Raw genomic sequence first — 110441 nt, forward strand, 5'->3', positions numbered from 1 at the left:
AACTTCCTGCGCACCGACATCGTGATCATGGGGATCATCGTGATCGGCGTCGTGGCCTACATGTTCGACCTGCTGATGCGCTGGGTCGAGCGCACCGTCGTGCCGTGGAAGGGACGGATGTGAAATGACGGCCCCTGGGCGCCCGCGGCGCCTTCCCCCGAGGGGAGCTCGGACCGCTGGGGGCGGCTCGGCGCTGGTCCGAGATCCGAGGTCCGTGGCGCGGCGACAATAGCCGTCCATGACCGCACTTCTCTCGCGCGTGTTCGGCCCCTGGGTGGGCCGTGTCGACAAGCTGACCCTTCGTGCCGACCTGATCGCCGGCATCCTCGGCGCCCTGCTGGTGCTGCCGCAGGGCTTCGCGTTCGCCGCGCTCGCCGGCCTGCCGCCGGAGTACGGCCTGTACACCGCGATCGTGCCGTGCGTGATCGCCGCGCTGTTCGGCTCCAGTCTGCACGTGGTCTCGGGGCCGACCAACGCCAATTCGCTGGCGCTGTTCGCGACGCTGGCGCCGCTCGCCGCGGTCGGCTCGCCGGCGTACATCCAGCTCGCGCTGGCGGTCACCGTGCTGGTCGGCGTGATGCAGTGGCTGATCGGCGTGCTGCGGCTGGGCTCGATCGCCAACTTCATCTCGCCGTCGGCCCTGCGCGGCTTCATGACCGGGGCCGCGGCGCTGATCGCGGTTCATTCGCTGACCGACCTGATGGGCCTGCCGGCTCCCGAGAAGCACGGCACCGGTGCGCTGTTCCTCCACATCGGCCAGCACCTCGACAACCTGCAGCCCGGCGCGCTGCTGGTCGGCGCGTTCACGCTCGCGGCCGTGCTGGTGTTGCGCCGCATGCTGCCGAAGTGGCCATTCATGCTGCTCGGCCTGATCGCCGGCACCGCGCTGGCGGCGCTGCTCAACAGCGTGTCGCCGTGGCCGCAATGGGGCGCGATCGCGGTCGTCGGCAGCATCCCGCCGATCGTGCCGCGCTTCCACTGGCCGGCCGTCGCCCTCAGCAGCATCCCGGAGCTGCTGTCGATCGCGTTCGCGCTGACGATCGTCGCGCTCGGCCAGTCCATCTCGATCGCCAAGGCGGTCGCGGCGCGCTCGGGCCAGGCGATCGACGCGAACCGCGAGTTCCGCGGCCAGGGGCTGTCGAACATCGTCGGCGGCTTCTTCTCTTCCTACGTCTCGTGCGGCTCGCTGAACCGCTCGATGCCGAACCTGGAGGCCGGCGCGCGCACGCCGCTGGCGGCGGTTTTCGCGTCGCTGTGGCTGCTGCTGCTGATCGCGTTCACCGCGCCGCTGCTCGCGCTGATCCCGATGTCGGCGATCGCCGCGCTGCTGCTGGTGATCGCCTGGTCGCTGTTCGACATCCCGGGCTGGCGGCGCCTGGCGCGGCACAGCCGCCAGGATTTCGCGATCGCGCTGGTGACCGGGCTGGCGACGATGACGATCCGCATCGAGATGGCGATCCTGCTCGGCACGATCCTGTCTCTGGTGACCTACCTCTACCGCACCTCGCGCCCGTTCATGCGCGTGATGGGCTTCGACAGCGTCGAGCCCGAGCGGCCGTTCGTCGTCCGCGCCGACGTGCCGGCGCCGCTGCCGGAATGCCCGCAGCTGAAGATGATCCGCATGGAAGGCGAGGTCTACTTCGGCGCCGTACCCCATGTGGCCGACCAGCTGCGCGACCTGCGCGCCGAGCCGGCGAAGCACCTGCTGGTGATGGCCAAGAGCATGAACTTCATCGACGTGCCGGCGGCGGAGTTGTGGCGCGACGAGATGATCAAGCGCCGCGCCGCCGGCGGCGACCTGTACTTCCACCGCCCACGCCCGCCGGTGCTCGAACTCTGGCAACGGGTGAACTTCACGACCGAACTCGGCGCCGACCACATCTTCGCCACCAAGCGGATCGCGATCGCGATGATCTTCGACCGGCTCGACCGCGACATCTGCGCGACCTGCACCGCGCGCGTGTTCGAGGAATGCAAGACGCTGCCGCCGCCGGTCGCGGCCGTCGCCTAGCTGCAGACCCGGTTGCGCCCGGACGCCTTGGCACGGTACAGCGCCTGGTCGACCGCCTCGATCAGCTCGTCCAGGCTCTGGCCGGGTCGGTAGATCGCCACGCCGACCGAGGTCGTCACCTCGACCACCAGGCCGGCGATGTCCATCGCGTCGCGCTCGAGCGAGCGGCGCATCGATTCGGCCTTCTCGTGGACCGCGCCGGCCGACGCGTGCGTCAGCAGGCACATGAACTCCTCGCCACCCCAGCGGCCGAGGAAGTCGGTGGGCCGCAGCTGCTCGCGCAGGCGCGCGGACGCCGCGACCAGCACCGCGTCGCCGACGCCGTGGCCGTGCCGGTCGTTGATCGCCTTGAAGTAGTCCAGGTCCAGCATGATCAGCCCGAACCTCGACTGGTAGCGCTCGCAGCGCGCGCGCTCGCGCGACATCTCCTCCATCAGCGCGCGTCGGTTCAGGCACTGGGTCAGCGGGTCCAGCATCGCCAGGCGACGCAGGCGGGCGGTCAACTCGGTCAGCTCGTCGTGGCCGCGCCGCAGTTCGGCCGTCATCTGCGCGTTGACGATGTTGGTGCGGATGACGTTCAAGGTCAGCGCGCGGGTCGACCAGCCGTAGATCTGCGTCATCACGACCAGGGCCGCGCCCGCCAGGGCCAGCTGGGGCGGGAAGCCATCGAGCAGCGTGGCCCAGGTGACCGGCAGCGCGAACCCGAGGCTGAACATCGCCAGGCAACCGCGGTGGTAGGCCAGGTTGTGCACCGAGATGATCCCGGCGACGGCGATGCACAGGCCCTGCAGCGTCTGGACGTCGAGCCGACCGCTGACGCCCGGCAGCAGCATCACGGCGCCCCAGGAACTGCTGGTCATCAGCAGGCCGAGATGCAGCAGCGCGAGCCAGCGCGCGCGTCGGGCGGGCTCTTCCACCGAGCGCCCGAGCCGGTACGCGATGATGCCGTTGCAGGCCTCGCACAACGCCACCGCGGCGACCCAGATCGCCAGCAGCCGCGGCGACACCACACCGATCAGCAGCACGGCCTGCAAGCCGTAGCCGATGAAGGACGTCGCGGCCGACAGCTGCATCCGCCGCGCGAGCTGGCTGAGCAGCTCGCGTTCGATCCTCTCCGTCTGTGGGGGCTCGGGGGCGTCAGCGACGCCCGGTCGATCGATACTGCGCTGGTCCATCAAGGCGTCTTCCGCGAGACACCGCGCAAGCGGTCGGCGCGGAAGCTGGGCGCCGGAAGGGCCGAATGGCGCCGTTCCTCGCCCGAGGCAGTCTGCCACCGTGCGGCTCTATGCCGGGCCGTCGTGGCGCTGCCCGTGTCGGAAGTCACGTCAACCCGCGAAAGTGTCGCGCGATCTCAGGCCCGGCCGCCGCCCCGCCCGCCGCCCCCGGTGCCACCCCCGGCGCGGCCGCCCCGCGCGCCGCCGCCGCCCGACCGCAGCGGGCCCTGCTTCGGGATCGCCAGATCGACCGGGACGGCTTCGAGGTCGAGCACGTCACGAATGAAGGTGCGCAACGAGACCACCAGCTCGGCGGTCTCGACCGGCCGGCCGCCGGCCATCTCTTCGGCCGCCCGCGCCGCGAGCCGCACCTGCTCGTCCGTGCCGAGCAGGATGATGTCGGACAGCGCGGCCTCGACGGCGTCGCGGATGCGACGCGGGCGGTCGAACGCGTCGGTCGCGTCGAAGGTCGGTTCGAGCGGCGGGGCGTCGGCCGCCTCGGTGCGCGCGCGGCGATCGCGCCGGTGGCTCGGGTCCACGCTCAGTTCGCCGGTGAACGAGCCGCCGAGCACCTTGTAGGCGGCGATCAGCGTCTTCAGCCGCTCGTTGATCTGGCGGTTCTGGCGCTCGCGCCGCATCTGCACGCTCTGCATCACCAGCAGCCGGATGCCGACCGCCACCAGCGAGACGAGGACGATGCCGATCAGCGTCGAGAGCACGCCCTGCCAGGAGCTGAAGTCGAAGCCGGTACGCATGCGCGGGCGGCGGGCGCGTCAGCGCTGCGCGCGGTCCTTGGCGTTCTGCGCCTCGATGCGCTCGCGCGCGGCCTGCCAGTCGGCATCGCTCCACTCGCGCAACTCGTAGAAATTGCCGCCGGTGGCGAGCGCATTGCCGCCGTCCATCGCGATGCTCTGGCCGGTGAGCCAGTCGCACTGCCCCGGCGCCATCAGGAAGCTGGCCAGGTTCTGCAGCTCGCTCATCTGCCCCGGGCGCGCCATCGGGTTCTTGCGGATGCTGCGCTCGCCGGGCTGCTCGCCCGGGTTCAGGCGCTTGCTCATGCCCTCGGTCGGGATCTCGCCGGGCGCCACCGAATTCAGACGGATGCCGTAGCGTGCCCATTCGGTCGCGAGCGACTTGGTCATCACGTCGATGCCGGCCTTGCTCATCGCCGATGGCACCACGTACGGGCTGCCGTTCTCGACCCAGGTGACGATGATGCTCATCACGCTGCGCATCGGCTGGCCGCGCTGCCAGGTGCCGTCCTTGGCCTGCGCGACCCAGCGCTTGCCGACCGCCTGCGTCACGTAGAAGCTGCCGTGGAAGACGATGCCCGCGATCGCGTCGAACGCGCGCGGCGACAGGCTCTCGGTCGGGGCGATGAAGTTGCCGGCGGCGTTGTTGACCAGCCCGGTCAGCCCGCCGCTGGCGAAGAGGCTCTCGACCATCTCGTCCACCGCCTGCGCGTGGCGGATGTCGACGCCGAAGGTGTCGATCCGGCGCTGCGGGTACTGGGCGCGCCAGGTCGCGGCCGTTTCCTCGCAGACGGCCTGGCGCCGGCCGCAGATCGCGACGTCGGCGCCCAGGCTCAGGAAGCGCTCGGCCATGGCCTGGCCCAGGCCGGTGCCGCCGCCGGTGACCAGGATGCGCTGGCCGGCCATCAAGTCGGGTTGGAACATGCTCGTCTCCTCGGTCGTTCCGCGCGGCGCGCCCGGGCGTCGCCTGATCGCCGATTCTCCGCTGCCCGGCCGGCTTCCCCGCGCGGGGCAGGCAAATCCAAGGTCTGTTACCGTCCGCCCCAAGAAAGTTCTGAGGAGATGCCGCATGAGCGGTTTTGACCAACGCCTGCGGGAATTGCCGGATTCACGCCTGGGCGCGATGAGCCGCGGCGTGGAGAAGGAGAGCCTGCGCGCGCTGCCCGACGGCAGCCTGGCGGCGACGCCGCACCCGGCCGCGCTCGGATCGGCGCTGACCCACCCGCACATCACCACCGATTTCAGCGAGTCGCAACTTGAGTTCGTCACCGGTGTGCACCCGAGCGCGCAGGCCTGCGTGGACGAGCTGACGCAGATCCACCAGTTCAGCTACCGCGCGCTGCGCGAGCTCGGCGACGAGATGCTGTGGGTGTCGAGCATGCCCTGCGGGCTGCCGACCGACGAGACGATCCCGATCGGGCGTTACGGCTCGTCGAACGTGGGCCGCGCGAAGAGCGTCTACCGCATGGGGCTGGGCCACCGCTACGGCCGGCGCATGCAGACCATCTCGGGCATCCACTACAACTGGTCGATGCCGGGCGTCACGACCGACGAGTACTTCGGCCTGATCCGCAACTTCCGGCGCGAGTCCTTCCTGCTGCTCTATCTGTATGGTGCCTCGCCGGCGCTGTGCTCGAGCTTCGTCGCCGGGCGCGAGCACGAGCTGCAGCCGATCGGCAGCGGCAGCCTGCACATGCCGCACGGCACCTCGCTGCGCATGGGGCGGCTCGGCTACCAGAGCGACGCACAGTCGACGCTCTCGGTCAGCTACAACAGCCTGGAGAGCTACGCCGCCTCGCTGCAGGTGGCGCTGACGAAGCCGTATGCGGCCTACGAGAAGGTCGGCATCCGCAACCCGGGCGGCGACTACAACCAGCTCGCGACCAGCCTGCTGCAGATCGAGAACGAGTTCTACGGCACGATCCGGCCGAAGCGCGTGATCTTCCCGGGCGAGCGGCCGCTGCACGCGCTGCGCGAGCGCGGCGTCGAGTACGTGGAGGTGCGCTGCATGGACCTCGACCCGTTCGTGCCGGTCGGCATCGATTCGCCGACGATGCGCTTCCTCGACATGTTCCTGCTGCACTGCCTGCTGGCGGACAGCCCGCCCGACACGCCCGAGGAAATCGCCGCGCTGGCGCGCAACCAGCAGCGCGTCGCCGCGCGCGGCCGCGAACCCGGCCTGCGCCTGGAACGCGGCGATGCGGCGGTGACGCTGACGGAATGGGGCGGCGATATCCTTGCCGCGCTGGCGCCGGTCGCGCTGCGCCTGGACGGGTTGCACCGCGGCACCGGCTACCGCGATGCGCTGGCCGCGGCCAACGCGACGCTGCGCAACCCCGACACCGCGCCGTCGGCGCGCGTGCTCGCGGCCATGGCGCGCGACTTCGACAGTTCCTATCTCGCCTTCACGCGGGCGCAGTCGCTGCAGACCCGCAACGCGCTGCTCGCGCTGCCTTTCGGCGACGACGTGCAGGCCCGCTTTGCCGCCGAATCGAAAGCCTCGGTCGAGGAGCAGAAGCGCATCGAGGCCAACGACAGCCTCCCGTTCGAGATCTACCGCCAGCAGTACCTGTCGCCCGAGCGGCTGGGCGTGCCGGGCAAACGCAGCCCGGCACTGGCCTGACCGTCAGCGCGCGCGCGCGGGGGCCGGCGTCAGCGCACCGGCCGGCTCGGGCGAGCGGCCGATCAGCCATGCGCACAGGGCCGAGACGAGCCCCGCGAAGACCACGTACATGCACAGCTGCCACGGCTCGCCGCCGCCCGACTTGATCAGCGCGGTGGCGATGATCGGCGTGATGCCGGACGCGAAGATGCCGGAGAACTGGTAGACGAACGAGATGCCGGTGTAGCGCACCTTGGCGTCGAAGAGATCGCAGAACAGCGCCGCCTCGGGGCCGTACACGGCGGCGTAGAGGATGCCCAGCGGCACGATGATCGCGAGCCAGATCATCAGCGTGCTGCCGCCCGAGTTCGTCATCATCCAGAAGCCGGGGAAGGCCGACAACGCGGTGATGATCGAGCCCCACATGTAGACCTTGGGGCGGCCGATGCGGTCCGACAGCCGGCCGAAGAACGGGATCGTGAAGCACATCACCACCGCCGCGGCCATCACGCCGAGCAGCGCCTCGGTGCGGCTGATCTTGATCGTGCTGGTCAGGTAGTTGATCGAGAACACGCCGAAGACGTTGAAGAACACGCCGTCGATGTAGCGTGCACCCATGCCCTTGAGCACGTTGCCCGGGTAGCGCTTGATCATGTCGATGAACGGGATGCGCAGCTCGGCGTTGCGTGCCTTCACCGCGGCGAACTCCGGCGTCTCCTGGATCGTCAGGCGGATGTACATGCCCACGATCACCATCACGCCCGACAGCAGGAACGCGACGCGCCAGCCCCAGGACATGAACTGCGCGTCGGTCAGCAGCGACGACAGCAGCGCGACCACGCCCGAGGCCATGCACAGGCCGATCGCCAGGCCGATCTGCGGCAGCGAGGCGTAGAAGCCGCGCTTGTTCTTCGGCGCGTACTCGTAGGCCATCAGCACCGCGCCGCCCCATTCGCCGCCCAGGCCGATGCCCTGCAGCACCCGCAGCAGAAGGAGCAGCAGCGGCGCGCCGATGCCGATCTGCGCGTAGGTCGGCACCAGGCCGATCAGGAAGGTCGCGATGCCCATGATCATCAGCGTGATCACCAGCATGCTCTTGCGCCCGATCTTGTCGCCGAAATGGCCGAAGATCACGCCGCCGAGCGGTCGCGTCACGAAGCCGACCGCGAAGGTGGTGTAGGCCAGCATCGTCGCGACCACCGGGTCGCTGCCCGGGAAGTACAGCTTGTTGAACACGATGCCGGCGACCACGCCGTACAGGAAGAAGTCGTACCACTCGATGCTGGCGCCCACGAGCGCCGAGATGACGACCTTGCGGACCGCCTTCTCGTCCGGTGTGCTGACTACAGTGCTCATTGCGTTGTCTCCGTTGTGTCGGCCACTGGGGACCGTTGGGTTTCCATCCTCGTCGAAATCTTTCGCGCGTCGGCGCGGATCATGTCGGCGGCCTTCTCGGCGACCATGACCGCCGGCGCATTCGTGTTGCCCGACACCAGCGTGGGCATCACCGAGCAGTCGACGACCCGCAGTCCGGTGGTGCCGATCACGCGCAGCCGCGCGTCGACCACCGCGAGCGGGTCGCCGCCCATGCGGCAGGTGCCGGTCGGGTGGAAGATCGTCGCGCCGTTGTTGCGGCAGAACTCGAGCAGGTCGGCGTCGTTCGTCGCGTCGGGGCCGGGCTTGACCTCGCGCTTGACGTAGGGCTTCATCGCCGCGGATGCCGCGATCGCGCGGGCCGCCTTCATGCCGGCCACCGCGGTGCGGCGGTCGAGCTCGGTCGAAAGGTAGTTCGGCTGCATCTCGGGCGCCTCGAACGGGTCGGTGCTGCGGATGCGCAGGTGGCCGCGCGATTCGGGCCGCAGCTGGCAGATCGACATCGTGAAGCCCGAGTACGGGTGCACCTTGCCGCCGGCCATGTCGGCCGACAGCGTCGCGACGTGGAACTGGATGTCGGGCGTGGCCGCCTCGGGCCGGCCGTCTGCATCCTTCAGCGCGCGCATGAAGCAGCCGCCCTGGTTGATGCCGATCGCCAGCGGGCCGCTGCGGAACAGCAGCCACTGCAGGCCGATCTTCATCTGCCCGGCGATCGAGTTGAGCTGGTCGTTCGTCGTGATCGGCTTGGTGCACTCGTAGCTCAGGCGGATCTGCAAGTGATCCTGCAGGTTCTCGCCGACGCCGGGCGCATCGACGACGACCGGGACGCCGTGCTTCTCGAGCAGCGCGCGCGGCCCGATGCCCGACAGCTGCAGCAGCTGCGGCGACTGGATCGAGCCGGCCGAAAGCAGCACCTCCGCCGTGCAGCGCGCCTCCTTCATCACGCCGCCCTGCCGGTAGCGCACGCCGACCGCGCGCGTGCCTTCCATGATCAGGCCGGCCGCGAACGCCTCGGTCTCGATGCGCAGGTTCGGGCGGCCGCGCGCCGGGTCGATGTAGGCCTTGGCGGTGCTGCAGCGCCAGCCCTGGTGGGTGGTCAGCTGGTAGTAGCCGGCGCCTTCCTGCGTCGCGCCGTTGAAGTCGTCGGTGCGCGGCACGCCGATCTGCTGGGCCCCGCCGATGAACGCTTCGATCAGCTCGTGCTTCGCGCCGATGTCCGAGACCTTCAGCGGCCCGTCGCCGCCGTGCAGCGGGATCGCGCCGCGCTGGTTGCCCTCGGACTTGACGAAGTACGGCAGCACGTCGTCGTAGCCCCAGCCGGTGTTGCCGAGCGCGGCCCAGTGGTCGTAGTCCTCGCGCTGGCCGCGGATGTAGATCAGGCCGTTGATCGAGCTCGAGCCGCCCAGGGTCTTGCCGCGCGGCCAGTAGATGCGCCGGCCGTTCATGTTCGGGTCGGGGTCGGTGTTGAAGCGCCAGTTGTACTTGTCGCTCCACATCGTCTTGCCGTAGCCGATCGGCAGGTGGATCCACAGCGAGCGGTCGGCCGGGCCGGCTTCCAGCAGCAGCACGCGCGTCGCCGGGTCTTCGCTCAGGCGGGCCGCCAGCACGCAGCCGGCGGAGCCGGCGCCGACGACGACGTAATCGAATTCTTCGCTCATGGAAAATGTGGCCGTCGCGCTGACGTGGGGGAGTGGAACAATGCGATCCGGTTTCCGGCTCGCGACGCTGGATCGTAGGTTTAATATTTTCGGAACGCAATGTTCCATTTTTATCGTTTACCCGAATGAGCAAAGCGCCCGCGAGTCCGTTACCCGAGGTCGACGCCGAGCCTGCCACCGGCTCTTCGGCCGAGCGCAGCCTGCGGCTGCTGTCGCTGTTGGCCAATGAAGGGCGGGCGCTGTCGCTGGCCGACCTCGCGGCCCGGCTCGCGCTGCCCAAGGGCACCGCGCACCGCATCTGCACCCAGCTGCTGGCCACCGGCTTTCTGGCGCGCGACGTGGACGAGCGCTCGTTCATCGTCGGCCCGGCGCTGCGCCAGCTCGCGTTCGACACGCTGAACCACGGCGTCGTGCGCGGACTGCGCCACGAGGTGCTGGCCGAGCTGGTCGCCAGGGTCGGCGAGACCTGCAACTTCACGACGCTCGACGGCGCGCAGGTGCTCTACCTCGACCGGGTCGAGGCGCAGTGGCCGCTGCGCCTGACGCTGGACGTCGGCGCGCACGTGCCGCTGCACTGCACCGCGAGCGGCAAGCTGTTCCTCGCGCAGATGCCGCAGGCGGCGCGCGACGCGCTGATCGCGCAGCTGCCGCTGCCACGCATGACGCGCAACACCATCGTCTCGGCCAAGGGCCTGCGCGCCGAGTGCGAGCGCATCGCCGAGCAGGGCTACGCCTGCGACCGCGAGGAGTTCATCGCCGGGCTGGTGGCGGTGGCGGTGCCGGTGCAAGGCGCCGACGGCACCAGCCGCGCGGCCATCGCGGTGCACGGGCCGGTGGCGCGCCTGGCGCTCGACGAGGCGGTCGCGCAGCTGCCGGCGCTGCAGGCGGCGGCGGCGCGGATGCGCGCGCTGCTGTAGGGACGACTCAGCTCGCGAAGCTGCGCAGCGCGTGCAGCAGCGCCGGCCAGTCGGTCAGCGCGACGAACGCGATGCCGGCGAACGCACCCGCCAGATGCGCGTCGTGGTTGACGCGGCCGCGCGCCTGCCGGGCCCCATACCAGCTGTACGCGACGTAGCACAGCGCGAACAGCGGCGCGGGGATCGGCACCGGGATCGGCAGGATGAAGATCGAACTCGACGGGTGGTAGACGATCGACGCGAACAGCACTGCGAGGATCGCGCCCGACGCACCGAGGCTGCGGTACTCGGGATCGTGGCGGTGCTTCAGCCAGGTGCCCGCGTCGCTGACGAACAGGCCGAAGAAATACAGCGCGAGGAACGCGGGTGTGCCGATCGTGCGCTCCACGCCGAAGCCGAACGCCCAGAACGTGAACGCGTTGAACAGCAGGTGCGTCATGTCCGCGTGCAGGAAGCCGCTGGTGACCAGGGTGTGCCACTGCCGGCGCGGCAGCAGCCAGTACGGGCGGAACAGATTCCGCTCGATCAGCGCCGGCGAGCGGTACAGCCCGAACAGGCTCCCGGCCACCATGGCGGCGAGGATCAGCGCGGCGCCGGGCGTGTCGGTCAGCAGTGATTGGAGGTCGTTCATCTGGGGCACATTAGACGGTTCCGCTCACCGCGAATCGAGAACCGACCATGTGGATACTCACCGAAGCGCCGCGAGGCAGCAATTTCTACGAAGCCGCATCGACGACCGGCAACAAGGCGCTGATCTCCGACACCTGCGACACCGTGATCTACGCGCGCTCGCAGGGTGCCGACAGCTTCCGCATCGTCGCACAGCGGGGGCGGGAGACCTTCTTCCTCGGCGCGACGCCGGTGCGCGGCGTCGAGGTCGACATCAATGCGCAGTTGCTCGAGGTGGCGCGGCAACTGGGCGCGGTCGTGATTTGATCGGCGCCCGGCCGCTCAGCCGTTCGCAATCCGGCTGACCAGCGCCTTCGTGAACGCGGCGGTGCCCGCCGTGCCGCCCAGGTCGCCGGTGCGCACCTTGTCGAGGTTCAGCGTCTCGTCGAGCGCGCGGCGCAGCCGCGTGGCGAGTTCCGGCCGCTTGACGTGGTCGAGCATCAGCGCGGCCGCCAGCATGATCGCGGTCGGGTTCGCGATGCCCTTGCCGGCGATGTCGGGCGCCGAACCGTGCACGGCCTCGAAGATCGCCGCGTCGGCGCCGATGTTCGCGCCCGGGGCCATGCCGAGCCCGCCGACCAGGCCGGCCACCAGGTCGGACAGGATGTCGCCGAACAGGTTGGTCGTGACCAGCATGTCGAACTGCCACGGGTTCAGCACCAGCTTCATCGCACAGGCGTCGATGATCACGGTGTCGAGCACGAACCGGCCCTTGTACTTGCGCTCGTAGAGCTCCAGGCCGGTCTCGAGGAAGATGCCGGTCAGCGCCTTCATGATGTTGGCCTTGTGCACGATCGTGACCTTCTTGCGGCCGGTCGCGACCGCGGTCTCGAACGCGTATTCGAGCAGGCGGCGGCTGCCGGCGCGGGTGTTGATGCCGGTGGCCATCGCCACCGCATGCGGGTCGTCGTCGATCTGCACGTAGTGCTCGTGGCCGATGTACAGGCCCTCGAGGTTCTCGCGCACCACCACCAGGTCGATGTTGTCGAAGCGGCCGCCCGGGATGAGTGTGCGCGCCGGGCGCAGGTTGGCGTAGAGCTTGAACTCCTCGCGCAGGCGCACGTTCGACGAGCGGTAGCCACCGCCGGACGGCGTCTCCAACGGTCCCTTGAGCGCCAGGCGGGTGCGGCGGATGCTGTCGAGCGTCGCTTGGGGCAGCGGGTCGCCGCTGGTCTGAACGCCGCCGAGGCCGGCGATCTGGCGGTCCCATTCGAACGGGGCCTTCAGCGCGTCGAGCGCGGCCAGCGTGGCGTCGACGATCTCGGGCCCGATGCCGTCGCCGGGAATCAGGGTGGCTGCAATGGTGGTGCTCATCGTCGGTTCTCTTCGGGTGCTGGGGACGGTCGGACCAAGCATACGCCGGGCCCGCGGCGCGACCGCGCGCTCAGGGCCGGGTGAACAGCAGCACCGAGTTCGTGCCGCCGAAGGCGAACGAGTTGGTGATGGCCGCGCTCAGGTGCGGTGCCATCGTGCCGGGCTCGCGCACCAGGTTCAGCGGGCAGTCGGGATCGGCGCTGGCGCCATGGGCGTTGGGCGGCAGGGCCCGCCGGTGAAGTGCGAGCACGGTGACCACCGCCTCGAGCGCACCCGCGGCGCCGAGCAGGTGGCCGTGCAGCGCCTTGGTGGAGCTGACCTGGAGCGTGTCGAGCGCGTCGCCCCAGACCGTCGCGAGCGCCTCGCGCTCGACCGCGTCGCCGATGCGCGTGGCGGTGCCGTGGGCGTTGCAGTAGCCGACATCGCGCGGCTGCAGGCCGGCGCGGCGCAGCGCGGCGCGCAGTGCGCGGGCCTGGCCGGGGGCGTCGGGCTTGGTCAGGTGGGTCGCGTCGCAGCTCAAGCCCCAGCCGGCGAGACGCGCATAGGCGCGCGCACCACGGCGGCGCGCGTGCTCGGCGGATTCGAGCATCACGAACGCGGCCCCTTCGCCGAGCGCGAAGCCGCTGCGGTCGGCCGCGAACGGGCGAACCGCCGTGGCGGCGCATCCCGGTTCGAAGGTGGCAAGCGTCTGCATCGCCTGCCAGGCCAGCACCACACCGGGGACGATCAGCGCCTCGCTGCCGCCGGCGATCGCCAGGTCCACGTCGCCGCGCTCTACCGCGGCGGCTGCCTCGGCGATCGCGACCGCCGACGATGCGCACGCGACCGAATAGGTCAGCACGGGGCCTTGCACGCGCTGGCGCATCGCGACGTGCGCGGCCGGCGCGTTCGGCATGAACGCCGGGATCGTCAGTGGCGGCACGCGGCCGCCGCCGCGATAGCCGGCTTCGAGCGCCGCGGCCCCGCCCATGCCGCAGCCGACATACAGGCCGATCCGTTCCGGGTCGACCGCCTCACCGGCGGTGCTGGCCGCGAAGCCGGCATCGCGCACCGCGAGGTCGGCGGCCGCGACCGCGAGCTGGCTGACGCGGTCCACGCCGGCCAGCTGCAGCTTGGTGAACCAGCGCATCGCATCGAAGGGCGCCACGGCGGCCGCCGCGGGCTTGGGCAGCTCCGGGAAGATCGGGGCGATCGCCGAGTGGCCGTGCCAGAGCGAGTCGAACAGGGTGGCCAGTTCGTCGCCGTGCGGCGAGACCGCGCCCAGCCCGGTGACGACGACCCCGGCGCTCACGCCGCCTGCTTTTCCCGGATCTTGTCGACCGCTGCGGCCAGGTCGGCCAGCGTGTCGATGCTCGAATCCTCGTCCGACATCGAGATGCCGAAGTGGTCCTCGATCGCGAACAGCAGTTCGACCAGCGCCAGCGAATCGACGCCTTTCTCGCGCATCGAGGCGTGCGGGTCGAGCTCGGCGGCGTCGAGGCCGAATTTTTCCTGGATCAGGTCCTGAAGTTCTTTCAGAGAGCTCATGAGGCGGCATCCGTCGGCATGCGCTCGATGATATCCGCACGAATCGGCGCGAAATCGCCCGCCGGCCGCCAACGCAGCGACGGCCCGACGAACGCCAGCCCGAGCGCGGCGCCGGCGAGCACGTCCAGTACCACGTGCTGCTTGACGGCGAGGGTCGACCACGCGATCGCCGCGAACCAGGCGATGTTCAGCGCCCGCAGCGTCCGCGGCGCGCCGGCGCCACGCAGCACGTGCTCGATGCGCGCTGCGGTGAAGATCGCGATCGCGACGTGCATCGACGGGCAGGCGTTGCCCGATGCGTCGACGCCCTGCAGCATCTGGAAGCCGGCGTAGCCCGAGACGTCGAAGGTGAGCGGCGGCACCGCGGTCGGCCAGGCGTAGAAGATGCCCAGGCCGGTCAGGCACAGCGCGGCGGCCCACAGGCCGTAGACCACCAGTTCGCGGAAGGTCAGCTGCAGCCCCGGCGCGACGCCGACGTACAGCCACAGCGACAGGTAGGCGCCCAGCGTCCAGGGCTGGAACGGGATCCAGTGGTCGAGTGCGGTGAGCGGCATCACCACGACCTCGTGCGCCGGGTAGCGCAGCAGGTGGAAGTAGCCGAGGAAGAACACCCAGGTGAACGCGGTCGTGCCGAACAGCTTGAGCAGGAAGTGGCGGCGCATGCGCTCCCAGATCTCGGTGGTCCAACTCGGTGGGGACGGGCGCATCATGACCCCGACTGTCCCACGAGTTCGACCAGTGCGCGCAGCACGCTGATGCCGGCGATCAGCATCAGCAGGTTCAGCACGTGGCGTCGGAACTGCGCCGGCGACACGCCGACGAATGAGCGCTGGCCGACCCAGATGCCGACCAGCATCGCCGGTGCGAGCCACAACGCCCAACGCAGCGTGTCGGCGCCGAGCAGCGCGGTCGGCGCCTCGGTGCCGAGGGAGACCAGCGCCGAGCAGGCGAGCGCGTACAGGTCGGTGAACAGGAAGAGGGCGATCAGCGTCGCGCGCATGACGGCCGGGGCGATCTGCGAGGTGCTCAGCATCACCGCGACGGCGATCCCGCCGATCGCCGCGACGCCGTTGACGAAACCCGATGCCATCCCCACGCCGAGCCGCACCGGCCTGCTTGGCGCCAGCGCGAGGCTGAAGCCGCTGCGCAGCAGCACCGCCGCGAGCAGGAGCAGCGCGCCGATCAGCAAGCGCAGCGGCGTCTCGGGCAACCAGGCGAGCAGCAGGATGCCCAGCGGCAGGCACAACACGTTGCCGGCGATCAGCCAGCTCAGCCAGTGCCAGTCGATGTCGCGCGCGGCGCTGCGCAGCAGGCTGATGCTGGCCAGCACCTCCAGCACGAAGATGGCGGGCACGACCTGGGCCGGCGAAACGATCAACGCGAGTCCGGCCACGCTGAGCGCCGAGAAACCGAAACCCGCGAACCCGCGCACGATGCCCGCGCCGAACACGATCGCGAGGCTGGCGGCCATCAGCAGCGGGGACAGGGGAGCGGACAGCCAAGACATCGGTCCGCACTGTGCCACGCTTTCGCGGCGGATAAACTCGCGCGCCATGAACCGGCCGCTGCGTGACTCGCGATGAAGAAGGGTGCCCACGTCAGCGAGACGCCGGCGACGAAGTTCCTGCGCGAGCACGGCATCGCCTTCACCGAGCATGTGTACGACTACGTCGAGCATGGCGGCACCGCCGAATCGTCCAAACAGCTCGGCGTGCCGGAACACGAGGTCATCAAGACGCTGGTGATGCAGGACGAGCGCGCGCAGCCGCTGATCGTGTTGATGCATGGCGACAAGCAGGTCAGCACCAAGAACCTCGCGCGCCAGATCGGGGCCAAGTCGGTCGAGCCGTGCAAGCCGGAGGTGGCGCAGCGGCACAGCGGTTTCATGGTCGGCGGCACCTCGCCGTTCGGCCTGCGCAAGGCGATGCCGGTGTACCTCGAGGAGACGGCGCTGGCGCTGCCGCGCATCTGCATCAACGGCGGGCGGCGCGGCTACCTGGTCGGGATGGCGCCGCAGGTCCTGGTCGACCTGCTCGGCGCGAAGCCGGTGAACTGCGGGTTGTGATCGCTGCGATGGCGCAGGGCGCAAAATAGCGCCCGCCCCGCACTACGCGCCTCACCCTCCATGCAGACCCTCTATCCCGCGCTCGCCACGCTGGCCGCCTATCTGGTCGGCTCGCTGTCCTTCGCCGTGATCGTCAGCCGCGCGATGGGCCTGAACGACCCGCGCACCTACGGCTCGGGCAACCCCGGCGCGACCAACGTGCTGCGCTCCGGGAACAAGGCCGCCGCGGTCGTGACGCTGCTGCTTGACGCGCTCAAGGGCTATCTGCCGGTGCTGCTGGTGCAGCAGTTCGGTGCGGCGCACGGGTTGTACGAGGGCACGCTCGCGCTGGTCGGCCTGGCGGCCTTCCTCGGGCACCTGTGGCCGGTGTTCTTCCACTTCAAGGGCGGCAAGGGCGTGGCCACCGCGGCCGGCGTGCTGCTCGGCCTGAATCCGTGGCTGGGCCTGGCGACGCTGGCGACCTGGGTCATCATCGCGGCGTTCACCCGCTATTCGTCGCTGGCGGCGATCGTCGCGGCGGTGTTCGCGCCGTTCTATCAAATCCTGATCTGGGGCGGCGGCCCCGTCGCGGTAACGGTCACCGCGATGGGCCTGCTGTTGATCTACCGGCACCGCGCCAACATCGACAAGCTGCTGAAGGGCACCGAAAGCAAGCTCGGCCAGAAGGTGGCCGCCACCCGACATCCCTCACCCAAACACGGAGCGAAATCATGACCCAGGGCCTGCGCCGATTCCACGTCGGCGATCGACTGTCCGAGATGACCATCCACAACGGCACGGTCTATCTCGCCGGCCAGGTGGCCGCCGACGCGTCGGCCGACATCCGCGGCCAGACCGAGCAGGTGCTGGCCGCGATCGACAAGCTGCTGCACGAGGCCGGCACCGACAAGGCGCGCATCCTGATGTGCCAGATCTTCATCAAGGACCTGGCCGACTTCCCGGTCATGAACGAGGTCTGGGAAGACTGGCTCGCGCCCGGCGATGCGCCGCCGCGCGCGACCGTGCAGGCCAACCTCGCGAAGCCGGACTGGCGCGTCGAGATGGTGGTGACGGCCGCGGTGTGAACGCGCCCGGTGCGCCCGTGAGCGCTACGCCGCTGCGCTCGCTGCTCGGGCTGGTGACCGCGGTGGTGGTCGGCAGCGCGGCGGTGCAGGGCTTCCAGTGGTGGTCCCGCGAGCGTCTGGGCGCCCAGGTGGCGGCCGTCGCGCGCCCGGGCGACATCCACATGATCGCGTCGGTCACCTGCATCTACTGTGCCGCGGCGCGCGCATGGTTCGACGAGAATCGCGTCCCGTTCACCGAATGCCTGATCGAGCGCGACGCCACCTGCGCCGCGAAGTACAACGCGCTGATGGCGCCCGGCACGCCGGTGATGCTGGTGCGCGGCCAGCGCCTGCTCGGCTTCAACGCCCAGGCGATCGCCGATGCGCTCGAACGACGGCCGCCTCTTCAACCTCAGCCCACGACATGATCCAACGCGTTCTCACCGGCATCACCACGACCGGCACCCCGCACCTCGGCAATTACGTCGGCGCGATCCGCCCGGCGATCGCCGCGAGCCGCGAGCCCGGCGTCGAGAGCTTCTTCTTCCTGGCCGACTACCACGCGCTGATCAAGTGCGACGAGCCGGCGCGCATCGAGCGCTCGCGACTCGAGATCGCCGCCACCTGGATCGCCGCGGGGCTCGACACCGAACGTGCCACCTTCTACCGGCAGAGCGACATCGTCGAGATCCCCGAGCTGACCTGGCTGCTGACCTGCGTCGCCTCCAAGGGCCTGATGAACCGCGCGCACGCCTACAAGGCCGCGGCCGACGCGAACCTGGCCGCGGGCGAGGACGTGGACGCGGGCATCACGATGGGCCTGTTCAGCTACCCGATCCTGATGGCGGCCGACATCCTGATGTTCAACGCCCACCGCGTGCCGGTGGGCCGCGACCAGGTCCAGCACATCGAGATGACGCGCGACCTGGCGCAGCGCTTCAACCACCTTTTCGGGCAGGGGCGCGAATTGTTCGTGCTGCCCGAGGCGAACGTCGACGAGCGCGTGGCGATGCTGCCCGGCCTCGACGGCCGCAAGATGAGCAAGAGCTATGACAACACCGTGCCGCTGTTCGAGGGCGGCGCGAAGGGCCTGCGCGACGCGATCGCGCGTGTCGTCACCGACTCGAAGCTGCCCGGCGAGCCGAAGGATCCGGACAGCGCCCACCTCGTCTCGATCTTCGAGGCGTTCGCCGACGACGCCGAACGTGCGGCGTTCCGCGCCGAGCTGACGGCCGGCATGGGCTGGGGCGATGCGAAGGCGCATGTGGTCAAACGCATCGAGCGCGACATGGGACCGATGCGCGCGCGCTATGCCGAGCTGATGGCGCACCCGGAGCGGATCGAGGAGACGCTGCTCGAAGGCGCACGCAAGGCGCGGCTCGTCGCGGCGCCGTTCCTGGCCGAGCTGCGCGACGCGGTCGGACTGCGCCGCATGGTCGCGGTGGCCGCGCCGGCGGCTGCCGCGAAGGCGAAGCTCGCCTTGCCGAGCTTCAAGCAGTACCGCGAGGCCGACGGCAAGTTCTACTTCAAGCTGGCGGCCGCGGACGGTCGCGTGCTGCTGCAGAGCGATGCGTTCGAGTCGGGCCGCGAGGCCGGTCAGTGCGTCGCACGGCTGAAGGCCGAGGGCATTGCCGCGGTGCCGGACGCGCCGGTCGCGCACGGCGTGGGCGTCAGCGCGCAGGACGTGGCGGACGCGCTGACGGCGCTCGCCGCCCAGTAATCCGCCGGTTCAGTAGTTCAGGCCGATCGCGCTGCGCACCTGGCGCATCGTCGCGCGCGCGACGCCGCGCGCCTGCTCGGTCCCGACCTCGACGATCCACTGCACCTGCTTCGGGTTGGCGAGGTAGGCCTCGGCGCGCTCGCGCCAGGGCTGCTGTTCCTTGACGATCGCGTCGATCACCGGCTGCTTGCAGTCGAGGCAGCCGATGCCGGCGGTCGTGCAGCCGGTGCGCACCCAGGCCTGGGTGTCGGCATCCGAATACACCCGGTGGAACTGCCAGACCGGGCAGCGCTCGGGGTCGCCCTTGTCGGTGCGACGCACGCGGTCGGGATCGGTCTGCATGCGGCGGACCTTGCGTTCGACCTCGGCCGGCGCGTCGCGCATCGCGATGTCGTTGCCGTAGCTCTTGCTCATCTTGCGGCCGTCGAGGCCGGGCAGCTTGGCGGTCTCGGTCAGCAGCGTTGCCGGCTCCGGCAGCACCGTCTCGCCGCGGCCGTAGAGGTGGTTGAAGCGGCGCGCCACCTCGCGCGTGATCTCGACGTGCGGCGCCTGGTCCTCGCCGACCGGCACGAACGCGGCGCGGTAGATCAGGATGTCCGCCGCCTGCAGCAGCGGGTAGCCGAGGAAGCCGTAGGTCGCCAGGTCCCTGCCGCGGAGCTGTTCGATCTGGTCCTTGTAGGTCGGCACGCGCTCGAGCCATGAGACCGGCGTGCCCATCGCGAGCAGCGTGAACAGTTCGGCGTGCTCGGGCAGTCGGCTCTGGATGAACAGCGTGACCTTCGCGGGATCGATGCCGGCGGCGAGCCAGTCGACGACCATGTCGTAGACGTTTCGCTCCAGGTCGGATCGATCCTCGTAATGCGTGGTCAGCGCGTGCCAGTCGGCGACGAAGTAGAAGCAGTCGAACTGCTCCTGCAGCTTGACCCAGTTCTTGAGCGCACCGTGGTAGTGGCCGAGGTGAAGGGCGCCGGTCGGGCGCATGCCGGAGAGAACGCGTGGCTTCATCGTCAGGATTCTAGGCAGGGCAGACAGCTACACTGCGCGCCCTGTGAAGCGAATCGTCATTCTGATCTCGGGCCGCGGCTCCAACATGGAAGCCATCGTGCGGGCCTGCGCGACCGAGGGCTGGACTGCGCGCGTTGCGGCAGTGGTCGCCAACCGGGCCGATGCCGCAGGGCTCGAATTCGCGCGCCAGCACGGCATCGCGACCGCGGTCGTCGATCACACCGCGTTCGAGTCGCGCGCGGCCTTCGACGCCGAGCTGGCGCGGGCGATCGAGGCGCACACGCCGGACGTGGTGGCGCTGGCGGGCTTCATGCGCATCCTGACCGACGAGTTCGTCGAGCGCTTCGAAGGGCGGCTGATCAACGTGCACCCGTCGCTGCTGCCGGCGTTCCCCGGGCTGCATACCCATCGTCGTGCGATCGAGGCCGGCTGCAAGCTGGCAGGCGCCACGGTCCACTTCGTCACGCCCGCGCTCGACCACGGACCGATCATCGCGCAGGCCGTGGTGCCGGTGCTGGCGGCCGACACGCCCGAGTCGCTGGCCGCGCGCGTGCTGGAACGCGAGCATGTGCTGTACCCGAGGGCGGTGCGTTGGCTCGTCCACGGCCTGCTGCGCACCAGCCACGGGATCGTCACGCACACCAAGGGCGAGCCGCAGCTGTTGCGCTGAGCGAGGCTCAGATCATGCTCGCCGCGATGTTGATCGTGAACGCGAGGATGGTCGTGTTGAAGACGAACGACAGCACCGACTGCAGCAGCACGAGCCGGCGCATCGGCCGCGACGAAATCGTCACGTCGGCGGTCTGCGAGGCGACCGCGATGGTGAACGAGAAGTACAGGAAGTCGCCGTAGTCCGGCTCGAAATCCGACGCCTGCTCCGGAAACTTCAGGCCGCCGTTGTCGCCAGCGCTGACGTGGTACAGGCTCGCGTAGTTCAGGGAGAAGAGGGTGGGCACCAGCAGCCACGAACCTGTCACCGTGGCGAGCGTGAACAGCACGTGGGGCCAGGCCTGCTTGGGCACGCTGGCCTTGGCCGCGGCGAGCTCCATGAAGATCGCACCGAAGCTGGCGAGCGCACCGAGCGCGACGATCACCAGCACCGTGGTCGCCCCCTCGGCCTGCGCGACCGCGACGCGCTTCAGATCGGTCTGGTCGGAATGGCTCATCGTCCAGCCGGTCCACGCCAGGTAGAACCAGACGCCGACGTTCCAGCCGACCAGGCAGCGGGCGATGGCGCTGTCGACGCCGGTCGCGGCGAACGCCGCCACTGCGCCGAGCACGCCCGACACCACCAGGTGCGGGTGGGCGCGCAGGTGGCCGACGAGCGGTTTCACGCCCCGGGCACCGGCTCGAAGCGCGGCCGCGCGACGCCGTCGATCGTGATCGTCTCGAAGAACATCGCATGCGGCCGCACCCACCAGCCGGTGGCGTTGTAGAGCGGCCGGTAGACCACCAGCGGCTCGAGCGTCTCGCTGTGGCGAGCGACGCCGACGACCTCGTACTCGCCGCCCTTGTAGTGCCGGTAGCGGCCGAGCGGAACATCGGGCAGGGCGGGCAGATCGGAGTTGTCGGTCATGGCCAAGGATAATCCGCCGATGCACCCGAACGCCTTGCTCGAACTCGCCACCGAACTGATCCACCAGGTCCTGCAGCTCAAGCACCCGGCCGACGGCGTGGTGTCCGACTTCTTCCGCCAGAACCGGACGCTGGGCAGCCGCGAGCGCCATACGCTGGCCGAGACCACTTACACGGTGCTGCGGCAGCGGCTGCTGTTCCAGCACCTCGCCCAATCCGGCAAGGGCGAGATGGAGCGGCGCCTCGCGGTCCTCGCGTGGCAAGGCAACGAGGGCTTCCTGCGGGCTGCGCTGAGCGAGGCCGAGCAGCAATGGCTGGCGCAGGTGAGCCAGGTCGATCGCAGCGCGCTGCCGGACAAGCTGCGCCACAACCTGCCCGACTGGCTGGCCGAGCGGCTGCAGGCGGCCGTGGGCGACGAGTTCTGGCCGCTGGTCGAGGCCATGAACCAGGGCGCCGGGCTGGACCTGCGCGTCAACACCTTCAAGGCCAAGCGCGACGAGGTGCAAGCCGCGTTCAAGGCGGAGAATATCGAGGCGGTGCCGACGCCCTATTCACCGCTCGGGCTGCGCATCAACAGCAAGCCGGCGCTGCACAAGCTCGCGGTGTTCATGCGCGGCGACGTGGAGGTGCAGGACGAGGGCAGCCAGCTGCTCGCGCTGATGACCGGCGCCAAGCGCGGCGAGATGGTCGCCGACTTCTGCGCCGGCGCCGGCGGCAAGACGCTGGCGCTGGGGGCCGAGATGCGCAACACCGGCCGGCTGTATGCCTTCGACACCTCTGGCCACCGGCTGGCGTCGCTGAAACCGCGGCTGGCGCGCAGCGGGTTGTCGAACGTCTACCCGGTGCAGATCGCCCACGAACGCGACGAACGCATCAAGCGCCTGGCGGGCAAGCTGGACCGGGTGCTGGTCGATGCGCCGTGTTCGGGGCTGGGCACGCTGCGCCGAAACCCGGACCTGAAATGGCGCCAGACGCCGCAGGCGATCGAGGAGTTGCGCGTCAAGCAGGCGGCGATCCTGGCCAGTGCCGCACGCCTGCTGAAACCCGGCGGCCGGCTCGTCTACGCCACCTGCAGCCTGCTCGAGGCGGAGAACGAGGAAATCGCGCGAGCCTTCACGGCCGAGCGGGGCCGCGATTTCGCCGTGGTACCGGCTGTCGAGGCGCTGACCAAGGCGCATGTCGCGCAGGCCGACAGTCTGGTGCGCGGCGACTATCTGCGACTGTGGCCACACCGCCATGGAACAGACGGTTTCTTCGCCGCGGTCTGGCAGCGCCATTGAGATTCGTCCGAACGCCTTGACATGCCTCAAACAGGCGCCGTCAAACCCGTCAAATCGAAGGGGTTTGCGCGGGGGCGGTCCCTTACAATACTGCACCCGCGCGTCGAGCGGGCTCAAAGGTGAAAATGGATTCGTTTCTGATGGTTCGGGATGCGCTGGTCAACTGGCTGGCCGATGGCCTGGTCGGGGCCTCGTGGTGGGAGGTGCTGGTTTTCGCGCTGGTCGCGACGCACATCACGATCGCCTCGGTGACGATCTTCCTGCACCGCGCCCAGGCGCATCGCGCACTCGAGTTGCACGCGATCCCGTCCCACTTCTTCCGCCTGTGGCTGTGGCTCACGACCGGCATGGTGACGAAGGAGTTCGTCGCGATCCATCGCAAGCACCACGCGAAGTGCGAAACCGAGGAAGACCCGCACAGCCCGCAGACCCGCGGCATCAAGGCCCTGCTGCTGACCGGCGTGGAGTTGTATCGCGCCGAATCCAAGAACGCCGAGACGATGGTCAAGTACGGCAAGGGCACGCCGGACGACTGGATCGAGCGCAACCTCTACACCCGCTTCAGCTGGCAGGGCGTGGGCGTCATGCTGTTGCTCGACCTGATGCTGTTCGGCGCGATCGGCGTCACCGTCTGGGCCGTGCAGATGGCCTGGATTCCCGTGATGGCCACCGGCATCATCAACGGCATCGGCCACTGGTGGGGTTACCGTAACTTCGAGGCGCCGGACGCGTCGCGCAATGTCACGCCGTGGGGCATCATCATCGGCGGCGAGGAGTTGCACAACAACCACCACACCTATCCAACGTCGGCCCGTTTCTCGGTCAAGCCCTACGAGTTCGACATCGGCTGGGTCTATATCCGCGGCATGGAGATGCTCGGTCTGGCCAAGGTGCGCACGACCCCACCGATGTTGAAGCTCGGCGCCGTCAAGCCCGTGGCGGACGACAAGACGCTGGAGGCGATCATCGCCAACCGCTACGAGGTGATGGCCAAGTACGCGCGCAACCTGCGCCACGCGAGCCGTGCCGAAGTGGCGCGCCTGAAGGCCGAGGGCCAGCCCAGCGCCGCCAAGCTCGCGAACATGGAACTGGCCAAGCGCTGGCTGCATCGCGACGAGGACAAGATCCCGCACGCGCTGAAGGCGCAGATCGCCGCAGCGGTCGAGCACAGCCCGGGCCTGGCCAAGCTGGTCGCGATGCGCGAGGAACTGCGCTCGCTCTGGACCCGCACCAACGTGTCCGCGGAGCAACTGGTCGTCGACCTGCAGGCCTGGTGCAAGAAGGCCGAGGAGAGCGGTATCGCGGCGCTGCAGGAGTTCGCCCTCAAGCTGCGGGCCGCGCACGCCTGACGCGCCGAGCGCGCGCTATCGATGTGCCAAGGGCCGCTGACCGCGGCCCTTTTCTTTTGTCCGCTCAAAATGCGGCGGGCAACAAAAAACCCGCCACCAGGGCGGGTTCTTCAGTGAAGCGCAGTGCGCTACCTATTACTTCAGCTTCGTCTCTTTGTAAGTCACGTGCTTGCGTGCCTTCGGATCGAACTTGATCATTTCCAGCTTCTCGGGCGTGGTCTTCTTGTTCTTGTCGGTCGTGTAGAAATGACCGGTCCCGGCGCTGGATTCCAGCTTGATCTTCTCGCGTCCACCTTTTGCCATGATCGGTGCTCCTTAGATTTCGCCGCGGGCGCGCAGGTCGACGAGGACCTTCTCGATGCCCACCTTGTCGATCAGGCGAAGCGCCGCATTGGAGATGCGCAGACGCACCCAGCGGTTCTCGGCCTCGACCCAGAAGCGGCGGTACTGCAGGTTTGGCAGAAAGCGACGCTTCGTTTTGTTGTTCGCGTGGGAAACGTTGTTACCCACCATCGGGCCTTTGCCCGTGACCTGACAGACGCGTGCCATGACGCTTCTCCTAAACGATTAGATCCGGCGCTAGTCACAAGACTTCACAAGACTTGAAACACCGCCGGTACCGGAATTTCGGCAAAGACCGCGAGTATAGCAGGTCAGATGCGCATGTACACCGTCACTGCTCCAGGAAGCGCTGGGCGTCGAGTGCTGCCATGCAGCCCGTGCCGGCGCTGGTGATCGCCTGGCGATAGACATGGTCCTGCACGTCGCCGGCCGCGAACACCCCCGGCACGCTGGTCTGGGTCGCCATGCCGCCGAGACCGCTCTTCGTGATGAGGTAACCGTCCTTCATCTCGAGCTGGCCCTTGAAGATGGACGTGTTCGGTTCATGGCCGATGGCGATGAAGCAGCCCGTCAGCTTCAGTTCCGAGGTGGCCCCGCCTTGGGTGGCTTTCAGGCGCACGCCGGTGACGCCGGAGCCGTCGCCGAGCACCTCGTCCAGCGTTTGCCAGAGGTGCAGTTCCATCTTGCCCTCCGCCACCTTCGCGTGGAGTTTGTCGACAAGGATCGGTTCGGCGCGGAATTTGTCACGGCGGTGGATCAAATGAACTTTGCTTGCAATATTGGAGAGGTACAGCGCTTCCTCGACCGCGGTGTTGCCCCCGCCGACCACGCAGACCTCCTGCCCGCGATAGAAGAAGCCGTCGCAAGTGGCGCAGCCGCTGACGCCACGGCCCATGAACGCCTCCTCCGACGGCAGGCCGATGTACTTGGCGCTCGCGCCGGTCGCGATGATCAGCGCATCGCAGGTATAGCGCCCCGAGTCGCCGAGCAGCGTGAACGGCCGCTTGCCCAGGTCGACGCTGTTGATGTGGTCGAACACGATCTGCGTGTTGAAGCGCTCGGCGTGCTTCTGGAAGCGCTGCATCAGGTCCGGGCCCATCACGCCGTCGACATCGGCGGGCCAGTTGTCCACGTCGGTCGTCGTCATCAGCTGGCCGCCCTGCGCGATGCCGGTGATCAGCATCGGTTTCAGGTTGGCGCGGGCGGCATAGACTGCGGCGGTGTAGCCGGCGGGCCCCGAGCCGAGGATCAGGACGCGGGCGTGTTGGTCAGGAGTGCTCATGGCAGAAATGGATGGGTTTCGGGCGACCGTTCGGCGCGGTGATGCGGGAGTCTGACAGCCGTACGACCGGGTTGGCGCGCCGAAAATTAATGGTGACAATAGACAAATTGTAGGCAGCGCCCGAATTCGTTCGGACACTGTCCGCAAGGGAGGCGTCTCTGGCACAGATGCCGTGGGTTCATGGCAGGCCCGTTTTCAACAAAAGCAAAGGCAAATCCGCATGGCGATGTTGTCCAATCTCGACCTGATTCGGCGGGTCCCGCTGTTTTCGCTCCTCACCAACGACCAGGCGCAGGGCATCGCCGACGCGGTGGTCAAACGCCGGTTCCGGCGCGGGGAGATCGTCGTCGAGCACGGCAAGAAATCGAACGCGCTGTTCATTCTGCTGACCGGCAGGGCCCGCGTCCTCACCGCCGATTCGCGCGGCCGTGAGGTGATCCTCGCGGTGCTGCAGCCGGGCGACTATGTCGGCGAGATGAGCCTGATCGACAACGAGCCGCACTCGGCGACGGTGCGCGCCGAAGTCCAGACCGACATGCTCATCCTCGGCCGCGCAGAGTTCGCGCGCTGCCTGCCCGAGAACTCGAGCCTGTCGTACGCGATCATGCGCGGGCTGGTGCAGCGCCTGCGCAGCGCCGACCGGCAGATCGAGTCGCTCGCGCTGCTCGACGTCTACGGCCGCGTCGCCCGCACGCTGCTCGAGATGGCCGAGATGGAAGGCGATGTGAAAACGATCCGCAACAAGGTCTCGCGCCAGGACCTGGCCAAGGTCGTCGGCGCGTCGCGCGAGATGGTCAGCCGCGTCATGAAGGACCTCGAGGAACGCGGCATGATCGAGACGCAGGAAAGCGGCTCCGTCATCATCAAGGAACAGTTGACGCAGAGCTGATCGGCCACAATCCGCGGATGACCTTTCCACTCGGTTCGCTCCGCTCCGACGGCAACCCCGCCGGTGGCCTCGTCTCCGGCTCGTCGTCCTTCCCGCGCAACGCTGCTGCGCCGCATCATCCGGCCGGCTGGCGCGCCCAGCTCGGACTGCTGATCGGCGGTGTGCTGTGGTTGCTGGCGGTCATCGCGCTGGCTACGCACAACGCCGCAGACGCGGCGTTCTCGACCTCCGGCATCGCCCAGGTCCCCCTCAACAAGGCCGGCGCACTCGGCGCCTGGTTCTCGGACATCGCGTACTTCGTCTTCGGCTACTCGGTCTGGTGGGCCGTGGCGGTCGCGCTGCGCGCCTGGCTCGGCGCGCTGGCCGGCGTGCTGCGCAGCGACACGGCAGCGCCGCTGGCCCCGCCTGCCGCGCCGCGCCCGCTCTGGCTGTTTTGGGCCGGCCTGGCGCTGCTCCTCGCGGCCAGTTCGGCGCTCGAATGGACGCGCCTGTACCAGTGGGAGGGTCGGGTGGCCGGCGGCCACGCGGGCGGCGCGGTCGGCTACACGCTCGGCCACCTGAGCCAGCAACTGCTGGGATTTGCGGGCTCGGGCGTGCTCTGGATCGCCGCGCTGGTGGCGGGCATCGCGATGGCGCTGCGTTTCTCGTGGTTGCGGCTGGCCGAGCGCATCGGTGCCTGGGCGGATTCGTTGCGGGAGCGCCGTGTCGAGCGCATCGAGCGTGCCGAGGACGTGCGGGTCGGCGAGCAGGCGCTGCGCGAGCGCGAGGTGATCGTCGATGTCGAACACCGGCTGCACGAGGACCATCTGCCGATCGTGATCGAGGCCGCCGTGGTCGAGGTGCCGAAGAGCGAACGCGTCGTCAAGGAGCGCCAGAAGCCGCTGTTCACCGAGCTGGCCGACACCAAGCTGCCGCAGGTCGACCTGCTCGACGCCGCACCCGGCCGCACCGAGAGCGTCTCGCCCGAGACGCTCGAGATGACCTCGCGGCTGATCGAGAAGAAGCTGAAGGACTTCGGCGTCGAGGTGCGCGTGGTCGCCGCCTCGCCGGGCCCGGTGATCACGCGCTACGAGATCGAGCCCGCCACCGGCGTGAAGGGCTCGCAGGTGATGAACCTGTCGAAGGACCTGGCGCGCTCGCTGAGCCTGATCAGCATCCGCGTGGTCGAGACGATCCCTGGCAAGACGACGATGGCGCTCGAGCTGCCGAACCCCAAGCGTCAGACGATCCGCCTGTCCGAGATCCTGGGCTCGGCGGTCTACAACGACGCCAGCTCGCAGCTGACGATGGGTCTGGGCAAGGACATCGTCGGCAACCCGGTCGTCGCCGACCTCGCGAAGATGCCGCACTGCCTGGTGGCCGGCACGACCGGCTCGGGCAAGTCGGTCGGCATCAACGCGATGATCCTGAGCCTGCTGTACAAGGCCGAGGCGCGCGACGTGCGCCTGATCCTGATCGACCCGAAGATGCTCGAGATGAGCGTCTACGAAGGCATCCCGCACCTGCTGTGCCCGGTCGTGACCGACATGAAGCTCGCTGCCAACGCGCTCACGTGGGGCGTGGCCGAGATGGAGCGCCGCTACAAGCTGATGAGCAAGATGGGGGTGCGCAACCTCGGCGGCTACAACAAGAAGCTCGACGACGCGAAGGCGCGCGGCGAACTGATCCCGAACCCGTTCAGCCTGACGCCGGAGCAGCCCGAGCCGCTGGAGCGGCTGCCGAACGTCGTGATCGTGATCGACGAGCTCGCCGACCTGATGATGGTCGTCGGCAAGAAGATCGAGGAGCTGATCGCGCGCCTGGCGCAGAAGGCCCGTGCCTGTGGCATCCACCTGATCCTGGCGACGCAGCGGCCGAGCGTCGACGTGATCACCGGGCTGATAAAGGCCAACATCCCGACGCGCCTGAGCTTCCAGGTCAGCAGCAAGATCGACTCGCGCACCATCCTCGACCAGATGGGCGCCGAGGCGCTGCTCGGCATGGGCGACATGCTCTACATGCCTTCGGGCACCGGCTTCCCGGTGCGGGTGCACGGCGCGTTCGTCAGTGACGACGAGGTGCACCGGGTCGTCGAGTACCTGAAGAGCCAGGGCGAGCCGAACTACATCGAGGGCATCCTGGAAGGCGGCGTGCTCGACGACGGCCCGGATGCGCTGACCAGCGAAGGCGGCGTGATGGGCGGCGGCGAGAGCGACGCGATGTACGACCAGGCGGTCGCGATCGTGCTGCAGCACAAGCGCGCGTCGATCTCGCTGGTGCAGCGCCATCTGCGCATCGGCTACAACCGCGCGGCGCGATTGCTGGAACAAATGGAGAAGTCCGGGCTCGTATCCAGCATGTCCACCAACGGCAACCGGGACATCATCGCCCCGAACCGCCCCGCCGAATGAAACGAACCCTGATCGCGCTGTCGCTCGGCCTGATCGCGATCGCCGCGCGCGCCGACTCGGTCGACACGCTGCGCGAATTCATCCGCGACGTGAAGAGCGGTCGAGCGCAGTTCACCCAGACCGTCACGTCGCCCGACGGCGCGAAGAAGAAGACGTCGACCGGCAGCTTCGAGTTCACGCGCCCGAACCGGTTTCGATTCGCGTATGCCAAGCCGTTCGAGCAGGTCATCGTCGCCGATGGCCAGAAGGTCTGGATCTACGACGCCGACCTGAACCAGGCGAGTTCCCGCAAGTTCAGCGCCGCGCTCGGCGCCACGCCGGCGGCGCTGCTGGCGGGCGGTTCTCTCGACAAGGACTTCGACCTCGCGCCCGTCCCTGCAAAAGACGCGGCGAAGGACGGCCTCGAGTGGGTCTCGGCCACGCCGAAGTCGAAGGAGGGCAGCTTCAAGTCGGTCCGCGTGGGCTTTCGCGGCAAGGAGCTCGCGGCGGTCGAGATCGTCGACGCGTTCGACCAGCGCTCGCTGCTGCAGTTCAGCCAGTTCATGGCCGGCGCGGTGATCGCGCCCGAGACCTTCCAGTTCAAGCCGCCGCCAGGGGCGGACGTCGTAGAGCAGCCGTGAGCCCCGCCCGGCCGCCATGGGCCACGCAGAGGCCCACTTCCGTGGACCCGGGGGCTCGCACCGCAGTGCGTAGCACGGAGGTTACCCCGTGAGCCTGGCCGACGAGCCGCTGCTGCCATTCGACGACGAGCTCGAGGCGCCGCTCGCGGAACGCCTGCGCCCGAAGACGCTCGACGAGGTGATCGGCCAGCAGCACCTGCTGGGCGAAGGCAAGCCGCTGCGCGTGGCGTTCGCCTCCGGCAAGTTGCACTCGATGATCCTGTGGGGCCCGCCCGGCGTCGGCAAGACCACATTGGCGCGCCTGATGGCGCAGGGCTTCGACGCGCTGTTCATCGCGATCTCGGCCGTGCTCGGCGGCGTGAAAGACATCCGCGACGCGGTCGAGCGCGCGCAGATCGCGCGCCACGGCGGCAGCCGCACGGTGGTGTTCGTCGACGAGGTGCATCGCTTCAACAAGGCGCAGCAGGACGCGTTCCTGCCGCATGTCGAATCGGGCCTGTTCACCTTCATCGGCGCGACCACCGAGAACCCGTCGTTCGAGGTCAATTCGGCGCTGCTGTCGCGCGCGATCGTCCACGTGCTGAAGCCGCTCGGCGACGACGACCTGCGCGAACTGCTCGCGCGTGCGCAGGCACTGCTCGGCGCACCGCCGATGACCGAGCCGGCGCGCGACCGGCTGATCGGCTATGCGGACGGCGACGCCCGCCGCCTGCTGAACGCCTACGAGAACCTGATGGGCACCGCCGAGGGCGTGAAGGAGATCGACGAGGCCTTGCTCGAACGTTCGCTCGGCGAGCAGCTGCGGCGCTACGACAAGGGCGGCGAGCAGTTCTACGACACCATCTCCGCGCTGCACAAGGCGGTGCGCGGCAGCGACCCGGACGCCGCGCTGTACTGGTTCGTGCGCATGCTCGATGGCGGGGTGGATCCGCGCTACGCCGCGCGTCGCATCGTGCGCATGGCGACCGAGGACATCGGCCTGGCCGACCCGCGCGCGCTGCGACTGGCGCTGGATGCGGCCGAGACCTACGAGCGACTGGGCTCGCCCGAGGGGGAACTGGCCTTGGCGCAAGCGGTCGTCTACCTCGCGGTCGCGGCCAAGAGCAACGCCGTCTACGCGGCCTACAACGCGGCCCGCGCGTTCATCAAGCAGGACGGCACGCGTGCCGTGCCGCTGCGCTTGCGCAACGCGCCGACCGCGTTGATGAAGGGTCTGGACTATGGCAAAGGCTACCGCTACGCCCACGACGAGTCGGGCGGCTTCGCGGCCGGCGAGTCCTACTGGCCCGACGACGTGCGCGCACCGCGCTTCTACGAGCCGGTCGATCGCGGGCTCGAGATCCGTATCGGCGAGCGCCTCGAAGAGCTCCGCCAGCTCAACGAGGCCGCGCGCAAGCCCGGTTGACCGCGTCGATCCTGATACGGATTTGATGCACCATTACCGGGAAAGCCAGGGTCGGTAGCGCCTGCGCCGGCTCCTAGAATCCGCTGCGCCCGACCCAGGCTTGACTTGGCGGGCCGCCGGCGCACTCATGGTGGCCGGATTATTGCTACTGGATGAGGCACGGAAATCAGCCCCGCGAATGACGGGCACGCCGGATCGCAACGAGCTCGTCACGGGGCCGCGACCCGAGTCGACAACGCAGGAGTGACATCGAATGGACACCTTCATCCAGCAGATCATCAACGGTCTGGTGCTCGGCAGCGTGTATGCGCTGGTGGCACTGGGCTACACGATGGTCTACGGCATCATCAACCTGATCAACTTCGCGCACGGCGAGGTGCTGATGGTGGGCGCGCTGACCAGCTGGACCGTCGTCACCGCGCTGGCCGGCATGGGCCTGCCGGGCTGGCTGATGCTGCTGATCTCGCTGATCTGCGCGATCGTCGTCTGCTGCGTGCTGAACTACAGCATCGAGAAGATCGCCTACCGGCCGCTGCGCAACGCGCCGCGGCTGGCGCCGCTGATCACCGCGATGGGCATGAGCCTGCTGCTGCAGACGCTGGCGATGATCATCTGGAAGCCGAACTACAAGAGCTACCCGATCCTGCTGCCGAGCGAGCCGTACAACGTCGGCGGCGCGGTCATCAACAACGTGCAGATCATGATCCTGGTCGTCACCGCGATCACGCTGAGCGGGCTGATGTACCTGGTCAACAAGACCAAGCTCGGCCGGGCGATGCGCGCCACCGCCGAGAACCCGCGCGTCGCCGGCCTGATGGGCGTGCGACCCGACGCGGTGATCTCGGCCACCTTCATCATCGGTGCCGCATTGGCCGCGCTGGCCGGCGTGATGTACGCCGCCAACTACGGTTCGGTGCAGCACACGATGGGCTTCCTGCCGGGCCTCAAGGCCTTCACCGCGGCGGTCTTCGGCGGCATCGGCAACCTCGCCGGAGCGATGGTCGGCGGCGTGCTGCTCGGGCTGATCGAGTCGCTCGGAGCCGGCTACATCGGCGCGTTCACCGGCGGCATCCTGGGCAGCAACTACCAGGACATCTTCGCGTTCATCGTGCTCATCCTCGTGCTGACGCTGCGCCCGCAAGGCCTGCTCGGCGAGCGTGTGGCGGACCGTGCCTGACCCGCAGGAGCGACTGACATGAACTTCAAAGAGAACAAGACGATCAAGATCGCGGTCGTCGCGATCGGCCTGCTGATCCTGCCGCTGCTCGCGCAGCAGGCCGGCAACGCGTGGGTCCGCATCATCGACATCGCGCTGCTGTACGTGCTGCTGGCTCTCGGCCTGAACATCGTCGTCGGCTTTGCCGGCCTGCTCGACCTGGGCTATGTCGCGTTCTACGCGGTCGGCGCCTACATGTTCGGCCTGCTCGCCTCGCCGCAGCTGACCGACACGTTCCCGGCGATCGCCGCGATGTTCCCGAACGGGCTGCACACCCCGTGGTGGGTGATCATCCCGCTCGGTGCGGTGCTGGCCGGCGGCGCCGGCGTGCTGCTCGGCGCCCCCACGTTGAAGCTGCGCGGCGACTACCTGGCGATCGTCACGCTCGGCTTCGGCGAGATCGTGCGCGTGTTCATGAACAACCTCGACGCGCCGATCAACATCACCAACGGCCCGAAAGGCATCGCGCAGATCGACGACATCTCGATGTTCGGGGTCCACTTCGGCAAGACCCAGGAGCTTTTCGGGATGGAGTTCCCGAAGGTCACGAACTACTACTACCTGTTCCTCGCGCTGGTGCTGATCGGCATCGTTGTCTGCTACCGCCTGGAGCGCAGCCGCATCGGCCGTGCCTGGATGGCGATCCGCGAGGACGAGATCGCCGCCAAGGCGATGGGCATCAACACCCGCAACCTGAAGCTGCTCGCGTTCGGCATGGGCGCCACCTTCGGCGGCGTCTCCGGCGCGATGTTCGCGAGCTTCCAGGGCTTCATCTCGCCCGAGTCGTTCTCGCTGCAGGAGTCGGTGATGATCGTCGCGATGGTCGTGCTCGGCGGCATCGGCCACCTGCCCGGCGTGATCGTCGGCGCACTGCTGCTGTCGGCGCTCCCCGAGGTGCTGCGGTACGTGGCCGGGCCGCTGCAGGCGATGACCGACGGCCGGCTCGATGCCTCCATCCTGCGCCAGCTGCTGATCGCGCTCGCGATGATCGGCATCATGCTGTCGCGGCCGCGCGGTCTGTGGCCGTCGCCCGAGCACGGCCAGGACGTCACGCCCGACACGCTGCCCGTGAATCCGCACGCGCACCTCACGCCCGGCGAACAGATCCCGCCGCCGGTGACCCCCATCGTGCCGACGGCCAAGTGAGGAGCGCCCCACCATGAGCGAAACCATTCTCCATGTCGCCGGTGTATCCAAGCGCTTCGGCGGCCTGCAGGCGCTGTCGGATGTCGGCATCACGATCCTGAAGGGCCAGGTCTACGGCCTGATCGGCCCGAACGGCGCCGGCAAGACCACCTTCTTCAACGTGCTGACCGGGCTGTACACGCCCGACTCGGGCACCTTCGAGCTCGGCGGCAAGCCGTACAAGCCGACCGCAGTGCACGAGGTCGCGAAGGCCGGCATCGCCCGCACCTTCCAGAACATCCGCCTGTTCGCCGAGATGACGGCGCTCGAGAACGTGATGGTCGGGCGCCACGTCCGCACCGAATCCGGCCTGGTCGGCGCGGTCTTCCGCACCGCCGGCTTCAAGGCCGAGGAGGCCGCGATTGCCAAGCGCGCGCAGGAACTGCTCGACTACGTCGGCATCGGCCGCTTCGCGCAGTACAAGGCGCGCACGCTGAGCTATGGCGACCAGCGCCGCCTCGAGATCGCCCGCGCGCTCGCCACCGACCCGAAGCTGATCGCGCTCGACGAGCCCGCCGCCGGCATGAACGCCAGCGAGAAGCTGGTGCTGCGCGAGCTGATCGACCAGATCCGCAAGGACGGCCGCACCATCCTGCTGATCGAGCACGACGTGAAGCTGGTGATGGGCCTGTGCGATCGCCTGACCGTGCTCGATTACGGCAAGCAGATCGCCGAAGGCACGGCCTCGGAGGTGCAGAAGAACGAGAAGGTGATCGAGGCCTACCTCGGCGCCGGCGACAAGAAACACTGAGCACGGGAACGAACACCATGGCAAACACGTTGCTCAAGGTCACCGGGCTGAAGGTCGCGTACGGCGGCATTCAAGCGGTCAAGGGCGTGACCTTCGAGGTCCACGAGGGTGAACTGGTCAGCCTGATCGGGGCCAACGGCGCCGGCAAGACGACCACGCTGAAGGCGGTCACCGGCATCCAGCCCTCGGTCGGCGGCGACATCGAGTACCTCGGCAAGTCGATCAAGGGGCAGGGCCCGTGGGATCTGGTCAAGCAGGGCCTGGTGATGGTGCCGGAAGGGCGCGGCACCTTCACCCGCATGACGATCACCGAGAACCTGCAGATGGGCGCGTTCATCCGCAACGACAACAAGCAGATCGAGGCTGACATCGACAAGGTGTTCGCGATCTTCCCGCGCCTGAAGGAGCGCCGCAACCAGCTCGCCGGCACGATGAGCGGCGGCGAGCAGCAGATGCTCGCGATGGGCCGCGCGCTGATGGCCCAGCCCAAGGTGCTGCTGCTCGACGAGCCGTCGATGGGCCTGTCGCCGATCATGGTCGACAAGATCTTCGAGGTCGTCAACGACATCCACCAGCGCGGCACGACGGTGCTGCTGGTCGAGCAGAACGCGAGCCGGGCGCTGCAGCTGGCCTCGCGCGGCTACGTGATGGATTCGGGCGAAGTGACGATGAGCGGCGACGCCAAACAGCTGCTGAACGACCCGAAGGTTCGCGCCGCCTACCTCGGGGAATAGGCGCTGCCGGCGCGCACGCGTGCGCCGTCTGGACGGGAGGGCTGACGATACAATTCGCCGGCCATGAAGACCCCGTCCTCCTCTCCTGCCACGCCTGATTTCCACTGCGACGTGCTCGTCGTCGGCGGCGGTCCCGCAGGCGCGACGATCGGCGCCCTGCTCGGCGAGCGCGGCCGCGATGTCGTGGTGATGGAGAAGGCGCACCACCCGCGCTTTCACATCGGCGAATCGCTGCTGCCGGCGAACGTCCAGCTCTTCGACCGGCTCGGCGTGCGCGACGCGATCGCTGCGGTCGGCATGCCAAAGTGGGGCGTCGAATTCGTCTCGCCCGACCACGACCACAAAGCCTTCGTCGAGTTCTCGGAGGCCTGGGACAAGAGCATGCCGTACGCGTGGCAGGTGCGTCGTTCCGAGATGGACGAGATCCTGTTCCGCAACGCCGCGCGCCGGGGCGCACGCACCCTCGAAGGCCATCAAGTGCGCGCGGTCGAATTCGACGCGGAGGGCGCGACGGTGCAGGTCGAGCTCGACGACGGCGCGCGCCAGACCTGGCGCACGAAGTTCATCGTCGATGCCTCCGGCCGCGACACGCTGCTGGCCAACCAGTTCAAGATCAAGGAAAAGAACCCCAAGCACAACAGCTCGGCGCTCTATGGCCACTTCACCGGCGCCAAGCGCCTAGAGGGCAAGCTCGAAGGCAACATCACGATCTTCTGGTTCGAGCACGGCTGGTTCTGGTTCATTCCGCTGACCGACGGCACCACCAGCATCGGCGCGGTGTGCTGGCCCTACTACCTGAAGACGCGCCAGAAGCGGCCGCTGCCCGAGTTCCTGCGCGACACGATCGCGCTGTGTCCGCAACTGGCCGAGCGGCTCGACGGCGCGAGGCTGGTCGATGACGCGGTCTACGCCACCGGCAACTATTCGTACAGCAGCACCCGCAGCAGCGGCGACCGCTACCTGCTGCTGGGAGACGCCTACGCGTTCGTCGATCCGGTGTTCTCGAGCGGCGTGTTCCTGGCGATGCAGAGCGCCTTCGAGGGCGCCGACGTGGTCGAGACCGCGCTCGATCGCCCCAATGCCTATGCCGCGGCGCGGCGCCGCTTCGACAAGCGCATGCAGCACGGGCCGCGCGAGTTCTCCTGGTTCATCTTCCGCGTGACCAACCCGACGATGCGCGAGTTCTTCATGTACCCGCAGAACCCGTTGCGCGTGAAGGAGGCGCTGCTGTCGCTGCTGGCCGGCGACATCTTCGGCAAGACGCCGATCTGGGGGTCGCTGCGCGTGATGAAGGCGCTGTACTACATCGTTTCGATCGGCAACCTCGGCCGCACCGTGCGCGCCTGGAAGCGCCGCCGCGTCAACATCCGCGACGTCGAGGGCTCGGTCGCGTGAGTGTGGTTCCGGCGTCCGCACGCGAACTCGCTGTCGCCACCGAACCGCTGCTGTTCCGCCGCGTCTGGCTGGACGCAGGCGCGCCGCCGGTCGATGCGGCACATGCGCTCGGCGGACGTCTCGTCGGTCATGACGCTGCCGCGTTGCACGCCCCGCTGCTGGCACGCCCGGGCCCTGCGCACGACTGGTGGCTCGGTGGCTGCGTCGGTGCCGTCCAGCAGCACGGCTGCGTGCAGTTCGTGACCGATGGCGATTGGCTGCACGGCGTGGCAGAGATCGATGACCAGGCCGTCGGTCTGCAGGCCGCATCGCACCGCGCGTACACCGACCTGTTTGCGGTACTTGCGCAGAACCGCAGCCCGAACCTGCTGCGGCTGTGGAACTACCTCGCCGACATCAACCGCGAGACCGATGGCAGCGAGCGCTACCGGCAGTTCAACGCGGGCCGCCAGCAGGCGTTCATCGAGGCGCGCCGCAGCGCGTTCGAGGGATCGCCCGCCGCGTGCGCGCTCGGCACGCGCGACGGGCCGTTGCGGGTCTACTTCCTGGCCGGCCGTCGGCCGCCGCTGGCGATCGAGAACCCGCGTCAGGTCAGCGCCTACCGCTACCCTGACACCTACGGCCCGCGCAGCCCGACCTTTTCGCGCGCGGCGCTGGTGGACGCAGGGGGCGGCCGCGACGCGCTGTTCATCTCCGGCACCGCGAGCATCGTCGGCCACGCCACCGTGCACGTCGGCGACGTGAAGCGTCAGACCGAGGAGAGCCTGCTGAACATCGACACCGTGCGCCAGGTCGCCGCCGAGCGTGCCGGCGTGCCGTTCCCGGCCGACGCGCTGAGCTACACCGTCTACGTGCGCCGCGCCGACGACCTCGCCGTCATTCGCGAGGTGTTCGAACGGGCCGTCGGTGCCGACACGCCCGCCGCGCGCGACGCCATCTACCTGCAGGCGGACATCTGCCGCAGCGAACTGCTGGTCGAGATCGAGGCCCACGGCTTCGCGTTGCGCAAGACGCCCGCATGAAGACCCGCAACGAACGCATCGCCGCGCTGGTGCTCGCCGCGGTTGGCGGCATCGCGAACGCCCAACCGGTCGAGCCCGGACCGGATGTCGATGCCGGCACCGGCACGCGCGTCCAGCGCCCGCTGTGGGAACTGGGCCTGGGCGTGGCCGGCCTGAGCCTGCCCGACTACCGCGGCTCGGACCAGCGCCACGCCTATGTGCTGCCGCTGCCCTACATCGTCTACCGCGGCACCTGGCTGAAGGCCGATCGCGACGGCGCGCGCGCGCTGCTGTTCGACTCCGCGCGGGTCAAGGTCGACATCAGCGCCGCGGCGTCGACCCCGACGCAAAGCTCGGACAACGACGCGCGCCAGGGCATGCCCGACCTGCACGGCACGTTCGAGCTCGGCCCGAACCTGAACATCACGCTCGCCCGATCGCGCCCGGCCCGCTGGAAGCTCGACCTGCGCCTGCCGCTGCGCGCCGGCTTCTCGATCGAGCGTTCGCCGCGCTTCGTCGGCACGACCTTCGAGCCGAACCTGAACCTCGATCTCGGCGGCGTGGCCGGCGGCTGGAACGTCGGCCTGCTGACCGGGCCGGTGTTCGCCGACCGCAAGCAGCACGGCTACTTCTACGGTGTCGATCCGGCATACGCGACCGCCTCCCGCCCGGCCTACCAGGCGCATGGCGGCTACGGTGGCTGGCGCGCGCTGGCGGCGAGCTCGCGCCGCTTCGGCAACGCCTGGGTGGGCGCGTTCCTGCGCTACGACCAGCTGCGCGGCGCCACCTTCGACGACAGCCCGCTGGTGCGGCGCCGTTCCGCGCTGACCTTCGGCTTCGGCGTCTCGTGGATCCTGGCGACCTCGTCCGCGCAAGTCTCCAGCCCCGACTGAGGTGCTGTTTGCGTAGCCTGCGGCGCCTCTTCCAGAGCATCCTCTTCTACGTGCTGCTCGCCCACCTCGGGGCGATGTCGCTGACGTGGAACCTCGTCTGCACGGTGCTGTATCCGTTCCTGACGCGCGCGCAGGGCGTCGTCGTCGGCCGGGCGGCGATCTCGTCGGTCTACCGCGGGTTCTGGACCTGTGCGCAGTGGCTCGGCCTGATGCGCATCGACTACACCGCGCTCGACGCGCTCGAGCGCGACGCCGGCCTGATCATCGCGGCCAACCACCCGACGATGCTCGACGCGCTGCTGGTGATCGCGCGCGTGCCGCGCGGCATCTGCATCATGCGCGCGAGCCTGATGCGCAACCCGTTCCTCGGTGCCGGCGCGCGGCTGGCGCGCTACATCCGCAACGAGCCGCCGCGCGGCATGATCCGCAGCTGCGTGACCAACCTGAAGGAAGGCGGCCAGCTGGTGCTGTTCCCCGAGGGGACGCGCACCATCCACCCGCCGATCAATCCGTTCCGGCCCGGCATCACCTTGATCGCGCAGATGGCGCAGGTGCCGATCCAGACCGTGTTGATCGAGTCCGAGTCGCCGTATCTGGGCAAGGGCTGGCCGATCTGGCGCACGCCGCAGTTCCCGGTCGTGATCCGCGTGCGGCTCGGCCGGCGCTTCGCGCCCGAGGCCGACCATCAGGGTTTGCTCAAGCGGCTGGAGACGTATTTCGCGGAAGAATTGAGCCGATGAACGAGGCGTCGCGCAGCCACCTGGTGCTGATCCCGAGCTACAACACCGGCCCGCAGGTCTATGCCACGGTCCAGGCGGCGCGGGCGCAGTGGACCCCGGTCTGGGTCGTGACCGACGGCAGCACCGACGGCACGCCCGCAGGCCTTCGGGCAATGGCCGCGGCCGACCCGGGCCTGCGGCTGATCGAGCTGCCCGCCAACGCCGGCAAGGGCGCGGCCGTGCTGCACGGCCTGCAGGCCGCACGCGCGGCCGGCTTCACGCACGCGCTGACGATGGACTCCGACGGGCAGCACCCCGCCGCGCTGATCCCCGAGTTCATGCAGACCTCGCTGCGCCACCCCGAGACCATGGTGCTGGGCCGGCCGGTGTTCGATGCCTCCGCGCCGCTGCTGCGCGTGCGCGGGCGCCGCATCTCGAACGGCTGGACCAACCTCGAGACGCTCGGCGCCGGCATCGACGATTCGCTGTACGGCTTCCGCGTCTACCCGATCGCCGACCTGATCGCGGTGATGCAGCGCCAGCCGTGGATGCGCCGCTTCGATTTCGACACCGAGGCCGTCGTGCGTCTGGCCTGGCGCGGCGTCAAGCCGCTCAATCTGGCCGCGCCGGTCAAGTACCTGACGGCCGAGGAGGGCGGCGTCTCGCATTTCCAGTACGGCCGCGACAACGTCCTGCTGACCTGGATGCACACCCGGCTGATGCTCGAGTTCGCGTTGCGATTGCCGCTGCTGCTGTGGCGCCGCCTGACGGGCCGTCCGCCGTTCCAGCGGCTCTGAGCCGACGCCCGGCCGGGCGGCTAGACCATCCCGCCGTTGATCGAGATCACCTGCCCGCTGATGTAGCCGGCCGCATCGGACGCGAGGAAGGCCACCAGCGCCGCGACCTCGTCGGCCCGGCCGGCACGCTTCATCGGCACGATGCGCTCGATCATCGCCTTGTCGAACGTGCCGTCGGCCATGCCCGATTCGATGATGCCCGGCGCGACCGCGTTGACCGTGATGCCGCGGCTCGCGAGCTCGAGCGCCAGCGCCTTGGTCGCGCTGTTCAGGGCACCCTTCGCGGCGGCGTAGTTGACCTGGCCGCGGTTGCCGGTCAGCGCCGCGACCGACGAGATGTTGATCACGCGGCCCCAGCGGGTGCGGATCATCGGCATCGTCAGCGGCTGCGTGACGTTGAAGAAGCCGTTCAGCGAGACGTCGATCACGCCGTCCCACTGCTCGGCCCGCAGCGCCGGGAAGGCGGCGTCGTCGTGCGTGCCGGCGTTGTTGACCAGCACCTGGACCGGGCCGGCGTCGAGCAGCGTCGCGCAGGCCGCGTGCGTGGCCGCGCGGTCGGTGACGTCGAAGGCGACCGACTCGGCGCTGCCGCCCGCGGCGGTGATCTCGGCGGCGATCGATTCGGCCGCAGCCAGCCGGCTGTTCGCGTGCACGATCACGTGCAGGCCGTCATGCGCGAGCTGCAGCGCGATCGCGCGGCCGAGGCCGCCGCTGGCGCCGGTGACGAGGGCGCGCTTGCGCGAGTGGGTCGTGGTGTTCATGCGGCAACGGGCGTGTTCAGCACCACCGCGGCCCGGCCTTCGGCGAGCAGGCGGTCGGCGTGGTGCACGGTGAAGGCGTAGAGGATCTGGCGTGCGTCGCCGGCCTGGCGGACCGCTTCGATGCGCAACGCGTCGGCGTGGCCCGCCAGCGGTTGCGGCAGATCGTCGAGCCGCAGCACGTGCAGCTGCACGCCGCGCGCGCTGGCCAAGTAGCCGGGCGAGGCTGGCGTGCCCGCCGCCTGCCCGATCAGCGCGCCGTGCAGGGCCATCGCCTGCGCGGCGTATTCGATCGCGACGGGCGCGAGCAACCCGCGGCGCGTGCGCAGCGGGTGGGCCGGGTCACGGTGGTCGACGGCGCGGCACACGACCTGCTCCAGGCTCCACGCGTCGAGGCGGTCCAGCAGGCACATCGTGCCGCTGTGCGGGATCAGCGCGGCGATGCCGTCGTGCGTCAGCGTCTGCGGCGACAGGCTCATGCGAGGTCGATCTGCAGATGGCTGCCGGCGAGGTAGCCGAGCACCACCCGGCTCGGCCTTCCTTCTCGTGCCAGGGCGAGCAGCAGCGGCAGCGCCGCCGCCGCCGGAATCACGCGTCGGAGCTCGTCCAGCGCGGGATCCGCGCAACGCGTCACCGCCTCGTCGGCGCCGATCAGCGTGATCGTCAGCGCCGCGATCGAGCGGGGGCCCGGCGCCGGCGCGAGCACGAGCGCGAGGCCGAAGTGGTCGGGCAGCGGCCGCGTGGCGTGCAGCGGCTCGGGATACGGCGAATCGCTCGCGACCAGCAGCTGCGGCGCGCGGCCCAGCACCACGCTCGTCGCGGCCTCGATCAGCCCGGCGCCGAAGCTGCCGTCGAACGCGCACAGGCTGGTCGATGCGGCGCGGCTGCCGACCGCGATGTGCCAGCAGCCCGAGGCGGCGTTGTGCACCGAGTTCGTGAAGCGGGTCGGCGAGACCATCGGCGTCGGTGTCGCGAGCGTCTCGCACAGCGCGTGGCAGTTCGTGCCTTCGCCGCTGCTGGACGTGAACACGGTCGCCAACGTTGCCGGGTCGAGCTGTGCCTGCGCGACCGCCTCGTCGGCGATCGCGAGCGCGAGCTTGACGGCGGCGCCGGCACGGCGTCGCTCGGCCGGCGGCAGGCGTGCCGGTGGCGGCAGCACGGTGGCGGCGGTCGCATGAGCCTGTGTGCCGCGCAGCACGTCGAGCGACGCCGCCCACGACGCGAGGCCCGGGCCCGCGAGGCCGATGCCGTCGACCCAGACGCGCAGGCCGCTCACGATGCGGCTCCCAGCACCAGGCTGGCGTTCGAGCCGCCGAAGCCGAAGGAATTCGACAGCACGCGCCGCACCGGCGCCACGCGGTTGGCGACCAGGTAGTCCAGGTGCAGGGCCGGGTCGCGTTGCTGCACGTTGAGCCCGCCCGGCATCAGCCCGTGGCGCATCGCCAGCAGCGCGATCGCGGCTTCGACGCCGCCGGCCGCGCCGAGCGTGTGGCCGGTCGCGCCCTTGGTCGAGCTGCACGGCGTGGCGGTGCCGAACACCGCGCCGACCGCGGCGTCCTCGGCGGCGTCGTTGCTCGGTGTCGCGGTGCCGTGCAGGTTGATGTAGTCGATGTCGGATGGCGCCAGGCCCGCGTCGGCCAGCGCCGCGCGCATCGCGGCGATCGCGCCGGCGCCTTCGGGGTGCGGCGTGCTCATGTGGTAACCGTCGTTGCTCTCGCCGAGGCCGAGCATCCAGCCCTGCGGGGGCGTCGTGGCGTCGCGCTCGAGCAGCGCGAAGGCCGCGGCCTCGCCGATCGACAGGCCGTCGCGCGCGGCGTCCCACGGCCGACAGATCTGGGTCGACAGCAGTTCCAGCGAGTTGAAGCCGTACAGCGTCGTCAGGCACAGGCTGTCGACGCCGCCGACCAGTGCCGCGTCGATCAACCCGGCCTCGATCAGCCGCGCCGCGTTGCCGAACACCTTCGCGCTCGACGAGCAGGCGGTGGACACGACCCACGCCGGCCCGTCGAGGCCGAGCGCCCGCGCCGCGAAGTCGGCGACCGAGAAGGTGTTTTGCGTCGGGCCGTAGCGGAAGTCGTCCGGCAGCGCGCCGTCCGCGCCGCGGTGCCGATACGCGTGTTCGGTCTGCAGCAAGCCCGAAGTGCTGGTGCCCAGGAACACGCCGACGCGACGCCCACCCCAGCGCGCCCGCGCCGCGGCCACCGCATCGCGCAGCCCGTCCTGCTGCAGGCCGAGCCAGGCGAGGCGGTTGTTGCGGCAGTCGAAATCGCTCAGATCGGCGGGCAGCGCGACCGCATCGACGCCCTCGACCTCGCCGGTCCAGGTCGGCAGCGGCAGGTTCTCGAAGCGCACCGGCGCAAGGCCGCTGCTCTGGGCCTGCAGCGCCGCCAGCGTCGCGGCATTGCCGGCGCCGAGCGCGGTGGTCAGCGTGCACGCGGTGATCGCGAGCGGGCTCATGCGGCGGCCTTCACACGCGCGACCAGCAGCACGTTGGCGAACGGCGTGCCAGCGCTCATCGGCTGCGGCGTCACCTCGAAGCCGAGCGCCTCGAGCTGCCGCGTCCAGTCGGCGAGCGTGCGACCATATTGCGGCACCACGCGGTGGCCGCGCACGAAGGTCACGACCCGGTCGACCCACTGGCTGGTGACGAAGCCGCGCCGCGACGCCGCGTCGCCGATGCGCAGCAGCAGCCGGCCGTCCGAGCGCAGCGCGCCGCGTACCCGGGCGAGCACCTCGTTCTGCTCGGGGATGCTGATGTAGTGCAGGACGTCGAGGATCACGACCGCGTCGACCTCGGGAAAGGGCGTGTGGCGCATGTCGCCGCAGACGAACTCGGCTGCATCGCCGAGTGCGGCCTTGGCGCGGTGCACGTCGCGCGGCATCAGCTCGACGCCGGTGACGCGCGCCGCGACCGGCGCCGGCGCCCAGCCCGCGGGCCAGTGGCCCTGGTGTTCGAACTGCGCGCAGGTGCGCAGCAGGCTGGCCAGCAGGCCCTGGCCGCAGCCGATGTCGAGCACACGCGCGCGCGGCGGGATCAGACCCGCCTCCAGCACGTGGCGGAACACCGGGTCCATGCCGAGCTTGCCGCGCGCGAAATGCCAGGCGAAGCGTCCGGCGCTGCGGTAGGGCAGGCTGGCGGCGGCGATCAGCGCGAGCCAGACGGCGGTGTGGGCGGGCGTCATGCGAAGGCCTCGGGCAGCGTGACGGCGCGCAGGCCGTCGGTTTGGAAGCGCTGCAGCAGGGCCGGCAGCACCTCGAGCGACACCGGCCGGCCGCTCGCGGCGCGGGCCGGATGGTGATCGTGCAGCAGCAGGATGTCCCCGGCGGCCAGCCCGCGAGTCAGGCGTCCGAGCACGACGTCGGGATCGCGCTGCGCCGTGTCGAAACCGCGCCGCGTCCAGCTCGCGAGCTGCAGGCCGAGCTCGTACAGCACCGGCGCGAGAAACACGTTGCGCAGCCCGGCCGGCGCGCGGAAGAAGCGCGGGCGCTGGCCGGTGACCTGGGCGAGCGCGTCCTGCGCGCGGCCGATCTCGCGCCGCAGCGCCGCCGGGCCGCGCAGCGAGAAGCTGTGGGCGTGCGCGTAGCTGTGGTTCTGCACGCTGTGGCCGCGCTGCACGATCTCGCGGCACAGGGCCGCGTGCTGTTCGGCGTGGCGGGCGATGCAGAAGAAGGTCGCGCGGGCGCCGTAGGCGTCGAGCAGGTCGAGCACCGCAGGGGTGATCTCGGGATCGGGGCCATCGTCGATCGTCAACGCGACCTCGCGCCGCGCCGCGGACACGGCCGGCAGTCGCAGCAGGTTCGCGCCGAGCCAGGTCGAGCGCGGCCACAGCCCGGTACCGGTGATCAGTGCATGGTCGAGCACCACCGCGCCGAGCGCCCACGGCCACAGCGGCGGCTGCGTCAGCGCCAGCGCCGCGGCGCCCACGTGGCAGGCAACGCTCGCCTTCAGAAGCGGCGGCAGCGGCCAGCGGGCAGGCGATGGGGCGGGGGTGGCGGGGGCGTGCATCGGATGAAGGAATGGCGCCGGATTTTCACACGCCGCCGCGGCCCTTCAGCGCGCCCGCGCCGGGATGAACGCCGCCGACAGCAGCAGGCTCAGCAGGATGCCCGGCGCGACGATCTGGCCGATCGCGTACAGCGCCGGGATGCTCGAGAACGCGAGCAGGCAGAACGAGATCACCGCGGTCAGGTTGGCCAGCGCCAGCGAGGCCAGCGTGTCGTTGTCGACGACCCACGGCGTGCCCGGCGGCGCGGCGTCCTGCTGGGCGCGGATCTGGTCGAAGAACAGCGCGTAGTTCGAGCCGATCGCAACCGTCAGCAGCAGGCCGACCAGGTGCAGGATGCCGAGGGCCGCGCCCGCGACGCTGAACGCCGCGATCACGATCAGCACCGCGGCCGCGACCGGCTGTGCGATGCGCCACAGCCGCTTCACGGAGCGCAGGTGCAGCGCCAGCAGCAGGCAGACCGCCGCCGCACCCAGCAGCGCCTGCACGGTCGCCTCGTGCAGGTAGCGCGTGTACAGGCCGCGCAACTCGTTGCCGATGTCGATGACCTGTGCACCCGGCACGCCGGCGAGCGTCGCGCGCAGTTGCGCCGGGTCGATCGGCCTGGCGCCGGCCTGCAGGCTCAGCAGCGCGCGCCACGGGCGCACGCCGTCTCCGGGCACCAGCAGCGCATCGAGCGCGGCGTACAACGGCGTGCCTTTCAGCGAGGCGCGGGTCAGCAGCGCCTGCGCGCGCGCGGCCTGCACGTCGGCGATGAAGCTGCCGAGGCGGGCCGCCGGCAGCGGGCCGTCGACGGTGGCTGCGGCCAGGCGCGCGCTCAGCGTCGCGGCCTCCGGCAGCGCATCGCGGCGGGCCTGCTGCAGCGCCGGGCTCGGCAGGATGCGCGCCGGCGATTCGTAGCCGGCGAGCGTGCCGGATTCGACCAGCTTGTCGAGCCGCGCGCCGGCCGCCTCGGCGGCGGCGAGCGCGCCGGCCTCGTCGGGGGCCGAGACGGCGACCAGCGTGCCGGCATCGCTGGCGCCGAGGTCGGCGCGCAGGTCGGCGTCGATCTTCATCTTCGCCTCGCCGACCGGGCTCAGCGACGACAGGTCGCCGCGCCACGGCGACGGCAGCCACGCCAGCGTCAACGCGGCCAGCAGCGCCAGCGCCGCGAGCGGCCAGCGCCAGCGCGGCAGCAGCTCGGTGCAGGCGCCGACCGCGCGGCCGAGGTGGCGGCGCAGGCCCATGCCGGGCGCGCCGTCGGGCGAGGTCGCGGTCAGCACCCAGCGGGTCGTCAGCGCCGCGGCGGTCAGGCCGGCGATCGAGAACACGCCGAGCTGCGCGAGCCCCGGAAAGCCCGAGAACAGCAGCGCTGCGAAGCCGCACACCGAGGTCCACAGGCCGAGCCGCACGGTCGGCCAGTTGTCGGCGATCCAGCGCCGGGCGCCGTCGCCCGCCGCGGCGCCCGGCGCGGCGCGCGCCTGGATCAGGTAGTAGATCGCGTAGTCGACCGCCTCGCCGATCAGCGTGGTGCCGAAGCCGAGCGTGATGCCGTGGACGTTGCCGAAGATCAGGCTGACCGCGGCGATGCCCGCCAGCACGCCCGAGCCGACCGGCAGCAGCGCGGTCGCGAGCGTGCGCAGCGAGCCGCCGAACGCCAGCAGCATCAGCCCGACGATCGCGACGCCGCCGGCGATGGCCAGCCGTTCGACCTCGGCCTTGATCTGGGTCCGCGAGGCGACCGCGAACGTGCCCGAGCCCGACAGCACGAGTTTCAGCCCCTGCGCCTCGAACGGCGCGAAGCTGGTTCGCACGAGCTGCAGCGTGCGCTCCTGCGCGTCCAGGTCGGCGCCGTCGGCATGGGTGGTCGCGATCAGCACGGCGCGTTCGGCGCTGCGCGAGATCCAGACCCGGCCGTCGCTGCGCGGTGCCTGCGACGGCAGCATGCCTTCGGCCATGCGGATGGTCTCGCCGGTCGGGTCGCGCAGGATCACCGCCTTGACGGCGGCGCCCGCCGGCGTGCCGAGCAGCGAGGTCGCCTCGTCGATGCCGGCGCGCAGGCCGTCGACGGTGAAGCGCTGTGCGTCGACCGCGGGGCTCAGCAGGTAGCGGTGCTCGAACAGGAATTTGCCGGTGGCCTCGAAGCTGGAGTTGTCGCCGTTGTGGACCGCGTCGAACGCACCGCTCTTGCGCAGCGCGTTCGCGAACCCGAGCGACGCTGCGCTGCGCTGCTCGGCGCTGCCGCCCTCGATGCCGATCAGCAGCAGCCGCGCCGCGATGCCGCCGCGCAGCTGGTCGAGCAGCACCGCCTGTTCCGCGCTCGGCGTCGACGGCAGGAACGCCGACAGGTCGGCGACGTAGTGGGTGCGCACCGTGATGGCGGCGGCGGCCAGCATCAGCACCAGCCACAACGCGATCGCGCGCCGGCGAGCGAACGCGGCGAACCGGGCGAGCGGGCGGGGCGGCGTCACGCGACTCAGCTCGTCGCGCTGGCGGGCCGCGCGGCGCCCGGCGCGAGCGGCTCGATCGCCATCACCGAGCGGTCGCCGTCGGCCATCGCGACCGCGACTTCGCGCACCAGCGACTGCGCGCCGGTCAGGCGCACCGAGATCACCAGTTCGCGCAGCCGCGGTTCGCGCGGCTTCAGCTCCAGCACCCAGCGCTGCGGCGAGCCGGTGACGGCGGCCGCGAAATGGCGCTCGATCGCGTCGCGGTTGCCGGTCAGCGTGCCGCGGATCGCCTCCATGATCACCGCGGCCTCGGGCACCGAGTCGAGCGGCACGGTGCGGCTGCGCGAACCCAGGCTCATCGTCACGGTGTTGCCGACGATCGCGATCTTCTCGCGCCGCGGTTTCAACGTCTCGCGCACGAAGGTGTCGGGCGATTCGAAGCTCAGGCGCCCGCTCGATTCGAGCGTGCGCTCCAGCATCGCGACGGTGCGGGTCTCGACGAAGGTCGCCTCGCCGGCCTTGACCTTGGCGAGCGACTGCATCAGCTGCGCGAGGTCGAACGCGGCTTGCGCGTGCGCCGGGAGGCAGGCCGCGGCCGCGCAGGCGGCGGCCATCGCGAGCACGCGGCGGCGATCAGGGCGAGGCGGGTGCGGCAGCGTCATCGGCGGACCAGAAGTCGAAGAAGTTGAACCAGTTGTACGGCGTTTCGCGACACAGCGATTCGAGCAGGGTCACGTAGCGCTGCATCGCTTCGGCGACGCGCGGGTCGGCTGCGCCGGTGCCGCGCTCCGCGGGGCCGGGTGCCGGCGCGCGAAAGTCGGCCAGCTCGACGAAGCGCAGCTCGTAGCGATCGCCGCCATGGTAGAGCCCGGCCATGAACACGACCTGGCGGCGCAGCATCGCGGCCAGCCGGAACGGGCCGTCCGAGAAGCGCGCGGGCTGGCCGAGAAAGTCGAGCCACAGCGTGCGCGAGCGTTCGGAGTGGCCGGGCAGCGTGCGGTCGGCGAGCAGGCCGGCGATGCCGCCGTCGTCGAGCCAGCGGCGCAGCGTCAGCATCGCGCCGGCGCGACCGAGGCCGATCGTGTGCAGCTCGGCGTGGGGCGCCACGGCGGCGAGCGTCGCGTTCAGCAGCCGCGCGTTGTCCTCGTACATCAGCATCGCGACACGCGCGCCGCGTCCTTGCGCGCTCGCGCGCAGGGCCTCGAAGCTGCCCAGGTGCGCGCCGACCAGCATCACGCCCTCGCCGCGATCCAGCGGTGCGTGCAGGGCCTCGGCGCCGGTCGCGCTGACCTCGAACCGATCGAACTGGTCCTGCAGGAAATAGACGCGGTCGAGGATGGTCGCCGCGAAGTGGTGGATGTGGCGGTACGCGTCGCGCCAGCCCACGGGCCGGCCGAGCACGCGCACGAGGTAGTTCAATGAGGCGCGTCGGGCCTTGCCGTGGACCAGCAGGAAGTACAGCGCGATCGGGTGCAGCACGAGTCGCGCGCGCGGCCGGCCCGCGGTGATCGCGATCCAGCGCATCAGGCGCAGCGCCCACAGGTTGCTGCGCTCGCGCTCGGCGGTCCAGCCGGCGGCGGTGCGCGGCGCCGGCGTGCTCATCGCGCCGGGGCCTCGAACTGGCCCGTGGCCGCAACGCGCTCGCCTTCGCGCACCTCGAAGCGCAGGCCGCGCGGGCCGGGCTCCAGGGTGATGGCCAGGCGCGCGCCGGGTCGCACCGGCGCGAGGAACTTGACCGCACCGATGCGCGGCGATTCGCCCACGGCCGCTGCCATGACCGCGTCGTCGAGCACGGCCTCGAGGACTTCGGCGAGCAGCGAGACGCCGGGCAGCAGCGGGTCGCCCGGGAAGTGGCCCGCGAAGGCCGGATGATCGGCCCGGATCGTCAGCTCGACGCGGTGCATCGCGCTCATCCCCGCGCGCCGGCGAGCGTGCGTGCTGCCCAGGCGGCGAACGCGCCGGCCGGCAGCTTGCCGGTGCCGGGCTCGCGCGGCAGCGCCGCGACCGCGACGAGGCGCCGCGGCAGGAACGCCGCATCGACCCGCGTGCGCAGGGCGGCGAGCACCCGCTCGTGCAGCGTCGGCGCGGCCACGCCGTCGGCCGCGACGACGAACGCGACGAGGCGCACGACGCTGCCGTCGCCGGCCTCCGGCGGCAGCCAGAACGCGCCGTCCTGCACGCCGTCGATCGAGTTCAGGTGGTAGTTCAGGTGGCCGAGCGAACTGCGCTTGCCGGCGATGTTGATCAGGTCGTTCGAGCGGCCCAGCAGGCGGAAGGTCTGCGCGTCGACGACCTCGAGCACGTCGGCGAGCATCGTCGGCTGCGGCACGTGGCCGCCCTGGACGACCGACTCGGCGCCGTCGCCGCTCAGCACCAGGCCCTGGTAGGTGCGCCACTCGGCGCCGGCGGTGGGGCGGCGGGTCGCGACCTGGCCGGCCTCGGTGCAGCCGTAGATCTCCATCAGCGGCCCGTCGAGTTGCGCCTCGGCGCGCTGCGCCAGTTGGGGGCTGAGCGGCGCGGTCGCGCAGACCGTCAGGTCGACCGACGGCAGCGCGAGTTGCGCGTCGAGCAGCATCTTCAGGTGGAACGGCGTCGTCACGAGCAGGCGCGGGCGCGGCGCGCGCGCCAGCGCGGCGGCGATGTCGGCCGGGTAGAACGGCCGCTCGGTGTCGAATGCGGCGCCGCCGAGCAGCGCGACCAGCACGGTCGACTCGAAGCCGTACATGTGCTGCGCCGGCACGGTGGCGACCACCGTGACGCCGGCGAGCGTCTCCCGGCCCATCTGCTCGGCGAGTCGCTGCACGCCGGCCCGGGTGTTGGTGACCAGGCCGCCCCAGTGTTTGGCATGCGGCACGGGTGCCCCGGTCGAGCCGGAGGTCAGCACCTGCGCGGCGAGCGCATCCGCGGCGATCGTCGGCACCGGGCGATCGAGGTCGACCGGCGCGGTGTCGCCATGCCGGATCTGCGGCAGGTCCCAGCCGGGCGCTTCGCCATCGACGAGCGCGTAGGTCGACGGGAACAGCGTGCGCAACCGGGCCACCGTGTCGGGCGTGTGATTCGGCGGCATCAGGTTGTTCTGGCCGCGCCGCAGCGCGGCACCCAGGCCGACGGCGAAGCGGTAGCGGTCGCCGGTGAGGTTCAGCATCGGGCCGGCCGCCGGCAGGCGCTCGGCGAGCGCGTCGACGTCGGCCAGGTACTGGGCGCGCGAGATCGCCACTCCGCCGCGCCACGCCAGCGGCGCCCCCAGATCGTCGGCCCGGATCAACGGCTCGCGGCGGTTCATTTCGCGGAATGCATGTAGGAGCGGATGGCGTCGGCCACGCTGGCGCGCTCGAATTCCGGGTGCAGCCGGTAGCGCAGCAGGTACTCGCCGCCGAACATCACCGCCACCGTGACCGGTGAGATCAGGTTGGCGAAGAACGCCCACGTGTCGAACGGCGCGAACGCATACAGCGCGATCGAGACCAGCGCGATGCCGACGAAGTAGAGCGTCCACGCGAGCGTGCATTTGCGCGTGTAGACCTGCATCTCGGGCGTGAAGTTGCGGTGCACCCGTCGCGCCAGCGTCGTGATCAGCGGCGTGTGGCCCGCGCGCAGCGTGCTGCCGAAGCCGGCCGCCAGCATCGCGTTGACGCCGACGTGCTGTGCCATGTAGAGCAGCCCCGGCGCGAGCTGCAGCCCGATCACGGCCTGTGCGCACAGCGCCACCAGCAGCAAGGTCGAGAGCGCACCGAGCCAGCGCTGGTTGGCGCGCCACGCGCCCAGGGCGATCGCGGTGAGCATCGGCGCAAGCACGCCCACCATGTTCCAGGGCGAGGCCGGCGCGCGCGTCATCAGCCAGTGCGAGACGCCGACGTAGAGCGCGCCGACGCCGACGATCGCGGCGACGCGCAGCCCGAGGCGGAGTGCCATCGCGGCCCGATCAGCCGACGCGGTGCGCGGCGATGTGCTCGGTCAGGCTGGCCAGCGAGGTGAAGATGCGGACGTTGTCCTCGTCATCGGAGCGCAGCTGGAAACCGTAGCGTTGCGAGACGACCAGCGCGACCTCGAGGATGTCGATCGAGTCGAGCCCCAGCCCCTCGCCATACAGCGGCGCGGCCGGGTCGATGCCGTCAGGCGCCACATCGAGGTTGAGGGCTTCAACCATCAGGGCGGCGACTTCGCGCTGGAGATCGGTTTGGACAATGGTCATGCGTGCGTGGAGTCCGTGTGCGACGGCCGGAAAGCGGCAGGTCAGCGGGGGAGGAGTCTACCAAAGCGGTCCGTGCAAGCGGACCCGTGCCCGAGCCGTCGGACGCCTTCTCCGACCGGGATTTGGCGCGGTGTCCTACAAAACTCCGGCCGACCGCAAAGAAGATGGGGCCTCGAATTTCGCTGGCAGCCGACGCGCTGCCCGACCATCGAATCGACACAACCCGCAGGAGAAAATAATGCATACGAACTTGATGAAGAAGCGCTGGCCACTGGCCGCTGTCACCGCCGCGCTGCTGTTCGGCGCCGGCGCCGCCCACGCCCAGCTGGTGCTGGTGTCCCCCGAAGACTTCGGCGGCACGGGCCTCGGCTCGGTCAACACGGTGCTGACGATCACCAGCCCGGCCAACTCCACCTTCGAGTCGGGCGCGGTCGGCATCGACGCGACCGGTGCGCAGTTCGTGACCGGGGATACCCAGGCGCAGACCATGGCGCGGACCCTGGGCAGCCTGGGCGTGACCTCGGCGGCCGACCTGCGCGTCGTGTTCAACGCCAGCGAACCGGCGGGCGGCGCGATCACGCTCGACGACCTGGTGCTGAACATCTACAGCGCGAACGGCTCGGTTCTGTTCACGTCGGCAGCATTCACGCCGGTTTCGTTCGCGTCGACCAGCACCGGCACCGGCAACTCGGGCTTCGTGTTCGGGCTGACGTCGTCGGACGCCGCCTCGGCCCAGAACCTGGCATTCGGCAGCGGCTTCGAAGGCAACTACGTCGGCCTGTCGGCGGCGGCCAGCGATGCCACCGGCGGTCTGGAGACGTTCTATGTCGCCAACACCGCCAACGTCACGCCGGTGCCGGAACCCGGGACCTACGCGATGCTGCTCGCCGGCCTCGGCGTGATGGGCTTCGTCGCCCGTCGCAGCGCGCGCAAGACGGAAGCCTGATCCGCTTCGGGCCCGGCGCGCGAGCGCCGGGCTGCCACGGCGCCACGGTCACTCGACCGTGGCGCCGCTGCTTTTGACGACCCGCTCGTACTTCGCCAGCTCCGCCTTGACGAAGGCGCCGAATTGGTCGGGCGTCGAGGCGGCGTTCTCGGCCATCAGGGAACCCAGGCGCGCCTTCAGCTCCGGCGAAGCGAGCGCCTCGACGAACGCCTTGTTGAGGCGCTGCGTCACGTCGGCCGGCATGCGGGCGGGGCCGAACAGGCCGAACCAGGTGTTGATCGCGAACTGGCCGAGGCCCGTGCTGCGGCCGCCTTCGGCGATGGTCGGCACCTCGGGCATCGCCGACGACCGCGTCGCGGTCGTCACGGCGATCGCGCGCAGCTTGCCGGACCGGATGTTGGCCGACGCCGATGCGAGGTTGTCGAAGGTCAGGTCCACCTGGCCCGAGAGCAGCGCCAGTTGCGCCGGGTTGCCACCTGCGTACGGGATGTGGACCATGAACACGCCGGCCTGCGACTTGAACATCTCGCCGGCGAGGTGCCCGGCGCTGCCGTTGCCACCCGAGCCGTAGTTCAGCTGGCCGGGATGCGCCTTCGCGTATCGGACGAGATCGCCGACCTGGCGGATGCCGAGCTTGTCGGCCGTCTGCGCGTTCATCACCAGCACGTTCGGCACCTGCGCGATGCCGGTGATCGGCGTGAAGTCGTGGATCGGGTCGTACGGGATCTTCTTGAACAGCCACGGGTTGATCGCGTGCGTCGCGACGGCACCGATGACCAGCGTCGTGCCGTCCGGCGCGGCCTTCGCGGCCAGGTCGGCGCCGAGGTTGCCGCCGGCGCCGGGCCGGTTGTCGACGACGACGGGGCCGAGCATCGGCTGCACCTTCTCGGCCAGCGCGCGCGCGACGATGTCGAGCGGGCCGCCGGGCGGGTAGGGCACGATCAAGCGGATCGGCTTGGTCTGCGCCATCGCCGCACCGGTGGTCAGCAGAACGAATGCGGCGGCGGCGCGGAGCGCGGATCGGCGCGAGGTGATCGGGTGAGTCATCGACAGGTCCATCAGGGTTTGCGCAGCAGAATGGCCTTGATCCAGCCGTCGCCGCGCGAGGCGGTGACCTTGACGAAGCCGTTCTGCTCCTCGCCGAGCAGCAGCACCTCGTCGTCCTTGGTCAGCGATTGGACCTCGGGGCTGCCGTCGCGCGGTTGGCGCAGCAGCTTGACGCCGTTGATCTTGGGCATCATCACGTCGCCCGCGGCGGTCGGATTGGCCTTCGGGCTGGCGGCCGCGTTGTTGACCGAGGCGGCGCTGCGGCCCTGGATCAGCGACGGGTTGGCGCGGATCGCGCGGACGATGTTGTTCCAGTTGTCGACGAAGGACGCAACGATCACCTTGCCCTCGTTCGTGTTGCTGTAGCCGCCGCCGGTGGCGCCGCCGCCCACGCCGAACAGCGCGCCGCCGAGCGCGAAGTCCGCCTTCTGTGCGCTGCCTTCGGCCGCTGCGACCTGGATGCCGGAGCGCGAATCGACCAGCAGCATCATGGTCTGCGCCTCCTTGAACTTGAGGCCACCGGCCAGCCCGCCGGCGATCAGGCCGGCGCGCCCGCCGAGCAGCCCGCCGATCGCGCCGCCGACGCCGCCGGCGTTGTTCTCGCTGAACACGACGCTCGGATTGACGATGAAATCCGCGACCGCCATCTGGCCCTTGCCGATGTTCTGCCCGGCCTGCAGTTCGCCCGACTGCGCGAGCGCGCGCTCCTGCATCATGTTGCCCATCGCCGCGCCGCGTTCGACGACCTGGAAGCAGTTGGACTGCTGCACCAGCATGCGCAGCACCGCGGTCGGCGAGCCGAGGCCGTAGCGCTGCAGGTTGGACAGCACCTGGCTCTGCGGCTCGACGACCGCCAGCGTGCCCTTGGGCCCATCGCAGCGCTCGAGTTGCGCGTTCGCGCCTTGCGCGCCGTCCGGACCGGCGCCGCCGGTGGCGAGCGAGCCGCCGCGCCCGAGGGTCTGGGCGTTGGCGACGAGCGCCGTCGACAAGGTGGCGGCAAGCAGCAGCGTGCCCGCGCCCATGCGGTGAAGAACGAACATGAAGGGCCTCCCGGAATGCTGCGGCTCGCGTGGCCGCGCGCCGGATTCTACGGTCGCCGTTGCGCGCCGTTCGCCTGCAATCAAGGGGGCGGCAGGCCGTTCACGACCAGCTTGAAACGCACCTGCACGTCGTTCGCGACCAGGCTCGTGTCCGCCCACTCCGCCTCGCCGATGCGATAGGCCAGACGCTTGATCGTGAAGGCGCCGGTCGCCGTGGCCATCGCGCCTTGCTGCACCAGCGTCACGGGCACGACGACGGGCTGTGCGCTGCCCTTGACGGTCAGCGTGCCGGCCACCTCGTAGCGGCCGGCGCCGGTGCTCCTGATCGCCGTGGAGCGGAAGCTTGCCTGCGCGAAGCGCGCAGTGTCGAACCAGTTGGGCTTCAGCAGCTCGGCATCGGTCTCGGCGATGCCGAGCGTCGCGCTCGTGGCGTCGAGGGTGATCCCGACGCTGCCGGTTTCCGGTCGCTTTGGATCGAGCGCGATGGCGGCGTCGAAGCGGCGGAACCGACCTTCGACCGGCACACCCATCTGCGTGCTCGTGAACGTGATCTCGCTGCGGGCGGGGTCGAGCGTGGCCACGGGCTGTGCGAGCGCGGCGCCCGCGACCAGTGCCAGAGCCAGAGCCAGCACTGCCTTCATCGCGGGGTGCGCTGCGGCCAGATGCGCCAGAACAGGCCATCGCGGTCGATCCACTGGTGCTTCAGTGCCGCGGCCACGTGCAGCAGGGCCAGCGCCGCGAGCGCGAAGGCGAGCGTCTGGTGCAGCGGCTTCAGCACGTCGGTGGCGAGCGCCTTGTCGACCGCCACCCAGTCCGGCAGCGGCAACACGCCGAACCAGACGACGGGAAAGCCCGCGGCCGAGCTGTAGGCCCAGCCGGCGAGCGGCACGCCAAGGAACAGCCCGTACAGCAGCGCATGCGTTGCGTAGTGCGCATGGCGCTGCCACGGCGGCATCGCGTTCAGCACCGCGGGAGCGAGCGGCGGCGGGCGGTGCGTCACGCGCCAGAGCAGGCGCAGCACGGACAGCGCGAGGATCGTGATGCCGGCCCACTTGTGCCAGTTGAACAGCCGCAGCCGCTGCGGCGAGAACGGCAGGTCGTGCATGTAGACGCCGACGCTGAACGCACCGACGAGCGCGATGGCGAGCAGCCAGTGCAGACCGATGGCGACGGCGCCATACGAACCGGCATCGGTGCGGGTGTTCATGCGCCGGGGCTACGCGCCATGCTTGTCGGCTTCGGAGGTGAACGAGTCGGCGTAGAACTCGTCGTCGGGCAGGCCGCACCGGGCGACGAAATCCTTGTGGGCCGACTCGACCATGATCGGCGCGCCGCATGCATAGACCTGGTGGTTCATCAGGTTCGGGTGATCGTGCATCACGGCCTGGTGGACCAGGCCGGTGCGGCCGGTCCACGCGTCTTCCGGTCTGGGCTCGGAGAGCACCGGGATGTACGTGAGGTTCGGCAGCGCATTCGCGGCCTCGAGCGCCCAGTCGTGCAGGTACAGGTCGGCCTTGCTGCGGCAGCCCCAGTAGAGCACCGCGTGCCGCTGGCTGTGCTTGAACTGCAGGTGCTCGATGATCGCCTTGATCGGCGCGAAGCCGGTGCCGGAGGCGAGCAGGATCATCGGCTTGTCGGAGTCCTCGCGCAGGAAGAAGCTGCCGAACGGGCCCTCCATGCGCAGAATGTCCTTCTCCTTCAGCGCGGTGAACACGTGGTCGGTGAACTTGCCGCCGGGCAGATGCCGCAGGTGCAGTTCGATGCCGGGCTTGTCGACCTGCGTGTGCGGCGCGTTGGCCATCGAGTAGCTGCGTCGCGAGCCATCGCGCAGGATGAACTCGACATACTGCCCGGCGTGGTACTGCAGCCGGTCGTTGGCCGGCAGCTGCATCTGCAGGATCGCGACATCGGGTGCCGGCTTCGTGATCGTCGTGACGCGCGACGGCATCTTGCGGATCGCGAACTCGCCCGCGCCGGGCACCGTGCGGGCCTCGACGACCACGTCGCTTTGCGGCGCGGCCTGGCAGGTCAGGATCCAGCCGGCGGCCTCTTCCTCGGGGCTCAGGGCCTTGCTCTGGTGCACGCCATGGATCACGCGGCCCTCGAGCATGCGGCTCTTGCACGAGCCGCAGGCGCCGTCCTTGCAACCGTAGGGCAGGCCGATCCCCTGGCGGATGGCGGCGGTGAGGATCGGTTCGTCGCGGTCGACCGAGAAGGTCCGGCCGCTGGGTTGCACGGTGACGGTGAAGGGCATGGGATGGCGAGCGCCTGGCGGCGATCTCATTAAACTGAGCCGGTGATTTTGCCTGCACATCGAATCTCCCCTTGATGGACCGCGCCACGCGCTTCAAGCGGCCGACGCTGCTGATCGTCGGCTGCGGCGATGTCGGCCTGCGCGTCGTCCGGCTGCTGCGCGGACGCTGGCGCCTGCTCGCGTTGACCTCCGATCCGGCGCGGCGCGTCGAACTGCGCGCGGCGGGGGCCATGCCGCTGGTCGGCAACCTGGATGCGCCGGCCACGCTGGCGCGCCTGGCGGGGGTGGCCGACGCGGTGCTGCATCTGGCGCCGCCGCCCGGCAGCGGCGCGACCGATTCGCGCACCGCCCACCTGCTGCAGGCGCTGGCGCGGCATGCACGTGTGCGGCGCATCGTCTACGGCAGCACCAGCGGCGTCTATGGCGATTGCGACGGCGCGCGGTTCGACGAGACGCGCACGCCGAACCCGGCGACCGACCGCGGGCGTCGGCGCGTCGATGCCGAACGACGCCTGCGCTGGTACGGGCGCGCATTTGGCGCGCGTGTGAGCCTGCTGCGCATCCCCGGCATCTACGCCGGCGACCGCGTCGGCGGGCACCCGCGCGAGCGCCTTGCGCGCGGCACGCCGGTGCTCGCCGCCGACGACGACGTGTACACCAACCACATCCACGCCGACGACCTCGCGCGGGCCTGTGTCGCCGCACTGCGCCGCGGGCTGCCGCAGCGCGTGGTGCACGCCAGCGACGACACCGAGATGAAGATGGGCGACTACTTCGATCTCGCCGCCGACCTCGAAGGCCTGCCGCGGCCGCGGCGCATCGCCCGCGCGCAGGCCAGCGACGAGATGTCGCCGATGCAGCTGAGCTTCATGGGCGAATCGCGCCGGCTCGTGAACGACCGGCTGAAGCGCGAACTGCGCCTGCAGCTGCGCTACCCGACCGTCAACCAGGGCCTCGTCGCCTGACACTCCCGACCATGAAAACACTGCTGCTGACCGATCCGATTCCCGCGGGTGCATTCAGGATCGCGATCCAGGCGATCGCGCCGGACGTCGAACTGGTCGACTACCGGCGCGACATCACCGACGCCGAACTCGCCGGGATCGACGTGGTGCTCGGCTGGCGCTTTCCCGCGGGCGTGGCGGCACGGCTGCCGCGGCTGAAGTGGGTCTGCTCGGTCGCGGCCGGCGTCGAGAAGCTGCTGGTGCCCGAGCTGCCCGCGCAGGTGCCCCTCTCGCGCATCGTCGACACCGAACAGGCCGAGGGCATCGCGCAGTTCGTCGTGCTGATGGCGCTGCGGCACGTGCGGGACCTGCCGGGCTACGAGGCGCTGCAGCGCGAGCGCTCGTGGACACGCCGCCCGATGGCCGCCGCGCGCAGCCGCGTCGCGGTGCTCGGCATGGGCACGATGGGCGGCGCGGTCGCGCGTCTGCTGGGCGCCGTGGGTTTCGCGGTGACCGGCTGGAGCCGCAGCACCGGCGCATCGCTCGACGCGCTGCTCGCGAGCAGCGACATCGTCGTCTGCGCGTTGCCGCTGACGCCGCAGACCGACGGCCTGCTCGACGCCCGCGCGTTCGGGCAGATGCCCGTGGGCAGCTACCTGATCAACATCGCGCGCGGCGCGCATGTCGTCGAGCCCGACCTGATCGCCGCGGTGCGCAGCGGTCACCTCGCCGGCGCCGCGCTCGACGTGCAGCGTAACGAGCCGATGGCGACGGACGACCCGTTGTGGAGCGTGCCGGGCATCACAATCACGCCGCACATCGCGGCGCAATCGTCACCGCAGACGATCGCGGCGCAGTTCGTCGCCGGCCTGCGATGTGTCGAACGCGGCGAGGTACCGCCGCAGGTCGTCGACCGGGCGCGCGGTTACTGACTCAGCGCCCGAAGGGCGAGCGCCCCTGCCAGTAGCGGATCATCAGGAAGCCGCCGAGCATGCCGCCCAGGTGCGCGAAGTGGGCCACGCCCTGCATGGTGCCGGTCACGCCGAACAGCAGTTCGAGACCGCCGAAGATCGCGACGAAGTACTTGGCTTTCATCGGGATCGGCGGGAACAGCGGCATGATCATGCGGTTCGGGAACATCATGCCGAACGCCAGCAGCAGGCCGAACAGCCCGCCGGACGCGCCGACGGTCGGGTAGATCGCGCCAGTCAGCGCGGCGAACAGCAGTTGCGTCAGCGCGGCCGTCAGCACGCTGGCGAAGTAGAACTGCAGGAAGCGCTTCGGCCCCCACAGGCGCTCGAGGTCGGAGCCGAACATCCACAGCCCGAGCATGTTGAAGAACAGGTGCGTGATGCTGCCGTGCAGGAACGAGTAGCTGACCACCTGCCACGGCAGGAAGCCACCACCGAGCGGCCACAGCGCCAGGGCGCGCGTGAACCAGGGCCCGAGGAAGTAATCGATACAGAACGCCGCCACGTTGATCAGCAGCAGGGCTTGGGTCACAGGGGGCATCGGCGGCATGCGCGAACTTCCGGTTGGGGCGGGCAGGAAGCAGAGTCTAAGGGCGCGCCTGCGAGACCCCGCTGTGGCAGAATCGCGCCCTCTGCAGCACCGGCCTCGGTGGTGAAATCGGTATACACGACGGACTCAAAATCCGTTGCCGCAAGGCGTGTCGGTTCAAGTCCGACCCGAGGCACCAATCCCTGATCCAGCGTTCCTGTCCACGGCCTGCGAGAATCGCCGCCGAGGAGAGTTCATGAGCGCCCCATCGCGATCCAAAGCCGCCCCCAAGTACAACACCGTCGAAGACGTGATCGGCAACACGCCGCTGGTACGGCTGGTGCGCATCCCCGGGCTGGACAACGAGCAGCGCGGCAACGTGATCCTCGGCAAGCTCGAGGGCAACAACCCGGCCGGCTCGGTCAAGGACCGCCCGGCGATCAGCATGATCCGCCGCGCCGAGGAGCGCGGCGACATCAAGCCGGGCGACACGCTGATCGAGGCCACCTCAGGCAACACCGGCATCGCGCTGGCGATGGCGGCGGCGATCCGGGGCTACCGCATGCTGCTGATCATGCCGGAGGACCTCAGCATCGAACGCGCGCAGACCATGAAGGCGTTCGGTGCCGAACTGCTGCTGACGCCGCGCTCCGGCGGCATGGAATACGCCCGCGACCTGGCCGAGCAGATGCAGAAGGACGGCAAGGGCCGCGTGCTCGACCAGTTCGCGAACGCCGACAACCCGCGCATCCACTACGAGACCACCGGCCCGGAAATCTGGCGCGACACCAAGGGCCGCGTCACGCACTTCGTCAGCGCGATGGGCACGACCGGCACGATCACCGGTACCTCGCGCTACCTGAAGGAGCAGAGCAAGGCGGTCCGCGTGATCGGCGCGCAGCCGAGCGAGGGCTCGCGCATCCCGGGCATCCGCAAGTGGCCCGAGGCCTACCTGCCGAAAATCTACGACCCGACCTTCATCGACGAGATGATCTACGTCAGCCAGGCCGACGCCGAGCAGATGGCGCGCCGGCTGGCGGCCGAGGAGGGCCTGTTCGCCGGCATCTCGGCGGCGGGCGCGTGCTGGGTGGCGCTGCAGGTCGCGAAGCAGGTCGAGAACGCGACGATCGTGTTCGTGGTCTGCGACCGCGGCGATCGCTACCTGTCGACCGGGGTGTTCCCCGCATGAGCGCCGCCTTCAACTTCTGCCCAAACTGCGCGACGCCGCTGCAACTGCTTGCGCGCCTGGAAGACGGCGGCGAGAAGTCGCGCACGCGCTGCCCTGCCTGCGAGTGGACGCACTGGAACAACCCGACGCCTGTGCTGGCCGGGATCGTCGAATGCGCCGATCGCGACGGGCTGGTACTGCTGGCGCGCAACGCCGCGTGGTCGGGCCGCATGTTCGCGCTGATCACCGGCTTCATGGAAGCCGGCGAGACGCCGGAAGAGGGCATCGCGCGCGAGATCAAGGAAGAGACCAACCTCGATGTCGACGCGCTGAAGCTGGTCGGCGTCTACGACTTCCAGCGCATGAACCAAGTGATCATCGCGTACCACGCGGTCGCGCGGGGCGAGGTCGTGCTGTCGCCGGAGCTGGCCGAGTACCGGCTGTACCGCCCCGAGGACATCAAGTGCTGGCGCGCCGGCACCGGCTATGCGGTGGCGGACTGGCTGACCGGTCGGGGCATCACGCCGCAATGGGTGGAACTGCCCCCGCGCCCTGCGGCGGCCGAGGGCTCGTAGAATCGCCCGACACGAGGAACACGATGAACGCCCAGAAAGAACTCGACACGCGCGGCCTGAACTGCCCGCTGCCCATCCTGAAAGCCAAGAAGGCGCTCGCCGACATGCTCAGCGGCGAGGTCCTCAAGGTGGTGGCGACCGACCCGGGCTCGATGCGCGATTTCCAGGCGTTCGCCCGGCAGACCGGCAACGAACTCGTCGAGCAGGAAAGCAGCAACGACGAGTTCATCCACTTCCTGCGCCGGCGCTAGCTAGATCGACAGTCCCTTCAGGAACTCGCGGAAGCCCGGCCCCAGCGTCGGGTGGGCGAGTGCCAGTTCGACGTTGGCCTGCAGGAATCCTTCCTTGCTGCCGCAGTCGTAGCGCTTGCCGTCGTAGCGGTACGCGAACACCTTCTCGCGTCGAAGCAGACCGGCGATGCCGTCGGTCAGCTGGATCTCGCCCCCGACGCCCCGCGTCTGGTTGGCAATTTCGTGAAATACGCCCGGCGTCAGGATGTACCGGCCGGCCACGCCCAGGCGCGACGGCGCGTCTTCCGGCGCGGGCTTCTCGACGATCCGGTTCACATCCATCAGGTGATCGGTCACCGGCGTGCCGTCGACGATGCCATAGCGCCGCGTGTGCTCCGGCGGCACCTCCTGGACGGCGAGGATGGACACCCGCCACTCCTCGTACTGCTCGACCATCTGCTTCAGGATGGGCTTCTCGCCGACCATCAGGTCGTCCGCCAGCAACACCGCGAACGGATGGTTGCCGACCAGGCGCTGGCCGCACAGCACCGCGTGGCCGAGGCCGAGCGCCTGGGCCTGGCGCACGTAGATGCACTCCATGTCGTCCGGCTTCACGGTCCGGACAACTTCCAGTAACTCTTGCTTACCCGCCTGTTCGAGGGCTACCTCCAACTCGAAAGTCATGTCAAAGTGATCTTCGATGGGGCGCTTGTGGCGCCCCGTGACGAAGATCATTTCGCGGACGCCGGCGGCATAGGCTTCCTCCACCGCATATTGGATCAGGGGCTTGTCGACAACCGGGAGCATCTCCTTCGGCTGGGCCTTGGTGGCCGGAAGGAAACGGGTCCCGAGACCTGCCACTGGAAAAATCGCTTTGGTGACTAACATTTACTTACAATCCCCTTCGCTGGCCCTGATGTCGTGCCTTCATTCTGGCACGCGGCTGACCGGGAGCTCGTCGGACAAAGCCTCACCAATTCACACCTGCGCATGGATCTGCTGATCATCGAATCGTTGGAAGCCGAGGTCATGCAGTGGCTGGAGTCGCGCTATGCGATCCGGTACGCGCCGGAACTCGCCAGCGACCCGCGCGCCTTCCGACAGGCCCTCTACAACGTCCGCGCGTTGATCGTGCCGCCGTCGGTCACGATCGATGCGCAGGCGCTTCATTACGCGCCGGTGCTGCGTGCAGTCGGACGCGTCAGCGCCGGGGCCGAAAACATCGATCTGGACGCCTGCTCGCGGGCCCGGGTCGAGGTCGTGCGCGGGCTGACGGCCACCGCACAGGCCGAGGCCGAGTTCATGATCGGCGCGCTGCTGTCGATGCTGCGCCGCGTGCCGGTGGTCGGCTCCGACGGCATGCTGGTCGGCCGCGAATTGGGCGCCGCCACGGTCGGGTTGGTCGGCATGCAGCCGTCGGCACGCGTGATGGCGCAGATGCTGGCCGGCTTCGGCTCCAAGATGGTCGGCTACGACCCCGCTCTGCATGCCAGCGATCCGGTCTTCGAGCGTTGGCGCGTCAAGCCGATGGGGTTGCGCGAGCTGCTCGAACAGTCGGACGCGGTCTGCGTGCAGCTGAGCTACTTCAGCCGCTACCACGGGCTGCTGGGCGAGCGCTTCCTGCCGTTCTGCAAGCCGAATCAGGTGATCGTCAGCATCGCCCATTCGGGCCTGTTCGACGAGGCCTCGCTGGCCGACGCGCTCAACAGCGACCGCGTGGCGGCGGCGTGGCTGGACAGCCTGGAGCCGGGCGCGCTCGACGAAGGCCGGCCGCTGCACGGCATCGAGAACCTGCAGATCACGCCCCGCGTCGCGAGCACGACCCGCGAGTCGCGCCTGCGCAGCGCCTGGGCCGTGGCGCGCCGCATCGACGAGATGCTCGGCGCCACGCCCAACGCCACGCGCACGTTCAAGGCGACGATGCCAGGCGAGCCAACTGATCTTGCAGCCGAGCCACAGTTGCCGTGAAGTCGGCGACGCGCTGGTTCTCCTGAGCGACCACGGCAGCGGGCGCGCGCGCGACGAAACTCTCGTTCGCGAGCTTGCCGGCCGCCTTGGCGATCTCCACCTGCAGCCGCGCGATCTCCTTGTTCAGGCGCTCGGTCTCGGCCGCCACGTCGATCTCGACCAGCCACGCCAGCCGTGAATCGCCGGCCACCGCCACCGCGGCGCTGCGCGTCGCGTCGGCGAACGCGGCGTCGCTGTCGAGGCGGCGCAGTTCCGAGACCTTCGCGAGGGCCGTGAGCAGCGGCTCGGCCTGCGCGATGAACGCGTCGTCGCCGACCACGCACAGCGGCACGCGGGCCGCCGGCGACAGGTTCATCTCGCTGCGCAGCGTGCGGCTGGTGCCGACCACGGTCTTGAGCTTCGCGACCCAGGCCACGGCGTCGGCATCGATGCGTTCGAGCTGCGCCTTCGGGTACGGGGCGGTGACGATGCTGCCGCCCTCGATGTGGCGCCCCGCCACCGGCGCGACCGATTCCCACAGCTCCGCGGTGATGAACGGCATGATCGGGTGCATCAGCCGCAGCACCGTCTCGAGCGTGCGGATCAGCGTGTGGCGCGTGGCACGCTGCTGGCCTTCGGTGCCGGTCTGCAACTGCACCTTCGCGATCTCGATGTACCAGTCGCAGTACTCGTCCCAGACGAAGCCGTAGATGGCATTGGCGACATTGTCGAGCCGGTAGTCGGCGAACCCATGCGCCACCGCGTCTTCGACCCGCTGCAGCTCGCTGCTGATCCACTTGTCGGCGGGGCTGAACTGCATGTAGCCGTGGAACGGGCCACCGGGCGCGCATTCGGCCTTGGTGTGCTCCTTCACGCCGCAGTCCTGTCCCTCGCAATTCATCAGCACGAACTTGGTCGCGTTCCAGAGCTTGTTGCAGAAGTTGCGGTAGCCCTCGCAGCGCTTGGTGTCGAAATTGATGTTGCGGCCCAGGCTCGCGTAGCTGGCCATCGTGAAGCGCAGCGCATCGGCGCCGTAGGCAGGCATGCCCTCGGGGAATTCCTTCTTCACGCGGGCGGCGACCTTGGGCGCGGTCTCGGGGCGGCGCAGGCCGGTCGTCGACTTCTTGATCAGCGTGTCGAGATCGACCCCTTCGATCAGGTCGACCGGGTCGATCACGTTGCCCTCGCTCTTGCTCATCTTCTTGCCCTGCGCGTCGTGCACCAGGCCGTGGATGTAGACGCTGCGGAACGGCACCTGGCCGGTGAAGTGCAGCGTCATCATGATCATCCGGGCCACCCAGAAGAAGATGATGTCGAAGCCCGTCACCAGCACGGTGGACGGCAGGAACAGGTCCTGCTCGATCGTCTTGGCGGGCCAGCCCAGCGTGGAGAACGGGAACTGCGCGGCCGAGTACCAGGTGTCGAGCACGTCCTCGTCGCGGCGCAGCGTGCCGGTGTAGCCGGCGGCCACGGCCTTCGCGCGCGCCTCGGCTTCGTCGCGGCCGACGAAGATCTCGCCGCCCGTGCCGTACCACGCCGGAATCTGGTGGCCCCACCAGAGCTGGCGCGAGATGCACCAGTCCTGGATGTTGCCCATCCAGTGGTTCCAGGTGCTGACCCACTGCGGCGGCACGAAGCGCACGTCGCCGTTCTCGACCGCATGGATCGCGCGGCCGGCGATCGATTCGCCGTCGCGTCCCGGCTGCGTCATCGCCATGAACCACTGGTCGGTCAGCATCGGCTCGACGACCTGGCCGGTGCGCGCGCAGCGCGGCACCATCAGCTTGTGCTTCTTGGTCTCGACCAGCAGGCCGAGCGCGTCCAGGTCGGCGACGACCTGCTTGCGCGCGACGAAGCGGTCGAGCCCGCGGTAGGCCTCGGGTGCGTTGTCGTTGATGGTCGCGTCGAGCGCCAGCACGCCGATGATCGGCAGGTGGTGGCGCTGGCCGACCGCGTAGTCGTTCGCGTCGTGCGCCGGGGTGACCTTGACGACGCCGGTGCCGAACTCGCGATCGACATACGCATCGGCGATCACCGGGATCGTGCGGTTGCACAGCGGCAACGTGACCTGCTTGCCGATGAAGGCGGTGTAGCGCTCGTCATCCGGGTGCACCATCACCGCGGTGTCGCCCAGCATGGTTTCCGGCCGCGTCGTCGCGACCACCAGCGAGCCCGACCCGTCGGCAAGCGGGTAGCGGATGTGCCAGAGGAAACCGTCTTCCTCCTCGCTCTCGACCTCGAGGTCGGAGACCGCCGAGCGCAGCACCGGGTCCCAGCTGACCAGGCGCTTCTTGCGGTAGATCAGGCCCTCTTCGTAGAGGCGCACGAAGGTCTCGTTGACGACCGCCGATTGGGTCGCGTCCATCGTGAAGTACTCGCGCGACCAGTCGACCGTGTCGCCCATGCGCCGCATCTGCGAGGTGATGACGTTGCCGCTGTGCGCCTTCCAGTCCCACACCCGCTCGATGAACTTGGCGCGGCCGATGTCGTGCCGGCTCAGGCCTTCGTCCTGCAATTGCCGCTCGACGACGATCTGCGTCGCGATGCCGGCATGGTCGGTGCCCGGCAGCCACAGCGTGTTGAACCCGCTCATGCGGTGGTAGCGCGTCAGCGCGTCCATGATCGTGTGGTTGAACCCGTGCCCCATGTGCAGGGTGCCGGTCACGTTCGGCGGCGGCAGCTGGATGCTGAACGACGGCTTGGCCGGGTCGAGCGTCGGCGCGAACGCGCCGGGCTCGTTCCACTTGAGTGCCCAACGGGCCTCGATGGCTTGCGGTTCGAAGGATTTCGCGAGTTCGGTCATGGTGACCGAATTGTATTGGCCGCAGTTACATCAGCAGGTGCTCGCCCGCGTTGTCCCCGCCCAGGATCACGTAGTTCACCTTGCGCACGTCCATCAGTCGGGTGCCGCCGGCGTAAGAGATCGAGCTCTGCACGTCCTCGCGCATCTCGCGCAGCGTGTCGGCCAGGCGGCCCTTGATCGGCTCGAGGATGCGCTTGCCCTCGACGTGCTTGTACTCGCCCTTGTTGAAGTCGCTGGCGCTACCGTAGTACTCCTTGTACAGCTTGCCATCGACCTCGACCGTCTGGCCCGGCGATTCCTCGTGCCCGGCGAACAGCGAGCCGATCATCACCATCGAGGCGCCGAAACGGATGCTCTTGGCGATGTCGCCATGGTCGCGGATGCCGCCGTCCGCGATGATCGGCTTGGTGGCGACACGCGCACACCACTTCAGCGCCGAGAGCTGCCAGCCGCCGGTGCCGAAGCCGGTCTTCAGCTTGGTGATGCAGACCTTGCCGGGGCCGACGCCGACCTTGGTCGCGTCCGCGCCCCAGTTCTCGAGGTCGATCACCGCCTCGGGCGTCGCGACGTTGCCGGCGATCACGAAGGTGCTCGGCAGCTTCTTCTTGATGTACTCGATCATCTTCTGCACGCTGTCGGCGTGGCCGTGCGCGATGTCGATCGTGATGTAGTCGGCGCCGACACCGTCCGCCGCGAGCCGGTCGATCACCGCGTAGTCGGGCGGCTTGACGCCCGAGCTGACCGAGACGATCAGGCCCTTGCTGCGCATCTGGCGTGCGTAGGCGACGTTGTCGATGTCGAAGCGGTGCATCACGTAGAAGTAGCCGTTCGCGGCCAGCCACTCGGTGATCGGCTCGTCGACGACCGTCTTCATGTTCGCCGGCACCACCGGCAGGTTGAACTTGTGCGCGCCGAACTGGATGGAGGCATCGCATTCGGAGCGGCTCTCGACGCGGCACTTGCGCGGCAGCAGGAGGACGTTGTCGTAGTCGAAGATTTCCATGATGCGCGCCCCGTGGGTCAGCCAAAAAAAAACCGGGCGCCAAATTCGGGCCCGGTGACGAATTCTACGCCGCCCCTACACTGGCCGCCGCCCGGAACCCCTGCGACCACCACGTGCTCTCTCCCACCACCAAACGCCTGCTGCCCTGGGTCGTCGCGATCGCGTTCTTCATGCAGACGCTGGACGGCACGATCCTGAACACCGCGCTGCCGCGCATGGCGACGGACCTGGGGGAGAGTCCGCTGCGGATGCAGTCGATCGTCATCGCCTACATGCTGACGGTGGCGCTGTTCATCCCCGCGTCGGGCTGGCTGGCCGACCGGTTCGGCACGCAGCGCACCTTTCTCGCGGCGATCGGGTTGTTCAGCCTCGGCTCGCTGCTGTGCGCGCTGTCGCCGACGCTGCCGTGGCTGGTCGCGGCGCGGGTGGTGCAGGGCGTCGGTGGCGCGTTGCTGCTGCCGGTCGGGCGGCTGACCATCCTGCGTGCGTTCCCGCGCAGCGAACTGCTCAAGGTGTTGTCGTTCGTGACGATCCCGGGCCTGGTCGGGCCGCTCGTCGGTCCGCCGCTGGGCGGCTGGCTGGTCGAGGTCGCAACCTGGCACTGGGTATTCCTGATCAACCTGCCGGTCGGCGTCATCGGAGTCTTCGCCGCGCTGCGCTACATGCCCGACCTGCGCGGCGCGGCGGGCCAGAAGTTCGACTGGACCGGCTTCGTTCTGTTCTCGCTCGGGCTCGTGGCCGTCACGCTCGGGCTGCAGGGCCTGGGCGAGCACTCGATCAGCGCGCCGGTGTCGATCCTGCTCGTGATCGGCGGCCTCGCGGCGATGGCGGCCTACTGGGCCCACGCGGCCCGTGCCGACAAGCCGCTGTTCAGCCTGACGCTGTTCCAGATCCCGACCTTCTCGGTCGGCATCCTCGGCAACCTGTTCGCGCGCCTGGGCAGCGGCGCGATGCCGTTCCTGACGCCGCTGTTCCTGCAGGTGGGCCTCGGCTATTCGCCGAGTGCGGCCGGCCTGACGATGGTGCCGACGGTGATCGGCGCGATGATGATCAAGTTCGTCGCCGAGCGGGTGATCAAGCGCTTCGGCTACCGCCGCGTGCTGGTCGTCAACACGCTGCTGCTCGGCGGCTTCATCGCCGGCTTCTCGATGGTCGATCGCGCCACGCCACACGCGGCCATCCTGGTCTACCTCGCGCTGTTCGGCATCTGCAACTCGATGCAGTTCACCGCGATGAACACGCTGACGCTCGGCGACCTGGACGACGCGCGCGCCAGCGGCGGCAACAGCCTGCTGTCGGTCGTGATGCAGCTGTCGATGAGCCTGGGCGTGGCCGCGGCCGGTGCGCTGCTCGCGGCGTTCGCGACACCCGTGGTGATCCCGATCGCCAGCGACATCGGCCCGAGCAACGTGGTCCACACCTTCCATGCCACCTACCTGTGCATGGGTGCGCTGTCGGCGCTGGCGGCGGGCATCTTCTTCCAGCTCGGCCGCGGCGAGGGGCCCGTCGTGCGGGCAACCGTGGTCGACGAATCCTGACGGCCGAGGCCGGTCAGGCCGGCGCCCGACGCAGTTCCCCCAGCGCCTGCCGCGACACGGCCCACGCGCTGCTCAGCGCCAGCGCGGCCATCCCGACCGCGACGATCAGATCGGGCCAGGCCGCGCCGGTGCCCGCCACCGCGACGGCCGCCAGCGCCACCGCGATGTTGCCGACCGCGTCGTTGCGCGAGCACAGCCAGACCGAGCGCATGTTCGAGTCGCCGTTCCGGTAGCGGTACAGCATCACCGCGACGCCGACGTTGACGGCCAGCGCCAGCAGCGCGATCGCGCCCATCGTCAGGGCCTCGGGCGGCGCGCCGTGCCACGCGGCCCACGCGGCGCGGCCGAGCACGAACAGGCCGAAGCCAGCCATCGACGCCGCCTTCAGCAGCGACGAACGCGCGCGCCAGTGCAGCGCGCGCGACAGCACCAGCAGCGAGAGCCCGTAGTTCGCCGCGTCGCCGAAGAAGTCGATCGCATCGGCGAGCAGCGAGACCGAGCCGGACTCCAGGCTGCCGATGATCTCGATCACGAACATCGCAGCGTTCAGTGCCAGCGCGATCCACAGGATGCGCTGGTAGGCCGGGTCGGCGGATGGGGCGGGCGGGGTGCAGCAGGCGTCGGACATCGAGGCAGTGGGGTCGGGCAGCGCCTGGACGGGCGGACCGGGCATGGTATCTGCCCCGCGCGCGGCGTGCCGACCGGCCGTCGCCGACAATGTCCGGATGGCCCCTGAACTCGACGCCGGCACCGACTCGCCGCTGCTGCACAACCTGAATCCCGAACAACTCGCGGCGGTGACGCTGCCGGCGCGCCCGGCGCTGATCCTGGCGGGCGCGGGATCGGGCAAGACGCGGGTGCTGACGACGCGGATCGCGTGGCTGATCCAGACCGGCCAGCTCTCGCCCGGCGGCGTGATGGCCGTGACCTTCACCAACAAGGCCGCGAAGGAGATGCTGACGCGGCTCGGCGCGCTGCTGCCGATCCCCGTGCGTGGCATGTGGATCGGCACCTTCCACGGCCTGTGCAACCGCTTCCTGCGCGCGCACTGGAAGCTGGCCGGGCTGCCGCAGGGCTTCCAGATCCTCGACTCGGCCGACCAGCTCTCGGCCGTCAAGCGCGTGATCAAGGCGATGAACCTCGACGAGGAGCGCTTCGTGCCCAAGCAGGTGACGTGGTTCATCGCCGGCGCCAAGGACAACGGCTACCGGCCGAAGGACTGCGAAGTCAAGGACGAGCAGTCGCGCACCCAGGTGCAGATCTACCAGAACTACGAGGAGCAGTGCCAGCGCGAGGGCGTGGTCGACTTCGCCGAGCTGATGCTGCGCACCTTCGAGCTGATGCGCGACAACGACGCGCTGCGCCAGCACTACCAGCACCGTTTCCGCCACATCCTGGTCGACGAATTCCAGGACACCAACCGGCTGCAGTACGCGTGGCTGAAGATGTTCGCCGGCCCCGAGACCGCGGTGTTCGCGGTCGGCGACGACGACCAGAGCATCTACGCCTTCCGCGGCGCGCAGGTCGGCAACATGGCCGCGTTCGAGCGCGAGTTCCGGGTCGAGCAGGTGATCAAGCTGGAGCGCAACTACCGCTCGTTCGGCAACATCCTGGACGCAGCCAACGAGCTGATCGCGCGCAACACCAACCGCCTGGGCAAGAACCTGCGCACCGAGGCCGGCCCGGGTGAACCGGTGCGCGTGCGCGAATCACCGAGCGATTTCGACGAGGCGCGCTGGTTCGTCGAGGAGGCGCAGCAGCTGCACCGCGAGGGCACGCCGCGCAGTGACATCGCGCTGCTCTACCGCAGCAACGCGCAGAGCCGGGTGATGGAAAGCGCGCTGTTCAACGCGAGCGTGCCGTACAAGGTCTACGGCGGGCTGCGCTTCTTCGAGCGGGCCGAGGTCAAGCACGCGCTCAGCTACCTGCGACTTATCGAGAACCCGAGCGACGACACCAGCTTCCTGCGGGTCGTCAACTTCCCGACCCGCGGCATCGGCGCGCGCTCGATCGAGCAGCTGCAGGACGCGGCGCGGCATTCCGGCCGCAGCCTGTACCAGAGCGTCGGCGCGCTCAGCGGCAAGGCGGGGACGAACCTGCAGGCCTTCGTCGCGCTGATCGACGGCATGCGCGAGAAGACGCGCGGGCTGACGCTGCGCGACATCATCGAGCACATGCTCGACGCGTCGGGCCTCGTGACGTTCTACAAGACCGACAAGGAAGGCCAGGACCGGCTCGAGAACCTGGACGAGCTCGTCAACGCCGCCGAGGCGTTCGTGACGCAGGAGGGCTTCGGCAAGGATGCCGTTGCGCTGCCCGTCGATGAACATGGTGGCGGCAACGAATCGGGCCGCGCCGAGTTCAACACGCCGGGCGCCGAGCCCGCGAGCGGCACGATCGCGCCGCTGGCACAGACACCCGACGCCGAGACCGGCGAGATCATGTCGCCGCTCGCCGCATTCCTGACCCACGCATCGCTCGAGGCCGGCGACAACCAGGCCCAAGCCGGGCAGGACGCGATCCAGCTGATGACGGTGCACTCGGCCAAGGGCCTGGAGTTCGACTGCGTGTTCATCACCGGCCTCGAGGAGGGTCTGTTCCCGCACGAGAACTCGGCCGCCGACCCGGACGGGCTGGAGGAGGAGCGGCGCCTGATGTACGTCGCGATCACGCGCGCCCGCAAGCGCCTGTACCTGAGCTTCTCGCAGACGCGCATGCTGCACGGCCAGACCCGCTACAACGTCAAGAGCCGGTTCCTCGAGGAACTGCCCGAAGCGGCGCTGAAGTGGATCACGCCGCGCAACCAGGGCTTCGGCTCGGGCTTCCAGCGCGACTACCAGGCGGCCTGGGCGCGCGGCTCCGGGCTGCACTCGATCGTCGGCGCCGGCGACGTGCGCGGCGTGCCGAGTGCGCCCGCCGTGGTGCCCAAGGCGCCGAGCCACGGGCTGCGCTCCGGCCAGAGCGTGTTCCACACCAAGTTCGGCGAGGGCGTGATCGTCACGCTCGAAGGCACGGGCGTCGACGCACGCGCGCAGGTCAATTTCGGCCGGCACGGCATGAAGTGGCTCGCGCTGTCGGTGGCCAAGCTGACCCCGATTCCATGACGAAGGAGTTGCCATGAAGTTCATCCACGCGGCCGGCGCGCTGACCGCGGCCGGCCTGCTGCTCGGCGGCTGCGCCAGCACCGCCGTCGACGCGCAGTGGCGCAGCACCGAGCTGCCCGCCGGCTACCTGCGCGGCGCCACCGTGATGGTCAGCTGCGAGACCGGCGAACTCGTGATCAAGCGCATCTGCGAGGATCAGGTCGTCGCCGACCTCTCCGCGCGCGGCGTGCGTGCGCTGCTGCCTTCGCCTGGCGATGCGGTGCCGGCGCCGCCCGGCGGCAGCGTCGACATGCAACTCCTGCCGGCCGCGCGACGCAGCGGCGCGCGCGCAGTGTTCAGCGTCGGCATCGGGCTCGCATCCCAGAGCGTCAGCCCGGGCTTCACGATCGGCATCGGCGGCTTCGGCTTCGGGCGCCACTCGGCCGGTGGTATTGGCGTGTCGGCACCCATCGGCGGCGGGCAGGTCAGCCAGGGTTACGCGGCGAATGCGCGCGTGACGGACGTGGCCTCGAGCCGGCTGATGTGGACGGCCCGTGCGAGCTCGCCGCCGTCCTCCGACGTCAATGGCCAGCTGGCGGAGCTGTCACGCAGCCTGCTCGGCGCCGCCGGGGGCGCGGGCCTGTTCTGACGCGGGCGTCACGGTGCCGGCGGGCTGCCGGGCGTGACGACGTCGATCGTCTTCTCGATCACCTTGCCGGTGACCTTCACGCCGGTCGAGACGACCGCCCCGGTGACCGAGATCGCCGCGCCCGCGGCGGCACCGGCGATCGTCACGACGGCGCAGCCGCCGAGCGCAGCGGCCAGCACGATCGCGAGGAGCGCTCTACACACCCACATCGTCGATCTCGCGGTACACATCGCGCAGCCACATCTTGACGCGCTGGCGGTCCATCATGCCGAGGCCGCCGCTGTTCGGCTCCTGCGGGTTTTTGGCCTTCCAGAAGCTGCTGCTGCCGGCGTCGATCTTCTGGATCACGCCGTCGTGCAGCTTCTTGATCGAGACGATGCGGGCGCCGAATTCCAGCGCGCGCTGCTGCTGGCCCGACTGCTCGAGCACCGAGAAGTCGTTGCCGCGCACCTGATTGCGCACCAGCACGTATTTCAGGCCGGTGCCGAAGCGGTCGAGCAGGCGCTGCAGCAGGTCGACCGAGTCCTTGCCCGAATCCATCACGTGCCAGTAGTGGATCGTCATGCCCATCTCTTCGGCCATGTTGACCAGGCCCACATCGTCCATCCACCTGACCAGCGGCTCGTGCGTCTGCGCCGCCAGGTCGACCAGGATGCGGCGCTCGGGCTGCTCGGCGGCGGCCTCGACGATCACATCGAGCGCCTCGTAGTGGTCCATCACCACCGGCGAGGCATAGCCGGCGTAGAAGCGCATCAGCGCGCCGTGGGAGCGGTCGGTGTCGAACCCGAGGAACGGGATGTTCTTGTCGATCATGTACTGCGCCAGCACGCGCGCGGTCAGCGATTTGCCGACGCCGCCTTTTTCGCCGCCGATGAAGTGGATGTGCGCCATCTGTTCAATTCCTTTGGGTGTGGCCGATTCTGCATTGTCGCGGGTCAGCAAGATCCGAACCCGCGCGGGCGTCGCTCGGGCGTTGCGCGGGTGACGCGAGGCGCTGCGCGTCAGTCGCGACGGTCGCGGTCGGCGAGACCGGTCAGGCTGACCAGCGCGGTCAGCGCGAGGGTCCAGCCGCACGCCGATTCGGCCCAGTTCAGCAGCCGCAGCAGCGGCGTGCCCAGCCACCCTTCGAGCTCGGGCGCAAGGGCGCCGCGCACCGGGGCCCAAAGCCGCTCCTGCTGCAGGTCGGCGAGCGGCAGCAGTGCGTCCAGCGAATACAGCAGCGGCCGGAACGCGGGCATCGTGAGCGGCAGCTGCGCGCAGTCGGGGCGGCACGCGGCGAGGCGCGGGGCCGCGAGCAGCAGCGCGGGGCTCGGGGCGAAGCGGTCCGCCGCCGACCAGTACGCGGCGCCGCACAGCGCCCACACGACGACCGCCCAGCCGAGCAGCCGCCACGGCCGCTGCCCGTAGCCGGCAAGCGCGCCGAACAGCGCGTGCACGCCGCGTCGCACTGCGCGCGCCAGCGTCGACGTCTCGCGACCGATCGCGCCGATCGCCCGCAAATGCTGTTCGCGGCGCAGCGCCAGCGTGCGGGCGGCGGCCCGGTGCCCGCTCGCGCGCAGCACCGCGATGGCGCGGCGCCACGGGTCGGGCCGGAAGTCGCGGTCGACGTGGTCGCCGTGCTGGCGCACCAGCCAGTCGAAGCGCATCGCGGCATCGGTCGGCGCATCGGGACCGAAGCGCCGGTAGACGAAGCCGTCGAGCACATGGTGCTGGCCCCAGGTCCCGGCATCGTCGCTGAGCGCGCCCACCTGCGCGTCGGCGAGCGACGCTCCCTGCAGCGGGTTCTGCAGCCGGCGCATCGTCAGGGTGCCCTCGATCCGGGCGCGGTCGAGCCGCAGCGCGGCGCCGTCCACGCCCCAGCCGGCGTCGCCGACCGCGTCGAAGTCGGCCCCGCTCACGTCGAGGTCACCGCCGATGCGGGTCTGCTGCAGGCGCACGGCGCCGGCGGCCGAGAACCCCGCATCGAGCATGACGTGGCCGGCCACGACCGCACGGTCGAGGTTCAGCGCCACGCCGCGCGCGCCGGCGGCATTGACGTCGGCGGTCATGCGCGCGGTCGCGGCGCGCAGGTCACCGTCGATCCGCGCCGACACCAGCCGCAACTCGCCGATCGTCTCGGCGCCGCCGAGCAGCTTGAAGTCGCCACCGACTTGCGCGCCATCGGCCACGAAGGTCTGGCGCCAGGCGTGCGCGGCGCCGTCGTCGCCCATGCACAGGCGCTCGCCGTCGAAATCGCCGCCGATGCGGGCCCGTGCGATGCGGATGGCGCCGTCGACGTTGCAGCCGGCGTTCAGCGCCAGGTCACCCTCGACCTGGCAGCCGTCGGCGAGCAGTCCCGGCAGCGCGCAGTCGCCGAAGCTGAGGCTGCCGCGCACCTGCGCGCCGCCCAGCTGCGGCGGCGCCGTGAAGGTGCAGCGGAACAGCCACAGGCTCAGCGGCAGCGTCGCGTCGGTCAACTCGAGCCGGCCGACCACGCAGGCGCCCATGATCTGCAGCTGGCGCCCGACGACCGGCGCACCGGCGCCGCCGCCGCGCGCCATGAACGCGAGGAACTCGCCGCGCAGCTTGACCTCGGGCGTCGGCCCGCGCGGGCGACGGTAGCCGACCTTGGCGATGCCGCCGGCGGCGGCCGCGCGCAGCACCAGCAATTCGGCCAGCAGCAACGGTTCAAATTCGGCGAGGGCGGTCGGGGTGGGCGTCACCACCGCGAAGCCCCCGATTCGCACGTCGGTCGGGGCGGCAAAGTCGGCATCCCCCGATTCTGGGGCCGATGTGCGTTTTGTCACATTTGCCGTCCCCCGCAACTGCGGGGTTCAGCGCGCCTGCAACGTCAGGCCGATCAGGCGTGAGACGACGGCCGCCAGGTACATCACCCCGACGAACATCTCGACGCTGGCCAGCGCACGCGCGTGCGCGGTGATCGGCACCACGTCGCCGATGCCGGTGCTCGAGAGCAGCGCGAAGCTCAGGTACATCAGCTCGGTCCAGGTGCGCGGCTCGCCGGCGTTGACCGCCGCGGCGAAGCAGCCGGGCTGCAGCGCCTGGGTCAGCAGGAACAGGTAGGTGAAGCCCCAGGCGATCAGCGTGAACGTGGCGCCGGCGCAGAACAGCTCGTCGGCGCTGGCGTGGCGGTCGGCCATCATGTAGGCGATCAGGCTGCCGGCGGCGTAGAAATAGAACACCGCCTCCAGCCCCGACGACCACGGCAGCAGTTGCGGCATGTCGAACAGCGCCTGCAGCCCGAGCATCACGATCGCCGGCATCGCGATCAGCACGCTGACCCAGGTCAGCCCGGGCGTGCGCCGCACCATGCGCGTGGTGATGATCAGCACCACGATGCCGAACGCGCCGAAGCCGATGCGCCCGGCCTCGGTCCGCTCGATGAACGGGTAGAGCACCATGCCCGCCAGCTGCACCAGCAGCAGGATCGCCGACGGGTGGCGCCTGATGCGTGCGAGCAGGCGCAGCCGGTTCATCGGGCGTGGCGCGCTGTCAGCCGCGGCCGACGAACGGCATCTTGGTCGCCATCACGGTCATGAACTGCACGTTGGCCTCCAGCGGCAGGCTCGCCATGTGCACGACGGCGTCGGCGACGTGCTTCACGTCCATGCGCGGCTCGACCATCATCGTGCCGTTGGCCTGCGGCACGCCGGTGGTCATGCGCTGGGTCATCTCGCTGGCGGCGTTGCCGATGTCGATCTGCCCGCAGGCGATGTCGTGGGCGCGGCCGTCGAGCGAGGTCGCCTTGGTCAGGCCGGTGATCGCGTGCTTGGTGGCGGTGTACGGCGCGCTGAACGGACGCGGCGCGTAGGCCGAGATCGAGCCGTTGTTGATGATGCGACCGCCGCGCGGGCTCTGCGTCTTCATCAGCTTGAACGCCTGCTGGGTGCACAGGAAGACCGCGGTCAGGTTGACGTCGACCACCGCCTTCCACTGCTCGACGGTCAGCTCGTCCATCGGGATCGCCGGCGCGCCGGTGCCCGCGTTGTTGAACAGCACGTCGAGCCGGCCGAAGGCCTGGCGCGTCGTCTCGAACAGCGCGGCGACCGCCGCTGCATCGGTGGCGTCGGTCGGGACCGGCAGCGCGTGCTCGGCGAGCGCACCGGCCAGCGCCTTCGTTTCGTTCAGCGCATCGGCGCGTCGGCCCGCGAGCACGACCTTGTAGCCGGCGGCGAGCAGGGCGAGCGAGGTGGCGCGGCCGATGCCGCTGCCGGCTCCGGTGACCATGGCGATCTTCATGGGGCAATCTCCGAGGGGGGCGGAAGGGCGCCGCCCGCCGCGTCGCCATCCGAGGCGACGAAGCAGTCGGCGAAGGTGAAATACAGCGAAGCGTAGTAGACGACCGCGACCACTGCGGAGATCGGCAGCGTGATGCTGAGCAGCAGCTGCGGCTGGCCCAGCACCGAGAGCAGCAGGCCGCCGAGCATGCCCAGGCCCATGATCCAGGCGAGCCAGATCAGGCTGTGGACGGCGAACGCGCCGCGGTTGCGCCAGCACGCGATCGTGCTCGAGAACAGCGCCTTGGCGCAGCCGTGGCCGTCCCAGTAGACGAGTGCCGGCGCGTGCCAGAACGGCACCGCGAGCAGGCCGGTCAAGGTCAGGCGCAGCAGCAGCTCGAACAGCGCGCTCGGGCTGGCAGCCAGCGTCGGCGGCGCGCTGGCCGCGCCCGCGGCGCCGGACGGCGCGGACTGGATCAGCACCTCCGACGTCCCGTCGTCGATCAGTTCGCCGAGCAGCATGATCAGCAGCAGCGCCGACGCGTAGATCATGCCGAGCTGCACCAGGGCGATCACCCGCGGCCGCGCCGCGCGCCACGGCGCGGCGAACACGCTCCAGGTGGGCGTCCCGCCCTCGAGCACGGTGCGGGTCGCGATCATGAAGCCGAGCGACACCAGCGGCACCAGCGGCAGCGCCAGCAGCACCAGCATCGGCAGGATGTTGACGAGCACCATGCCGGCGAGCACCGGGATGAACAGCCCGCAGAACGCGACCGGGTGGCGCGCGAACGCCTTGAATCCCTGGCGCACCCACAGCGCCCCTTGGCGGGCTGGAACGGTCTGAAGTCTCATGCAGTCTCGGGTTCGGGGCCGGCCGGATGCCACGGCGTGTCGACGCGCTCGCGCAGCACGCGTTCGAAGTGGTCGGGGTCGTGGGCCGTCAACAGGGTGGCGTCGCGCGGCAGGTGCAGGTCCCACAGGCGCGACAGCCAGAAGCGGAACGCGGCCGCGCGCATCAGCGCCGGCACCAGGCGACGCTCGCCGCCGGTCAGCGGCCGCACCGCGGCGTAGGCCGCGACCAGCGCGGCAGCACGCGCCTCGTCGAGGCGGCCGGAAGCGAGGTCGATGCACCAGTCGTTCAGGCACACCGCGAGGTCGAACAACCAGGTGTCGACGCCGGCGAAGTAGAAGTCGAACAGGCCGCTGAGGCGGTCGCCGTCCGGGCCGTCGTCGAACATGACGTTGTCGCGGAACAGGTCGGCATGGATCGCGCCGCGCGGCAGCGCCGCGTAGGCCGGCGTCGCGGCCAGGTGCTGCTGGAACGCCAGCTCGCTCTCCATCAATGCACGCTGCGTCGCCGTCAGGAACGGCAGCACGACCGGCACCGTCTCGCTCCACCATGCCAGGCCACGCAGGTGCGGCTGCTGCATCGCGAAGTCGGCGCCGGCCAGGTGCAGTCGCGCCAGCATCGCCCCCAGGCTCGCGCAGTGGGCCGCGTCGGGCGCGAGGTGGTGGCGGCCGGGCAGGCAGTCGACGACGGCGGCCGGCTTGCCGTGCAGCGTGTGCAGGATCGCGCCGCTGGCATCCGCATGCGGCGCGGGCACCGGGATGCCACGCTCCGCGAGGTGCTTCATCAGGTGCAGGTAGTACGGCAGCTGTTCGAAGCCGAGCCGTTCGAAGATCGTCAGCACGTAGCGCCCGCGCTCGGTGTCGACGAAATAGTTGGTGTTCTCGATCCCGCTGCGGATGCCCTGCAGCGTCTTCAGTTCACCCAGGCCCAGGCGCGCGACGAGCGAGGCGGCGTCGGTGTCGGAAACGTCGGTGTAGACCGCCACGACTCAGAAAGCGAGCACGTTCCAGACCCGCTTGCCGATCGCGCTGGTGGCGCCGCCGGTGCCGTCGACCGACTCGCGCCCGCTGCGCCCGACGATGATCTCGTAGCTCCTCGTGGTGCCGACCTTCGGCGTCACGACCACGTGCGTGACCTGGCCGCGCACCCGCAGTTCGTCGATCCGGGAGCCGTCGTCCTCGATCACGGTGTGCTTGACGTTCGGCTCGCCGCGCTCGGTGGCCCCCGCGGGCAGCGGCTGGACCGCCGCCGGCGCGGTCTGTGCCCACGCGGGCGCGCACATGCACAGGAGAGCCAGGGCGAGGGTCGGGTTCATGGGGCCATTCTAGGGCGGGCACCGGCCGGCGCCGGGCGACGCTGCTTCACAATGACGCCATGAGTGACAAGACCCTGCTGCTGGTCGACGGATCCAGCTACCTCTACCGTGCCTACCATGCGCTGCCCGACCTCCGCGGGCCCGGCAACGTACCCACCGGCGCGCTGCGCGGCGTCGTCTCGATGCTGAAGCTGCTGCGCGAGCAGCACCCCGCCGCGCTCGGCGCGTGCGTGTTCGACGCCAAGGGCCGCACCTTCCGCGACGACTGGTACGCCGAGTACAAGGCCCACCGCGCCGCTATGCCCGACGACCTGGCCGCGCAGATCGAGCCGATCCACGAGGCCGTCAAGCTGCTCGGCTGGCCGGTGCTCTCGGTGCCCGGCATCGAGGCGGACGACGCGATCGGCACGCTGTGCAAGGTCGCCGCGGCCGCGGGCTTCAACGTGATCGTGTCGACCGGCGACAAGGACCTGGCGCAGCTCGTCGACGACCGCGTGACGCTGGTCAACACGATGAGCAACGAGCGGCTCGATCCGGCCGCCGTGCGCGAGAAGTTCGGCGTGGCGCCGGACCGCATCGTCGACTACCTGACGCTGGTCGGCGACACCGTCGACAACGTGCCGGGCGTCGAGAAGGTCGGCCCCAAGACCGCCGCCAAGTGGATCGGCGAGTACGGCTCGCTCGACGGCGTGATCGCGGCTGCGCCGACGATGAAGGGCGCCGCCGGCGAGAACCTGCGCAAGGCGCTGGACTGGTTGCCGCAGGGCCGCCGCCTCGTGACCGTCGCGACCGACTGCGACCTGACCGGCCATGTGGCCGACTGGCCGGCGTTCGAATCGCTGGCGTTCGCACCGATCGACCCGGTCGCGCTGTCCGCGTTCTACGACCGCTACGGGTTCAAGAGCATGAAGCGCGAGCTCGAACCGACCGGTGCCGTGCCCGCGGCGGCGCCGACCGTGGCCGCGCCGGCGATCGAGAAGAAGTACGAGACCGTGCTGACGATGGACCGGTTGCAGGCCTGGATCGCGCAGATCGAGGCCGCGTCGCTGACCGCGATCGACACCGAGACCGATTCGCTCGACCCCATGCGCGCGCAGATCGTCGGCATCTCGCTGGCGACCGAGGTCGGCGAGGCCGCCTACATCCCGCTGCGCCACACCTATGCCGGCGTGCCCGACCAGTTGCCGATCGACGCGGTGCTGGCGGCGCTGCGGCCGTGGCTGGAGAACCCGGCCGCCGCCAAGCTCGGCCAGAACATCAAGTACGACACCCACGTGTTCGCGAACGCCGGCATCGCGATCCGGGGCTACGCCCACGACACGATGCTGCAGAGCTACGTGCTCGAAGCGCACAAGGCGCACAGCCTCGAAAGCCTGGCCGACCGCCACCTCGGCCGCAAGGGCCTGAGCTACGAGGACCTGTGCGGCAAGGGCGCGCACCAGATCCCGTTCGCGCAGGTGGCGATCGACATGGCCGCCGACTACTCGTGCGAGGACAGCGAGATGGCGCTGCACGTGCACCGGACGCTGTGGCCGCAGATCGAGGCGAACGCGGGGCTGCGCTACATCTACGAGCAGATCGAGATGCCGACCAGTGCGCTGCTCGGCCGCATCGAGCGCACCGGCGTGCTGATCGACGCGGCGCTGCTGGCGCGCCAGAGCCAGCAGCTCGCCGAGCGGATGGTCGCGCTCGAACAGCAGGCCTACGAGCTCGCGGGCCAGCCGTTCAACCTCGGCAGCCCGAAGCAGATCGGCGAGATCCTGTTCGGCAAGCTGGGGCTGCCGGTCAAGAAGAAGACGATGAGCGGCGCGCCGAGCACCGACGAAGAAGTGCTCGCCGAACTCGCCGCCGACTACCCGCTGCCGGCCCGCCTGCTCGAGCACCGCAGCCTGTCGAAGCTGAAGGGCACCTACACCGACAAGCTGCCGCTGATGGTCAACCCGGCCACCGGCCGCGTCCACACCAACTACGCGCAGGCGGTGGCGGTGACCGGGCGGCTGTCGAGCAACGACCCGAACCTGCAGAACATCCCGATCCGCACCGCCGAGGGCCGGCGCGTGCGCGAGGCCTTCATCCCGCCGCCGGGCCACTCGATCCTGAGCGCCGACTATTCGCAGATCGAGCTGCGCATCATGGCCCACATGAGCCGCGATCCGGGGCTGCTGAAGGCCTTCGCCGAAGGCGTCGACGTGCACCGCGCGACCGCCAGCGAGGTCTTCGGCACCGCGCTGCCCGAGGTCAGCAACGAGCAGCGTCGCTACGCGAAGACGATCAACTTCGGGCTGATCTACGGCATGGGCGCGTTCGGCCTGGCGCAGGCGCTGGGCATCGAGCGCAGTGCGGCGGCGACCTACATCGAGCGCTACTTCGAGCGCTTCGCCGGCGTGCGCCGCTACATGGACGAGACCAAGGCGTCGGCGCACCAGAAAGGCTACGTCGAGACGCTGTTCGGCCGGCGCATCTACCTGCCCGAGATCAACGGCGGCAGCGGCCCGCGCAAGAGCGCGGCCGAGCGCCAGGCGATCAACGCGCCGATGCAGGGCACCGCGGCCGACCTGATCAAGCTCGCGATGATCGCGGTGCAGCGCACGCTGGACGACGAGCAGCGCGCGACCAAGGTGATCATGCAGGTGCACGACGAACTGGTGTTCGACGTGCCGGCCGAGGAGCTCGACTGGGCGCGCGCCGAGGTGCCGCGCATCATGGCCTCGGTCGCGTCGCTGGAGGTGCCGCTGCTGGCCGAGGTCGGCGTCGGCGCCAACTGGGACGAGGCGCATTGACCGCGATCCGCGGCGCGGCGGCGGCTGACGCCGAGGTCGAGCCGCGCTACGGCTGGGTCGTCGTCTGGGCGAGCTTCGTCGCGCTGGCGGTGATCTTCGGCGTCGTCTACTCGTTCGCGGCGTTCTTCGAATCGTTCGCCGGCGCGTTCGGCGCCAGCCGCGCCGGCGTGTCGCTGGTGTTCGGCCTCTCGGGCCTGCTGTACTTCGTGCTCGGCGCGTTCGGCGGCATGCTGGCCGACCGGTTCGGGCCGCGCGTCGTCACCAGCGCCGGCATGCTGTGCATCGCCGCCGCGCTCGGCGCCGGCAGCGTCGCGCAGTCGATGCTGCAGCTGACGCTGGCGTACGGCATCGGCCTCGGGATCGGCGTCGCGCTGGTCTACACGCCCGCGATCGGTTGCGTGCAGCCGTGGTTCACGCGCCGCCGCGGCCTGGCGGCCGGCATCGCGAGCGCGGGCATCGGCGCCGGCACCTTCGGCGTGCCGCTGCTCGCGGCCGCGGCGATCGCGCAGTGGCAGTGGCGCGGCGCGATGTGGGCGTTGGCGGCCGGGGTGCTGGTCGTCGGGCTCGGCGCGACGCTGCTGTTGCGCCGCGCACCGGCTGCGGCGCGGCGCGCCGACGGCAGCGTGCCGGGCACGCCGCTGGTGCAGGCGCTGCCCAGCCGCTCGTTCATCTGGCTGTATGCGATGTGCGTGCTGGCGGCGCCGGCGATGTTCATCCCGTTCGCGCACCTCTCGGCGGCGGCGCGCGACCTCGGCATCGGCGATGCGCGCGCGGTCGGGCTGGTCGGGCTGATCGGCATCGGCAGCCTGGTCGGGCGTTTCGCGATCGGCGCCATCGCCGATCGCATCGGCCGGCCGCGCACGCTGATTGGTGTGCAGGCCTCGCTCGGGCTGGCGATGCTGCTGTGGCTCGTCGCCGGCGGCTATCCGGCGCTGGCGGTGTTCGCGCTGTGGATGGGCCTGAGCTACGGCGGCATCGTCTCGCTGATGCCGGCGCTGTGCATGGACCTGTACGGCGCGCGCGCGGTCTCGTCGATCATCGGCACGCTGTACACCGGCGCGGCGCTCGGCAACATCGCCGGGCCGTGGCTGGCGGGGCGGGTGTTCGATGCGCAGGGCAGCTACGCGCCGGTGATCGCCGGCTGTGCGGCGCTGTCGCTGCTCGCGACGCTGGCCACCTGGCGCGCGCTGCGGTGAACCGGCCGCCCGGCCGCCGTCACGCCACTCCGGCGTGCATCATCTCGCGCACCTTGCGGGCCAGCTCGGTGATCTCGAACGGCTTGGTCAGCACCGACATGCCGGACTCCAGCTGGCCGTTGCCGACCGCGGCGTTCTCGGCATAGCCGGTGATGAACAGCACCTTGAGGGCGGGGCGCGAAACCCGCGCCGCGTCCGCAACCTGGCGGCCATTGATGCCGCCGGGCAGGCCGACGTCGGTGACGAGGAAGTCGATGCGCCGGCCCGACTGCAGCATCTGCAGCCCGGCCTGCCCGTCCGGCGCGCTGAGCACGCGGTAGCCGGCCTCGACCAGCAGCTCGGTGATCAGCGTGCGGATCGTCGCCTCGTCCTCGATCACGAGGATGGTCTGACCCTCGCCTTCCTCGATCTCCATCCGGTCGGGTCCGGGCGCGTCGTCCTCGGCCGTCCCCACGAAGCGCGGCAGGTACAGGCACATGGTCGTGCCGTGCGCGGGCTCGGAGTAGATCCGCACCTGCCCGCCGGACTGGCGCACGAACCCGTACACCATCGACAGGCCGAGGCCCGTGCCCTGGCCCAGCGGCTTGGTGGTGAAGAACGGGTCGAAGACGCGCTTGATCACGTCGGGCGCCATGCCGCTGCCGGTGTCGGTCACGCACAGCGAGATGTACTGGCCGGGCGGCAGTTCGCGCTCCGCGGCGGCGCGGTCGTCGAGCCACTTGTTGCTCGTCTCGATGGTCAGTCGGCCGCCGCCAGGCATCATCGCGTCGCGCGCATTGATGCACAGGTTGAGCAGCGAGTTCTCGAGCTGCGACGGGTCGATCCGGGTCGGCCACAGGCCGCCGGCGCCGACGACCTCGAGCGTGACGCTCGGGCCGACGGTGCGGCGGATCAGTTCCTCCATTCCGGCGATCAGCCGGTTCACGTCGGTCGGCTTCGGATCGAGCGTCTGGCGGCGTGCAAACGCCAGCAGGCGCTGCGTCAGCGCGGCGGCGCGGCGCACCGCGTCCAGCCCCATCGAGATGTAGCGCTCGTTGCCGTCGAAGCGCTGCTGCTGCAGGCGCTTCTGCAGGATCTGCAAGCTGCCGCCGATGCCGGCCAGCAGGTTGTTGAAGTCGTGCGCGATGCCGCCCGTCAGCTGCCCGACCGCCTCCATCTTCTGCGCCTGGCGCAGCGCGTGCTCGGCCACCATCAGGTCGCGGGTGCGCGAGTCGACCATCGCTTCCAGATTCTCGTTGGCCTCGCGCAGGCGCTGCTCGCTCTCGCGCAGCGCGGCGGCACTGCGCAGGCGTCCGTCGACGGCGCGGGCGCGTTCGGCCACGTCGCGCAGCAGCGCCAGATCGTCGGCGGACCAGGCGCGCGTCCGGGCATCGTTGACGAACAGCACCGCGACCAGCCGGCCCTGCTCGACCACGGGCACGTTGAGGAACGAGCGCGCGCTGCGGTCCTCGAGCGCGGCGGCGGCGTCCACGGTGCGCGGATCGCGACGCACGTCGTCGATCGTCACCGGCTCGCCGGCCTTCAGCGTGTCGATGAACGAACCGTACGCGCGCAGGGGGAGCGTGCCGGCGAGGCTGTCCACACCCGGGGCGGTCCAGTCGCGCACGACGTGCAGGGTCTCGTCCTCGGGGTCGATGGTGCCGTAGCCGGCGCGGCTCACGCGCAGCGTCTCGCCGAGGAGGCGGGCCGCCTCGTAGCCGGCGGTGTCGCTGGAATCGGCATCGCGCAGTCGATCGCTCAGGCGCGCCAGCGCGTCGCGCCGCCGGTCGGCGCGCCAGCGGCGGGTCACGTCGCGCATCACCGCGAGCGTGCCGGTGGTGTCGCCGCTCGCGTCCTTCAGGTCGGAGACGATCGATTCCACGTGGATCTCGGAACCGTCGGCCAGGTGATGCACGCTGACCACGCCGGCGCGACGCTCGCCCCACGGCATCTCCAGCCCCTCGCGCACCACCGTCTCGGCATACACGTCGCCGCGGGTGCGGCCGAGCGCCGCGGCCGACGCGATGCCGTAGCGCAGCTCGGCGGCGGTGTTCATGTAGATGATGTGGCCGTCGTTGTCGAACGCGAACACCGCGTCTTCCATCTGCGACAACACGTCCTGGCGCATCCGGTTCGAGGCGGCATGCGCGCTTTCGAGGGTGTAGATCTCGTTGTTGACGATCAGCGCGTCCACATCGCCGCTGTGGATGGAGTGCAGGGTGTCCTCGAGTTCCTGCAGACGGTTCCGCAGTTCCTCGTTCTCGGCGTTCAGGCGGACGGAGTCCGGGCCGTTCATGTCGCACCCCCGGTCAGGCGGGCCAGGCCGAGCGTCACGCGCAGGCGTTCGGTGTCGGACAGGTCGCCGATCAGGCGCCGCTGCGGCAACGGCGTCAACCGCACCAGCGTCGGCGACGCGAAGATCTGGTCGGCGCGCGCGGCGTCGACGTGCTCCGCGATGTCGAGCACATCGAGCCGGTGGGCGCCCGGCAGGTACTGCGCGAAGAAGCGGCGGGCATTGACCATCGCCCGCGACGACGCGGGCGAGGCCGAGCTGACATACAGGCGGAAGGTCTGGTCCTGTCGTTGCGCCGCCGCCGGCGCGCTGGCTGCCGTGGCGGGCGCGGGGCGTTGCGGCACGGTTCAGCCCGCCGGCTTGACGTCGAGGCCGACCAGCACGCGCTCTTCGTTGGAGAGGTCACCAATGATCTTGCGCAGCGGCTCCGGGAACTTGCGCACCAGCGTCGGGACCGCGAGGATCTGGTCGCCGGCGGCCAGCTTGGGATTCACCAGCAGGTCGATCACCTCGATGCTGTAACGCCCTGCGAGATGGGTCTCGCACAGTCGCTTCAGGTTCTCGAGCGCCGCCATCGAACGCGCGGTGCTGCCGGCGACGTAGAGCTTGAGCTGCCATTCGGGACGGCCTGGCGTGGCGCCCTTGCGGGTCTTCGGCGTGGTGGTGGCGGTGGCCATGGTCAGCCCTTGCGTCGACCGTTGGTCGCCTCGGTCTTGCCGCGGGCGGCGGCGATGTCGCGCGCTCGCGAGGTGCTCGACTCGGCCTCGAACTTCTCGCGTGCGATCGCGAACTCGACCTCGCCGGCGCGCTCGTCCGCCTCGAGCAGCATCGCGGCGATCTGCGCATCCAGCGCCTTGCGCCGGTTCGCGAGATCGCGCAACCGCCGCTCGTGGTCGCGGCCGCGCAGGTCGTTCGCCGCGCTCAGGTGCGCTTCGTGGGCGATGCGCGCGGTGCCGGTCAGCACCTGGTCGCCGAACAGATAGACATCGACCAGATCGACGCCGTGGTCAGAGAAGACGAACTCGCGCACCTGGTTCGAGTGCGGCATGCCGCGCGACTTGAGCACCTGCAGCGTGCGCGTGCGCTCGCCGTTCAGCGCGATGTTGGCCAGCAGCAGCCAGGTGTCCATCAGCGACGAGACGCCGACCTCGGACGAGGCCAGCGCGACGTTGCCGCTGTCGGCGGTCAGCGAGGTGAACAGCGCGGTCGTGTTGCTGGTCTTCAGGAAGTCGATCAGGCGCATCAGCGTCAGCTTGAGCCCGCCGTCGTCCGCCTGCGAGGTCAGGTTGCTGATCGGGTCGACCGCGACGACGGCGGGCTTGAACGCGTTGACCAGGTCGTACATGTGGACCAGGTGCTGCTCCAGGCCGTGCAGCGTGGGCCGCGTCGATTCGATGCGCAGCAGCCCCTTGGAGACCCATCGGCGCAGGTCGAGGCCGATGGATTCCATGTTGCGCAGCAGCTGGCTCTGGGATTCTTCGTAGGCGAACAGCAGGGCCCGCTCGCCCCGGCTGCAGGCCGCGTTGACGAAGCTGGCGGCCAGGCTGCTCTTGCCGGTGCCCGGCGCGCCAGACACCAGCACGCTGCTGCCGCGGAACACGCCGGCACCGCCGAGCATCTGGTCGAGCCCCGTGATGCCGGTGGGCATGCGCTCGCGCGGCGCCGCGTGCTGCAGCGTCAGCGACGTGATCGGCAGCACCGAGATGCCGTACTGGCCGATCAGGAACGGGTATTCGTTGGTGCCGTGCGGCGAGCCGCGGTACTTGACGACGCGCAGGCGGCGCGTCGAGACCTGATCATGGATGCGGTGGTCGAGCAGGATCACGCAGTCGGCCACGTACTCCTCGAGGCCATAGCGGGTGAACGTGTTCTCGCCGCGCTCCGCGGTGATGACAGCGGTGACGCCCTTGTCCTTCAGCCAGCGAAACAGGCGCCGCAACTCGGCCCGCAGGATCGCGTGGTTGGGCACGCCGGCGAACAGCGCCTCGACCGTGTCGAGCACGACGCGCTTCGCGCCGATCGTGTCGATCGCATGGCCCAGGCGGATGAACAGACCCTCGAGGTCGTACTCGCCGGTTTCCTCGATCTCGCTGCGCTCGACGCGCACGAAGTCGATCGCGATCTTCTTCTGCCGCTCCAGTTTGCCCAGGTCCCAGCCGATCGACGCGACATTGGCGGCAAGTTCGTCCGCGGTCTCCTCGAACATCATGAAGACGCCGGGCTCGTCGAACTGCATCGCACCGCGCACCAGAAACTCGGCCGCGAGCATCGTCTTGCCGCAGCCGGCGGCGCCGCATACGAGCGTCGGCCGGCCGCGCGGCAAGCCGCCGCCCGTGATCTCGTCGAGGCCGGTGATGCCGGTGGGGCTCTTGGCCAGCCCCGCCGGGGCGGCAGCGGCTGTCTTGTTCTTGGTCGGTTTGGCCATGCGGCGCGATCGTCCCGGACGGGGAAAGATGGCCGAAATTTATCGCCGGCACGGTTGACCGTCGAGCGGGCGCCCCCGCGATGCCCTGTAGGAGAGTTCCTACAGGTCGGCGTTGCTATGGCAACCGCGCCTCGGCGCGCATCTGGTCGCAGACGTTCTTGCCGGTCTGGGTCAGCTGCAGCGTGCCGCCGTTCCACTCCAGCCAGTAGAGCGCCACGTAATCGGCGATCAACGCCTCGCTGACGAGATCGGCGCGGCGGCGTTGCAGGGCGGCGACTGTTTCGAGCAGCTCGCGGCGCAGTGCGTCGGTACGGGTCGGGGCAGGGGTTGTGATCAAGGCACCTCCGTGGTTGCCGGACGTTAGCACCGTCGTATGACGTTCAGGGGGCGATTTGCCCGGTGTTCGGCCCGCTTTCATCGATGCCCCCACGACATGCGGGGTCGCGACCGGCGCCGACCGGGCAGACTCCGCCCTGGCGGACAGTGCCGCGGCCCACCCTTGCTCCATGCCACCCATCCGGTTCGACCCCCATGCTCCGCTCCAGTTCGTCATCAACGGCGCTGCCGGTCAGAACGACGCCGACACCAAGCGGGCCGCGATCGAGACGGCGCTGACGCTGGCCGGGCGGCGCGCCGAGCTGCACGTCGCGCGGCCGCAGGATCTGGCGCAGGTCGCGCGCGAATGCGCCGCCGCGGCGCGTGCGGCCGGCTCGGCTGTCGTCGCCGTCGGCGGCGACGGCACGATCAACACCGTCGCGCAGGCCGCGCACGGCGCCGGCTGCGCGATGGGTGTAATGCCGCAGGGCACGTTCAACTACTTCGCCCGAACCCACGGGATTCCGCCCGAGCCGGCGGCGGCGATCGCGGCGCTGCTCGCGGCCACGCCGCGACCGGTCCAGATCGGGCTGGTCAACCGCAAGGTGTTCCTCGTCAATGCCAGCCTCGGGCTGTACCCGGAGCTGCTGCAGGACCGCGAAGCCTTCAAGGCCCGCTTCGGCCGCAGCCGGCCGGTGGCGATGCTGTCGGGCCTCGTGACGCTGCTGCGCGAACACCGTCAGCTGAAGTTGCGCATCGAACGCGGCGGCCAGGCGCGCGACGTGCGCACGCCCACGCTGTTCGTCGGCAACAACCGGCTGCAGCTCGAGCAGATCGGCGTGCACACCAGCGGCGGCGTCGAGACCGGGTGCGTCGCGGCCGTGATGCTGCGGCCGATCGGCACGTTCGCGATGCTGCAGCTGCTGCTGCGCGGCGCGCTCGGCAGCCTCGGCGAGGCGGAGGACGTCGAGACCTTCGGCTTCGACCGCATGGTGGTGCAGCCGTCGCTGGCATTCGGCATGCGGCGCATCAAGGTCGCGGTCGACGGCGAGGTGCTGTGGATGCGGGCGCCGCTGCGCTTCGAGGTCGCCGAGGTGCCGCTCTACCTGCTCGCGCCGGCACGCCGCTTCGACGACGGGGAGGGCGGGTCGTGAGCGTGCTCCTGCAGGTCTCGGACCCGCATTTCGGGACCGAGCGCGCCCCGGTGGTCGAGGCGCTCGTCGCGTTGGCACAGCGCGAGCGGCCGGCGCTGGTGGTGCTCTCCGGCGACATCACGCAGCGCGCACGCCCGGCGCAATTCCGTGCGGCGCGTGCGTTCGCCGATCGGCTCGGCGCGCCGCTGCTGGCGATCCCGGGCAACCATGACCTGCCGCTGTTCGATCTCCTGACACGCCTGCTGCGCCCGTACGCCCGCTACCGCGCGGCGTTCGGCGACGAGCTCGAGCCGGTGTTCGCCTCCGACGCCTGGCTGGTGGTCGGCGTCAACACCACGCGACCGGCGCGCCACGAGAACGGCGAGGTCGACGACGCGCAAGTGGCGCGCGTGGCGGCGCGCCTGGCCGCGGCCGCGCCGGGGCAACTGCGCGTCGTCGTCGTGCACCAGCCCGCCGCGGTGGCGCGCGCCGAGGACGAACACGACCGGCTGATCGGCCACGCGGCGGCGCTCGCGCGCTGGTCGGCCGCGGGTGCCGACATCGTGATGGGCGGGCACATCCACCTGCCGTACGTGCTGCCCATCGAGGGCGTGCCGCGGCCGCTGTGGGTCGTTCAGGCCGGCACGGCAGTCTCGGAGCGGGTGCGCGAGGGTGTGCCGAACTCGGTGAACCTGCTGCGCTGGGACGGCCGCGGTGCGCAGATCGAACAGTGGGACTGCCCGGCCGGCGGCCCGGCCTTCACCTGCCAGGCGGTGACGACGATTTCTCCGGCGCGGTCGAACGGTGGGCGCTGACGCGGACGTGGGCAACGCCGCGATCGTCGCGCTGGCGCGGGTCGCGGCGCCGCATGCGCTGGCGATCTTCGTCGTCTCGGTGGTGCTCGTCGTCGCGGCGACCTACATCGGGTGGTGGGTGCGGCATCGCCTGATCGTGCTGCCCGGCCACGTGGCCACGCCCCCGCCGTGGCTGCTCGGGCTGCGGCTCGCGCTGGGCTTCGGCGCGATCGTGGCGGGCGCGTGGGGGTTCGCGGAGATCGCCGAGGCGCTGCACGCGCAGGCGGCGCTCGGCGCGGCCGACGAACTCATCACGCAGGGCGTGCGCGACGTGCCGCTGGCGGCGCTGCACTTCTTCGCGGCGGTCACGCGGCTCGGCGACGTCGCGACGATGACCGTGCTGTGCATCGCCGTCGCGATCGGCTTGGTGGTGCTGCACCGGCGCTGGCTCGCCTTCGCCTGGGTCGTCGCGATCGCCGGCAACGGGCTGCTGAACCAGACGCTGAAGCATGTGTTCGAGCGGGTGAGGCCTCTTCACGACGACGGCCTGGTGCTGGCGCACGGCTTCAGCTTCCCGAGCGGCCACAGCTCGGGCGCGGTCGTCGGCTACGGCATGCTGGCCTATGTCGCGACGCGGCTGCTGCCGCCGCGCTGGCACCTGGCGATCTGGATCGCGGCCGTGGTGCTCGCCTTCACGATCGGCGCCAGCCGGATGTTCCTGCGCGTGCACTTCGCCAGCGACGTGCTCGCCGGCTTCGCGAGCGGCAGCGCGTGGCTCGCGGTCTGCATTGCCAGCATCGTGCTCGGACGCTGGTACAGCGCGCGGCGCACATGAGCGGTGTCACGAAGAAGTCGCAAATCGTTCATAAACTGGGCGGATGACCGATGCCCGCGCCCCTGGCGACCCGACCATGCCCGCGCTGCTGAACCGGGAACGGGCGATCCTCGAGTTCAACCGGCGCGTGCTGGCGCAGGCGCAGCGCGCCGACGTGCCACTGCTCGAACGCCTGCGCTATGTCTGCATCGTCTCGTCGAACATGGACGAGTTCTTCGAGGTGCGCGTGGCCGACTACCTGGAGGCGGCGCGGCGCGCCGGCTCGGGCGTCTCGACCCGTGACCTCGATTCGGTGGCGGCCGACGCGCACGCCTTGATCGACGACCAGTACGGCGTCTTCAACGACGAGGTGATGCCGGCGCTGCAGCAGCAGGGCATCGTGATCCTGAACCACGGCAGCCGCGATGCCGAGCAGCGGCGCTGGGTCGCCGCGTTCTTCGAGCGCGAGGTGCGGCCGCTGCTGGTACCGGTCGGGCTCGATCCGTCGCACCCGTTCCCGCAGGTGGCGAACAAGTCGCTCAACTTCATCGCCCGGCTCGGCGGCAAGGATGCGTTCGGTCGCGAGAACACGTTCGCGATCGTGAAAGTCCCGCGGGTGCTGCCGCGCGTGATCCGCCTGCCCGACAAGCTGGCCGGCGGCCGCCAGGCCTTCGTGCTGCTGACCAGCGTGATCCGCGCCCACCTCGCCGAGTTGTTCCCGGGCCGTGAGGTCGAGGTGTTCTCGCAGTTCCGCGTCACGCGCGACTCCGACCTCGACGTCGACGAGGGCGACGTGAAGAACCTGCGCCAGGCGCTGCGCTCGGGGCTCACGACGCGCCACTTCGGCCAGGCGGTGCGGCTCGAGGTCGTCAACACCTGCCCGGCCGAGTTGTACGAATTCCTGCTGCAGCAATTCGCGCTGCCGCCGGCGGCGCTGTACCTCGTCAACGGGCCTGTCAACCTGGTGCGGCTGTTCCAGCTGATCGATCAGGTGCGCGACGATTCCGGCGCGCCCGCGGGCGCCGCGCTGCGCTTCGCCCCCTTCGAGCCGGCGTGGCCGCAGAAGGCGCTGCCGCGTCAGGCCTCGATGTTCGACCGGCTGCGCGAACGCGACGTGCTGCTGCACCAGCCGTTCGAGTCGTTCGACCCGGTGGTGCAGTTCCTGCGCGAGGCGGTGCACGATCCGGACGTGCTGGCGATCAAGCAGACGATCTACCGAACCGGCAGCGAATCGCCGCTGATGGACCTGCTGATCGAGGCGGCGCGCCGCGGCAAGGAGGTGATGGTCGTCGTCGAGCTGAAGGCGCGCTTCGACGAGGAGGCCAACATCAACTGGGCCGAGCGGCTCGAGGCGGTCGGCGTGCAGGTGGTCTACGGCATCGTCGGCCTGAAGACCCACGCCAAGCTGCTGCTGATCACGCGGCGCGAGCAGGGGCGGTTGCGGCGCTATGCGCACCTGTCGACCGGCAACTACAACCCGAAGACCGCGCGTCTGTACACCGACCTCGGCTACTTCACCGCCGAGCCCGACCTGACCGGCGACGCCGACGCGGTGTTCCAGCAACTCGCGAGCCTGGGCCGCACGAAGCCGCTGCGCGTGCTGCTGCAGGCGCCGTTCACGCTGCACAAGCAGATGCTCGCGCACATCGAGAAGGTCGCGCTCGCGGCGCGCGACGGGCGGCGCGCGCGCATCGTGGTCAAGGTCAACGCGCTGACCGACCCGGCGCTGATGCGCGCGCTCGTCGGCGCGGGCCAGCGCGGCGCCGACATCGACCTGATCGTGCGCGGCGCATGCATGCTGCCGCCCGGCATCGACGGCGTGACGGACCGCATCCGAGTGCGCTCGGTGGTCGGCCGATTCCTCGAGCACTCGCGGGTCAGCTATTTTTGCTGGGGCGACGCGCCGGACGACCAGGCGCTGTTCCTGTCCAGCGCCGACTGGATGGCGCGCAACATGTTCGGCCGCATCGAGGTGGCCTGGCCGGTGCGCGATGCGAAGCTGCGCCAGCGCGTGATCGACGAGTGCCTGGTGCCATACCTGCACGACCGGCAGGACGCGTGGCAGCTGCACGCCGACGGCAGCTACGAGCGGATCGGCACCGACGGGCCGAGCGCGCAGCAGGCGCTGGTGGCCCGCTACACCGAAGGCGGGGGCTGAGATGGACCTGATCCTGTGGCGCCACGCCGAGGCGTTCGAGTTGCGCGAGGAGACCGACGACCTGGCGCGCGCGCTGACGCCGAAGGGCGAGCGCCAGGCCCAGCGCATGGGCGAATGGGTGAACCAGCGCCTCGCGCACTCGACCCGCGTGCTCGTCAGCCCGGCGCTGCGCTGCCAGCAGACCGCCAAGGCGCTCGGCCGCAAGTTCAAGACGCTGGCCGAGCTCGGCCCGGACGGCAACGGCGAGGCGCTGCTGAAGGCCGCGCGCTGGCCGGACGCGAGCGAACCGGTGCTGATCGTGGGCCACCAGCCGACGCTGGGCTTCGTCGCGTCGTACCTGCTGTCCGACCAGCCGCAGAACTGGACGATCAAGAAGGGCGCGGTCTGGTGGATCCGCGGCCGGCAGCGCGAGGACCGCGCGCAGGTGATCCTGCAGGCGGTGCAGTCGCCGGACTGCCTCTAGCCTCGAAGTTCGAGCTTCAGCGGGCCGTTGCGGGCCCACATCGCGGTTTCCTCTTCGAGCAGGTGACGCGTGCGCGGGTGGCTGTCGGCCCAGCCGGGCGCGACGCTGAGCTCGGCCGTCGTGCCCACGCGTTTGAGTCGCATCGCGTCGGTGCTGACCTCGCCGCGCGCATGGCACTTGATCACGCCCAGGCGCAGGCACAGCACCTGCCATGCGAAGTCGTCGCGCGACAGGCTCGATTCGATCTTGCGCAGACCGCCGCGCTGCCCGAGCACCAGCGCGCCGACGCGGCGCAGCTGGCTCTGCGAGAACCCGGGCGCGTCGACATGGTCGAGCACGTAGGCGCTGTGGCGGTGGTGGTCGTGGTGCGAGACCATCATGCCGATCTCGTGCAGCGCGCAGGCCCAGAGCAGCTCGCGCCGCGTCTCGGCGTCCGCCTTCGGCTGCACGCCGGCGTACAGCGTGCTCGCGATCGACGTGACGCGAGCAGCCTGCTGCGTGTCGACCATGAAGCGGCGCTGCAGCTCGCGCACCGAGGCGTCGCGGATGTCATGGCCGTCCTGCGGCAGCCGGGTGGCGTGATGTCGTTCGTCGAGGTCGAAGATCACGCCCTGGCGCAGCGCGCCGCGCGCCGGCGCCAGTTCGGCGATGCCGAAGTTCGCGGCCAGCGTGTACAGGATCGACAGGCCGCCGGCGATCACCGCCCGGCGGTCCTCCTTCAAGCCCGGCAGCGCGAGCTTCTCGACCTTGCCGGCGCGCAAACACTGCTCCATCAGCCAGCGCAGGCCATCGGGCGTGATGCGACCGTCGGTGACGTCGCTCGCGGCCAGCAACTGCGAGACCGCACCGACCGTGCCCGACGAGCCGAGCGCCTCCTGCCAGTGCACGGCGGCGAACGGCGCGAGCCCTTCCTCGAGTTCGGCGCCCGCGGCGATCTGCGCGCGGCGGAACGCGCCTTCGGTGAAGCGGCCCTCGCCGAAGTAGCGCAGCGACAGGCTGACGCTGCCGACCTGGAACGACTCCGCGCGCACCGGCTTGCGGCCGTGGCCGAGGATCATCTCGGTCGATCGCCCCCCGATGTCGACGACGAGCCGCGGCACGCTGGACGGCTGCAGCCGCGCGACGCCGGCGTAGATCAGGCGCGCTTCCTCGCGCCCCGAGATCACTTCGATCGGGAAGCCGAGCGCCGCCTGCGCGCCGAGCAGGAACGCGTCGCGGTTGCGGGCTTCGCGCAGCGTCTGCGTCGCGACCGCGCGCACCTGCGCCGGCTCGAAGCCCTGCAGGCGCTGCGCGAAGCGCGCCAGGCAGGTCAGGCCGCGGGCGCTCGCGGCGTCGGTCAGCAAGCCGTTGGCGTCCAGGCCGGCGCCCAGGCGGACGGTTTCCTTCAGGTAGTCGATGCGGCGGTAGCGGCCGTCGATCAGCTGGCCGATCTCGAGCCGGAAACTGTTCGAGCCCATGTCGATCGCCGCCAGCTGGCCGGGCCAGCGCGGGGCGTCGCTGCCGGAGGCAGGGGAGGAAGAGGGGTGCATGCCCCATTGTCCGTGCAAAGCGCGGGTTTCTTCAGCGACGCCGACGCCGCCACCGGCGCGTTTCTAGAATGCGCCACCCTGTCACGGAGCCGTTCATGTCGACACACGCAGCCGATGTTCCTGGAATTCCGAGCGACCGCAGCCGTCGCGACTTCGTCCGCGCCGCCGTCGGCACCGGCTTCGCCGCGGCGGTGCTGCCGGTGACCGCGCAGACGATCAAGACCGACAGCACGGGCCTGACCGTCGGCGAGGTCATGATCCCGTCCGGCGACTTCAAGATGCCGGCGTACCGCGCGATGCCGGCCGGCAAGACCAACCTGCCCGTCGTGCTGGTCGTCTCGGAGATCTTCGGCGTGCACGAGCACATCGCCGACGTGGCGCGCCGGTTCGCGAAGCTGGGCTACCTGGCGATCGCGCCGGAGCTGTTCGTGCGCCAGGGCGACGCGCAGTCGTTCGGCGAGATCGGCAAGCTGCTGAGCGAAGTCGTCAACAAGGTGCCCGACGCGCAGGTCATGGGGGACCTGGATGCGACCGTGGCGTGGGCGAAGGCCAACGGCGGCGACACCGGCCGGCTCGGCGTCACCGGTTTCTGCTGGGGTGGGCGCGTCACGTGGCTGTTCGCAGCGCACAACCCCGCGGTGAAGGCCGGCGTGGCCTGGTACGGCCAGCTGCAGGGCGTGCCGAGCGAGCTGAAGCCGAAGAACCCGATCGACCTGGTCGGTCAGCTGAAGGCGCCGGTGCTGGGGCTCTACGGCGCGGAGGACCAGGGCATCCCGGTCGCCGCGGTCGACCAGATGAAGGCCGCGCTGGCGACCGGCAATGCGGCCGCGAAGGCCTCGCAGTTCGTCGTCTACCCGGGCGCGCCGCACGCCTTCCATGCCGACTATCGGCCGAGCTACAAGAAGGATGCGGCGGAGGACGGCTGGAAGCGCTGCGTCGCGTGGATGAAGGCCAACGGCGTCGCCTGACCCGTTGACCCGCGCCGGTGCGTCGTCAGCGCACGATCAGGACCGGCACCTTCGAGTGCGTCAGCACCTTCTGCGTCTCGCTGCCGAGCAGCAGGGCGGTGACGCCGCGGCGGCCGTGCGAGGCCATCACCAGCAGGTCGCATTCGGCCCGCGTGGCGTGGTCGATGATGGCTTCCCACGGGTGCAGGGCCTCGACCGTGACGGGTTCGCAGGGCACGCCGGCTTGCCGGCAGGCCTCGACGACGGCCTGAACGCGCTTGGTCGCGATGCGCTCCTGTGCGTCGAAGAATTCCTGCGGCGGCGTCGGCTGCATCTCCGAGATCGCGCTGTACGGGAACGGCTCCTTCACGCTGATCGTGTGGAGTTCGGCGCCCACGGACTTGGCCAGGGCGATGGCGGTGTCGATGGCCTTCGAGGTGATGTCCGAGCCATCGGTCGGTACGAGAATGCGCTTGAACATGTCGTCTCCTTCGCGGTCACGGAACCGCTCGGACATGATGCGCCGCCGCAGGTTCGGCAGCTAGCGCTATCCCCCGAGTTGTTGACCCAGGACAAGGGTCGACGCGCGCGCGGTCAGCCGCGTGCGACGGCCCGCGTCGGATCGGCCGACCACTCGCTCCACGACCCCGGGTACAGGACCGAGCCGGCGAGCCCGGCGTGCTCCATCGCGAGCAGGTTGTGGCACGCGGTGACGCCCGAGCCGCACTGGTGCACAGTCGTCCGCGGCGTGGCGGCGCCGAGCAGCGCGTCGAACTCGGCGCGCAGCTGCGCCGCGGGCTTGAATCGGCCGTCTGCGCCGAGGTTGTCCTTGAAGAAGCGGTTCGACGCTCCAGGGATGTGGCCGGCCGCAGCGTCGAGCGGCTCGACCGCGCCGCGGAAGCGCTCGCCGGCGCGCGCGTCGATCAGGCTCACCCGGCCGAGTTCGGACGCGAGTGCCGTGGCGTGGATCGTGTCGACGAGGCTGGGGCGGTCCGGATAGGGTGCCGCAGCGGTTGGCGTCGGTGCCGCGGTGACGAGCGCGCCGCCGGCGGCCGTCCACGCTGCCACGCCGCCATCGAGCACCGCGGCGTTCTCATGCCCCATCCAGCGCAGCATCCACCACAGCCGCGACGCGTAGACGCCGCCTTGCCGGTCGAAGGCGACCACGGGCGTCGACGGGGTGATGCCGCAGCGCCCGAGCACCGCCGCGAACTCCGCGCGCGCCGGCAACGGGTGGCGGCCGCGGAACGCGCCGTCCGGGCCGGCCTTCGGGCCGCACAGGTCGCGGTCGAGGTGCAGGTACAGCGCGCCCGGCGGGTGGCCGGCGCGCCACGCCGCCTCGCCGGCGGCGGTGTCGACGAGGTCGAAACTCGTGTCGATCAGCACGCACGGTTCGTTCCGGGCGAGCGCCGCTTGCAGCTCGGCGGCCGTGATCAGCGTCTTGAGGGCGAGGGTCATCAGGACTCCAGGGTCGAGTTCGTCGCGTCGGCGGCCAGCGGCGTGCGGCTGCGCAGCAGCGTCGCACCCAGCCCGGCACCGACGATCAGCAGCATGCCGGCGAATGCCATCCAGGTCATGCGGTCGGCGAACAGCAGCACGCCATAACCGAACGAGAACGCGATGCCGAGGTACTGCAGGCTCGCGATCACCAGCGTGCGGCCGGTGCTGTAGGCGCGCGTCATCAGCAGCTGCGCGACGGTGGCCAGCCCGCCGACCGCGAGCAGCAGCGCGACGCCGCGCCACGTGTGCGCGTGCATGCCGGTGTACAGCGTCGTCAGCAGCCCGAACAGCGCGCCGCCGAGCGAGAAGTAGAAGACGATGCGCATCTCGGGTTCGCCTGCGCGGGCCAGCGCGGTGACCTGCAGGTAGGCGGTTGCCGAGATCATGCCGGACAACAGGCCGATCAGGCCGTGCCAGAGCTGGTCCTGCTCGATCGTCGGCCGCAGGATCAGCGCGACGCCGGCGAAGCCGAGCAGCACGGTGCCGATCAGCCGCCCGTCGACCCGCGCGCTGCCCAGCATCGCGGCGCCGCCGATGAGGAACAGCGCCATCCACACGGACGACATGTAGTTCAGCGTCATCGCGGTCGCCAGCGGCAAATTGCCGAGCGAGTAGAACCACAGGAACATCGCGATCACGCCGGTCAGGCTGCGCCAGAAGTGCGTCGCCGGCACGCCGGTCTTGAGCGACACGCCGCGCGAGCGTGCGAGCAGCGCGATCAGCACCGCGCCGAGCAGGCCGCGGTACAGGATGATCTCGCCCGGTGCGTAGTCCGCCGACGCCAGCTTCACGCACACGCCCATCGTCGCGAACAGCAGCGACGCGAACACCATCAACCACGCGGGATTCAAGCCGACCTCTTCTTCAGAGCCGGTCCTTCATCGCGGTGCGATACCACTCGTGGAACTGCTGCATGCCGTCTTCCATCGGGCTCTGGTACGGGCCGACCTCGTCATCGCCGCGTTCCATCAGCGCGCGGCGGCCGGCGTCCATGCGCAGCGCGATCTCGTCGTCCTCGGCGCAGGTCTCCCAGTACGCGGCCTGCTCGGCCTCGATGAACTCGCGCTCGAAGGCGTGGATCTCTTCCGGGTAGTAGAACTCGACGACGTTCAACGTCTTCTGCGGGCCGCGCGGGTACAGCGTCGACACGACGAGCACGTGCGGGTACCACTCGACCATCACGGTCGGGTAGTAGGTCAGCCAGATCGCGCCGTGCTTGGGCAGCTCGCCGTTGCGGTACTTGAGCACCGCGTCGTGCCATTTGCGGTAGGCCGGCGTGCCGGGACGCGCGAGCTCGTTCTTGGTGCCGACCGTCTGCACCGAATGGTGCGGGCCGAACTCCCAGCGCAGTTCGTCGCAGGTCACGAACTGGCCGAGGCCGGGATGGAACGGGCCGACGTGGTAATCCTCGAGGTAGACCTCGATGAAGGTCTTCCAGTTGTAGTCGCACTCGTGCATCTTCACGTGGTCGAGCACGTAGCCGTCGAACTTCAGATCGTTGACGGGGCCGAGACCGGCCAGGTCGGCGGCCACGTCCCGACCCTTGCCCTCGAACACCATGCCGTTCCAGACCTGGACCGGGTAGTTGTTCAGGTTCAGGCACGGGTCGTCGGGGAAGTGGGGAGCGCCGACCAGCTGGCCCGCCAGATCGTAGGTCCAGCGGTGCAGCGGGCAGACGATGTTGCGCTTGGTGTTGCCGCGACCGCGCAGCATCAGCGCCTGGCGGTGGCGGCAGACGTTCGAGATCAGCTCGACACCGCGCTGGGTGCGCACGAGCGCACGCCCTTCGCCTTCCTGCGGCAGCGCGTAGTAGTCGCCGATCTCGGGTACGGCCAGCTCGTGGCCCAGGTAGCGCGGATTGTCGGCAAAAAGTGTCGCCATCTCGCGACGAAACAGGCCATCGTCGAAGTAGCTGCTGACCGGGAGTTGTGAGGCGCTGCGATCGAGCGCTGCCAGGGTGACGCTCAGGTCCGACATGATCCCGGCGAGTCTCCTAAGTGGTTGAACACCGCATCCCTTCGGGAACGCGCAGGACTGCCAGGCTCGGCAGGACCGTCATTGTACCCGGGGGGTCTTCGCGCACGGGGTCGCAAGGCCTTGCGCGATTGTCACGCTTGGACACGGGCGTCCGCCATCCTCGGGATTCGCACGCGCGACCGGCTGACTACAATCAGGGGTTTTCACGATACGGCAAATGGCAAAGACAAGCTCCCCCAGCGCCGCAGCATCGAGCGCTCCCGCCAGCTACGAAGAAGCGCTCGGCGAACTCGACCGCCTGGTCGGCGCAATGGAAGCGGGGCAGTTGCCACTGGACCGGCTGCTCGAAAGCTACCAGCGCGGTTCCGAACTGCTCGGCTTCTGCCGCTCCCGGCTCGAGGCGATCGAACAGCAGGTCAAGGTGCTCGAGGACGGGCAGCTCAAGCCCCTGATCGCCGCCGCCGCGCCGCCCCGTTCACCTGCCGCATGAAGCTCTCCGAATTCGACATCTGGATGCGCCGCGAGGCCGAGGCCGTCGAGGCGGCGCTGGACAACTGGGTGCCTGCCGACGCGCCGGCCGGCCTCGGCATGGCCATGCGCTACGGGGTGCTCGACGGCGGCAAGCGCGTGCGCCCGCTGCTGGTGCTGGCCGCCGCCCAGGCGGTCCACGGCGCGCATGCCGCAGCGATGCGTGCGGCCTGTGCGGTCGAGCTGATCCATGCCTACTCGCTGGTCCACGACGACATGCCCTGCATGGACAACGACGTGCTCCGGCGTGGCAAGCCCACCGTCCACGTGCAGTTCGGCGAGGCGCAGGCCATGCTGGCCGGCGACGCGATGCAGGCGCTGGCGTTCGAGGTGCTGACGCCCGACGACGATCCCGCGATGCCCGCGCCGCTGCAGGCGCGGCTGTGCTCGCTGCTGGCGCGCTCGGCCGGTCACGCTGGCATGGCCGGCGGCCAGGCCATCGACCTCGCCAGCATCGGCCGTCCGCTCGACGAGCACGTCCTGCGCGACATGCACCATCGCAAGACCGGTGCCCTGTTGCAGGCCAGCGTGCTGATGGGCGCGGCCTGCGGCCATGCGACCGCGGCGCAGTGGGACGCTCTGGGCGAGTACGGCGACGCGCTCGGGCTGGCGTTCCAGGTCGTCGACGACATTCTCGATGTGACGCAGGCCTCCGCCACGCTCGGCAAGACCGCGGGCAAGGATCTCGACAACAACAAACCGACCTACGTGACGGTGCTCGGCCTCGACGCCGCGCGCCGCCACGCGACCGAGCTCCGCGACAAGGCCCAGGCTGCGCTCGCGCGCAGCGGCCTGCGCGACGCCGCATGGTTGAGCCTGCTCGCCGACAAGGTCGTCGAGCGCGAAAGCTGACTAAGGTGCAGCCGACATGAAGCACACCCTGCTCGAATCCATCGCCAGCCCGGCCGATCTGCGCACTTTGTCGCGACCCGAGCTGAAGCAGCTCGCGACCGAACTGCGCGATTTCGTCGTCCAGAGCGTGTCGCAGACTGGCGGCCACCTGTCGTCCAACCTCGGCACCGTCGAACTGACGATCGCACTCCACCACGTCTACAACACGCCGCACGACCGGCTGGTATGGGACGTGGGCCACCAGACCTACCCGCACAAGATCCTGACCGGGCGGCGCGAGCGCATGGGCACGCTGCGCCAGCTGGGCGGCATCTCGGGCTTCCCGCGCCGCGACGAGAGCGAGTACGACGCGTTCGGCACCGCGCACTCGTCGACCTCGATCTCCGCCGCGCTCGGCATGGCCGTGGCCGCGAAACTGAAGGGCGAGGACCGGCGCGCCGTGGCCATCATCGGTGACGGCGCGATGAGCGCCGGCATGGCCTTCGAGGCGCTGAACAACGGCGGTGTCTCGCACGCCGACATGCTGGTGGTGCTGAACGACAACGACATGTCGATCTCGCCGCCGGTCGGCGCGCTGAACCGACACTTGGCGCGCCTGATGAGCGGCAAGTTTTACGCGACCGCGCGCGACACCGCCAAGTCGGTGCTGAAGAACGCGCCGCCGCTGTTCGAGCTGGCGCGCCGCTTCGAGGAGCATGCCAAGGGCATGGTCGTGCCCGGCACGATCTTCGAGGAGTTCGGCTTCAACTACGTCGGCCCGATCGATGGCCACGACCTCGACTCGCTGATCCCGACGCTCGAGAACCTGCGCCAGCTCAAGGGCCCGCAGTTCCTGCACGTCGTCACGAAGAAGGGGTACGGCTACAAGCTGGCCGAGGCGGACCCGGTCAACTACCACGGCCCCGGCAAGTTCGACCCGGCGGTTGGCATCGTCAAGCCGAGCACGCCGGCCAAGCCCACCTTCACCCAGGTCTTCGGCAACTGGCTGTGCGACATGGCGGCCACCGACGAGCGGCTGATCGGCATCACGCCGGCGATGCGCGAGGGCTCCGGCCTCGTCGAATTCGAACGGCGCTTCCCGAAGCGGTACCACGACGTCGGTATCGCCGAGCAGCACGCCGTCACGTTCGCGGCCGGCCTGGCCTGCGAAGGGTTGAAGCCGGTGGTCGCGATCTACTCGACCTTCCTGCAGCGCGCCTACGACCAGCTGATCCACGACGTCGCGATCCAGAACTTGCCGGTCGTGTTCGCGCTCGACCGCGCCGGTCTTGTCGGTGCCGATGGCGCCACCCACGCCGGCAACTACGACATCGCCTACCTGCGCTGCATCCCGAACATGAGCGTGCTGACGCCGGCAGACGAGCGCGAATGCCGCGCCGCGCTGACCACGGCGTTCCGCCAGGATCACCCGGTCGCGGTGCGCTACCCGCGCGGTGCCGGTGCCGGCGTTGCGGCCGGTACCGACCTGGCCGAACTGCCGTTCGGCAAGGGCGAGGTTCGCCGCAGCATCGCGCGCGCGGTCGGGCAGGGCGGCCCGCGCGTCGCGATCCTTGCGTTCGGCACGTTGCTGTATCCGGCGCTGGTCGCGGCCGGGAACATCGACGCCGCGGTCGCCAACATGCGCTTCGTCAAGCCGCTCGATGTCGAACTCGTCGCCGAGCTGGCGCGCAGCCACGACGCGATCGTCACGGTCGAAGACGGTTGCGTGATGGGCGGCGCCGGCAGCGCCGTGCAGGAGGCACTGGCGACGGCCGGCATCGTGATCCCGGTGTTGACGCTCGGATTGCCCGACGCCTTCATCGAGCACGGGGACCCGGCCAAGCTGATGGCCCAGTGCGGCCTCGACGCGTCCGGCATCGAACAATCGATCCTGAAGCGCTTCGGCGCCAAGCCGGCGCTGGTGCGCACCGCCGTCAACCATTGAATTCCGCCGAACGGCGGCTTCAAAACCGCGGCGGCGTGCGGCCGGGCATTTGCTGGCATGCTTCGGGTCTGGGCACACCATGAAATCCATGACCAACCTGAAAGACGCGCTTCACATTCCCGACACGCAGAGCGCGCGTGACGAACGCCATCTCGCGATCCAGCGTGTCGGCGTCAAGAGCGTTCGCTATCCGCTGCAACTGCGCATCGGCAACACCGTGTCGCCGACGGTGGCGGTCTGGAGCCTCGACGTGGCGCTGCCGGCCGAGCAGAAGGGCACGCACATGTCCCGCTTCGTCGCCTGGCTCGACGGCCTCGACAAGCCGCTCGACGCACCCGCGCTGCGCGCCGAGATGGCGCTGATGCTCGACAAGCTGCACGCCACCGAAGGCGTGATCGACGCGCAGTTCCCGTTCTTCCTGCGCAAGCGCGCGCCGGTCACCGGCGTGCAGAGCCTGCTCGAGTACCAGGGCCGCTGGATCGCCGAGGCGCGCGCTGGCAAGGGGTCACCCGCCGGTGCCGTGGCGCCGGTGACCATCTGGGCCGAGGTCGTCGTGCCGGTCAAGTCGCTGTGCCCGTGTTCGAAGGAGATCTCCGACTACGGCGCCCACAACCAGCGCTCGCACGTGACGATCCGCGTCGAGCTGCTGGGCGACATCGGCTGGCAGGAACTGGTGCGCTTCGCCGAGGATTCGGCCTCGAGCGAGATCTGGCCGATGCTCAAGCGCGCCGACGAGAAGTGGGTCACCGAGCGCGCGTACGAGAACCCGAAGTTCGTGGAAGACCTGGTCCGCGACGTGGCGCTGCGCCTGAACACCGATGCGCGCATCGGGCGCTACAGCGTGGATGTCGAGAACTTCGAGTCCATCCACAACCACAGCGCCTTCGCGCGCATCGAGCGCTGAAGCTTCGGATCAGCGCGGCGGCTTGCGCGGCTCGGCCGGCGCCTTGCTCTTCCCGGTTCTGGTCCTCAGCGCTTCGCGCAGCAGGTACTCCACCTGCGCATTGACGCTGCGCAGCTCGCCCGCCGCCAGCCGCTCGATCTCGGCCCACAACTGCGGGTCGATGCGCAGCAGGAACGACTTCTTGTCGGGGCTGGCCATGAACGACGATCAGGCTGGTAGCGCTCAGTTGTATAGCGTGCCCGTGTTGACCACCGGCGTCGCGTCGTGGTCGGAGCAGAGAACGACGAGCAGGTTGCTGACCATCGCCGCCTTGCGTTCGTCGTCGAGTTCGAGCAGGCCGCGTTCGGCCAGGCCATTCAGCGCGAGTTCGACCATCCCGACCGCGCCCTGCACGATCTTGGTTCGGGCCGCGATGATCGCCTCGGCCTGCTGGCGGCGCAGCATCGTGCCGGCGATCTCGGGCGCGTAGGCGAGGTGGGTCAGCTTGGCGTCGACGACGACGATGCCGGCCTGCGCGAACCGGGCCTGCAACTCCGCGCGCAGTGCGAGCGCGACCTCGTCGGTCCCCGAGCGCAGCGTGATCTCGCGCTGGTTGCCGGCTCCGGGTTCGTCGAGGTTGTCGTAGGCGTAGCTCAACGCGAGGTGCCGCACGGCCGACTCGGCCTGCGTGAGCACGTAGGCCTCGTAGTTGTCGACGTCGAAGGTGGCCTGCGCGGTGTCCTCGATCTTCCAGACGATGGCCGACGCGATCTCGATCGGGTTGCCGCGCAGGTCGTTGACCTTCAGTTTCTCGCTGTTGAAGTTGCGCGCGCGGACCGAGATTTTCTTCTTGACGTAGAACGGATTGGCCCAGCGCAGCCCGTCGCTGCGGTCGGTGCCGCGGTAGCTGCCGAACAGCATCAGCAGCGCGGCCTGGTTCGGCTGCAGCATGTAGAGCCCCGCCAGACACCACGCCCCGATCAGCATCCCCAGCCCGAAGATCCCGGCGAGGCCGGGCGATGGCCGGCTCAGCAACAGCGCGGCCGATACCCCCATGGCGAGCACGCCGACGATGACGTAGACGAAGCCGTTGGCCGAGGTGGCGACGCGCTCCTGTGAAGTTGGCTTGTCGAGCATGACAGGTCTCCCAAAGTGATATCACTTTAGTATCGACCGATGACCGCTGTCAAGCCGTTTCGTCGAGGTTCAGTCCGAGCTTGCGCGCGTCGCCGCGGCCTTGTCTGATCAGCTCCGGCGCGGCGCCGGTCAGGTCGATCACGGTGGTCGGCTGCATCGGGCACGCGCCGGCGTCGACGATCGCCTGCACCTGCTTCTCGAAGCGGTCGCGGATCTCGCCCGGTTCGTTCATCGGCTCGGTCTCGCCGGGCGGGATCAGGGTGGTCGCGAGCAGCGGCTGGCCCAGGATCTCGAGCAGGCATTGCGTCACCGCGTGCTCGGGTACGCGCAGGCCGATCGTGCGCCGCGACGGGTGCGAGACGCGCCGCGGCACTTCCTTGGTCGCCTCGAGGATGAAGGTGAACGGCCCCGGCGTGCCCGCCTTCAGCAGCCGGTACTGCTTGTTGTCGACGCGCGCGTAGCTGGCGAGTTCGCTCAGGTCGCGGCACAGCAGCGTCAGGTGGTGCTTGTCATCGACGCCGCGGATGCGCCGCAGCGATTCCGCCGCGGCCTTGTCGTCGAGGTGGCAGACGAGCGCGTAGCTCGAGTCGGTCGGGATCGCGGCGATGCCGCCCCCGTGCAGGATTTGCGCGGCCTGCTTCAGCAGCCGCAGCTGCGGGTTCTCGGGGTGGACTTCGAAGTACTGGGACATGTCCTCAATCGTAGGCCGTATCGACCGCGACGATCGAGGCCGGCCGCTGCGCGCTCGCCTGGCGCGCGTTCAGCCAGGCGCTGACGGCCCCGCACGCCGCGATCACGGCCATGCCCACCCATGCCCAGCCGTCCGGCACATGGCGGAACACGAGGTAACTCACGCCCAGCGCGAACGCGATCTGGGTATAGATGAAAGGCATCAGCGTGGCCATCGGCGCGTGCCCGAACGCGAAGATCAGGCACAGGTGACCGACGGTCGCGAACAGGCCGATGCCCAGCACCAGCACCAGCTTGGCGGGCGGCACGGCCTGCGCCGCGGCGAAATAGTCGCCGGCGTGCAAGAGCAGCAGCGGCGTGACCAGCACGGCGCCGCTGAAGCCGGTGTAGAAATGGGTCGTGTACGGACTTTCGAGCGATGCCAGGCGGCTGGTCAGCACCTGGAAGCAGCCGTAACACAGCGCCATCAGCAGCGGGAAGATCGCGGCCCAGCCGAACACGCCGCTGCCGGGCCGGATCACGATCACCGCGCCGATGAAGCCGCCGCACACCAGCGCCCAGCGCATCCGCGAGACCGGCTCGTGCAGCACCCACGCCGCGAGCATCGTCACGACCACCGGCGTCAGCATGCCGAGTGCGGTGAACTCGGCCACCGGCATCAGCTGCAGGCCGAAGAACGACATGCCGCTGGTCACCAGCAGCAGTGCACCGCGCATCCACTGGAACCTCGGGTGCGCCGTCGCGAAGCCGCGCCAACCTTGCCGCGCCAGCCAGACCGCCATCGTGCCCGCCTGAATCGCGTAGCGCGCCCACAGCAGGAAGAGCACCGGCAGCCAGCCGCCGAGGTACTTGATCAGCGTGTCGCTGACCGCGAAGCACGCGCCCATCATCAGCACCAGGCCGATGCCGAGGCCGGGGCGCTGCGCGGTCACCGTCACGCAGCGACGTGGATGCGCGACTCCAACGCGGTCCACACGGGCGTCAGGCGCGCCGGCAGGGCCGGCAGCTTGCCCAGGTCGATGTGGCTTTCATCGGGGCTGTGGAAATCGCTGCCGCGCGAGGCGAGCAAGCCGTACTCGAGCGCCGTCTCGGTATAGCGCACCGCGTCGGCGCTGCTGTGGCTGCCGGTCACGACCTCGACGCCGCGCCCGCCATGCGCCTTGAACTCGCTGAACAGCGCGTATTCCTCGTTGGCGCTGAACTTGTAGCGCGCCGGGTGCGCGATCACCGCGATCCCGCCGGCATCGGTGATCCAGTGCACCGCGTTGCGCAACGTGGCCCAGCGGTGCGGCACGAAGCCGGGCTTGCCCTCGACGAGGTATTTGCGGAACACCTCGGAGGTGTCGTGGCAAACGTTCGTCTCGACCAGGAAGCGCGCGAAGTGCGTGCGCGAGATCAGCTCAGGGTTGCCGACGTACTGCAGCGCGCCGTCGTACGCGCCGTGGATGCCGACCTTCGCAAGGCCCTCGGACATCTCCATCGCCCGCTCGCGGCGCCCGCCCCGCGTGGCGTGCAGCCCGGCGGCGAGGGCGGCGTTGTCGGGATCGAAGCCGAGACCGACGATGTGCACCGTCACGTCGGCGAAGGTGACCGAGATCTCGGTGCCGGTGAGGTAGGGCAGGCCCAGCGCGCCGGCGGCGGCGATCGCCCGCTGCTGGCCGCCGATCTCGTCATGGTCGGTCAGCGCCCACAGCTCCACGCCATTCGCCTTCGCCCGTGCGGCAAGCGCCTCGGGTTCGAGTGTGCCGTCGGACACGGCGGAATGGCAGTGCAGGTCAGCGTTCATCCAGCTCGGCGGTTGATCCACCGTTCCATTGTAGGGACGACGCTCGGCCCGCGTGCTCCGCGGGTCTCCCGGCGCTCAGCGTTCGACTCGCACGATCCGGCCGTTGGGGCTGTCGGTCAGCAGGTAGAGCCAGCCATCGGGGCCCTGGCGCACGTCGCGGATGCGTTCGCCGAAGCCTTGCAGCAGGCGCTCCTCGCGCACGACCTTGCGGCCGTCGAGCTCCAGCCGCACCAGCAGCTGCGCCTTCAGCGCGCCGATGAACGCGCTGCCCTTCCAGCCCGGGTAGCGGTCGCTGGTCAGGAAGGCGAGACCGCTGGTCGCGATCGACGGCACCCAATAGGTCAGCGGCTGTTCCATGCCCGCCTTGGCCGTGCCTTCGCCGATCTTCGCGCCGCTGCCGTACTCCGCGCCGTAGGTGATCACGGGCCAGCCGTAGTTCTTGCCGCGCTCGACGAGGTTGAGCTCGTCGCCGCCTTGCGGCCCGTGCTCGTCGGCCCAGAGTTCGCCGGTCACCGGGTGCAGCGCCGCGCCCTGCACGTTGCGGTGGCCGAGGCTCCAGATCTCGGGTCGGGCGCCGGCGCGGCCGACGAACGGGTTGTCGGCCGGGATGCGGCCGTCGGATTCGATCCGCACGATCTTGCCGTGGTCGGTGTCCAGCGTCTGCGCGTCGTCGCGACGCAGGAAGCGGTCGCCGAGCGTGACGAACAGACGGCCATCGCGCGCGAACACCAGGCGCGAGCCGAAGTGCGCGCTGCTCGCGAACTTGGGCGCCTGGCGGAAGATCACGCGCACCTCGCGCAGCGCGTTGCCGTCGAGCCGGCCGCGTGCGACCGCGGTGCTGTTGCCGCGCCCGCCTTCGGGATCGGCCTCGCTGAAGCTCCAGTAGACCAGCGCGTTGTCGGCGAACTTCGGGTCGAGCACCACGTCGAGCAGGCCGCCCTGGCCGCCGGACTCGACCCTCGGCACGCCCTGTACCGGTTCGCCGACGCGACCGTCGGCCGACACGAGGCGCATCGTGCCCGCCTTTTCGGTGACCAGCATCCGGCCGTCGGGCAGGAACGCGAGCGACCACGGGTTGCGCAGGCCGCTGGCCACGGTGACCGGCTTCAGCGCTTGCGCGTGCGCGTGCACCGCGCCGAACGCGAACACCGCGATCGTCAGGAGGAACTTCAGGCGCATCGACATCACCTCGCGATCGAGAACAGCACGGCATTGTTGACTGCATAGACCGCGCCGTCCGCGCCGACGGCGGTCGGCGTGTACGACTCGGCGATGCCGTTGGTCAGCTGGATGCGCTGCGTGAAGGTGTTCGTCACCAGGCTCCAGCGGTACAGGTACCCGTCCTCGCTGTTGGCGAGCACCGAGCGGGTGGCCGGGTCGACCGCGGCGGTGTTGATGCACCACTCCTTGACCGGTCCGGAGGCTCCGGATTCGAAGGTCGGGCCGGCGATCGTCAGCACCTCGCGCATGATCTGCACGGGCGAGATCGCGTCGAGCTGCGTCGCGGTCGGGTCGACGATCGCGATGCGGTTCACGCCGTCGCCGGTGCCCGCGCCTTCGTAGTTGTTGTACTTGATCATCAGCAGGTAGCTGGCGGCGCCGGCGTACGACGGCACCATCGTCGCCGGCACGATCGACGCGGTGTCGTCCCAGCCGAAGCCGCCGGGCGCGCGCTGGGCCGTCAGTGCGGCGTCGAAGTGCAGCAGCCAGCCGCGCCCGTTGTGGCTGCCGAAGCTGCTCTCGAGCACGCCATAGAAGACCTCGCCGTCGGGGCCGATCGTCGGCGACGCGGTGCCGTCGTCGCTGATGCGCGCCGGCGTGCCGGCGCCGGGGTCGACCAGCGCGACCCGCCCCTTCAAAGCGAGCGTCGTGCTGTCGACCGCCAGCAGGTAGCCCGACTGCACGACGCCGGCCGCCACCGCCCGGTTCACCGCGAAGTAGAGGGTCGCGAGATCGGGCGAGACCGCAGGCGCGCAATTGGTCGCGACCTTCGCGATCTGTGCGTCCCCGGCCAGCGTGGCCGCCGCGGCCCAGCTGCCGACGCCCGCGGCGGTGATCCGCGCGATGCCGCTGACCAGCCCGGCCGGGTTCGCGCCGGTGACGATGAAGCCGAAGTACACCGTGCCGGCCGCGTCGACCGTCAGCGGCGTGTTGATGAAGACGGTGCTGTCGAACGCGGCGGGGTTCGCGGCATACGCGGCGGCGCCGTAGAACACCGCGGTCGTGAGCGCGCCGGTCGCGGCATCGGCATCCTCGCGCACGAACAGCTTGCCGCCGGCGCCGGGCGCGTACAGGCGGTTCGCGGTGCTGAGCGCGAGGTTGTAGCTCGGCACCCAGTTGTGCGCGGGCAGCACGTAGTCGCTGGTGCCGGACCAGATCAGCCCGCCGTTCGCGCCCGAGCGCGCCTCGAAGCGGAAGCCGCCGGCCGCGCCGGTCTTGACCGGCACGATCACGGTGTTCATCGCGGTGATGACCGGCGAGCCGTAGTGGATCAGCAGCGCGCCGCTCGGCTGGTATTGCGGCGCGGTGTCCATCGGTGTGGTCCATGCGATGCGGTTCAGGTCCTGCGTCGCGATCGCCGCGAGCGCGCTGTGCTGCGCATCGCGGCCGAAGCCCCACCACGCCGGGCCGGCCACGCCCGGCGCCGGCACCGGAGCAGGGCCGCCCGCATCGCCGCCGCCACCGCACGCGGCGAGGCCGACGCTGGCCATCAGCGGCGTCAACGAGAGCACGCGCAGCGCGCGGCGGCGCGCCGGGTTCGGCGGTGGGGGCGTGGTGTCATCCATGGGAGCCTCGTGCCGGTCGGGCGACCGGCTCATGCTGCACTGCGCCGCAGCGGCTGGCAAGGCGTGCCAGCCGCGATCCAGGGCCTTTCAGGCGATCGCCTCGACGATCATCTGCACGCGCTCGCGGCCGTTGTACTCGTCGACGCCGAGGCGGTAGGCGAGCCGCACCGTCGCCGCCACCGGTTCGCTGTGGCCGAACCAGATCGCGTCGCGCAGCGGCGCGCCGCGGCCCTCGCCGGCCAGGCGCAGCGCGAGCTTCAGGTGCTTCTCGCCGACCAGCCGCTGCGACACGATCTCGACCTCGTCGACGAACACCGGCGCCTCGAATGCCTGGCCCCAGACCTGCGCCTCGATCTCGCGCACGGTCGGCGCGTTGAAATGTTCGATGCCGAGCGGGCCGTCGCTCAGCAGCGTGCGCGACAGGGTCGCCGCGTCCAGCCACTCGCTCGCGATGCGCCGGAACGCGGCGTCGAAGGTCTCGAACTGCGCATGATCCAGCGTGCAGCCGGCCGCCATCGCGTGGCCGCCGAAGCGCACCAGCACGTCGGGGTGGCGCTTGCTGACGAGATCGAGCGCGTCGCGCAGATGGAAGCCGGGGATCGAGCGGCCAGAGCCCTTCAACAGGCCGTCCTGGCCGCGCGCGAACACGAAGGTCGGGCGGTGCACGCGGTCCTTCAGGCGCGATGCGACGATGCCGACCACGCCTTCATGGAAGCCCTCGTCGAAGATCGCGAGCGCCGCCGGCGTGCCGGCGGCGTCGGCCTGCACGAGTTGCGCCAGCAGCGCCTCGGCCTGCTCGCGCATGCCGCCTTCGAGGTCGCGCCGCTCGCGGTTGATCGCGTCGAGCTGCGCGGCGAGCGCGGCGGCCCGCGCCGGGTCGTCGGTGACGAGGCATTCGATGCCGAGCGTCATGTCCGACAGTCGCCCCGCGGCGTTGATGCGCGGCCCGAGCGCGAAGCCGAAGTCGAATCCGCTGGCGCGCCGCGGGTCGCGCGCCGCGGCGCGGAACAGCGCCGCGACGCCCGGCTGCATCTGGCCGTTGCGGATGCGGCGCAGGCCCTGCGCGACGAGGCGGCGGTTGTTCGCGTCCAGCCGCACGACGTCGGCCACCGTGCCGAGCGCGACCAGGTCGAGCAGGGTGTCGAGCCGCGGTTGCGCCGGCGTACCGTCGCCGGCCTGTCCACCTGCGGCCGTGAACGCGCCGCGCTGGCGCAGTTCGGCGCGCAGCGCGAGCAGCACGTAGAACATCACGCCGACGCCCGCCAGGTTCTTGCTCGCGAAGCCGCAACCCGGCTGGTTCGGGTTGACGATCACGTTCGCGTCGGGCAGCACGACCTCGTCGTCGAGGAGCGCGGGCAGGTGGTGG

Annotated in this window: 113 protein-coding genes, 1 tRNA gene and 1 pseudogene (1 of these 115 running past the window's edge); 49 read left to right on the plus strand and 66 right to left on the minus strand. The window is 70.0% G+C overall.

Annotated features, from left to right (window positions below; genetic code table 11):
- Both ASC76_RS25400 and ASC76_RS14115 read left to right on the plus strand, forming a co-directional pair.
- A pseudogene (locus ASC76_RS25400) lies at positions 1 to 123 on the plus strand (taurine ABC transporter permease); the annotation flags it as partial.
- Positions 124 to 238: 115 nt separating this feature from the next.
- Complete coding sequence (locus ASC76_RS14115; RefSeq protein WP_056467461.1) at positions 239 to 2011, plus strand: SulP family inorganic anion transporter; 1773 nt, start codon at positions 239 to 241, stop codon at positions 2009 to 2011.
- Here the strand turns inward: ASC76_RS14115 and ASC76_RS14120 are convergent.
- The 3 genes from ASC76_RS14120 to ASC76_RS14130 form a co-directional block, all read right to left on the minus strand.
- The gene (locus ASC76_RS14120; protein ID WP_082549194.1) at positions 2008 to 3186 is read right to left on the minus strand and encodes a GGDEF domain-containing protein; all 1179 of its coding nucleotides are present in this window, start codon (positions 3184 to 3186) and stop codon (positions 2008 to 2010) included. The two genes, ASC76_RS14115 and ASC76_RS14120, sit on opposite strands and share 4 nt — an antisense overlap.
- Before the next feature lie 176 nt (positions 3187 to 3362).
- Positions 3363 to 3980, minus strand: coding sequence for a hypothetical protein (locus ASC76_RS14125; protein WP_082549195.1), 618 nt, complete (start codon positions 3978 to 3980; stop codon positions 3363 to 3365).
- An 18-nt stretch (positions 3981 to 3998) separates the two neighbouring features.
- Positions 3999 to 4901, minus strand: a complete 903-nt coding sequence (locus ASC76_RS14130; RefSeq protein ID WP_056467468.1) for an SDR family oxidoreductase — start codon at positions 4899 to 4901, stop codon at positions 3999 to 4001.
- Positions 4902 to 5046: 145 nt separating this feature from the next.
- Here ASC76_RS14130 and gshA point away from each other — a divergent pair, with 145 nt between their 5' ends.
- Positions 5047 to 6600 carry a glutamate--cysteine ligase gene (gene gshA, locus ASC76_RS14135; protein ID WP_056467471.1) on the plus strand — a complete coding sequence of 518 codons (1554 nt, stop codon included), beginning with the start codon at positions 5047 to 5049 and terminating at the stop codon, positions 6598 to 6600.
- 3 nt (positions 6601 to 6603) lie between these two features.
- Here the strand turns inward: gshA and ASC76_RS14140 are convergent, their stop codons facing one another.
- Together ASC76_RS14140 and ASC76_RS14145 are read right to left on the minus strand one after the other, a co-directional pair.
- Complete coding sequence (locus ASC76_RS14140) at positions 6604 to 7935, minus strand: MFS transporter (protein ID WP_056467474.1); 1332 nt, start codon at positions 7933 to 7935, stop codon at positions 6604 to 6606.
- Positions 7932 to 9611, minus strand: coding sequence for a GMC family oxidoreductase (locus ASC76_RS14145; RefSeq protein WP_056467477.1), 1680 nt, complete (start codon positions 9609 to 9611; stop codon positions 7932 to 7934). The genes ASC76_RS14140 and ASC76_RS14145 overlap by 4 nt, the downstream gene beginning before the upstream one ends.
- Before the next feature lie 125 nt (positions 9612 to 9736).
- On the opposite strand from ASC76_RS14145, the gene ASC76_RS14150 reads away from it, so the two are divergent.
- Positions 9737 to 10528, plus strand: coding sequence for an IclR family transcriptional regulator (locus ASC76_RS14150; protein WP_056467480.1), 792 nt, complete (start codon positions 9737 to 9739; stop codon positions 10526 to 10528).
- A gap of 7 nt (positions 10529 to 10535) precedes the next feature.
- Here ASC76_RS14150 and ASC76_RS14155 read toward each other — a convergent pair whose 3' ends face one another.
- Positions 10536 to 11159 (minus strand): rhomboid family intramembrane serine protease, encoded by a 624-nt coding sequence (locus tag ASC76_RS14155; protein ID WP_056467483.1) that lies wholly within the window; start codon positions 11157 to 11159, stop codon positions 10536 to 10538.
- Between the two features lie 47 nt (positions 11160 to 11206).
- On the opposite strand from ASC76_RS14155, the gene ASC76_RS14160 reads away from it, so the two are divergent.
- The gene (locus ASC76_RS14160) at positions 11207 to 11464 is read left to right on the plus strand and encodes a hypothetical protein (RefSeq protein ID WP_056467486.1); all 258 of its coding nucleotides are present in this window, start codon (positions 11207 to 11209) and stop codon (positions 11462 to 11464) included.
- A 15-nt stretch (positions 11465 to 11479) separates the two neighbouring features.
- Here the strand turns inward: ASC76_RS14160 and ASC76_RS14165 are convergent, their stop codons facing one another.
- From ASC76_RS14165 to ASC76_RS14185, 5 genes are all read right to left on the minus strand, one after another.
- On the minus strand, positions 11480 to 12511 hold the full coding sequence (locus ASC76_RS14165) for an isocitrate/isopropylmalate dehydrogenase family protein (protein ID WP_056467489.1): 1032 nt from the start codon (positions 12509 to 12511) through the stop codon (positions 11480 to 11482).
- Between the two features lie 70 nt (positions 12512 to 12581).
- Positions 12582 to 13802 carry a beta-ketoacyl-[acyl-carrier-protein] synthase family protein gene (locus ASC76_RS14170; RefSeq protein WP_056467492.1) on the minus strand — a complete coding sequence of 407 codons (1221 nt, stop codon included), beginning with the start codon at positions 13800 to 13802 and terminating at the stop codon, positions 12582 to 12584.
- Complete coding sequence (locus ASC76_RS14175; RefSeq protein ID WP_056467495.1) at positions 13799 to 14038, minus strand: acyl carrier protein; 240 nt, start codon at positions 14036 to 14038, stop codon at positions 13799 to 13801. The genes ASC76_RS14170 and ASC76_RS14175 overlap by 4 nt, the downstream gene beginning before the upstream one ends.
- Positions 14035 to 14748 carry a phosphatase PAP2 family protein gene (locus ASC76_RS14180; protein ID WP_371262133.1) on the minus strand — a complete coding sequence of 238 codons (714 nt, stop codon included), beginning with the start codon at positions 14746 to 14748 and terminating at the stop codon, positions 14035 to 14037. Before ASC76_RS14180 ends, ASC76_RS14175 begins: the two co-directional genes overlap by 4 nt.
- A complete protein-coding gene (locus tag ASC76_RS14185; RefSeq protein WP_056470815.1) occupies positions 14745 to 15545 on the minus strand; it encodes a sulfite exporter TauE/SafE family protein in 801 nt (266 codons plus the stop codon). Before ASC76_RS14185 ends, ASC76_RS14180 begins: the two co-directional genes overlap by 4 nt.
- Positions 15546 to 15617: 72 nt before the next feature.
- Between ASC76_RS14185 and ASC76_RS14190 the strand changes: the two genes are divergently transcribed.
- From ASC76_RS14190 to ASC76_RS14210, 5 genes are read left to right on the plus strand one after another with little or no spacing between them, the layout of a single operon-like run.
- Positions 15618 to 16103: an aminoacyl-tRNA deacylase gene (locus ASC76_RS14190; protein WP_056467498.1), complete on the plus strand. Its 486-nt coding sequence runs from the start codon at positions 15618 to 15620 to the stop codon at positions 16101 to 16103.
- A 60-nt stretch (positions 16104 to 16163) separates the two neighbouring features.
- On the plus strand, positions 16164 to 16817 hold the full coding sequence (gene plsY, locus ASC76_RS14195) for a glycerol-3-phosphate 1-O-acyltransferase PlsY (protein ID WP_056467501.1): 654 nt from the start codon (positions 16164 to 16166) through the stop codon (positions 16815 to 16817).
- Positions 16814 to 17167: a RidA family protein gene (locus ASC76_RS14200; RefSeq protein WP_056467504.1), complete on the plus strand. Its 354-nt coding sequence runs from the start codon at positions 16814 to 16816 to the stop codon at positions 17165 to 17167. Before plsY ends, ASC76_RS14200 begins: the two co-directional genes overlap by 4 nt.
- Before the next feature lie 17 nt (positions 17168 to 17184).
- Entirely contained in the window at positions 17185 to 17574 is a 390-nt protein-coding gene (locus ASC76_RS14205; protein ID WP_157615713.1) for a hypothetical protein, read from the plus strand.
- Positions 17571 to 18866, plus strand: a complete 1296-nt coding sequence (locus ASC76_RS14210) for a tryptophan--tRNA ligase (protein ID WP_056467510.1) — start codon at positions 17571 to 17573, stop codon at positions 18864 to 18866. The genes ASC76_RS14205 and ASC76_RS14210 overlap by 4 nt, the downstream gene beginning before the upstream one ends.
- A 9-nt stretch (positions 18867 to 18875) precedes the next feature.
- Here the strand turns inward: ASC76_RS14210 and trpS are convergent, their stop codons facing one another.
- Positions 18876 to 19871, minus strand: a complete 996-nt coding sequence (gene trpS / locus ASC76_RS14215; RefSeq protein WP_056467513.1) for a tryptophan--tRNA ligase — start codon at positions 19869 to 19871, stop codon at positions 18876 to 18878.
- A gap of 43 nt (positions 19872 to 19914) precedes the next feature.
- Here trpS and purN point away from each other — a divergent pair, with 43 nt between their 5' ends.
- Entirely contained in the window at positions 19915 to 20541 is a 627-nt protein-coding gene (gene purN, locus ASC76_RS14220) for a phosphoribosylglycinamide formyltransferase (RefSeq protein WP_056467516.1), read from the plus strand.
- Between the two features lie 7 nt (positions 20542 to 20548).
- Here purN and ASC76_RS14225 read toward each other — a convergent pair whose 3' ends face one another.
- Both ASC76_RS14225 and ASC76_RS25755 read right to left on the minus strand, forming a co-directional pair.
- Positions 20549 to 21205 (minus strand): DUF1345 domain-containing protein, encoded by a 657-nt coding sequence (locus ASC76_RS14225; RefSeq protein ID WP_056467519.1) that lies wholly within the window; start codon positions 21203 to 21205, stop codon positions 20549 to 20551.
- Positions 21202 to 21447, minus strand: coding sequence for a DUF1653 domain-containing protein (locus ASC76_RS25755; protein WP_056470818.1), 246 nt, complete (start codon positions 21445 to 21447; stop codon positions 21202 to 21204). The genes ASC76_RS14225 and ASC76_RS25755 overlap by 4 nt, the downstream gene beginning before the upstream one ends.
- 19 nt (positions 21448 to 21466) lie before the next feature.
- On the opposite strand from ASC76_RS25755, the gene ASC76_RS14235 reads away from it, so the two are divergent.
- Both ASC76_RS14235 and ASC76_RS14240 read left to right on the plus strand, forming a co-directional pair.
- Positions 21467 to 22726, plus strand: a complete 1260-nt coding sequence (locus ASC76_RS14235; protein WP_056467522.1) for an RsmB/NOP family class I SAM-dependent RNA methyltransferase — start codon at positions 21467 to 21469, stop codon at positions 22724 to 22726.
- Between the two features lie 125 nt (positions 22727 to 22851).
- On the plus strand, positions 22852 to 24075 hold the full coding sequence (locus ASC76_RS14240) for a fatty acid desaturase (protein ID WP_056467525.1): 1224 nt from the start codon (positions 22852 to 22854) through the stop codon (positions 24073 to 24075).
- A 135-nt stretch (positions 24076 to 24210) separates the two neighbouring features.
- Here the strand turns inward: ASC76_RS14240 and rpmG are convergent, their stop codons facing one another.
- From rpmG to trxB, 3 genes are all read right to left on the minus strand, one after another.
- Complete coding sequence (gene rpmG / locus ASC76_RS14245) at positions 24211 to 24378, minus strand: 50S ribosomal protein L33 (protein ID WP_056467528.1); 168 nt, start codon at positions 24376 to 24378, stop codon at positions 24211 to 24213.
- A 12-nt stretch (positions 24379 to 24390) separates the two neighbouring features.
- Positions 24391 to 24624: a 50S ribosomal protein L28 gene (gene rpmB / locus ASC76_RS14250; protein ID WP_056467531.1), complete on the minus strand. Its 234-nt coding sequence runs from the start codon at positions 24622 to 24624 to the stop codon at positions 24391 to 24393.
- Positions 24625 to 24748: 124 nt separating this feature from the next.
- Positions 24749 to 25699 (minus strand): thioredoxin-disulfide reductase, encoded by a 951-nt coding sequence (trxB, locus tag ASC76_RS14255; protein ID WP_056467534.1) that lies wholly within the window; start codon positions 25697 to 25699, stop codon positions 24749 to 24751.
- Between the two features lie 220 nt (positions 25700 to 25919).
- Here trxB and ASC76_RS14260 point away from each other — a divergent pair, with 220 nt between their 5' ends.
- From ASC76_RS14260 to ASC76_RS14320, 13 genes are all read left to right on the plus strand, one after another.
- Positions 25920 to 26588 (plus strand): Crp/Fnr family transcriptional regulator, encoded by a 669-nt coding sequence (locus ASC76_RS14260; protein WP_056467537.1) that lies wholly within the window; start codon positions 25920 to 25922, stop codon positions 26586 to 26588.
- Between the two features lie 17 nt (positions 26589 to 26605).
- Positions 26606 to 28978 carry a DNA translocase FtsK gene (locus tag ASC76_RS14265; protein ID WP_056467540.1) on the plus strand — a complete coding sequence of 791 codons (2373 nt, stop codon included), beginning with the start codon at positions 26606 to 26608 and terminating at the stop codon, positions 28976 to 28978.
- The gene (gene lolA, locus ASC76_RS14270) at positions 28975 to 29598 is read left to right on the plus strand and encodes an outer membrane lipoprotein chaperone LolA (protein WP_056467543.1); all 624 of its coding nucleotides are present in this window, start codon (positions 28975 to 28977) and stop codon (positions 29596 to 29598) included. The genes ASC76_RS14265 and lolA overlap by 4 nt, the downstream gene beginning before the upstream one ends.
- 88 nt (positions 29599 to 29686) lie before the next feature.
- Positions 29687 to 31003 carry a replication-associated recombination protein A gene (locus ASC76_RS14275; RefSeq protein ID WP_235580468.1) on the plus strand — a complete coding sequence of 439 codons (1317 nt, stop codon included), beginning with the start codon at positions 29687 to 29689 and terminating at the stop codon, positions 31001 to 31003.
- 253 nt (positions 31004 to 31256) lie between these two features.
- Positions 31257 to 32180 carry a branched-chain amino acid ABC transporter permease gene (locus ASC76_RS14280; protein WP_056467546.1) on the plus strand — a complete coding sequence of 308 codons (924 nt, stop codon included), beginning with the start codon at positions 31257 to 31259 and terminating at the stop codon, positions 32178 to 32180.
- A gap of 18 nt (positions 32181 to 32198) precedes the next feature.
- Positions 32199 to 33365, plus strand: coding sequence for a branched-chain amino acid ABC transporter permease (locus tag ASC76_RS14285; RefSeq protein WP_082549196.1), 1167 nt, complete (start codon positions 32199 to 32201; stop codon positions 33363 to 33365).
- A 13-nt stretch (positions 33366 to 33378) separates the two neighbouring features.
- Positions 33379 to 34155 carry an ABC transporter ATP-binding protein gene (locus ASC76_RS14290; protein WP_056467549.1) on the plus strand — a complete coding sequence of 259 codons (777 nt, stop codon included), beginning with the start codon at positions 33379 to 33381 and terminating at the stop codon, positions 34153 to 34155.
- Positions 34156 to 34172: 17 nt separating this feature from the next.
- The gene (locus ASC76_RS14295) at positions 34173 to 34889 is read left to right on the plus strand and encodes an ABC transporter ATP-binding protein (RefSeq protein ID WP_200947165.1); all 717 of its coding nucleotides are present in this window, start codon (positions 34173 to 34175) and stop codon (positions 34887 to 34889) included.
- A 63-nt stretch (positions 34890 to 34952) separates the two neighbouring features.
- The gene (locus ASC76_RS14300; RefSeq protein WP_056467552.1) at positions 34953 to 36284 is read left to right on the plus strand and encodes an NAD(P)/FAD-dependent oxidoreductase; all 1332 of its coding nucleotides are present in this window, start codon (positions 34953 to 34955) and stop codon (positions 36282 to 36284) included.
- Entirely contained in the window at positions 36281 to 37306 is a 1026-nt protein-coding gene (locus tag ASC76_RS14305) for a hypothetical protein (RefSeq protein ID WP_157615717.1), read from the plus strand. Before ASC76_RS14300 ends, ASC76_RS14305 begins: the two co-directional genes overlap by 4 nt.
- On the plus strand, positions 37303 to 38178 hold the full coding sequence (locus ASC76_RS14310; RefSeq protein WP_056467558.1) for a MipA/OmpV family protein: 876 nt from the start codon (positions 37303 to 37305) through the stop codon (positions 38176 to 38178). The genes ASC76_RS14305 and ASC76_RS14310 overlap by 4 nt, the downstream gene beginning before the upstream one ends.
- An 8-nt stretch (positions 38179 to 38186) precedes the next feature.
- Positions 38187 to 38918: a lysophospholipid acyltransferase family protein gene (locus ASC76_RS14315; protein WP_235580469.1), complete on the plus strand. Its 732-nt coding sequence runs from the start codon at positions 38187 to 38189 to the stop codon at positions 38916 to 38918.
- Positions 38915 to 39694: a glycosyltransferase family 2 protein gene (locus ASC76_RS14320; protein WP_056467561.1), complete on the plus strand. Its 780-nt coding sequence runs from the start codon at positions 38915 to 38917 to the stop codon at positions 39692 to 39694. The genes ASC76_RS14315 and ASC76_RS14320 overlap by 4 nt, the downstream gene beginning before the upstream one ends.
- 20 nt (positions 39695 to 39714) lie before the next feature.
- Here ASC76_RS14320 and fabG read toward each other — a convergent pair whose 3' ends face one another.
- Genes fabG through ASC76_RS14385 form a run of 13 tightly spaced genes read right to left on the minus strand, consistent with a single transcriptional unit; the run spans position 39715 to position 51077 of the window.
- Positions 39715 to 40455, minus strand: a complete 741-nt coding sequence (fabG, locus tag ASC76_RS14325; RefSeq protein ID WP_056467564.1) for a 3-oxoacyl-ACP reductase FabG — start codon at positions 40453 to 40455, stop codon at positions 39715 to 39717.
- On the minus strand, positions 40452 to 40931 hold the full coding sequence (locus ASC76_RS14330; protein WP_056467566.1) for a hypothetical protein: 480 nt from the start codon (positions 40929 to 40931) through the stop codon (positions 40452 to 40454). The genes fabG and ASC76_RS14330 overlap by 4 nt, the downstream gene beginning before the upstream one ends.
- The gene (locus ASC76_RS14335; protein WP_056467570.1) at positions 40928 to 41728 is read right to left on the minus strand and encodes a beta-ketoacyl synthase chain length factor; all 801 of its coding nucleotides are present in this window, start codon (positions 41726 to 41728) and stop codon (positions 40928 to 40930) included. Before ASC76_RS14335 ends, ASC76_RS14330 begins: the two co-directional genes overlap by 4 nt.
- Positions 41725 to 42909 carry a beta-ketoacyl-[acyl-carrier-protein] synthase family protein gene (locus ASC76_RS14340; RefSeq protein ID WP_056467572.1) on the minus strand — a complete coding sequence of 395 codons (1185 nt, stop codon included), beginning with the start codon at positions 42907 to 42909 and terminating at the stop codon, positions 41725 to 41727. Before ASC76_RS14340 ends, ASC76_RS14335 begins: the two co-directional genes overlap by 4 nt.
- Positions 42906 to 43634 (minus strand): bifunctional 2-polyprenyl-6-hydroxyphenol methylase/3-demethylubiquinol 3-O-methyltransferase UbiG, encoded by a 729-nt coding sequence (locus tag ASC76_RS14345; protein ID WP_056467575.1) that lies wholly within the window; start codon positions 43632 to 43634, stop codon positions 42906 to 42908. Before ASC76_RS14345 ends, ASC76_RS14340 begins: the two co-directional genes overlap by 4 nt.
- Entirely contained in the window at positions 43631 to 44458 is an 828-nt protein-coding gene (locus tag ASC76_RS14350) for a polysaccharide deacetylase family protein (RefSeq protein ID WP_056467578.1), read from the minus strand. The genes ASC76_RS14345 and ASC76_RS14350 overlap by 4 nt, the downstream gene beginning before the upstream one ends.
- A gap of 45 nt (positions 44459 to 44503) precedes the next feature.
- Entirely contained in the window at positions 44504 to 46906 is a 2403-nt protein-coding gene (locus tag ASC76_RS14355; protein WP_056467581.1) for an MMPL family transporter, read from the minus strand.
- 5 nt (positions 46907 to 46911) lie between these two features.
- A complete protein-coding gene (locus ASC76_RS14360) occupies positions 46912 to 47547 on the minus strand; it encodes a LolA-related protein (protein WP_082549197.1) in 636 nt (211 codons plus the stop codon).
- Positions 47519 to 48487: an acyl-CoA synthetase gene (locus ASC76_RS14365; protein WP_056467582.1), complete on the minus strand. Its 969-nt coding sequence runs from the start codon at positions 48485 to 48487 to the stop codon at positions 47519 to 47521. Before ASC76_RS14365 ends, ASC76_RS14360 begins: the two co-directional genes overlap by 29 nt.
- A complete protein-coding gene (locus tag ASC76_RS26210; protein WP_235580470.1) occupies positions 48484 to 48798 on the minus strand; it encodes a 3-hydroxyacyl-ACP dehydratase in 315 nt (104 codons plus the stop codon). The genes ASC76_RS14365 and ASC76_RS26210 overlap by 4 nt, the downstream gene beginning before the upstream one ends.
- Positions 48795 to 50168: an AMP-binding protein gene (locus ASC76_RS14375; protein WP_056467585.1), complete on the minus strand. Its 1374-nt coding sequence runs from the start codon at positions 50166 to 50168 to the stop codon at positions 48795 to 48797. Before ASC76_RS14375 ends, ASC76_RS26210 begins: the two co-directional genes overlap by 4 nt.
- Positions 50165 to 50797 carry a hypothetical protein gene (locus tag ASC76_RS14380; RefSeq protein WP_056467587.1) on the minus strand — a complete coding sequence of 211 codons (633 nt, stop codon included), beginning with the start codon at positions 50795 to 50797 and terminating at the stop codon, positions 50165 to 50167. Before ASC76_RS14380 ends, ASC76_RS14375 begins: the two co-directional genes overlap by 4 nt.
- A gap of 10 nt (positions 50798 to 50807) precedes the next feature.
- Positions 50808 to 51077, minus strand: a complete 270-nt coding sequence (locus ASC76_RS14385) for a phosphopantetheine-binding protein (protein WP_056467590.1) — start codon at positions 51075 to 51077, stop codon at positions 50808 to 50810.
- 238 nt (positions 51078 to 51315) lie between these two features.
- Between ASC76_RS14385 and ASC76_RS26215 the strand changes: the two genes are divergently transcribed.
- On the plus strand, positions 51316 to 52023 hold the full coding sequence (locus ASC76_RS26215) for a PEP-CTERM sorting domain-containing protein (RefSeq protein WP_056467593.1): 708 nt from the start codon (positions 51316 to 51318) through the stop codon (positions 52021 to 52023).
- Between the two features lie 48 nt (positions 52024 to 52071).
- Here the strand turns inward: ASC76_RS26215 and ASC76_RS14395 are convergent, their stop codons facing one another.
- The 5 genes from ASC76_RS14395 to ASC76_RS14415 all read right to left on the minus strand — a co-directional run bounded on the left by ASC76_RS14395 (position 52072) and on the right by ASC76_RS14415 (position 56364).
- On the minus strand, positions 52072 to 53070 hold the full coding sequence (locus ASC76_RS14395) for a tripartite tricarboxylate transporter substrate binding protein (RefSeq protein ID WP_056470836.1): 999 nt from the start codon (positions 53068 to 53070) through the stop codon (positions 52072 to 52074).
- A gap of 11 nt (positions 53071 to 53081) precedes the next feature.
- The gene (locus tag ASC76_RS14400) at positions 53082 to 54110 is read right to left on the minus strand and encodes a CsgG/HfaB family protein (RefSeq protein WP_082549198.1); all 1029 of its coding nucleotides are present in this window, start codon (positions 54108 to 54110) and stop codon (positions 53082 to 53084) included.
- A gap of 80 nt (positions 54111 to 54190) precedes the next feature.
- Entirely contained in the window at positions 54191 to 54751 is a 561-nt protein-coding gene (locus tag ASC76_RS14405; protein ID WP_056467598.1) for a YceI family protein, read from the minus strand.
- Positions 54748 to 55317 carry a cytochrome b gene (locus ASC76_RS14410; protein WP_056467601.1) on the minus strand — a complete coding sequence of 190 codons (570 nt, stop codon included), beginning with the start codon at positions 55315 to 55317 and terminating at the stop codon, positions 54748 to 54750. Before ASC76_RS14410 ends, ASC76_RS14405 begins: the two co-directional genes overlap by 4 nt.
- A 9-nt stretch (positions 55318 to 55326) precedes the next feature.
- Positions 55327 to 56364 carry a CDP-6-deoxy-delta-3,4-glucoseen reductase gene (locus ASC76_RS14415; protein WP_056467604.1) on the minus strand — a complete coding sequence of 346 codons (1038 nt, stop codon included), beginning with the start codon at positions 56362 to 56364 and terminating at the stop codon, positions 55327 to 55329.
- A 74-nt stretch (positions 56365 to 56438) separates the two neighbouring features.
- On the opposite strand from ASC76_RS14415, the gene ASC76_RS14420 reads away from it, so the two are divergent.
- Together ASC76_RS14420 and ASC76_RS14425 are read left to right on the plus strand one after the other, a co-directional pair.
- A complete protein-coding gene (locus ASC76_RS14420) occupies positions 56439 to 57329 on the plus strand; it encodes an NAD-dependent epimerase/dehydratase family protein (protein WP_056467607.1) in 891 nt (296 codons plus the stop codon).
- An 11-nt stretch (positions 57330 to 57340) separates the two neighbouring features.
- On the plus strand, positions 57341 to 58240 hold the full coding sequence (locus ASC76_RS14425) for a glyoxylate/hydroxypyruvate reductase A (protein WP_056467610.1): 900 nt from the start codon (positions 57341 to 57343) through the stop codon (positions 58238 to 58240).
- A 1-nt stretch (position 58241) separates the two neighbouring features.
- Here the strand turns inward: ASC76_RS14425 and ASC76_RS14430 are convergent, their stop codons facing one another.
- Complete coding sequence (locus ASC76_RS14430) at positions 58242 to 58829, minus strand: rhomboid family intramembrane serine protease (RefSeq protein WP_056467612.1); 588 nt, start codon at positions 58827 to 58829, stop codon at positions 58242 to 58244.
- A 93-nt stretch (positions 58830 to 58922) separates the two neighbouring features.
- Here ASC76_RS14430 and ASC76_RS14435 point away from each other — a divergent pair.
- The 4 genes from ASC76_RS14435 (at position 58923) to ASC76_RS14450 (ending at position 60802) form a co-directional block, all read left to right on the plus strand.
- A tRNA-Leu gene (locus tag ASC76_RS14435) sits at positions 58923 to 59007 on the plus strand.
- A 57-nt stretch (positions 59008 to 59064) separates the two neighbouring features.
- A complete protein-coding gene (gene cysM, locus ASC76_RS14440) occupies positions 59065 to 59997 on the plus strand; it encodes a cysteine synthase CysM (protein ID WP_056467614.1) in 933 nt (310 codons plus the stop codon).
- Positions 59994 to 60551 (plus strand): NUDIX domain-containing protein, encoded by a 558-nt coding sequence (locus tag ASC76_RS14445; RefSeq protein WP_056467617.1) that lies wholly within the window; start codon positions 59994 to 59996, stop codon positions 60549 to 60551. Before cysM ends, ASC76_RS14445 begins: the two co-directional genes overlap by 4 nt.
- Positions 60552 to 60574: 23 nt before the next feature.
- Positions 60575 to 60802, plus strand: coding sequence for a sulfurtransferase TusA family protein (locus ASC76_RS14450; RefSeq protein WP_056467621.1), 228 nt, complete (start codon positions 60575 to 60577; stop codon positions 60800 to 60802).
- Here ASC76_RS14450 and galU read toward each other — a convergent pair whose 3' ends face one another.
- Positions 60803 to 61669, minus strand: a complete 867-nt coding sequence (galU, locus tag ASC76_RS14455; protein ID WP_056467624.1) for a UTP--glucose-1-phosphate uridylyltransferase GalU — start codon at positions 61667 to 61669, stop codon at positions 60803 to 60805.
- A 102-nt stretch (positions 61670 to 61771) separates the two neighbouring features.
- On the opposite strand from galU, the gene ASC76_RS14460 reads away from it, so the two are divergent.
- The gene (locus tag ASC76_RS14460) at positions 61772 to 62749 is read left to right on the plus strand and encodes a D-isomer specific 2-hydroxyacid dehydrogenase family protein (RefSeq protein WP_056467626.1); all 978 of its coding nucleotides are present in this window, start codon (positions 61772 to 61774) and stop codon (positions 62747 to 62749) included.
- On the opposite strand, the gene ASC76_RS14465 is transcribed toward ASC76_RS14460, so the two are convergent.
- Positions 62691 to 65531, minus strand: coding sequence for a valine--tRNA ligase (locus tag ASC76_RS14465; RefSeq protein WP_056467629.1), 2841 nt, complete (start codon positions 65529 to 65531; stop codon positions 62691 to 62693). The two genes, ASC76_RS14460 and ASC76_RS14465, sit on opposite strands and share 59 nt — an antisense overlap.
- 25 nt (positions 65532 to 65556) lie before the next feature.
- Entirely contained in the window at positions 65557 to 66534 is a 978-nt protein-coding gene (locus tag ASC76_RS14470; RefSeq protein WP_056467633.1) for a GMP reductase, read from the minus strand.
- A gap of 113 nt (positions 66535 to 66647) precedes the next feature.
- Between ASC76_RS14470 and mdtD the strand changes: the two genes are divergently transcribed.
- Positions 66648 to 68072, plus strand: coding sequence for a multidrug transporter subunit MdtD (gene mdtD, locus ASC76_RS14475; protein WP_056467636.1), 1425 nt, complete (start codon positions 66648 to 66650; stop codon positions 68070 to 68072).
- Positions 68073 to 68085: 13 nt separating this feature from the next.
- Here mdtD and ASC76_RS14480 read toward each other — a convergent pair whose 3' ends face one another.
- Positions 68086 to 68700: a cation transporter gene (locus tag ASC76_RS14480; protein WP_056467639.1), complete on the minus strand. Its 615-nt coding sequence runs from the start codon at positions 68698 to 68700 to the stop codon at positions 68086 to 68088.
- Between the two features lie 97 nt (positions 68701 to 68797).
- On the opposite strand from ASC76_RS14480, the gene ASC76_RS14485 reads away from it, so the two are divergent.
- Both ASC76_RS14485 and ASC76_RS14490 read left to right on the plus strand, forming a co-directional pair.
- Positions 68798 to 71176, plus strand: coding sequence for a UvrD-helicase domain-containing protein (locus ASC76_RS14485; RefSeq protein ID WP_056467642.1), 2379 nt, complete (start codon positions 68798 to 68800; stop codon positions 71174 to 71176).
- Between the two features lie 13 nt (positions 71177 to 71189).
- Positions 71190 to 71804, plus strand: a complete 615-nt coding sequence (locus ASC76_RS14490) for a hypothetical protein (RefSeq protein ID WP_056467644.1) — start codon at positions 71190 to 71192, stop codon at positions 71802 to 71804.
- 8 nt (positions 71805 to 71812) lie between these two features.
- On the opposite strand, the gene ASC76_RS25405 is transcribed toward ASC76_RS14490, so the two are convergent.
- The 8 genes from ASC76_RS25405 to ASC76_RS14525 all read right to left on the minus strand — a co-directional run bounded on the left by ASC76_RS25405 (position 71813) and on the right by ASC76_RS14525 (position 78186).
- Positions 71813 to 72007 (minus strand): hypothetical protein, encoded by a 195-nt coding sequence (locus tag ASC76_RS25405; protein ID WP_235580471.1) that lies wholly within the window; start codon positions 72005 to 72007, stop codon positions 71813 to 71815.
- Positions 72000 to 72695 carry a mobilization protein gene (locus ASC76_RS14495; RefSeq protein WP_056467646.1) on the minus strand — a complete coding sequence of 232 codons (696 nt, stop codon included), beginning with the start codon at positions 72693 to 72695 and terminating at the stop codon, positions 72000 to 72002. Before ASC76_RS14495 ends, ASC76_RS25405 begins: the two co-directional genes overlap by 8 nt.
- A 110-nt stretch (positions 72696 to 72805) precedes the next feature.
- Positions 72806 to 74509: a hypothetical protein gene (locus ASC76_RS14500; protein ID WP_162247126.1), complete on the minus strand. Its 1704-nt coding sequence runs from the start codon at positions 74507 to 74509 to the stop codon at positions 72806 to 72808.
- 108 nt (positions 74510 to 74617) lie between these two features.
- Positions 74618 to 75280, minus strand: coding sequence for an ion channel (locus ASC76_RS14505; protein ID WP_056467652.1), 663 nt, complete (start codon positions 75278 to 75280; stop codon positions 74618 to 74620).
- Between the two features lie 16 nt (positions 75281 to 75296).
- On the minus strand, positions 75297 to 76043 hold the full coding sequence (locus ASC76_RS14510; RefSeq protein ID WP_056467654.1) for an SDR family oxidoreductase: 747 nt from the start codon (positions 76041 to 76043) through the stop codon (positions 75297 to 75299).
- Complete coding sequence (locus ASC76_RS14515) at positions 76040 to 76873, minus strand: BPSS1780 family membrane protein (protein ID WP_157615723.1); 834 nt, start codon at positions 76871 to 76873, stop codon at positions 76040 to 76042. Before ASC76_RS14515 ends, ASC76_RS14510 begins: the two co-directional genes overlap by 4 nt.
- Positions 76870 to 77856 carry a homoserine kinase gene (locus tag ASC76_RS14520; RefSeq protein ID WP_056467660.1) on the minus strand — a complete coding sequence of 329 codons (987 nt, stop codon included), beginning with the start codon at positions 77854 to 77856 and terminating at the stop codon, positions 76870 to 76872. Before ASC76_RS14520 ends, ASC76_RS14515 begins: the two co-directional genes overlap by 4 nt.
- Positions 77857 to 77859: 3 nt before the next feature.
- Positions 77860 to 78186, minus strand: coding sequence for a DUF2782 domain-containing protein (locus ASC76_RS14525; RefSeq protein ID WP_157615725.1), 327 nt, complete (start codon positions 78184 to 78186; stop codon positions 77860 to 77862).
- 59 nt (positions 78187 to 78245) lie between these two features.
- On the opposite strand from ASC76_RS14525, the gene polA reads away from it, so the two are divergent.
- Positions 78246 to 80966, plus strand: a complete 2721-nt coding sequence (gene polA / locus ASC76_RS14530) for a DNA polymerase I (RefSeq protein WP_056467665.1) — start codon at positions 78246 to 78248, stop codon at positions 80964 to 80966.
- Positions 80963 to 82162, plus strand: coding sequence for an MFS transporter (locus tag ASC76_RS14535; RefSeq protein WP_162247127.1), 1200 nt, complete (start codon positions 80963 to 80965; stop codon positions 82160 to 82162). Before polA ends, ASC76_RS14535 begins: the two co-directional genes overlap by 4 nt.
- 19 nt (positions 82163 to 82181) lie before the next feature.
- On the opposite strand, the gene ASC76_RS14540 is transcribed toward ASC76_RS14535, so the two are convergent.
- The 5 genes from ASC76_RS14540 to ASC76_RS14560 all read right to left on the minus strand — a co-directional run bounded on the left by ASC76_RS14540 (position 82182) and on the right by ASC76_RS14560 (position 87196).
- Positions 82182 to 84437 (minus strand): ATP-binding protein, encoded by a 2256-nt coding sequence (locus ASC76_RS14540; protein WP_056467668.1) that lies wholly within the window; start codon positions 84435 to 84437, stop codon positions 82182 to 82184.
- Complete coding sequence (locus ASC76_RS14545) at positions 84434 to 84778, minus strand: circadian clock KaiB family protein (RefSeq protein WP_056467671.1); 345 nt, start codon at positions 84776 to 84778, stop codon at positions 84434 to 84436. The genes ASC76_RS14540 and ASC76_RS14545 overlap by 4 nt, the downstream gene beginning before the upstream one ends.
- Positions 84779 to 84781: 3 nt before the next feature.
- Entirely contained in the window at positions 84782 to 85111 is a 330-nt protein-coding gene (locus ASC76_RS14550; RefSeq protein ID WP_056467675.1) for a circadian clock KaiB family protein, read from the minus strand.
- A 2-nt stretch (positions 85112 to 85113) separates the two neighbouring features.
- The gene (gene kaiC, locus ASC76_RS14555; RefSeq protein WP_056467678.1) at positions 85114 to 86859 is read right to left on the minus strand and encodes a circadian clock protein KaiC; all 1746 of its coding nucleotides are present in this window, start codon (positions 86857 to 86859) and stop codon (positions 85114 to 85116) included.
- 115 nt (positions 86860 to 86974) lie between these two features.
- Positions 86975 to 87196: a hypothetical protein gene (locus tag ASC76_RS14560; RefSeq protein WP_056467682.1), complete on the minus strand. Its 222-nt coding sequence runs from the start codon at positions 87194 to 87196 to the stop codon at positions 86975 to 86977.
- A 169-nt stretch (positions 87197 to 87365) separates the two neighbouring features.
- Here ASC76_RS14560 and ASC76_RS14565 point away from each other — a divergent pair, with 169 nt between their 5' ends.
- Genes ASC76_RS14565 through ASC76_RS14585 form a run of 5 tightly spaced genes read left to right on the plus strand, consistent with a single transcriptional unit; the run spans position 87366 to position 92536 of the window.
- Positions 87366 to 88328, plus strand: coding sequence for a diacylglycerol kinase family protein (locus tag ASC76_RS14565; RefSeq protein WP_056467685.1), 963 nt, complete (start codon positions 87366 to 87368; stop codon positions 88326 to 88328).
- Positions 88325 to 89122: a metallophosphoesterase gene (locus ASC76_RS14570; RefSeq protein WP_056467689.1), complete on the plus strand. Its 798-nt coding sequence runs from the start codon at positions 88325 to 88327 to the stop codon at positions 89120 to 89122. Before ASC76_RS14565 ends, ASC76_RS14570 begins: the two co-directional genes overlap by 4 nt.
- A complete protein-coding gene (locus ASC76_RS14575) occupies positions 89112 to 89936 on the plus strand; it encodes a phosphatase PAP2 family protein (protein WP_056467692.1) in 825 nt (274 codons plus the stop codon). The genes ASC76_RS14570 and ASC76_RS14575 overlap by 11 nt, the downstream gene beginning before the upstream one ends.
- Before the next feature lie 43 nt (positions 89937 to 89979).
- Positions 89980 to 92073: a polyphosphate kinase 1 gene (gene ppk1, locus ASC76_RS14580; protein WP_056467694.1), complete on the plus strand. Its 2094-nt coding sequence runs from the start codon at positions 89980 to 89982 to the stop codon at positions 92071 to 92073.
- Between the two features lies 1 nt (position 92074).
- Positions 92075 to 92536, plus strand: coding sequence for a histidine phosphatase family protein (locus ASC76_RS14585; RefSeq protein ID WP_056467697.1), 462 nt, complete (start codon positions 92075 to 92077; stop codon positions 92534 to 92536).
- On the opposite strand, the gene ASC76_RS14590 is transcribed toward ASC76_RS14585, so the two are convergent.
- The gene (locus ASC76_RS14590) at positions 92533 to 94065 is read right to left on the minus strand and encodes a Ppx/GppA phosphatase family protein (RefSeq protein WP_056467700.1); all 1533 of its coding nucleotides are present in this window, start codon (positions 94063 to 94065) and stop codon (positions 92533 to 92535) included. The genes ASC76_RS14585 and ASC76_RS14590 overlap by 4 nt on opposite strands.
- 95 nt (positions 94066 to 94160) lie before the next feature.
- On the opposite strand from ASC76_RS14590, the gene ASC76_RS14595 reads away from it, so the two are divergent.
- On the plus strand, positions 94161 to 95033 hold the full coding sequence (locus ASC76_RS14595; RefSeq protein ID WP_056470841.1) for a dienelactone hydrolase family protein: 873 nt from the start codon (positions 94161 to 94163) through the stop codon (positions 95031 to 95033).
- Positions 95034 to 95058: 25 nt separating this feature from the next.
- Here the strand turns inward: ASC76_RS14595 and ASC76_RS14600 are convergent, their stop codons facing one another.
- From ASC76_RS14600 to ASC76_RS14615, 4 genes are all read right to left on the minus strand, one after another.
- Complete coding sequence (locus ASC76_RS14600; RefSeq protein ID WP_056467703.1) at positions 95059 to 95493, minus strand: universal stress protein; 435 nt, start codon at positions 95491 to 95493, stop codon at positions 95059 to 95061.
- Between the two features lie 113 nt (positions 95494 to 95606).
- Positions 95607 to 96470 (minus strand): sulfurtransferase, encoded by an 864-nt coding sequence (locus tag ASC76_RS14605; protein WP_056467706.1) that lies wholly within the window; start codon positions 96468 to 96470, stop codon positions 95607 to 95609.
- Positions 96470 to 97363 carry a DMT family transporter gene (locus ASC76_RS14610; RefSeq protein ID WP_235580472.1) on the minus strand — a complete coding sequence of 298 codons (894 nt, stop codon included), beginning with the start codon at positions 97361 to 97363 and terminating at the stop codon, positions 96470 to 96472. Before ASC76_RS14610 ends, ASC76_RS14605 begins: the two co-directional genes overlap by 1 nt.
- A gap of 13 nt (positions 97364 to 97376) precedes the next feature.
- Entirely contained in the window at positions 97377 to 98489 is a 1113-nt protein-coding gene (locus ASC76_RS14615; protein WP_056467713.1) for an aromatic ring-hydroxylating dioxygenase subunit alpha, read from the minus strand.
- Positions 98490 to 98706: 217 nt separating this feature from the next.
- Here ASC76_RS14615 and xseB point away from each other — a divergent pair, with 217 nt between their 5' ends.
- The 4 genes from xseB to folE2 all read left to right on the plus strand — a co-directional run bounded on the left by xseB (position 98707) and on the right by folE2 (position 102697).
- A complete protein-coding gene (gene xseB, locus ASC76_RS14620; RefSeq protein WP_056467715.1) occupies positions 98707 to 98979 on the plus strand; it encodes an exodeoxyribonuclease VII small subunit in 273 nt (90 codons plus the stop codon).
- Positions 98976 to 99869, plus strand: a complete 894-nt coding sequence (locus ASC76_RS14625) for a polyprenyl synthetase family protein (protein WP_056467717.1) — start codon at positions 98976 to 98978, stop codon at positions 99867 to 99869. The genes xseB and ASC76_RS14625 overlap by 4 nt, the downstream gene beginning before the upstream one ends.
- Positions 99870 to 99885: 16 nt before the next feature.
- Positions 99886 to 101793, plus strand: a complete 1908-nt coding sequence (dxs, locus tag ASC76_RS14630) for a 1-deoxy-D-xylulose-5-phosphate synthase (RefSeq protein ID WP_056467720.1) — start codon at positions 99886 to 99888, stop codon at positions 101791 to 101793.
- Positions 101794 to 101881: 88 nt separating this feature from the next.
- A complete protein-coding gene (folE2, locus tag ASC76_RS14635) occupies positions 101882 to 102697 on the plus strand; it encodes a GTP cyclohydrolase FolE2 (protein WP_056467722.1) in 816 nt (271 codons plus the stop codon).
- A 9-nt stretch (positions 102698 to 102706) separates the two neighbouring features.
- On the opposite strand, the gene ASC76_RS14640 is transcribed toward folE2, so the two are convergent.
- The 8 genes from ASC76_RS14640 to recJ all read right to left on the minus strand — a co-directional run.
- Positions 102707 to 102895 (minus strand): hypothetical protein, encoded by a 189-nt coding sequence (locus ASC76_RS14640; RefSeq protein ID WP_056467725.1) that lies wholly within the window; start codon positions 102893 to 102895, stop codon positions 102707 to 102709.
- A 24-nt stretch (positions 102896 to 102919) separates the two neighbouring features.
- A complete protein-coding gene (locus tag ASC76_RS14645; RefSeq protein ID WP_056467728.1) occupies positions 102920 to 103813 on the minus strand; it encodes an SPFH domain-containing protein in 894 nt (297 codons plus the stop codon).
- 49 nt (positions 103814 to 103862) lie between these two features.
- The gene (locus tag ASC76_RS14650; RefSeq protein WP_056467731.1) at positions 103863 to 104504 is read right to left on the minus strand and encodes an L-threonylcarbamoyladenylate synthase; all 642 of its coding nucleotides are present in this window, start codon (positions 104502 to 104504) and stop codon (positions 103863 to 103865) included.
- 4 nt (positions 104505 to 104508) lie between these two features.
- The gene (locus tag ASC76_RS14655) at positions 104509 to 105441 is read right to left on the minus strand and encodes a DMT family transporter (RefSeq protein ID WP_235580473.1); all 933 of its coding nucleotides are present in this window, start codon (positions 105439 to 105441) and stop codon (positions 104509 to 104511) included.
- Positions 105438 to 106289: a 3',5'-nucleoside bisphosphate phosphatase gene (locus tag ASC76_RS14660; RefSeq protein WP_056467734.1), complete on the minus strand. Its 852-nt coding sequence runs from the start codon at positions 106287 to 106289 to the stop codon at positions 105438 to 105440. The genes ASC76_RS14655 and ASC76_RS14660 overlap by 4 nt, the downstream gene beginning before the upstream one ends.
- 75 nt (positions 106290 to 106364) lie before the next feature.
- Positions 106365 to 107468, minus strand: a complete 1104-nt coding sequence (locus ASC76_RS14665) for a PQQ-dependent sugar dehydrogenase (RefSeq protein WP_056470847.1) — start codon at positions 107466 to 107468, stop codon at positions 106365 to 106367.
- A gap of 5 nt (positions 107469 to 107473) precedes the next feature.
- Positions 107474 to 109075, minus strand: a complete 1602-nt coding sequence (locus ASC76_RS14670) for a hypothetical protein (RefSeq protein ID WP_056467737.1) — start codon at positions 109073 to 109075, stop codon at positions 107474 to 107476.
- 87 nt (positions 109076 to 109162) lie between these two features.
- Positions 109163 to 110441, minus strand: partial view of a single-stranded-DNA-specific exonuclease RecJ gene (recJ, locus tag ASC76_RS14675; protein WP_235580474.1) — the 3' portion only. Its footprint extends 503 nt past the window's final position; the window shows 1279 of its 1782 coding nt (coding positions 504-1782); its start codon lies beyond the right edge, outside the window — the gene reads right to left on this strand; it ends in the stop codon at positions 109163 to 109165.

Origin of the sequence: Rhizobacter sp. Root404 (genome assembly GCF_001425865.1) — a bacterium.
In the GTDB taxonomy this organism is placed as follows: domain Bacteria; phylum Pseudomonadota; class Gammaproteobacteria; order Burkholderiales; family Burkholderiaceae_C; genus LMDS01.

Bases quoted from the DNA above. Each gene is read 5' to 3' on its own strand.
- ASC76_RS14115 (WP_056467461.1), top strand. From the start codon at position 239: ATGACCGCACTTCTCTCGCGCGTGTTCGGCCCCTGGGTGGGCCGTGTC.
- ASC76_RS14120 (WP_082549194.1), bottom strand. From the start codon at position 3,186: ATGGACCAGCGCAGTATCGATCGACCGGGCGTCGCTGACGCCCCCGAG.
- ASC76_RS14125 (WP_082549195.1), bottom strand. From the start codon at position 3,980: ATGCGTACCGGCTTCGACTTCAGCTCCTGGCAGGGCGTGCTCTCGACG.
- ASC76_RS14130 (WP_056467468.1), bottom strand. From the start codon at position 4,901: ATGTTCCAACCCGACTTGATGGCCGGCCAGCGCATCCTGGTCACCGGC.
- gshA (WP_056467471.1), top strand. From the start codon at position 5,047: ATGAGCGGTTTTGACCAACGCCTGCGGGAATTGCCGGATTCACGCCTG.
- ASC76_RS14140 (WP_056467474.1), bottom strand. From the start codon at position 7,935: ATGAGCACTGTAGTCAGCACACCGGACGAGAAGGCGGTCCGCAAGGTC.
- ASC76_RS14145 (WP_056467477.1), bottom strand. From the start codon at position 9,611: ATGAGCGAAGAATTCGATTACGTCGTCGTCGGCGCCGGCTCCGCCGGC.
- ASC76_RS14150 (WP_056467480.1), top strand. From the start codon at position 9,737: ATGAGCAAAGCGCCCGCGAGTCCGTTACCCGAGGTCGACGCCGAGCCT.
- ASC76_RS14155 (WP_056467483.1), bottom strand. From the start codon at position 11,159: ATGAACGACCTCCAATCACTGCTGACCGACACGCCCGGCGCCGCGCTG.
- ASC76_RS14160 (WP_056467486.1), top strand. From the start codon at position 11,207: ATGTGGATACTCACCGAAGCGCCGCGAGGCAGCAATTTCTACGAAGCC.
- ASC76_RS14165 (WP_056467489.1), bottom strand. From the start codon at position 12,511: ATGAGCACCACCATTGCAGCCACCCTGATTCCCGGCGACGGCATCGGG.
- ASC76_RS14175 (WP_056467495.1), bottom strand. From the start codon at position 14,038: ATGAGCTCTCTGAAAGAACTTCAGGACCTGATCCAGGAAAAATTCGGC.
- ASC76_RS14180 (WP_371262133.1), bottom strand. From the start codon at position 14,748: ATGATGCGCCCGTCCCCACCGAGTTGGACCACCGAGATCTGGGAGCGC.
- ASC76_RS14185 (WP_056470815.1), bottom strand. From the start codon at position 15,545: ATGTCTTGGCTGTCCGCTCCCCTGTCCCCGCTGCTGATGGCCGCCAGC.
- ASC76_RS14190 (WP_056467498.1), top strand. From the start codon at position 15,618: ATGAAGAAGGGTGCCCACGTCAGCGAGACGCCGGCGACGAAGTTCCTG.
- plsY (WP_056467501.1), top strand. From the start codon at position 16,164: ATGCAGACCCTCTATCCCGCGCTCGCCACGCTGGCCGCCTATCTGGTC.
- ASC76_RS14200 (WP_056467504.1), top strand. From the start codon at position 16,814: ATGACCCAGGGCCTGCGCCGATTCCACGTCGGCGATCGACTGTCCGAG.
- ASC76_RS14210 (WP_056467510.1), top strand. From the start codon at position 17,571: ATGATCCAACGCGTTCTCACCGGCATCACCACGACCGGCACCCCGCAC.
- trpS (WP_056467513.1), bottom strand. From the start codon at position 19,871: ATGAAGCCACGCGTTCTCTCCGGCATGCGCCCGACCGGCGCCCTTCAC.
- ASC76_RS25755 (WP_056470818.1), bottom strand. From the start codon at position 21,447: ATGACCGACAACTCCGATCTGCCCGCCCTGCCCGATGTTCCGCTCGGC.
- ASC76_RS14235 (WP_056467522.1), top strand. From the start codon at position 21,467: ATGCACCCGAACGCCTTGCTCGAACTCGCCACCGAACTGATCCACCAG.
- ASC76_RS14240 (WP_056467525.1), top strand. From the start codon at position 22,852: ATGGATTCGTTTCTGATGGTTCGGGATGCGCTGGTCAACTGGCTGGCC.
- rpmG (WP_056467528.1), bottom strand. From the start codon at position 24,378: ATGGCAAAAGGTGGACGCGAGAAGATCAAGCTGGAATCCAGCGCCGGG.
- rpmB (WP_056467531.1), bottom strand. From the start codon at position 24,624: ATGGCACGCGTCTGTCAGGTCACGGGCAAAGGCCCGATGGTGGGTAAC.
- trxB (WP_056467534.1), bottom strand. From the start codon at position 25,699: ATGAGCACTCCTGACCAACACGCCCGCGTCCTGATCCTCGGCTCGGGG.
- ASC76_RS14260 (WP_056467537.1), top strand. From the start codon at position 25,920: ATGGCGATGTTGTCCAATCTCGACCTGATTCGGCGGGTCCCGCTGTTT.
- ASC76_RS14265 (WP_056467540.1), top strand. From the start codon at position 26,606: ATGACCTTTCCACTCGGTTCGCTCCGCTCCGACGGCAACCCCGCCGGT.
- lolA (WP_056467543.1), top strand. From the start codon at position 28,975: ATGAAACGAACCCTGATCGCGCTGTCGCTCGGCCTGATCGCGATCGCC.
- ASC76_RS14280 (WP_056467546.1), top strand. From the start codon at position 31,257: ATGGACACCTTCATCCAGCAGATCATCAACGGTCTGGTGCTCGGCAGC.
- ASC76_RS14285 (WP_082549196.1), top strand. From the start codon at position 32,199: ATGAACTTCAAAGAGAACAAGACGATCAAGATCGCGGTCGTCGCGATC.
- ASC76_RS14290 (WP_056467549.1), top strand. From the start codon at position 33,379: ATGAGCGAAACCATTCTCCATGTCGCCGGTGTATCCAAGCGCTTCGGC.
- ASC76_RS14295 (WP_200947165.1), top strand. From the start codon at position 34,173: ATGGCAAACACGTTGCTCAAGGTCACCGGGCTGAAGGTCGCGTACGGC.
- ASC76_RS14300 (WP_056467552.1), top strand. From the start codon at position 34,953: ATGAAGACCCCGTCCTCCTCTCCTGCCACGCCTGATTTCCACTGCGAC.
- ASC76_RS14310 (WP_056467558.1), top strand. From the start codon at position 37,303: ATGAAGACCCGCAACGAACGCATCGCCGCGCTGGTGCTCGCCGCGGTT.
- ASC76_RS14320 (WP_056467561.1), top strand. From the start codon at position 38,915: ATGAACGAGGCGTCGCGCAGCCACCTGGTGCTGATCCCGAGCTACAAC.
- fabG (WP_056467564.1), bottom strand. From the start codon at position 40,455: ATGAACACCACGACCCACTCGCGCAAGCGCGCCCTCGTCACCGGCGCC.
- ASC76_RS14330 (WP_056467566.1), bottom strand. From the start codon at position 40,931: ATGAGCCTGTCGCCGCAGACGCTGACGCACGACGGCATCGCCGCGCTG.
- ASC76_RS14340 (WP_056467572.1), bottom strand. From the start codon at position 42,909: ATGAGCCCGCTCGCGATCACCGCGTGCACGCTGACCACCGCGCTCGGC.
- ASC76_RS14345 (WP_056467575.1), bottom strand. From the start codon at position 43,634: ATGACGCCCGCCCACACCGCCGTCTGGCTCGCGCTGATCGCCGCCGCC.
- ASC76_RS14350 (WP_056467578.1), bottom strand. From the start codon at position 44,458: ATGCACGCCCCCGCCACCCCCGCCCCATCGCCTGCCCGCTGGCCGCTG.
- ASC76_RS14360 (WP_082549197.1), bottom strand. From the start codon at position 47,547: ATGACGCTGCCGCACCCGCCTCGCCCTGATCGCCGCCGCGTGCTCGCG.
- ASC76_RS14365 (WP_056467582.1), bottom strand. From the start codon at position 48,487: ATGAGCACGCCGGCGCCGCGCACCGCCGCCGGCTGGACCGCCGAGCGC.
- ASC76_RS26210 (WP_235580470.1), bottom strand. From the start codon at position 48,798: ATGAGCGCGATGCACCGCGTCGAGCTGACGATCCGGGCCGATCATCCG.
- ASC76_RS14375 (WP_056467585.1), bottom strand. From the start codon at position 50,168: ATGAACCGCCGCGAGCCGTTGATCCGGGCCGACGATCTGGGGGCGCCG.
- ASC76_RS14380 (WP_056467587.1), bottom strand. From the start codon at position 50,797: ATGGCACTCCGCCTCGGGCTGCGCGTCGCCGCGATCGTCGGCGTCGGC.
- ASC76_RS14385 (WP_056467590.1), bottom strand. From the start codon at position 51,077: ATGACCATTGTCCAAACCGATCTCCAGCGCGAAGTCGCCGCCCTGATG.
- ASC76_RS26215 (WP_056467593.1), top strand. From the start codon at position 51,316: ATGCATACGAACTTGATGAAGAAGCGCTGGCCACTGGCCGCTGTCACC.
- ASC76_RS14395 (WP_056470836.1), bottom strand. From the start codon at position 53,070: ATGACTCACCCGATCACCTCGCGCCGATCCGCGCTCCGCGCCGCCGCC.
- ASC76_RS14400 (WP_082549198.1), bottom strand. From the start codon at position 54,110: ATGTTCGTTCTTCACCGCATGGGCGCGGGCACGCTGCTGCTTGCCGCC.
- ASC76_RS14405 (WP_056467598.1), bottom strand. From the start codon at position 54,751: ATGAAGGCAGTGCTGGCTCTGGCTCTGGCACTGGTCGCGGGCGCCGCG.
- ASC76_RS14410 (WP_056467601.1), bottom strand. From the start codon at position 55,317: ATGAACACCCGCACCGATGCCGGTTCGTATGGCGCCGTCGCCATCGGT.
- ASC76_RS14415 (WP_056467604.1), bottom strand. From the start codon at position 56,364: ATGCCCTTCACCGTCACCGTGCAACCCAGCGGCCGGACCTTCTCGGTC.
- ASC76_RS14420 (WP_056467607.1), top strand. From the start codon at position 56,439: ATGGACCGCGCCACGCGCTTCAAGCGGCCGACGCTGCTGATCGTCGGC.
- ASC76_RS14425 (WP_056467610.1), top strand. From the start codon at position 57,341: ATGAAAACACTGCTGCTGACCGATCCGATTCCCGCGGGTGCATTCAGG.
- ASC76_RS14430 (WP_056467612.1), bottom strand. From the start codon at position 58,829: ATGCCGCCGATGCCCCCTGTGACCCAAGCCCTGCTGCTGATCAACGTG.
- cysM (WP_056467614.1), top strand. From the start codon at position 59,065: ATGAGCGCCCCATCGCGATCCAAAGCCGCCCCCAAGTACAACACCGTC.
- ASC76_RS14445 (WP_056467617.1), top strand. From the start codon at position 59,994: ATGAGCGCCGCCTTCAACTTCTGCCCAAACTGCGCGACGCCGCTGCAA.
- ASC76_RS14450 (WP_056467621.1), top strand. From the start codon at position 60,575: ATGAACGCCCAGAAAGAACTCGACACGCGCGGCCTGAACTGCCCGCTG.
- galU (WP_056467624.1), bottom strand. From the start codon at position 61,669: ATGTTAGTCACCAAAGCGATTTTTCCAGTGGCAGGTCTCGGGACCCGT.
- ASC76_RS14460 (WP_056467626.1), top strand. From the start codon at position 61,772: ATGGATCTGCTGATCATCGAATCGTTGGAAGCCGAGGTCATGCAGTGG.
- ASC76_RS14465 (WP_056467629.1), bottom strand. From the start codon at position 65,531: ATGACCGAACTCGCGAAATCCTTCGAACCGCAAGCCATCGAGGCCCGT.
- ASC76_RS14470 (WP_056467633.1), bottom strand. From the start codon at position 66,534: ATGGAAATCTTCGACTACGACAACGTCCTCCTGCTGCCGCGCAAGTGC.
- ASC76_RS14480 (WP_056467639.1), bottom strand. From the start codon at position 68,700: ATGTCCGACGCCTGCTGCACCCCGCCCGCCCCATCCGCCGACCCGGCC.
- ASC76_RS14485 (WP_056467642.1), top strand. From the start codon at position 68,798: ATGGCCCCTGAACTCGACGCCGGCACCGACTCGCCGCTGCTGCACAAC.
- ASC76_RS14490 (WP_056467644.1), top strand. From the start codon at position 71,190: ATGAAGTTCATCCACGCGGCCGGCGCGCTGACCGCGGCCGGCCTGCTG.
- ASC76_RS14495 (WP_056467646.1), bottom strand. From the start codon at position 72,695: ATGGCGCACATCCACTTCATCGGCGGCGAAAAAGGCGGCGTCGGCAAA.
- ASC76_RS14505 (WP_056467652.1), bottom strand. From the start codon at position 75,280: ATGAACCGGCTGCGCCTGCTCGCACGCATCAGGCGCCACCCGTCGGCG.
- ASC76_RS14510 (WP_056467654.1), bottom strand. From the start codon at position 76,043: ATGAAGATCGCCATGGTCACCGGAGCCGGCAGCGGCATCGGCCGCGCC.
- ASC76_RS14515 (WP_157615723.1), bottom strand. From the start codon at position 76,873: ATGAGACTTCAGACCGTTCCAGCCCGCCAAGGGGCGCTGTGGGTGCGC.
- ASC76_RS14525 (WP_157615725.1), bottom strand. From the start codon at position 78,186: ATGAACCCGACCCTCGCCCTGGCTCTCCTGTGCATGTGCGCGCCCGCG.
- polA (WP_056467665.1), top strand. From the start codon at position 78,246: ATGAGTGACAAGACCCTGCTGCTGGTCGACGGATCCAGCTACCTCTAC.
- ASC76_RS14540 (WP_056467668.1), bottom strand. From the start codon at position 84,437: ATGAACGGCCCGGACTCCGTCCGCCTGAACGCCGAGAACGAGGAACTG.
- ASC76_RS14550 (WP_056467675.1), bottom strand. From the start codon at position 85,111: ATGGCCACCGCCACCACCACGCCGAAGACCCGCAAGGGCGCCACGCCA.
- kaiC (WP_056467678.1), bottom strand. From the start codon at position 86,859: ATGGCCAAACCGACCAAGAACAAGACAGCCGCTGCCGCCCCGGCGGGG.
- ASC76_RS14565 (WP_056467685.1), top strand. From the start codon at position 87,366: ATGCCACCCATCCGGTTCGACCCCCATGCTCCGCTCCAGTTCGTCATC.
- ppk1 (WP_056467694.1), top strand. From the start codon at position 89,980: ATGACCGATGCCCGCGCCCCTGGCGACCCGACCATGCCCGCGCTGCTG.
- ASC76_RS14585 (WP_056467697.1), top strand. From the start codon at position 92,075: ATGGACCTGATCCTGTGGCGCCACGCCGAGGCGTTCGAGTTGCGCGAG.
- ASC76_RS14590 (WP_056467700.1), bottom strand. From the start codon at position 94,065: ATGCACCCCTCTTCCTCCCCTGCCTCCGGCAGCGACGCCCCGCGCTGG.
- ASC76_RS14595 (WP_056470841.1), top strand. From the start codon at position 94,161: ATGTCGACACACGCAGCCGATGTTCCTGGAATTCCGAGCGACCGCAGC.
- ASC76_RS14600 (WP_056467703.1), bottom strand. From the start codon at position 95,493: ATGTTCAAGCGCATTCTCGTACCGACCGATGGCTCGGACATCACCTCG.
- ASC76_RS14605 (WP_056467706.1), bottom strand. From the start codon at position 96,470: ATGACCCTCGCCCTCAAGACGCTGATCACGGCCGCCGAGCTGCAAGCG.
- ASC76_RS14615 (WP_056467713.1), bottom strand. From the start codon at position 98,489: ATGTCGGACCTGAGCGTCACCCTGGCAGCGCTCGATCGCAGCGCCTCA.
- xseB (WP_056467715.1), top strand. From the start codon at position 98,707: ATGGCAAAGACAAGCTCCCCCAGCGCCGCAGCATCGAGCGCTCCCGCC.
- ASC76_RS14625 (WP_056467717.1), top strand. From the start codon at position 98,976: ATGAAGCTCTCCGAATTCGACATCTGGATGCGCCGCGAGGCCGAGGCC.
- dxs (WP_056467720.1), top strand. From the start codon at position 99,886: ATGAAGCACACCCTGCTCGAATCCATCGCCAGCCCGGCCGATCTGCGC.
- folE2 (WP_056467722.1), top strand. From the start codon at position 101,882: ATGACCAACCTGAAAGACGCGCTTCACATTCCCGACACGCAGAGCGCG.
- ASC76_RS14640 (WP_056467725.1), bottom strand. From the start codon at position 102,895: ATGGCCAGCCCCGACAAGAAGTCGTTCCTGCTGCGCATCGACCCGCAG.
- ASC76_RS14645 (WP_056467728.1), bottom strand. From the start codon at position 103,813: ATGCTCGACAAGCCAACTTCACAGGAGCGCGTCGCCACCTCGGCCAAC.
- ASC76_RS14650 (WP_056467731.1), bottom strand. From the start codon at position 104,504: ATGTCCCAGTACTTCGAAGTCCACCCCGAGAACCCGCAGCTGCGGCTG.
- ASC76_RS14660 (WP_056467734.1), bottom strand. From the start codon at position 106,289: ATGAACGCTGACCTGCACTGCCATTCCGCCGTGTCCGACGGCACACTC.
- ASC76_RS14665 (WP_056470847.1), bottom strand. From the start codon at position 107,468: ATGCGCCTGAAGTTCCTCCTGACGATCGCGGTGTTCGCGTTCGGCGCG.
- ASC76_RS14670 (WP_056467737.1), bottom strand. From the start codon at position 109,075: ATGGATGACACCACGCCCCCACCGCCGAACCCGGCGCGCCGCCGCGCG.